Below are 91,703 nucleotides of genomic sequence, written 5' to 3' on the forward strand. Positions count from 1 at the left end.
CATCCGCGGTCGCTCCACCTGGCGGCGCAGTACCGAGACTTCGTGGCGCAGAGCGAGGATCTCAGCGTTGTTCACGGCAGAGGAACGGCCCAACAGAGCCAGCCAGCCCAGCACGCGGCAGAAGATCAAGTAGAACAGTCGCAGACCCACAACCAGCGATCACGCCCAGAACACGCTCGCCCGAAAAAATCGCAGCTCAGCCGCCCTACCGACAGTAAAGACACCCTTCAAGGCGCCGGGCGGCGCGGATGCCTGACGGTCGGGACCGAGGACTTCCCGTTCACGCGCCGCCGTCCGTTCGCTCGCTGCGGCGGCCCTCGGAGGACGACGGCGCGCGTCAGCCCCGCACGGCCGTTGATGGCGAGCCTGCCCTGGGTGTGGCTCCCCAGTGCGTAGGCCGACGAAGCCGTGTTGCCGTGCTCATCGACGGTCCCGGCTGCCCGGGGCCGTACCTGCGGTACCCGCGACTCACCCAACAGGCTGTGCAGGAGGTGCCCGGCCACCTGTTCCAGCGCAGTGTCCTGGGACAGCAGGAACCGAGCCGCCCGGATGCCCTGGCACCGGACTCCCCCAGTCCGGTGCCAGGGCGCCTTTCCGGTGGGTGGCCAAGGGCCTCCCGCAGGGATCCTGCCGGGCACGGTGACGCCGGGCATGCTGCCCCGGCCGTCGACCCCCGGCCGTCAACCGAACGCGAGGGAGCCGCGCGCTGAGCCGGCAGCATCCCCGGGAGAGGTCCTGCCGGTCGTCCCGGGTGGCGCGCCGTCAAGCCGGGCGAGCACTACCCCTATTCGGGCCACCCCGACGTACCGTGCGCGCCGGGCCCTATGGGCGGCCGGTCTTGCCCCGATCGCCGTACGAATCCTGGGTGTTCCCAGGAGCGGCGGCGCCGGGCAGCGGCGCTTTCACGGAGCGGTGTCGGCACCGGTTGCGAGAGCCTCGGCGAGGCCGGACCGGCCGCCGATGCCGAGCTTGCCGTAGGCGTTGGTGAGATGGACCTCCACGGTGCGCAGACCGACGAACAGGTGCTGGGAGATCTCCCGGTTGGTCATGCCTTCGGCGGCCAGGGCGGTCACTCTGCGTTCGGTGGGTGTCAGCGCCTCCAGCCCGTGGAACGTGGGTGTGCGCGGTCGATGACCGGCGGCGCGCAACTCCTCCCGTGCCTGCTCGGCAATGGTGGTCGCACCGCACCTGTGCGCCATGCTGACGGCCTGTTGCAGTTGCTCACGTGCCTCCCCGGTCCGACTGGCCCTCCGCAGGGCGGCGCCGTGGTCGGCCAGGGCCTGGGCATGGCGCAGCCGGGCCTGGGCCGTACTGAGAACCCGCACCGCCTCGCCCAGTAGCTCCCGTCCCTCGGAGCCCCCGGTGGCCACTCCCAGCGCTCGCAGGGCGACACCGGTCATCTCGGCGACGCCCCACTTCCGGGCCAGTCGGAGTTCCTCACTGGCCAGTGCCCGGCCGTGCTCCGGTTGGCCGAGCGCCGTGAGGACCAGTGCCGCCTCGGACCGCCACGGGTAGAAGCCCGGGTTGGTCATTCCCCGGAGGCCGGAACGCTCACCGCAGAGCAGGAAGTCCGCCAGCGCCTGATCGAGCCGGCCCTGAGCGGTCCGCAGCCAGCCTCTGGCGAGCAGCACGTACTCGTTGATCCAGTGCCCGTTCAGCTGGCCGGCCAGGCCGGCCTCGTTCAGCAGCACATCGGCCTCGTCGATCCGTCCCTGGCGGACCAGCGCCTCGAGCAGCGTGGTGACGGCGAAGACGCTGTGGCTCGTGCGGAAGCCGATGCCGATCTCACGCAGTGAGTCCAACGCGGCCTCGGCGTCGGCACGGCACTCCTCCAGCCGGCCGAGCCGGCAGTTCGCGTTGGCGCGCGTGGAGATCGCGTGGGCGTAGCTGAGCACGGAGCCGCGGTCCCGGGCCTCGGCCACGGCCGTGTCCGCGTACGCCAGGGCCTCCTGGGCCTGGCCCGCGCCACCGAGCGCGAAGACCGCATTGTTGTAGACGATGGACTCGTCGTCAGCGGGGGTCATCCCGTCAGCGAGTGCCCGCCGGGCGAGCTCGACGGCCTGGGCCGGGTCCTCGCCGCGCATCGTGGCCCGCAGGCTCAGCAGCGCCGCCAGCGGGCGTTCCGCCGTGCCGCCGCGAGCCTCCGCGAGGTCCAGTGCCCACAGCCGCGAGTGCACGGAAGGGGCGGTCGCAAGTTCACTCAGGCCGGCGTAGATGAAGTCGATCTCCAGCCTGAGCGCGTGCTCGTCGCTGACCCCGCGCAGGGCGGTACTGGTGCGTCCGAGTACGTCGAGCGCCTCGGCGTATTGGTCCGTCGCGAACAGGGCCATCGCCAGTCGCCTGGCGGCCGAGGTGCGCGCATCGGGCTCCTCGGACAGTTCCAGGCTGTGCCGCAGATTGCGTACGGCGGTCGGCACGCAGGAGGCGAGGTCCGCCTCGCCGAGCATGCCCAGCAACGTAGCCCTGGATCGTTCCGTCAACGGCTCACGCAGGGCGCGGCGCAGCGTTGCGACCGCTCGCCGGGGATCACCCCCGTGCAGCGCCTCGGCCGCCGACCTGCGCAGTGTCTCGTTGACCCAGTCCTCGTCAAGTGGACTCGCGCTGTGCAGGAGGTGATCTGCCACCTCGTCCACCGGGGCCCGCTGCGACCACAGCAGCCGCGCAGCCCGGACCCGCAGCTCATGGCGTCGGCTCGGCAGGACCTGATCGGCCAGGACGGACCCGACGACGGGGTGGGCGAAGCCGATCTCGGGCCCGGCGGCCGTCAGCAGCCCAAGCCTGACCAGTCCGTGCAGCGTGTCCGCGACGGCCGGCGCCGGCAACTCGGCAACGCCGGAGACGAGGTCGACCGACGGCGTTCCGCCGAGCACGGCGACCGTCTCGGCCACCGCCACGGCGTGGGAGCCCGCAGCGGCGCCGTCGAGCAGGCTCCGGGCGGCGATCGCGACGTCCGCCGGAGCGAGCGAGGAAAGCCGGGCGGCATCGGCCGCCACCGGCTGGATACCCGCCTGCCGGGCAGTACGCAGCAGAGTTCGGAGCAGAAAGGCATTGCCGCCGGAGGCCGAGCGGCAGGCACGGACGAATTCCTCGTCGGGGGCCTGGCCGAGAAGCCGCGTCACCACTGCGGTGACGGCCGGCTCGTCCAGGTGCCCGAGTACCACGCGCTGCCGGAAGAGTGGCAGCACACCGGCCAGGATCTCCTGCCGCTCACCGCCCGCCTCGCTCGGTTCGACCGTGGCCACGACGGCCACCCGGGACCCGTCCGTGCGCCGGAGCAGGAAGCGCAGCCAGCGCAGTGAGGCACCGTCGGCCCACTGCAGGTCGTCGACGGCGACCAGCAGCCGACCCTGACCGGCGAGGTGGAGGGCCAGCCAGTACAGGCCGTTCATGACGGCGGCCTCGTCGCCGCACCCCGGTGCAGCACCGGCAGCCCCGAGCTGTCGGGGACGGAACACTTCGGCTGCGGCTGTCGCATGACCACGCAACAGGGAAAGGGAGGCGTCGGCGTCGCCCACCTCGTGCTCGAAGAGCTGCCGGACCACGCCGAAGTCGACCGCACTCTCCAACCGGTCCGCCGACGCGCGGACGACTGTCGTTCCCTCCTGGCGCGCCCGGTCGAGCACCGCACGCAGGAGTTCGGTCTTGCCGCTGCCCGGCGCGCCCGGTAGCAGGACCACCGCGGGCCCGGCGAGCAGTCCAGCCAGCGCTTCGGCCTCTCGTTCACGGCCCGCCGGCAGCGTCGTGTGCCCCCGCACGGAGCCGGCGGTCTTTTCCAGGTCGATCGACATCTCCGTACGCACGTGCTTCCTGTGTCCCGGTCCGACTCGAACGGCATGACCGGATCACCGCCGCAGCGGGCGCCGCGGGGACGCCATCCTAACCCCGAGCCGTCAGGAGGCGTCCGGGCGGCAGCCGCGGGAACCGGTCCGGAGCTCTCCGACCGTCCGTCCCTGCCTCACCCGTAACCCGTACCGAAGGGCTCGAACGGCGGCAGCCGAGGTGCTCCCCGGACTCGCTGCCCGGTATCGGCCCTGGTCAGGCTGGCGGACCGAAGAACGGTGGGCCGGAGCACCCCAAAGGTTTGGGCTCTGCGGTCCCAGCGGCTTGTCGCCGGTTCGCCGCGATTGGTGGAGTGAATCCCGCTGACAGCCCGCTCGGAGTTATCCACCGAGGGCGGGTGACGGAGCCTCACGAGGGAGTACACGGACATGGGAGCCAGGACCACTGCCGCTGCCGCGAAGGCGGACATCGGCGACCGGAACGACAGGAGCGACCGGCCGCGCCGCACCGCGATCCGTGCACGTGGGACCGGAGCGGCGGCGTCCGAGGACTTCAGCGACGTGCGCCGGCTGTTCGACTCGTTCAAGAAGGACGCCCTCGGCAACGTGTCCTGGCTGGATGTCATGACCCGGCTTCAGCAGGCGGGCATCGCGCCGGACGACTCGCGTGCCGGGGACTTCTGGGGCGCACCGGAGGACCGAGAGGGCGAGGGACGGCGACTCGACCTCGGGCAGTTCGCCAGACTGTGTCGGAGCAACCACGGGCTGCTGGCCCGTGCCATCACCGGCGAGCTCGTCATTCCGGATTTCCCCTCCTTCGTGGCGGACATCACCGGGATCTACCGGAGCCTGTTGCAGGAGCGCCGCGGCGCGGTCGCGGACTACATCCCGCAGCTGAAGCGCGTGCCCGCTGACCGGTTCGCCATCGCGGTGTGCACCGTGGACGGCCAGCAGTTCGCCGTCGGCGACTCGGACACGGGCTTCTGCGTCCAGTCGGTCTGCAAGCCGATCAACTACTGCCTGACGCTGGAGGAGCACGGTGCCGAGCTGGTCCACCGGTACGTGGGTCGGGAGCCGAGCGGGCGCGGCTTCAACGAGCTGTCGGTCAACGGCGACGGCCTGCCACACAACCCCATGATCAACTCCGGTGCCATCATGAGCTGTTCGCTGCTCAAGCCGTCACTCGACATCGCCGACCGATTCGACTACGTCGCCGACACCTGGCGGCGGCTGTCGGGTGGCAACCCGGTGGGCTTCAACAACGCGGTCTACCTGTCCGAGCGTCAGACCGCCGACCGCAACTTCGCCCTGGGCTACTTCATGCGCGGCGCGTTCCCCGAACGCACCGATCTGATCGAGATCCTGGAGTTCTACTTCCAGTGCTGCTCCGTCGAGGTCAACGCAAGCGGCCTGGCATCCGTTGCCGCCACCCTGGCCAACGGCGGGGTCGTACCGCTCACCGGCGACCGGGTATTCTCCACGGACTCCGTGCAGAAGTGCCTCTCCCTGATGTCCTCGTGCGGCATGTACGACTACTCCGGCGAGTTCGCGTTCACTATCGGCCTGCCGGCAAAGAGCGGCGTCTCGGGTGCCCTCATGCTGGTCATCCCGCAGGTCATGGGCATCGCCATCTGGGCGCCCCGGCTGGACGCGCTGGGCAACTCGGTGCGCGGCATCGAGTTCTGCCGCCAGCTGGTCGACAGGTACAACTTCCACATGTACGACTCCCTGGTCGGAAGCGACCGGGGAGGTAAGCGCGACCCCCGGCTGAAAAAGAATCAGACCGCGATCGACGGCACCATTCGGCTGCTCTGGTCAGCGAGCACCGGCGACCTCGACGGGGTGCGCGCCTCGTTGGCATCCGGCGTCGATGCGCGGTCCTGCGACTACGACGGCCGCACCGCACTCCACCTCGCCTCCTCCGAAGGCCATCTCAACGTCGTCACCTACCTGCTGGAGCAGGGCGCCGACGTCGCCGCCACCGACCGCTGGGGCGGGACGCCGGTCACGGATGCCGAACAGGCCGGCCACGACACCGTCGTGGCGGCGCTGCGGCAGAGCCCTGGCCCCACCCGGGCCGCTTCTGACACCGCGGAGCAGCCCACCTGAGTCGGCGCCCGAAAGGACGCCGGCCGCACCAAAGACCCGAGGCAGCACGCCGCTGCTCTCGTCGCGAAACCGAATGAGAGAAGAACCCGTGAGTTACAAGGTCGAGTACATCTGGATCGACGGCAGCCAGCCGACCGCCAAGCTGAGGTCCAAGACCAAGGTGTTGCCGGATGGCAAGGTGCTGCCGATCTGGGGCTTCGACGGTTCAAGCACCAACCAGGCAGAAGGTCACGCGTCCGACTGCGTCCTGGCCCCGGTGTTCAGCTGCCCCGACCCGCTCCGCGGTGGCGGGGACCTGCTCGTGCTCTGCGAGGTCCTCAGCACCGACATGGAACCGCACCCCTCCAACACCCGGGCCGCCATGGCGCAGACTGCCGTGCGCTTCGCGGACCAGGAACCGCTCTTCGGGATCGAGCAGGAGTACACCTTCTTCGACGGCGCCCGCCCGCTCGGCTTTCCCGCGGGTGGCTACCCGGCCCCGCAAGGCGACTACTACTGCGGCGTTGGTGCAGGCGAGATATTCGGCCGGGAGATCGTCGAGCGGCACCTGGAGTACTGCCTGGCCGCGGGCCTCGGGATCTCCGGGATCAACGCCGAGGTCATGCCCGGCCAGTGGGAGTTCCAGGTGGGCCCGCTGTCGCCGCTGGACGTCGCCGACCAGCTGTGGGTCGCGCGCTGGCTCCTCCACCGGACCGCCGAGGAGTTCGGGGTCTCCGTCAGCCTGGATGCCAAGCCGGCCAAGGGCGACTGGAACGGCGCCGGAGCGCACACGAACTTCTCTACCAGGGCAATGCGCGAGAGCTACGACGCGATCATCACCGCCTGCGACGCGCTCGGACAGGACGACAAGCCGCTCGAGCACATCCGCCACTACGGTCACGGCGTCCAGGAGCGCCTCACCGGCCACCACGAGACCGCACCGTGGAGCAGCTTCAGTTACGGAGTCTCCAACCGCGGGGCCTCGGTGCGGATCCCGTGGCAGGTCGCGCGGGACAAGCAGGGCTACATCGAGGACCGCCGCCCCAACGCCAACGTCGACCCCTACCAGGTCACCCGGCTGATCGTCGACACCTGCTGCACGGCACTCGAGAAGGCCGGCCAGGTCTGACCCGAATCCGCAGGTAGTGACCGGCGGCCAGTCAGTTGATCTCTGTGCTGGCCGCTGGCGTGTGTCCGGCGTGTGTGGGTAGGCCGGAGGCCCGGCTGGCGCGTCGGGTGGGCGGCTTTCCAGGGCGGTGTGGGGGTGCGGGCCCGGTCGGGCGGGTCGGTCAGGTGGCCGGGAGGTGCCGGTGGGCGCGGATCCGGGCGAGCGTGTTGGCGATCAACTCGCTTGCTGGCGGTGAAGTGGAGTTCGTGGCGGCGGGCGGTGACCGTGCAGCGGGCGGCCCGGTGGATCAGCAGGCGCCGCACGGTGGCGATGCGGCGGCGTGCCGTGCCCAGTGGGCTGAGCATCTGCAGCCAGGCGGCGAGGTTGTAGGCCAGCAGCGCGCCCCACATCCACATGCTGTTGACCGCGTGCGAGGCGGAGGGCAGGTGGTTGAGTCCGGCGCCGTGGGCAGTGTCACCAAACAGCTCCTCGACCCGGGCACGGCGGCGGAACTCCCACTCCGCGAGCGCGATCTCCTCGTCCAGGTCCAGCGGCTCGTTGGTGGCGAAGAACTAGTAGGCGTACGCGGTGTCGGCGATGCCGTCCAACACGAGGGCGAGCTGGTCCTTGCCCACCGTGCGCGAGCGGCGCGAGCGCGGGTCCGCGGACAGGTCGGCGGCGTCGTAGCGCACCCGCCGCGCGATCACCCCGGTGCCCTCGGGCCATCCGGTGGGCACGTAGTCCAGCAGCGCGACCTGCGTGCCCGGATAGTCCAGAGCGTCGATCCAGTCGTCCTCGTGCACGGCGGCCACCGCCCGCCACAGCGGTTGGCTGCGCGGCACCCCGAGCCGGAACAGGCATCCGCGGGCGACGATCTTCTCGGCGACCTTGCCCGCGTAGTAGCCCGAGTCGCCCTGGAACAGGACCGGGCCCCTGGCGCCGGCCGCACGCACCGCGTCCACCGCCCGGTCCACCTGGCCCGGTGCGTGGGTGCGGCCGTCCGAGCGGCCGTCCAGTAGGTCGGTGACCAGGACGGTGCCGGCCTGGGCCCAGTGCGCGGCGTGCACCCGCCCGGCGATCTCGCCCTTGTAGGAGCGGATGACCTGTTCCTTGCGGGTCGAGTAGACCTCGTCGTCCTTGGCGTCCAGGTCGATCGTGACCCGCCCGGTCAGGATCCGGGCCCGACCGGCGACCGGTAGTGCGGCCAGCGCGCGGGCGGTGACCTGCGCACACGCCCGCTCCACGCCCTCGCGTCGGGCCTGGTCGAACCGGGCGGCGAGCGTGGCGGCTGTCGTGGACGGCGGAACGGGCGCGGGCAGCAACCCCTCACCGACCCGATCGGCCCGCAGCCGGTCAAAGCCGACCAGGTGGTCCTCGCCGGTCAGCTGCACGGCGGCCAGCGCCAGCGCGAACTCGCCCCCGGACAGGCCCCGGTCACGTGCCTTGACCGGCCCGATCCCCGCCTCCAGGGCCGCGGTGGTGCCCAGTGCCCGGTCCAGCTCGGCCACCAGCAACAGGCCGCCGTTCTCCGTCAGCGACCCGTCCACCCCGCCCACCCGGGCACGCAACCGGCTCCACCGCCGACCGGGCGTGCGGGAGGCGGTACGGCGACGCGATATCGTCTTCACTCGGCAGGTGTCCTTGCAGGTAGAGCGATCAGGCGTAGAGAACCTCGATCATCTCAAACCCGCAGGGACACCTGTCGTCGTATCAGCCGCCGACCTCCGCCACTACCTGCGGATTCGGGTCTGACCGCTCCGCGAGCGGCCGACCGGCCGGTCGCCGAGTCCCACGCGTGGTGCGCGGCTCCGCCAGGAGCCGAGTCCCACGCGTACGTGCTTCCGGGGGCGCTCAGCCGCCGGCGTGCCCCAGCCTGCGCCACCGCGGCTGGATCGCCCCCTCCGTCACCCGCCAGGGCTGGTCTGCCAGGCTACGCTCAGGGCCTGCATGGGCCTGCATGGGCCTGGTGGGCCTGGTGGCAGGGGTAGCAGCTGCTTCCTTCCTTGTAGGTCCACTCCCGGCGGGCATCGGTCAGCCCGCGCCGGCCGGATGTCTCCTCCGGCCGGCTCAGGCATCCTCTGGCGGTGCTGGCGCGCCAGCACTCCTGGCGACCCGTCAGGTCGCAGCAGCCACCCGGCCGGCGCCCTGGGGGGTCAGCGGTCGCGGCTGGTGCCGCTGCGCCGCCCGTCCGCGGTGTGTTCCCCGCGGCCGGTGCGGGCTGTGTCGCCGCTCAGAACGAGCGCGGCCTGGACCACTACCAGGTCCGGCTCTACCGGGCCTGGTACCGGCACATCACCCTGGCCACGGCAGCCCTGGCCTACCTGACCGCCGTCCGGGCCCAAGAGATCCGCCGCTTGATGAGCCACTTCGTCGTCACACCCCGCCGCCACACCAACGAGCACCAGGTGCACTGGTCACGCTTACGGTCGCCGGCTTCGGCCGGCCGCTGGCTGATCAGCACGTCCTCGGTGACGAAGTTCTTGCCGCGCCCTTGGGTCCGGGCCCTGGGCACTCGCAGTGCGCGGCCGGTGCGCAGGCAGGCCGTCAGCTCCCGCTTGAGCCCACCGCAGCCGTGGATGTACAGGGACTGGTAGATCGCTTCGTGGGAGATGCGCATGGTCGCGTCCTCGGGGAAGTCGAGCGGGAGTCTCCGGGCGACCTGTTCAGGGCCCCAGGCCGTCGCCCAGCGCCGGTCCTGGCGCCGGGGCTTGTTCCGCCCCTTCCAGCTCGTCTGCGGCCCGGGCACCGGCACGCCGTCCGGGCCCGCGACCGTGCCCGGCAGCCGATCCTGCACATTCGCTCGAGGTGTTGCGACGATCAGTTGAATCCGCTCTGCGAGCCGCGGCCCGGGTGGAAGATCACCCCCATCACGTTCCCGCCCCGGGCGGCCGCGGCGGCCTCCAGGGCGTCGATGACCAGATCGGCGCGCATGTGCGGGGCCATGGACCAGCCGACCACCCGCCGCGAGCACATGTCGATGACGGAGGCCGCGTAGGCGCCGGGCCGCCTCCGTGCAGGTCGGCCTCCTGACGGTCATGACGCGTGGGCGCTTTCGGTCGTATGTCCAAACCACTTCGGTGGCCGCCGTAATGCCCGTGGACGAGCGTGATCCATAAGCTGACGGTGCCCGGCGCGGTGCCGAACACGTTGGAATACGAGTAGGCCGTTCAACACCGCTGCGGTATCGGGGAGTCGTACACCGTTCCCGAAATTCGGGCATCGGACGATCAGGCCCGATCGGCTCGCCGAACAGGCCGACCCGCATTCATGAGCACCAGGAAAAGAAGGGAAGCACATCATGCCCATCAACTTCGCGCCTCAGGTCGAGACGCTTGACACCCTGCCCCAGGTCGAGGCTTTCGAGACCACGGCCGTCGACGACGACGAGCTGGACGACATCGCCGGCGGTGGCGTCCCCCACTGGGGGTGGCACTACTGAGCCACACGGTCCGCTGACGCTTCGCAAACCGAGTCGCAGGGGCCGGTCTGCCCGTCAGCCTCGTTCCCTGACGTACTGTGCACGAAGAGGCGTCACCGCTGACTGCACGATCAAGATGGATCAGCCTGTCGGTGTGTGAACACGGTCGGCTGGTCGTAGGCCCCGGAGCTCGCGTTCCGGGGCCTGTGGATTCCATTGGCCGATGTGCCGTCGAAGGAATGGTGCCGTGAAGTTTCGGCAGAGGGCGCTCGCCAAGCTGCAGTCGCCCGAAGAGATCGCTGTGCCGGTGCGCTTCGCCCGGCCGCAGGGGTGGCTTGTGCTCACGGTCACCGTGGTCGTGATGTCTGCCGCCGCGTTCTGGGCCGTGACCGGCTCGGTCTCCCCCAGGCTGAGCGCCCCCGGGGTCCTGACCCACCCGGAGGGCAGTTACGTCCTGCAGAGCCCCGTGGCGGGCCAGGTCACCGCCGTCTTCGCCGACGAGGGCGACTGGCTGCCGAGCAACGTGCCGCTGTTGAGCGTGGGCACGGAACAAGAGGTCCAGACCGTAAGGACCGTGGCCGCGGGCCGGGTGACCTCACTGGTCGCCAGGATCGGCACGGTGGTCACCACCGGAGCGGATCTGGCGACCGTGGAACGCATCGACAACTCCGACAGCCCGCTGGTGGCGATGCTGTACGTGCCGGACGGTGGCGGAGCGACGATCCCGGCGGGTTCGGCGGTGGACCTGACCGTCCAGTCGGTGCCCGCGCGGCGCTTCGGCGTGCTGCGCGGGCACGTCCTGACGGTCGGCCGGGTTCCCCAGACGCGCCAGCAGATCGCCGGCTTCCTCGGGAACGGCCAGCTGGGCGAGCGGTTCTCCGCCCAGGACCAACCGGTGGCCGTCATGGTCCAGTTGGACCGCTCGGCCGGGACGAGGTCCGGGTACACGTGGTCGTCCACAAGTGGCCCGCCGTATACGATCGACTCCGCGACGCTGGTCAGCGGGGCCATCCACCTGCCCGCGCAGCATCCGATCGATTGGCTCCTGCCATGACCGGGTGGCAAAGGTCCACAGCCGGCCGCCGGCCGCCCGCCGCGGGGCGCGGGCAGCGCCTGCCTGACCAGCCGGCCGTCGGGCCGCGCCGTGCGGGCCGGTCGACGTACTCACCGATGCACTCACCGATGCCGAAGGGCAGGAAGCCGAAGGCCGTGCGCAGTCCCACCGTGCTGCAGATGGAAGCCGTGGAGTGCGGTGCCGCCTCACTGGCGATGGTGCTCGGCCATTACCGACGCCATGTGCCGCTCGAGGAACTCCGTGTCACCTGCGGGGTCTCCCGCGACGGCTCCCGGGCCAGCAGCCTGCTCAAGGCGGCCCGTGGGTACGGCTTCGACGCCAAGGGCATGCGGATGGAACCGGCGGCGCTGGCGCTGGTACCGGCCCCGGCCATCCTGTTCTGGGAGTTCAACCACTTCGTCGTCTACGACGGGATGGGTCGCCGCTTCGGGCGCCACGGGGTACACATCAACGACCCGGCCCGGGGTCGTCGCTTTGTGTCGTTGGAGGACTTCGACAGCAGCTTCACCGGTGTCGTGCTGACGTTCGCGCCCAACGCCGGCTTCCGCCGGGGCGGTCGCAGGCCGGGGATCAGGGCGGCGCTGCCCGCACGGCTGCGGGGCACCTCGGGCACGATGCTGGCCGCGCTGGTCGCCAGCTTCCTGCTGGTGGTGGTGGGCGCGGCGGTGCCGGCTCTGAGCCGTGCCTACATCGACCTGTTCGTGTTCGGCCATCAGACGTCGCTGTTGCCGGTGATCTTCTCGTCGATGGCCGCCATGGTGGTGCTGACCGGCGTGCTGACCACGCTGCAGCAGGCGAACCTGCTGCGTGGGCGCATCATCTCGTCCACCCTGGGCAGCGCCCGGTTCCTGCGGCATCTGCTGAGGCTGCCGGTGACGTTCTTCGACCAGCGCTACCCGGCCGACCTGGTCCAGCGCCTGCAGTCCAACGACACCGTCGCCGAGACGCTGGCGCGGGACCTCGTCGCCGCCTGTGTGGATGCGGTGGTGGTGATCGTCTACGCGGTGCTGCTGTGGATGTACGATCCGCAGCTGACGGTGATCGGGGTGCTGCTCGCGCTGCTCAACGTGGTGGCGCTGCGTCTGGTGTCCCGTATCCGGAGCAGCGGGGTGGACAAGCTGCGCGCGGACGGTGCCCGGCTGACCAACACCTCGTACAGCGGACTGCGGTTGATCGAGACGATGAAGGCCACCGGTGGCGAGAACGGGTACTTCCGCCGTTGGGCCGGCCAGCACGCGACGACGCTGGTCGGGGAGCAGCGGCTCGGTGTGCCGAGCGCTGCGCTGGCCGTCGTCGCACCCGCCCTCGCGGCGCTGAACAACGCGCTGATCCTGTTGATCGGCGGGCTGCGGGCGGTGGAGGGGCATATCTCGATCGGTCTGCTGGTGGCCTTCCAGGCGCTGGTGACCAGCTTCAGCGCGCCGGTCACCCGGCTGAACGCGGTGGCGGGCCGGGTCCAGGACTTCGCGGCGGATGTCGCCCGGCTGAAGGACGTCGAGGGCTTCCCGGTGGATCCGCGGTGCACGCGGCGCGAACCCGCCGCGACCACGCGCAGACTGATTGGGCATGTGACGCTTCAGCACGTCACCTTCGGCTACAACCTGCTGGACAAACCGCTGCTCAGCGGCTTCTCTCTGTCGGTCGGCCCCGGGCAGCAGGTCGCGCTCGTCGGCGGATCGGGCAGCGGCAAGTCCACCGTGTCCCGGCTGGTGTCGGGTCTGTACCAGCCCTGGGAGGGCGAAATCCGCATCGACGGTCAGCGGTTGGAGGAGATCCCGCGCGCCGCGCTGTCCGCCTCGGTCGCGTTCGTCGATCAGGACGTGTTCCTCTTCGAGGGCACGGTCCGCGACAACGTGGTGCTGTGGGATCCGTCGGTACCGGATGACGCCGTGATCGCCGCCCTCAAGGACGCCGCGATCCATGACGTGGTCGCCCGGCGCCCCGGCGGCATCCACAGCCGGGTGGTGCAGGACGGCCGCAACTTCTCCGGCGGCCAGCGGCAGCGGCTGGAGATAGCCCGGGCCCTGGTCCGCGACCCGAGCGTCCTGGTCCTCGACGAGGTGACCAGTGCTCTGGACGCGGGGACCGAGCAGGAGATCATCGACAACCTGCGGCGGCGCGGCTGCGCCTGTGTGGTGATCGCGCACCGGCTGAGCACGGTGCGCGACAGCGACGAGATCGTGGTCCTGGAGCACGGAAGGGTGTTGGAACGTGGGCGGCACGAGGACCTGGTCGACGCCGGGGGGCGATACGCCGAGTTGGTCAGGGAGCGTTGACGTGGCATCCATTCACCACCCGGTGGCCGATGGCACTGGGCCGGGCGAGATGGTGCTGGGCGCACTGGGCGCACTGGGCACACCGGTCGACTGCGCCACCACGCGCGGCCTGGCCCTGGAAGGGCCCCATGTGCTGTGGCTGGTCGTCGAGGGGGCCATGGACCTGTTCGCGGTCGACGCGGTGCGACAGGGGCGCTGGCACTTCCTCGGCCGGCTCCCGGCGGGCACGCTGCTGCTCGGACCGGCCGACGAGCCGCGGCACACCCTGCGCGGCAGGCCGTTGCATGGCTGTGAGCTGCGCCGGATCTGGCTGGGCGAGCTGTCGCGGCCCGAATTCGCCGACACCTGGTCAGAACGCCCCGGGGGCGGCCTCGGCCTGCTGGAGGACGCGTTCGTCCGCGGTATCGGGCACGGCCTGCGTGTTCTGTTCGAAGCTTCTGCGGGCGGCCGAACGGACCGGGAGCCGGGACAGTTCGCGGCGGGCGCCCATGAACCAGCCGACGAGGGCGTTGCGTGGATGTCGGTGACCCCTGGCAGCCTGCGCTACGACGGCGCGTTCGATGGGCAGAGCACCGGGGGCCTGCTGATCGACGGCGCGGTGTGGCAGCGCCTGGTCGACCAACAGACCCGGTTGCTGTTCGCGCTGGACCGCTGGCTCGAGCGGTCGGAGCGCGCCCATGAGGACCGCGCGGAGGCCGGCATCAAGGCGGGCGAAGCCGTCCGCGCCCAGGCGGACCAGGCGCTGCTGGCCTCCATCGGCACTTCGGGCAAGGCTCCGGCGGATGCCCCCGCGGGATCCGACGACGCGGCGCTGGCCGTCTGCCGGCTGGTCGCCGGCGCGGCCGGTGTCGCAATCACCGCGCCCGCCGACGGCGGTGCGTTCGGCGACCGGCTCGGCGCGGTGCAGCAGATCGCGTCGAGTTCGCGGTTGCGCACCCGGCCGGTCGGGCTCACCGGGCGCTGGTGGCGGGAGAACGCCGGTCCGCTGGTGGGCCGGCGCAGTGGGACCGGCGCCCCGGTGGCGCTGCTGTGGCGGCACGGCAGGTACGAGGCGGTGGACCCGGCCGGCGGAACACGGTCAAGGATCGGCAGGGCGAACGCGGACGAATTCGAGCCGCGGGCCGTGATGTTCTACCGACCGCTGCCGGAACAGCCCCTGTCCGCCTGGCGGTTGCTGCGCTTCGCCCTGCGCGGCACCGGGACGGACCTGCGCAACCTGGTGCTCGGCGGGCTGGTCGCAGTCGTCCTCGGCGCGATGGTGCCCATCGCCACCGGGCGGGTCCTCGGTGACTACGTGCCGAACGCCGAGACCGGCCTCATCGTCCAGACCTGCCTGGCGATCGTGGCCACCGCCGTCGTCGGCGCCGTCTTCATGCTGATGGAGAACATCTCCATCCTGCGCATCGAGGGGCGCATCGAAGCCACCCTGCAACCGGCGGTGTGGGACCGGCTGCTGCGGCTGCCGGCGAGGTTCTTCGCGGAGCGCTCCACCGGGGAGCTGGCCACCGCGGCGATGGGCATCAGCGCCATCCGCCGACTGCTGTCGGGCACCGGCGCGATGATCGTCCAGGCCGTGACGGTCGGCACGGTCAGCCTCGCTCTGCTGCTCTGGTACAGCCTTCCGCTGGCGCTGGTGGCACTCGCCGTGCTGGTCGTCCTCGGCGCCGTGTTCCTCGGGCTGGGGCTGCGGCAGTTGCGGTGGCAGCGCCGGCTGATCGTGCTCAACAACAAGCTCAACAACCAGGCGTTCCAGACCCTGCGTGCACTGCCCAAGCTGCGTGTCGCCGCAGCCGAGAGCTTCGCCTACGCGGCCTGGGCGGGTGAGTTCGCGCGCAGCCGCGAACTGGAGCGGCGGGTCGGCCGGATCAGGAACCTGATCACGGTGTGCGATGTGGTCTGTCTGCCGCTCTGCACACTCGCCATGTTCATGCTGCTCGCCGGGCCGGCCCGCGGGGCGCTATCGCCGAGCGGCTTCCTCACCTTCAACACCGCCGTGACGATGATGCTGACATCGGTGACCCAGCTGACCGGCGCGCTCATCTCGACCGCCTCCGTACTGCCGATGTTCGAGCAGATCAAGCCGGTGCTCGACGAGGCTCCCGAGGTACGCGGGGGCAGCACGGCGCCCGGCGCCCTCAGCGGCGCGATCGAGGCCAAGGCGCTGTCCTTCCGCTACACCGAGGACGGACCGCTGGTGCTCGACGACGTGTCGTTGCGCGCGTCGCCGGGCGAGTTCGTCGCCATCGTCGGCGCCAGCGGCTGCGGCAAGTCGACGCTGCTGCGACTGCTCATCGGCTTCGACCGGCCGGCCCTGGGCAGCGTGCTCTACGACGGCCAGGACCTGGCGACCCTCGACCAGGCGGCGGTGCGCCGCCAGTGCGGCGTTGTCCTGCAAAACGCGCAGCCGTTCGCCGGCTCGATCCTGGACTGCATCCGCGGCACCGGGATGTACTCCCTGGAAGAGGCCTGGGATGCCGCCGAGATGGCAGGGCTGGCCGAGGACGTCAAGCGCATGCCCATGGGCATGCACACCGTGCTCTGCGACAGCGGCGGCACCGTCTCCGGCGGGCAGCGGCAGCGCCTGATGATCGCCCAGGCACTGATCCGCCGCCCACGCATCCTGTTCTTCGACGAGGCCACCAGCGCGCTCGACAACGAGACCCAGCGCGTGGTGATCGACAGCACCCGCACGCTCCGCTGCACCCGGATCGTGATTGCCCACCGGCTGTCCACCGTGCTGGACGCGGACCGGGTGATCGTCATGTCCGAAGGCAGGGTCGTCCAGCAGGGGCCACCCGCCCAACTGCTGGCCGACACCGACGGCTTGTTCCATGAGCTGGTCCGCCGCCAGATCCGGTGAGAAACCCGCCGCAACGGCGGCCGCACCACGATCGCGCGGACCGCCGGACTCAACACGTCGGCCTGCTCCCCGGGCCCGCACTCCTTGCACCGCCACGGCCTTTCCCAAGCCGCGTTCCATGAGATGAGCGTGCGCGACCGCCGGCCGAGAGCACGGGGAAATTCGGTTGCCGCGGGCCGCCGTCTCGATCATGATCGCCCGCATGGACTTTTGATGACTGCCACGTAGTACGTACCTGTCGCGCGATCGACCTCGGAGCCTGACGACCCAGCCCCGGGGCGATGGGTCGCGCCCCTCGTGAGCATCCGTCAGAGAGCGGGAGCCGCCGAGTGAGTTCGGCATGCCCTCCTGCTGAGTCCTGAAAGCACCCAACACACATGAATACCGACCGCAAGGCCCTGTGGGCCGTGCGTCAGTCCGCCCTGCCCACCGTCATCCGGTCCTGCCCGGACTGTCCCGGCATGCGGCACCGCGCCTCGGGAAAGATCCGCGTCAACGCGAACGGCAAGCTGCTCGACGTCTGGCTGCTGCTGAGCTGCGCGACGTGCGACCGGACCTCAAAGGTGCCCGTCCACGAACGCGTCCACGTCTCGACGCTGGAGCCGGCCCGACTGGTGGCGTACGAGATCAACGACCCGGCAGCGGTACGGGAGTTGGTGACGAGCGCGTCGCTCGCGGCGAAGAACCGGTACCGGCTCGACTGGACCGGGACGTGGGAGCTGGAGACCCGGATGCCGCTGTACGCGCTCGACGACCCGAACCCGCTCTCGGTGCAGGTGCGCTTCGAGCTGCCCGCGCCGGTCCGGGTGGAGCGGCTGCTCCAGCTCGGTCTCGGCCTGAGCCGGGCCGAGGTGCGCCGTCTGGTCGCGGACGGGCGGATCCGCCTGCCGTTCGCTCCGGACGTCAAGGCGCACCAGGACTTCGAACTCACCATCCACGGACCCGGTTCCGTCGATGCGGCCAAGCACGCGAAGTCCCTCGATGCGCCCAACGCCGAACGCACCGACCTGGCTCGGATCGGGCTGCCGCCCGCACCCGGCCGGGAGCTCCCAGGCCGGGCCACGGCGCACGCCTAGTACTGCAACGGTGCTTACCGTGACGGTTGTTGGATTTGCTCGTTGGACCGTTCATGGGTGGGGACATATCCGAGGTCGATGCTGGTCGCTGGTCGGATGGGCTGGCCGGGCTGCATGAGCGGTTTGCTCACCGGTTCGCGCGGAGCGAGTCGCGGGAGTCGGCACTGGCCTACATGCGGGGCCTGCTGGCGCCATTGGAACGCAAAAACGGGTGGACGGTCGCCGAGGAAGTCGGCCACGGCGGCCCGGACCGGATCCAGCGGTTGCTGAACCGGATCGACTGGGCCGCCGACGGGGTGCTCGACGACGTGCGCCAGTACGTCGTCGAGCACCTGGCAGATCCGGGCGGCGTGCTGATCGTGGACGACACCGGCTTCCTGAAGAAGGGCGAGCGGTCGGCCGGCGTTCAGCGGCAGTACTCCGGGCTGAAGAACCAGGTCACGCACCTCGCCCTCGCGGGCGCCGTCCTCGCCGACCGGTTGCGCCGCGCTCAGGAGGCAGAACCCCTGCCGGACAACGTGCGGCACCTGCCCCGTCCCTGAGGCCATCGGACAGACGGGCCCCGCCCCTTCAGCGAGCCGATAGACGCCGGCCCTGCCCCGGGGCCCCGTTCCGCACAGGCCGGATCCGTGCCCTGCCACGCGACGGCAACCCTTCGTCGGGCACACGAGCGCGCCGCGGCGTCCGTCGTACGGGCGGCGTCCAGTTGTTCTCCGGCCTCCCGCGGTGGATGCGGTCAGTCTTGAGGCACTTGGACGGCGGCCGGTGGGGCCGCCGCGGAGAGAAGCCGTCGTGATGCGGGGGAGCAGTGGTGTCGGCGTGCGCGCGCAGGCTGGGCGCTGGGTGGTCCGCCTCCTGGGAGGCGGGGCGGGGCCCGAACGTCAGCCTCCGAGGAACCGCAGGACGGCCAGCACCCTGCGGTTGGCGCCGTCGTCCCGAGGCAGCCGCAGTTTGTCGAACACCGCGTTGGCGTGCTTCTCCACCGCGCTCCTGGAGACGAACAACTGCTGGGCGATGGCCGTGTTGGTGCAGCCCTGGCCATCAGCGTCAGCACGGTCCGCTCACGGTCCGTCAGCAGATCGAGATCGTCGGTGTGGCGCGTGCGCGCGAGAAGGCGACGCACCACGTCGGGGTCGAACACCGTGCCACCGCCGTGCACCCGCTCCAGCGCGGACAGGAACTCCTCCACCCTGCCGACCCGGTCCTTCAGCAGGTATCCGACGCCCCGGGTGTCGGCCGCCAGCAGCTCGGCGGCGTACCGCTGTTCGACGTACTGCGACAGCACCAGCACTCCCACCCGCGGGTGCTCGGACCGGATCCGCAGGGCGGCCCGCAACCCCTCGTCGGTGTGGCTCGGCGGCATGCGCACGTCCACCACGGTGACGTCCGGGGGCTCGGCGGCCACCGCGGCCAACAGCGCGTCCGCGTCCCCCACCGCGGCGGTCACCTCATGCCCCTCGTCGGCCAACAGACGGACCGGGCCTTCGCGCAGCAGCGCGGAGTCCTCGGCGATCATCAACCGCATAGCAGCTCCGTCACCACGCACGTGGGGCCGCCCGGCGGGCTGTCCATGGTCAGGTGCCCGTCCAGCGCGGCGATGCGGCGGGCCAGCCCGGCCAGTCCCGGCCCGGCGGGATCGGCGCCGCCTCGTCCGTCGTCGCGCACCGACACCCGCACCACGCCGGTGTCCTGGCCGATCGCCACCTCGATCCGGGTGGCCCCGGCGTGCTTGGCCGCATTGGTGAGGGCCTCGCGCACCGCGAAATAGGCGGCCGTTTCGACGGCAGGGGCCGGCCGCTGCGTCAGGTCGCCGCTGAGGTGCACCGGGATGGGCGAGCGTTCGGCGTCCACGGCCAGCGCCTCGCGCAAGCCCAGCTCGTCCAGTGACGCGGGATACACCCGCCAGGCCACCTGCCGCAGCTCGTCCAGCGCCTGCTCGGCCTCGGTCTGTGCCTGCCGGTACAGCTCCTCGGAGTTCTTGCGGCGGGCCCGTCCGAGCAGCATCGCCACCACGACCAGACGCTGCCGCAGTCCGTCGTGCAGGTCGCGTTCGATGCGGCGCCGCTCGGCGTCCACGGCCGCGACGATCCCGGACCGGGTGGCGGCCAGCTCATCGATCCGGCGGCGCATCCGGGCGAGTTCGTCGGGGCCGAGGAAGCGGTGCACCAGCCTTCGTTCCAGCTCGGCGACGGCAGTCAGTCCGGCTAGGTCGAGAAAGAGCAGCATGAGACAGACGACGAGGAGGTATCCGGCGATCGGCCAGCTCGGGCCCATGCCGTCGGCGTCACGCCCGGCCGACCAGCGAGCCAGCCCGGCGGCAGCCGTCCACGCGCCCGCGCAGCCGAGCAGCGCGAGCTGGCTGCCCGGATCCAGATCGACTCGGGGCCGACACCGTCTCACAGCGAATCGCCGGCCGCACCTATCCAGGCCCGCGCCGTCAGCCCCGGGACCGGCCGATCGGACACCGCGGGCGCGGCGGCTTCGCCCGACGCAGTACGGCCTGAGCCGTCACGTAACCAACGCGACCGTCCCACGCGAATGCCGAAGCGGCTGCATCTGTCGCGCAAGAAGGCCTTGGCGCTGCTGGACACTGTGAAACTGGTCAAGGCGGAGCACTACCAGGAGACAGGCAACTGGGACGTCGTCGCCGCCGACGGCACCGTCATCTGCCACATCAGCCCTAACTACACCAACCTGCGTCGCAACGGCTGGAATGCCTGGCCGCATGGCTCCACGCCCAACCGCCACGACCACTACCCGACCCGGGAGCGCGCCGCGGCGGCTGGCGCCGACTCCTGGCTGCGGATCGTCACCACCAAACCGCGCCGCTGAACCAGCCTGGGTCCCGCCCGTACAGGGCAGCGACGATGCCCGAGAGCGTTCCGTCCGAGACGACGACGTTCGCGGGATGGAGGTCGCCGTGCACCCACACCGGCGGGCCCTCCCACGCGTCGGCCGCAACGGCGTCGTCCCAAACGGCCCGGACGTCAGCAGCGATGTCGCCAGGGACAACGGCCTGGAAGAAGTTCTCGAAGCCGTCCGTGCAGTTCCTGGGATGGGCACCGAAGTCCGTAGAGATCGGCGCCTCGGTGGGCGCCTCCACATGGAGCGCCCGGAGGAAGCCCGCCAGCGTGTCGGCCGCGTGGGCGCCGCGGCTGATCGAGCCGTGGTCCAGTGGCTCGCCGGGAACCCACGTCATCACGGTCCAGTGCTTGGGAAAGCGCTCGGACGGTTCGCCGAACCGCACCGGGAGCGGCACCGGGAGCGGCAAGCGCGGGGCCAGCACCGGTAGCCACCGCCGCTCCTTCAGCTGGAGCTCCGGAGTGGGGTCCATGCGCTGCATGCGCACAGCCAACTCATCCCCAAGACGCCACATTTGGTTGCCCCAACCGCCCGCCACCTCCCGGATGGCCAGCCCTGCAAGGTCTGGATGTTGCTCCTGCAGCAGGTCGCGAACCAGGTCTGCGGTGATCTCGATCTCGGTGTCGGCCATGCGAAGTCACAGTACTGGGCCGACAGGCGGAACGGCTCTCGCTCTCCGGAACACTCGATGTGATTCCTCTGGCATCACCAATCCGGTTACAGAGAGCTGCAGATGAGAGGCTCTGGGACACCCAGCCTCCAAGTTCAGAGAAGCATGCGTCCGGACGCCGGCTCTTCGGCCTACCCCTGTGCTTGTTGTGTGGTGGCCAGCCCGAGAGGAGCGCAGGTCCAGGTGAAGGCCGCGGCGGTTTCCGGGACTTCGAAGATCGCGTCGTAGCTGGAGAACTGGTCGTTGCCGGTCAAGGTGCCGTGGAGGAGCCGGCTGGGCGTGAAGTCGGCGGCCAGCGGCCTGGGGGTTCCCTCGCTCCAGTACGGCGAGAGGTCCCACCCCGGTGCCGCGAGTGCGTCCGGAACGTCGGAGTTGGCCTCCAGGTGGGTGAAGACCAGCGAGGGAGTGCGGACAAGCCCGCAGTGCCACACCCGAGCGGGTTCCGGTCCAGTCCCCCGCAGGGCCCCGGGAGCAGCGAGCCAGGACAGTGCCCCGTGCCCGGCCGGCGCTGGCGTACGCAGATCGACGGTCTGCAGCCGGGGAAGATCGCGGTGCTGTACGACCATCAGCAGTCGGGCCGGGTCAGGCACAGTGCCGAAGCTGCAGGCGATGAAGTGGACGCTGTGGTTCGGGGCGGTCATGGCCCGGGGAAGCGCGAGCACTGCGTGGCGGGTGCCGGGCTCGGTCAGGTAGACGGTCCACGACGGCACGGATTCGGTGTGCGCCGGCGGGCTCGGGTACTCGAAGACGAGAACGGTGAACAGCCCCGCCGGCGTGTCGAGGATGCCCCCGTGGGACAGCCGCTTCCCGGGCTCCTCCAGGAGGGTCTCGGGAGGGCGGATGACTACGGGCCGATCAGTCATCCTGCGACCGTAGAGGACAGGCCGGAGCGGCGTGCGCAGCCGCTCCGGCCGGGCCGGAGCGCACATACCACCGTCGGTCAGGCACCGCGTGCCGCCGCCTCCGCCGACGACCTCGTGAACGACGTCTTCGCGGACCTTGCCGCCAACTGGGACCTGGTACTGCGCACGGACGGCGAACGTCTCGGCCGGTTCCCGACCGGCCGAGACGAGGCAGTCGGCGGGAGCTGTAGTGTCAACACCTCCCGCCGACCAGACGGAACCGGCCCGGGGGCCCGGGCAGAGCCCCGTGGGCAGGGCGATCACTGCGCCGGCCGTCCTGTAACGGGCGTCGGCGGCCTGAGGGGACTTCTACCGGCGGCCGACGATCGCGTTGACGACGGTGTGACGGGAGGACGGATCCTCGATGCCGCCCGGCGTCCTGGCCACCACAGCGTCAGGCGTACAGGGGTCCGAGTAGGGGTTCGGGAGGTCCGACCCGTAGCGGTCCAAGGGGATTCGGGCGACCGCATACCCGGAGCCCTGTCCCTCCGGGACGGCGGAGATCTCACTCACGGTGGCCCCCCTGCCCTGATGGGATGTCGCCAGACCGAAGTACGTGGCTGCGGAGCCGACAGTCTCGCGTAGCGGGCGGCCCGGCACGTAGAGGGGAGTCCGGTGCGAGTCGCCAGGGGGGCCCAGGCTCGTGAAGACGATGCTCGCTGTGGGCTTGGTAGGGTCTGCCTTTCCCGCTGCCACGGCCAGGCCGCGCGCGGTGGCGGCGTCGGTGGCGATGGTTCCCGCCGCCGGGTTCGGTGGAACGTAGGCGGCGATGTTGGTAGCGGTGTCCGGGTTGCCGTAGGCGATGACGGCGCCCGGCGTGGTGTTCTCCTCCAGCGGGTTGTCGACGCAGTTGCGTGATCAATCCGGCGCCCAGGGTAAACGAACAGTGTCGACATGCCCAGGCTCCCCAAGATCCACGTGGGCGGCCGCGGCCAGCGGCGCATAGCGCCGCCGCTCGACCGGACTCCCAGGACGGCGCGCGTCGAGCCGGAGACCACCGCCCCGGACGGCGGCGAGTTGTGCTGCTGACCAGCCCGGTCACCGCCAGGGGTGAACGAACCGCGACCCCGGCGACGCCCTTGCGGTCCGTTCACCCCTGAACGGACCTTCAGCCGACCGCGCCGTGCGCCGATCGTTCAGGGTGAACGCACTTCCCCATACGACTGCGGGTAGGAGACGGGTGTGAGCACCACTCCGTACGGCTTCGACGCGGCGAAGCTGCGGGCCGCCCGCACGGCCGCCGGCGCCTCGGTCGCCCGGATCGCCAAGGCGGTCGGCGTCACGGAGCGAGCGGTGAACCTCTACCTCGCCGGAACGCGCGTACCGAAGCCGGAGCTGCTGCCCCGCCTGGCCAAGGCCGTCAGGGCCGCGCCCAGCCACCCACGCGGCCGCAGTCCGAGTCGGCTCGCAGTTGCCGCCCGCTCCCGGGCCTGGTCGGCAGGGCAGGTGGCGGGCGTTGCGGGGGTGGGGAAGAACGAAGGGGAGCGTCAGGCCTGGCTGGTGGCTCGCCGAGATGCCGACGGCCGGGCTCCTCGTCTGGAGGGCCCGGCCGTCTCTGTTCCGTGTGGGGCTACCGGCGCAGCCTCGCGGGGTCGAGGTCGAGGGGGAACGGGTCGGTGAGCGCGGTGGTCTCGCCGACCTGGACAAGGCGGTCGACGTAGATGCCGCGCTCGAGGTGCCCGAGGTAGAGGCGCGGGGCGGGGTCGAGTTCGAGGCGCCAGTAGTGCGGGATGCCAGCCGCGGCGTACAGGCTGGGCTTCATCTTCTTGTCGGCGACGCGAGTGGAGGGTGACGCGATCTCGATGGCGACGACGATGTCGTGCGCGCTGAGGGTGGTGCCGGCCTCGGCCGCGGCTGCCGAGTCTGCGATGACCAGGTCGGGGATCAGCAGTCCGTCGGGCACGATCACGTTGACGACCTCCAGCGCCTCCAGCGGCACGCCCGCCGTGTCGATGGCGGCGCTCAGGAGCATGGCGAAGCGGAGGCTGGCGCGCTGGTGCGGAACGTCGGGGCTCGGGCTCATCAGCAGTGCTCCCCCGACGAGCTCGATCCGGTTGCGCGGGTCTTCGGGCAGGGCCAGGACGTCCTCGACGGTCCACGGCCCGCTGTGCTCGGTGACTGCAACGCTCACGAGTCCCTTCCTTTCACCCGGCGTCTGCCGTCATTGTCCCCGGCGGGGACCTCGGGCGGTACCGGCCCACGGATTCGTACGGCGGACCGGCCCGGCAGGCCGGTCACGATCGGGGTGTCACGCAGCACCGCTGAGGGTCACCGGCGGCCGTGTCGGGCGCAGCGGGACGGCGTCGGCGCTGGCGACCGGGTGGTGGCGTGCGAGGAGCTCGCGGGCTCCGGGGGCCGGGCCAGGGCCTCCTCGTCCTCGACCGACGGTCGGTGCGCTTCTTCGGGTTCGCGCAGGCGGTTGTAGTGCCGCCACAGGATCTCCTCCCGGCAGCGGCTTCTTCGTCGAGTGCGGCCTGGCGGGCCTGGGCCTGCTCACGCATCTACCGGCGGAGCTACTGGTAGGCGGTGCTGTCGGCGAGCGGCGGCGTGGTCGGCGCGGGGACCGGGTTCGTCGTCGGCCGGACGGGGGTAGCCGGCCCGGTGTCGGGCGGCGGGGCGGGGCGGCCTGGCCGACGCGGATGTCGATGGCTCGGACGGTGTCGGGTCCTACAGCAGACCCAGCCCGTTCAGTCGGCGTTCCCGAACCACCACTCGGCGTTGTCCACGCTCGCGGCCCAGTCGTTCATGACTCGCCCGATGGCGGGAAATCCAACCTCACGGGCGACCGTCCCCACAATGAACCGTCGGTCCGCCGGTGCCTCGGCCAGCCCGTTCAGAGCGGTGAGGCCAGCCGCCAGCCCTGCCAGCTCCTCCGATGAGAAGGGGCCTCCGCGATAGGCCTGGATGCAGACGTTGGCCCCACGCTCGGTCACCTCGAACGTCCCGTCGTCGGCGACCTGCAGCACGTCTCCAGCAGCGCATCCCAGCACCAGGCCAGGGCTGCCGCTCAGCTCGAACGCGTCCGCTCCCAGTGCCCGGGCAGGAAGCACCTCGAAGACCGGGCGCCCAGCGCTATTGCGGCCCGCCCGCAGCCGTATATGGGTGTCAGCACCGACGTTGGGCTCATCCATCATGAGCGTGATCGTGTCACACGGAAGATTCGGAAGTACGTCCGGCATGCGTGCTCACACAGTGGGCAGACCATCGCGGCGGACGACACGATGGAGCACCTGGTGGACGTCCTCGGCGATCGCGTCCAAAAGCTCGGCATCGAAGATGTAGAGAGAGTGTTCCCAGGGATGTCCGAAGGTGCCGCAGCGGAGATCGTCGGCCAGGAAGATGTAGTAGTCGCCATCCGGATAGGGGCTGAGCGGCCAGCCCTCCCGAGAACGCCCTTCGAGAACCCGGGGAAGGAACATGTCGGTCGTCGGAATGTCCGGACGGAGTCGGTAGCAGGTGTGCTGCCAGTCCAGGATCCAGAGCGACTCCCCGGGGTCGCTGCACTTCGCCAGCCCTTCCTGCACCACGTCCACCAAGCGGTCGAGCTTGCAATCTCCCGGGTCGTCGTTCAACGCATCGAGACTCCACGTGATCGACGGTGAGGGCTCTGTGATGCCGGGGAAGACGTGCATGCTGGGCCGGAAGTCGAACCTGGCATCAAAGCGGTCCCAGATGTCGTTGTGGTCAGGGCCGTAGAGCCGCTGCGGGGCTTCGGTGGTCATTTGGCGAACCTATCGCCGCGGGGCCACACCCCGATCCGCGGTTCCAGTGGTTTCCCCTTGAGCCTGGGCCCCTCCGTGACATCGGCGAGGGTGTCCACGTCCGGCTGCTGGCCGGTGGCCGCGAGGATCTCCGCCACGCAGTCCGGCCAGAATCGCCGGAACACCTTGCGCAACGCGACCGGCGGTGCGGCCGCGACGAGCGCATCAGCGCGCCCCGCGCCCCGGTCTGTGGGCGCCAGTCGACACGGTGACCACACGCTGCGACTTCCAGTCACTCAGGCAGGGCCGGCCCGGCGGCTCGCGCCACCGGCTCCGGTCCTGCGAACAGCGGCGCACTAATCAGTAACCGCCCTCGTCACCACCACCGACCGCGTACGTCGCCGAAGTCGCGGAAGTCGCGGAAGTCGCGGAAGTCGCGGAAGTCGTCGAAGTCGCGGAAGTCGTCACGGTCGAAGTGGTCGTCGTGGTCACGACGGAAATCATCATGGTCGCGCCCACCGTGCTGGCCCCATGTCGAGAACATCTTTAGCATTCTCATAGTTCGAGCCCTTCTCTTTCCCTCCTATCCAATGGTACGGACGGGGGAGCCCAGTTGACTCAATTGTTTTCGAGATTTCTCGGATCGAGGGTTTTCAACAACTGTACGGGTTCCCATTAAATCATCCATGCAGGTCGGAAGCTTGCGAGTGCCCCACGGAGGCCTATCGCCGACGCCGCATCTAAACATGTTCAACTTCGATGCGTCAGAAGTTGAACGCATTCTGGATCAAGATGGCCTTCAAACAACAAAACCGGAACTGTGGTCACAGGTCTGCCCGTATTTCCGGCACCCGCAGTTTCCAGCAGTCGGGCCGACGGCCGTCTCGAGTACCAACCCAGGACTGCGACGCGGCCGAGCGCATGCTCGGCGGGCCGCCCGGGGTGGACGACGCGACCGTCGAGGCGTTGGGGACGCTGACGAAGGCGCTGGAGTACACCGAGCGGGCCCGCGGGCACCTGTACGCGGTGCACCACATGACCGGTGGCGCCGACCGGATGCTCGCCGAGGCGGTGCGGATGCTGCGCCTGGCCGGGCACGAGGAGCGGGCCGGCCTGGTCGAGCGGGAGCTCCTGGGCCGGGACGTCGTCCCGGGCATGGGGACCTACCAGCTGATCGAGGCGTACGACCGCACCTACTACCGGGTGTTCACCGCCGTCGAGGAACAGGTCCGCCAGGACCTCGCCCCCGGCCGCCGACACCTAGCCGAAGCCGAGATGCAGCGGGCCGCGCGCTCCCACCGCCGCGGGCACACCGCCCCGTAGACCCGCGTCTTGTGGCCAAGCGTCCGGAAACGAAGCGCACGCCCGGCCGGGCCCCGGGGAAGAAAGGGTGTTCCGCGGGACCCCGACCGATGGGAGGCCGGCAGCACCGAGCCGCGGCGCGGCTGCTCTGCTCGACGGCTCGGTGGTGCTGTGGTGGGGCCGCCGTGGCGGAAATGCCAGACCCGCTGATCAGCAGACGGCTGCAATCTTTCGGCCACGAACATGCCATCCGGCGCCTCGCAACCGGTTGCAGCGCCACCACCGTGCAGCGCTGCAACCAGCCAGCCATTCTGCAGGACGGCCGAACAGGTGCAGGCTCGCAGGGTGCGACGGGGCCTGGCCTGCAACGGGGAGTTCCTGCGGGGCGGAACTCACCAGGGGAGGGCGAAACTCACGGCTTTCCTCTGACAGAGGATCTTGACCGTTTGGCAAGTGATCTTGACTACTGCTCCCCCGCACGGCTGGCAGACGAGCCCGATGCGATGGCCGCGGTTACGGGAGCCGGTCGGGCCGGTCTTTGGTGGGGGTGCGGATGGCGAGGACGGCCATGTCGTCGTGGCCGTCGCTGGAGTGGTGGTCGGCGAGGGTGCGGACGAGGTCGTCCAGGGACTGGTGGGCGTGGGCGGCAGCGAGGTCGGCGAGGGCGACCAAGCGCTCGTCGATGGGGTGGTCGGGGTGTTCGACGAGACCATCGGTGAACATCAGGACAGTGGCGTCGCGGCTGCAGGTGACGGCCATGGGGCGGTCGTCCGCCACCGCCGCCGCGACCTCATTCACCTTCTTTCAATGGCCGACGAGTGGCGCTGCGAGCAGCTGACCGGTGGTCACGTCCATCGGCGGACCGTTCTGTCATGGCTCCCCGTCACCGCGACCCGGCTCCCGGGGTCGGCCCCGGAGCGGGGAGCACCCGACAGCGGTGTCCCCGGCCCGGCCCTCCTCGGCGTGCCGTCAGCGGCGGGCGGCGCGGCGGCGGCCGACGTAGACCGCTGCGGCGCCGGCGGCGAGCAGTGCTGCGGCGCCGACCGTGGTGGCGGTCAGGGCGCCGTCGTCGGATCCAGTCGCGGCCAGCGTCGGTGCGGGCGCGACCGGGGCCTGGGGCGAGTGCGAGGGGGTCGGGGACGGTACCGGGGCGGGGCTGGTGGTGGCCGTCGGCGTCGTCACCCCGGTTGGGACCGGGATCGGGACGACGGGCGGGGTCGGGGCAGCGGTGGCGGAAGTGGGAATGGGCGTCGGGGTGGCGGTCGTGGAGCTGCCGGTGGGCTTGGGCGTGCAGGCCGTTCCGCCGTTCCAAGAGGCGATCATCAGCCCGGAGAACGGCTCGTCCGGGTAGTGCGGCAGCGGGTGGTCGCTGTCGCTGCCGTCGTACTTCTCGCCGACCGCGTAGAGAGCCAACTCGCCGTAGCACTGGGGAAGATGGGCGGTGATGTCGAGCGTGGCCCGGTAGTGGTCACGGGTGAGCGTGACGGTCGCCCAACCGAGGAAGGTCTGGTGGCCGGAGGCGGCCCAGGCCGCTCCCTGCGTCGCGTACGAGCCCAGCGAGACGTGATACTCGCAGCCCGCGGTCGGCTCGCCGGCCAGCCGGACCTCGACGGTGCCGGATTCGGCGGGCATCGTCCCGTCGGCCGTCCAGTGCGTGCCGCCGTCGATGGAGTACTGGACCGGTCCTCGCCCGCAGTCGGTCCCGGCGTGGGCGGCGGGGGCGGCGAGGAGAGGAACTCCGGCGGTGAGGCCGAGTGCCGCGAGTGTGGGCAGGCCGCGGCGGAGTCGTGCGTGCATGAGGATGTGCTCCTGATCGGGTGGTTCTGGAAGGGCGTGGGGGTTCAGGGAGGGTTCACAGGGCCGCGGGTGCGGGGGCGGCAGCGCCCTGCGCTGCGGCCGGGTACTCCGTCTGGCCGTCGCCCTCGATGTCGACGTGGGGCAGCAGGCGGTCGAGCCAGCCGGGCAGCCACCAGTTGCCGTCGCCGAGCAGGACCATGGTGGAAGGGACGAGCAGGCCGCGGACGATGGTCGCGTCGAGTGCGACGGCGCTCGCCAGGCCGATGCCGAACATCTTGACGACGGGGTCGTCGGAGAGCAGGTAGCTGAGGAAGACCGCGACCATGATCAGGGCTGCCGAGCTGATGATCCGTCCGGTGCCGGCGAGTCCCGCTACCACCGCACGGCGGCTGTCGCCGGAGCGCAGGTAGCCCTCGCGCACGGCGCTGAGCAGGAACACCTCGTAGTCCATCGACAGACCGAAGAGCACCGCGAACATCAGCAGCGGCACGTAGCCCGGGATCGGTACGGCACCTTCCAGGCCGATCAGCCGGGCGCCCCAGCCGTGTTGGAAGACCGCGGTGAGCACGCCGTACGCGGCGGCGACCGAAACCAGGTTCATCACGGCGGCCTTCAGCGCGACGATCGGCGAGCGGAAGGCGAGCAGTAGGAGCAGGCCCGCGACGGTCAGGACGAAGCCGACGACGAGCGGCATGCGGTGCGTGATCCGCGCGTTGAGGTCGGCCTGGGCGGCCGGGGTGCCGCCGACGTGCACCGTCTGGCCGGTGCCGGCGGTGGCGGCGGGCAGGACGTCCGAGCGGAGGCGGTGGACGAGTGTGGTGGTGGCGGGGTCGGAGGGGGCGGTGGTGGGGGTGACCTGCCAGCGGACGGTACGGCCGTCGGCCGCGACCGCGGGCGGGCTGACGGCGGCGACGCCCTCTCCTCCGCGCAGCGCGGTGGTCACGGCCGCGAGGCGCGGGTCGCTGGTCCCCGCGCTCGCCTGCGCGGGCGTGGGCAGGACGTCGACGACCTGGAGCACGCCGTTGGAGCCCGGGCCGAACGCGGCCGCCATCCGGTCGTACGCGGTGCGGCTCATGGTGCCCGCGGCCTTGCTGCCGGCGTCGAGTTGGCCGAGGTGGAGACGGGCCGCGGGGGCGGCGAGGGCGCCGAGCAGGGCGAGGCCGGCCAGCAGCAGAGGCCACGGCTTGGCCGCGACCAGCGCGGCGACCCTGCCCCACCCCCGTGGGCGTCCGTCGGCGGCGGGAGCGGCGGGCTGGGGGGTCAGCCGATTCCCCAGCAGGACGAGGAGCGCGGGCAGCAGGGTGAGGTTGATCCCCAGGGCCGTCACCACGGAGATCGCGGGCGCGAGGGCCAGGGCGTAGAGCAGAGGGAGGCCGCCGAGGGCCAGGCCGGCCAGGGCCGCGACGACGGCGCTACCGGCGAAGGCGACGGACTTGCCGGAGCCGGCGGTGGTACGCACGGCCGCCTCCTCGATCCCGACTCCGGCGGCGCGCAGTTCCCGGAAGCGGGTGAGCCCGAAGAGGGTGTAGTCGATGCCGACGCCCAGTCCGATCATGGCGGCGATGGTCTCGCCGGCCTCGGGCACGTCCATCAGGTGGCCGACCAGGCCGAGGACGGGCAGGGCGATGCCGAGGCCGATCACTCCGGCGAGCAGCGGGAGCCCGGCGGCGACGAGGCTGCCGAAGGTGAGAGCGAGGATCACCAGGGCGGCGCCGAGGCCGATGGCCTCGCTGCGGCCGGTGCTGCCCTTGTCGACGGCCGCGGCGAGGTATCCGCCCGGGGTGGCCTCGATGCCGGCGGCGGTGGCCGGTGCCGCCGCGGCCAGGACGGCGTCGGTCATCTCGGGCGTCACCTCCCGCCCGGTGACGTCGAGCTCGACGGAGAGGTAGGCGGTGTGGCCGTCGGCGCTCATGGCCGCGGCGCCGGCCGGGTCGTAGGGCGTGGTGACGGCGACCACGTGGGGCACCGCGGCGATGGCGGTGGCCGCGTTGCGCACAGCCGCCGCGGTGTCGGTGGCGGTGAGCGGGGCAGCGGCGGCGGCGGTGTGCAGCAGGACGGGCTGCTTGCCTGAGGCCGAGCCGGGGAACGCGCTGTCGCCGATGTCCCGGGCGGCCTGGCTGTCGCTGCCGGGGATGGAGACCGCCTCGCTGGTGACGCGGCCGAACAGGCCGACGGCCGTGAGCGCGGCGGTCAGCAGGAGCAACCAGACCGCGGCCACGCGCTTGGGTCTGCGGGCGCACCAGCGCCCCACAGTGGTGAACATCTGAAGCGAACAGCCCTCTCGTACACAGTGGGACAGCGAAGGCCCCAAAAAAACTCATTGCACTCAGCGTGCAACGCGTAGACTTGCACCCGTGGTGCAAGAATGTCAACGAGAGGGCGGAGGAACCCACGTGAAGCGGACCGAAGCCGCCGGACCCGCCACTGACGGACGCACGGAGCGCGGGCGACAGACCCGAGAGAAGATCGCTGACGCGATGCTGTCGCTACTCGACGAGGGCCAGGCCCACTTCCCCGCCGACAAGGTGGCTGAGCGGGCGGGAGTCTCCCGCCGGCTGGTGTTCCACCACTTCGCGGACATGGCCGAACTGGCCGAAGTCGCCGTCAACCGGCGCCTGGAGCAGTTGGCGGCCCAGATCCTGCCCGTCCCCACCGAGGGGCCGCGTGACCTGCGGGTGACGGCCGTCGCAAAGCAGCGCGCCCGCATCCTGGAGGGCGTCACCCCCGCCCGACTCGCGATCATGCGGCTGGAGAACCCGTCCCCCCGGGTCCAGGAAGCCGTCCAGCAGATGCTGGACTTCGCCCGCCTGAGGCTCTCCCAGATCTTCGCCCTGGAACTCGACCCCCTGCCCGAGCCGACTCGGACGGACCTGCTCAACGGCCTGGACGCAGTGACCACGTGGAGCACCTGGCACCACTGGCGCAGCTCCGGACTGAGCGTCGAGGAGGCCCGGCACACCATGGCCACGACCGTGCACGCGCTCCTCACCGCAGCCGACCGGGGGTGAAGGCCGACCGTCCCGACTGAACCCTGACCGCACCGTCCAGTGCGAGGACAGGGCCCGCCCCGCCACCAGGACGCCACCGGCGAATGCGGCACATCGCACCCCTTGAGCCAGGGTGTCGCAGCGACCACTAGAACCGAGTGGGTGTTTAGGGATGGTTTGCAACGAGTGTTTTGATCTGTTTTTATCGCATTCATTACCAAGATGCATGGCCCGAAATGCCTGGAAACTCTGCATTAGCAGGGGCATTTCGCCGCATTGCTAAACCAGACGGAATCCACCGCCGAGAACGAAGGCGAGCAGCGTCTCGTTCACCGCCATCGCGTGCTGCGCGCCCGAGCAGCCCGCACCCCGGGCCGTTCCGCCCATCTCCGAGCGGACCATCCCGAGCACCGAAGCGGGCGCTGTCACGTTGTCGGGGGTGTGGTCGGCTGAGGTTGTGTCAGGGCATCGTAGGGGGCCGACGCTGGCCCTGTCTCAGGACGCGGCGGGCGGGGCGGCGGTGCCGGTGATCTGGTCCCAGATCGCGAAGCGGATGATCATCTCGGCGCGGTGGTCGGGTGCGGTGAGGAGGTGGCGGCGTGGTCGGAAGTGGGGTGAGATGCCGCTGAACGCGGCCAGGAATCGTTGGGCTCCACCGACGGACCGGAAGCCCTTCATGGCGCGTTCTCGTCGCCGGGTGGGCTGGTGGGAGTTCTCCGCCCGGCTGTTCAGTCCTTTGTGGCAGCGGTGTTCGACAGAGGGTACGACCTCGTGGTGGGCCGCGCTGTAGGAGCGGAGCTTGTCGGTGACGATCACCCGGGGCACCGCGCGGGTCGTCTTGAGGAGTTTGCGGAAGAATCGCCTGGCCGCGGTCTTGTCGCGGCGGTTCTGAACGAGGATGTCCAGCACGTTGCCGTCGGCGTCGACGGCCCGCCACAGGCCGATCGGCCAACGTGACAGTGCCCTTCGGGGTTTGACAGTAAAGCTGTAACACTCGCGATGATAGAGAAGCGACCCGCCGGTAACGATACCTCCACGCCCCGTCCCGGCCCGTCTTCCCCACCCTACGTGCAACCGCCGCTGCGGAGGGTGTCAGCATACCGACAGTGGGGCACGACACGGTCAGCGTGTCGCAGAGCAAACTGCCCCCACACAGAGGGAGGGAGAGCTACATACCCATGGGAAAACCCGACTTCACCACCGGCCCGGTCGCCCCGGCAGCGGCATCGACACCCGGCACGCCGCCGAGCACCTCGCCGTACGCCAACCCCGCCAAGAGCGGCGACACAGCGCCCTGGAACGCCGCTCCCCCCGGCATGGCGACCACCCAATTGGACACCCCGCACGAACTCGCCGCCTCGGCCGGGATAGCCCGGCAGATCGCCACCGACCTCAACCAGGCCAACGGCAACAGCGGGCCCCTCACGCTGGGCCTCAGTGACTACGTGAGCGCCGCGTCGGCGGGTACCCGCGGTTTCGCCTTCAGCAGCGCGCTCACCAGCTGCACCGAACGGTGGCTGAAGCAGTGCACAGCCCTGCACGACCGGATCGACGGGATCGCCACCAACCTCGACACCACTCAGCAGACATACACGGCCAACGAGGACAAGAACGCCCAGCTGTTCGGCACCGCAGTTCACTAAGGGGGAACCGGGCACATGGTGTCCTTCAAGCAGTTATACGAAGCCCGTCCGGACGCGGTCACGGAGGCGTCCGAAGCCTGGTCCAGCATCGCCAAGACCCTCACCACCCTGGACGGCCGGGTCCGCAAGGACCTCACCAGCACGGCGCAGCGGGCCGGTTGGAAGGGCGTGGCGGCGGCCAACGCGAACTCGGCATTGGAGGGGGTGGACACCGACTTCAAGCAGGCGTCGGCGGTCGCGACCGCCCTCGCCGCGATCATCAGCACCGCCGCCGAGGAGTTCCGCGCGGCCCACCGCGACCTCCTCACCGCGATCTACGACGCGAAGACCGAGGAGCTGACCGTCACCCCCGATGGCGAGGTCTGCTGGTCCCCGCTGCCCGGCTCGCGGAACGACCCCGACGGGGTCGCGGCCGCCAAGAAGTACAACACCGAGATGCGGGCCAAGGCCGACGCGATCTCCACCCGCCTCGGCAAGGCCGTCGACCGGGCCACCGCCGCCGATCAGACGGCCGCCGCCGCCCTCCAGAGCGACATCGGCACCAGTACCACCTCATTCAACCCGAAGCCGTACGGCGCTGGCCCGATCGCTGACGCCAACCGGGCCAAGGACCTGATGTCCAAGGCCGGCAGCCTCTCCGATGACCAGCTCAAGCAGTTGCAGGCCCTCATGGCCGCCAACGCGGGCAACAAGGACTTCTCCACCACCCTGCTCAACGGCCTCAACTGCGGCGGCAAGACCGGCCCGGACGCGCTGCTGGAGTACTCCAAGATCTACGGCGACCTGGCCCACGGCAATCACAACGCCAAGGGCTACCAGGACGTCTACGGCAACCTGTCGACGGTCCTCGCCACGGCCACCCGCGACGGCGGCATGGGCAAGGACTGGGAGGACGGCCTCCTGAAGGCCGCACGCCGGCCCGGAGACTCGGCGGCCGGCTGGAACGACAACTACCCGGCGCTCACCTCGCTGATGGGCGCGGGCGGGAAGTTCGACAAGTCGTTCCTCCTCAAGGCCGGAAACGACCTGGTCGACTACGAGCGCACCAGCAAGGCCAAGGGCGAAGACCTCTGGGGCCCGAAGTGGAACGGCGGGGCCAACCAGTCGGACCCGATGGGCGGTCTGATGAACGCGTTCAGCCATAACCCCGAGGCGTCGAAGGACTTCTTCGACCCCGGGAAGGGCAAGAATCTGGACTACCTGCTGCACGAGCGGAAGTGGCCCGCCCAGGGAAGCGAGCAGAACGCCGTCGCCGGCTTCACGCCCTCACGTACCGCGTTCGGCTACGCTCTGGAGGCGGCCACGACCGGTCGGGACCCGCACAGCGACCAACCGGTCGTCCGCCCCCACGACAAGGTCATGTCGCAGATCATGGACGAGACGATGAAGTCCTTCGCTGGCACCGGTCAGGGGGACAAGACGTCCCTTCCGGCCGGACTCCGCCGGCCGATGGCCGACATGATCGCCGACTACGCCGCGGACATGCACGAGATCCTCGGCAAGCCGCTGCACGGCCCTTCCGAACCCAGTGGTCTCACCGTCACCCAGGACCAACTCCTGCGTCTCATCCGGGGCTCCGCCGAGGACCCGGCGTCCTTCGCCGTCATCCAGCACGCGGAGACCCAGGAGATCGCCCGTCGCTTGGACGGGCTCGACCGGGACGCCGTGATGCCCGATGCGACAGGCCATGCGAAGCCCCAGCTGGAAGCCCTCATCCACAACTCCGCCGCCACCCTCGGCGCACTCGACGCGGTGTACGCCGACGCCGCCGTCGACCACGCGGACGCCGAGAAGTCGACCGCGGATTGGCAGGCGAAGATGAACTACCACCTGCTCGGCACGCCCGCGAACCTGATTCCGGGAGTGGGTGACGTCGCGCAGCGCTACGTCGACATCGGGACCGCCGCGTACGCGGACGGCGTCAAGTCGAAGATCGACACGGGGCTCAAGGACAATCTGAGCTCCCACTTCTCGGCAGGGCGGCAGCAGTTGGACGCGATGATCAACTACAAGATGGTCATGTCCGGATACGACCGCAAGACCCTGGACCTCGACGGCGGCATCCCCCAGCAGCTGCAGGCGAACGCGGGTACCGCCTACGACGTCGGGATCAACAACACCTATCGCACCGTCTTCGGCAGGTCGTGAGCACCGTGGGAACTGGAAACAAGAGCGGGCCTCCCGACGACAACGCAGGGCCGGCCAGCAAGGTCGGTGCCGCGCTGAATCGGCGCGGGTTCACCACACGGAGGCTGCGGATTCGGCTGGCGGTGGTGCTGTTGGCATTCTCCCTCGTCCCGGTCGGAGCGGTGGGCTTCGTGCTGTACCGGCTGACGAACCTCGGAGGCCCGGACAGCGTCTGCGACGGGGCCGTCACCGCGGACGAGGTGCACGATCTCCTGGGGTCCGGGCGGATCAGCGAGGACAAGGGACGCTACTCGGCGACGAAGGACTTCACCGGGAACAGCTGCTCCGCCACGGTCCGATCCGGCCTGTTCGAGACTTCCGAGAAGGTCGTACAGTTCAACATCGTCCTTAACACCGGCGACGGCCCGGGCACGTTGGCCGCATCGGATGCCCGGCTGTTCTCCGGCGACGCGGCCGGCTCGGTGACCCCTGACGTCGCGTGGGCTGTGCTCCCCGAGGGGTGCCAGAAGGGCGTACGCACCGAGGTGTTCACCAGCGAGAAGGGCCATGACGAGGCCAGGGCTCGCATGGCTGTGGCCTTCGCCAACGGGGTGGCCAAGGCGCGCTCGTGCGCCGACCGAAAGCTGCCGCTACCGAAGAACCTGCCGACGAAGGGGGTCGAGAGACAACCGGACTGGGCCAACCTCTGCGGCCTGCCCGGGTTCGCACCCGCGAAGAACCCCGAGGCGCAGCTGGACGTGTCGCAGCAGGTCACCACCGGGTTCGCCCCTATCTGGTCCTGCACAATCGGCACGAACCCGACGCACGACGGTCGGACGAAGGTCTTCGCGATCACAACCGATCCGCGGACCACCGCCCTGACCCAGAAGGACGGCAAGGACCCGGCCGGGCCCGGGCGGGCTCGGTGGGTCGCCGGCGGGACACTCGTCGTCACCTGCCAGGGAAAGGACGTCTTCTTCAGCCTCAGCGGCGGCTACGAAGGACCTGCTCTGTTCCCCGACAACGACGACCTGGTGCGGAAGTTCCTCGCCGCCGGGGGCAAGGCAATCGGCTGCGAGCCGATTCTCTGATCGCCTCCGTCGAGGGGCCGACTCTGTGACGGCCACTCGACGGACGGATCGAGCGATGGCCGACCTCGATGGCGATCCCCGGAGCGGTCGCCCTGCTGCGCGATTCGCGAAACGGCTGGCGCCAGGCCACCGAATCGAGGTGGTCGCGCTGGCGTGGGCGCTGCTTCCGGGCGAGTGCGGCAGGGGTCTTCGGGTCGCGGTCACGACGTACGACGTGACCGAGCCCAAGGTCGAAACGATGGCCCGGTTCGCCACGGCGGCGGCCAACGGCATTGCGACGCAGCGAGGATGCGGCAAGGTCGTCCTGCCAGCACCGCGCACGCTGTCGACGGCCGGGGCGGAGCACAGAACGGACGGCGCCGCGGCCTGCGGCCTGCCCGGGGTCACGGCGCCCGGCGCGTCCGGCGGGCGCTTCCGGGAACGGGCGATGACCGCGTTCGACCCGGTGTGGGCCTGCTCGATCACCGACGGCGGGGACTTCCCGGTCCGGTTCGCCATCGGGACCGACCCTCGGCTCCGGGCACCGGAGGTCGACGAGGACACCTACGCCGGGTTCGGCCGGTCCCGATGGACGGAATTCAGCGCTTCGTCCAACCGCGAGGCGGTGGTGACGTGCCAGGGCAGGCCCACCTATTTCCGGCTCTCCATGCCCGTCGACGTGGGGCTGTTCCCCAGCCTCGCGGTGTCAAGAAGTCGCCCTGGGAGGTCGGCTCGTCGTGGCCGAGGGGTACCCGCAGATGGTGGTGGGTGCGGTAGAAGCGGCAGGCGGCGCGAGTCCCTGGGCGTGAGTGTGGGCCGGGCCGCCGTCCTGGGTGGATGACCCGCACCAATGTGCCACCGCTCAGCAGCCATGCCGTGATCGGCCCAGAATCGGTGCCTCAGCCAATCCGCAAACCTGCAGCTCACGGCTTCAGCGAAGTTGCATGTTTCTTGAGACTGCACATCATGCTCCCGCTCCACGGCCCCCACAAGCCACAGGCACTGTCACGTTGGCCGATCGGATGGGATGATCTTCAGGTTTGTCGTGTCTGGAGGGGGCGCTCGTGTCGTCCGCGCCGTTGTCGTACAGGGGCCACCGGTACCCGCAGGCGATCATCTCCCACTGCGTGTGGCTGTACTTCCAATTCCCGCTCAGCTTCCGCGAGGTTGAGGAGCTGAGCTGATGCCCGAGCGCGGCGTCATCGTGTCGTACGAAACGATCCGCCGGTGGTGCCTGAAGTTCGGCCAGGCCTACGCCGATGGCCTACGCCGCCGGCGGCCCCGCCCCGGCGACAAGTGGCACCTCGGCGAGGTCTTCGTCAAGATCAACGGAGAGCTGAAGTACCCACACCCCCGACAACGTGACAGCGCCCCCCGCCGACACACCCACTCCGGCCAGCCCGACACCACGCGAACTGGACGTGCCAGTGACGGCCCGCCTGTTGCCGCTCGTCGACGTCCGACAGGGCGGGACGGGCTGCCGCTAACCACGGTTCCACCAGTGGCGAGTCCCGGCGTTTCCCTCCCGAACACTGGGGAGGGGAACGCCGGCCCGTCGTCCTCGCCACCCGACCTATGCCCCGGCCTGGCCCAGACGCCGCAGCGAGGCCGAGGCCAAACCGGTGACTCCGGCCATGCAGCCGAGGACAGCGCACAACACGATCGCACTCCTGGCACCGGCCGCGATCGCGAGCCAGCCCAGCACGTTGTTCGCCACCACCAGCGCCAAGCTCTGCACGAGCGTCAGCAGCGACTGAACCCGGGACACGTGCGTGTCAGGGGCACCGGCCAGAACCAGCGGGCCCATGTGACACGCGAACATGCCCGACCCCGCACCGACGACCACGGCCGCGGCAACGGCTGCGGCAGGGGCTGGAGCCGCCGCGAGTCCAGCCAGTCCCACCGCGGCGAGCGCCAGGCCCAGGCTCGTGCCCATGCCGATCCGGCGCATAGGACCCAGGCGGGCAGCCAGCAGCGCGGCCAGGAGTATTCCGACACCCTGCCCAGCGGCGACCAGACCCGCCGGTCCAGGCCCCCAGCCGTTGGAACGGGCCAGCAGCGGGCTGAGCAGGGCAACCGCCGGCAGCAGCCCCACCGCAGCCGCTGCCGTCAACAACAACGCGGTTCGAAGGACGGGATCCTTCGCCGCGAGCTTCACCCCGTCGGCGATCCCCGCAAGCAGGCTCTCCGCGCGAGAGGACCGCTCCGCCTCGGCCCCCGGCCGCACCCACACCATGACGGCCAGGACGGCAGCGAAGCTGCCCGCGTCGACCAGGGCCGTCCCGCTCAGGCCCGCCACCGCCACCAGCACCGCCCCCAACGGGGCCCCGAGCAGGGAGGCCACCTGGCCGCCGGCCTGCCGCAGAGCCATCGCCCGGGGAAGTTGTTCCTTGCTCACCAGGCGGCGCGGCATGGATCCCGTCGCGGGGAGATAGAACGCATCGACGGTCCCGACCACAGCGGCGAACCCGAGCAGCATCCATGGCGGAGTCCCCCAGATCCGGGCCGCCACGGCCAGTGCGAGTACAGCCGCCAGCATCACCACATCGCCGGCGATCATCACGCGGCGAGCGCCGAAGCGGTCACCTACTGCCCCGCCCAGCAACAGGAGCACGGTCCGCGGCAACGTGATCGCAGTCAGCACCAGCGCGGCCATCTGACCGCCGTGAGCACTGGCCGCCCATCCGAGCGCGAAGTAGAGGGCCGCGTCACCGACCAGAGAGGCCCGGGTCCCCGCGAGCCAGCACAGATACGACCGGGGAAGAGCTGTCTGCGAGGGAGCGGAGACAACGGATTCCGTGGTGCCAAGTGATGCCATGACCGCTGACCATAGGACCCTCAAGTTGGTCGAGGGCTAGTGACGGACCAGCAGCAACCGCCAGGCGACGCTCACCTCTCCGCCCTCTCGAAGACTACGGGTGCAAGGGACGAAGGACTGTGGTGATCCAACGTCGCAGACATGTAGTCTATGAATCGCCGCAGTTCAGAGCCGATATCCGAGCTCGCGCGGTCGGTAAAATCGACGAGATCCACCGCCTCAACCATGCTTGAGGTCAAGACGATACTTTCACGTCGAAGGCGTACTCGTGGAAAGGACCTGGCTCAGCCTCCATGCCGAGGCCGTGCCGTGCCAGGCGTCGCGGCTTCGACCGTGATCCGCCGGACAGGCCCTAAGAAGCGATCCGCAAACCCGTCACCGGGCTTGGGATCTGCACGAGTGTTCGCGGGTTCCCGATTCGGGTGATCTCGGCGTCGTCGCCGCATGAAGACACGCGACCGCCTGGGCGACAGGCCCGTCCGCGCCTGCGTCGCCGCGGCCGTGCGAGAGCACCTGGCCGCCTGGCTCCGCGCCAACCCGGCGCAGGCGACGGCCGTCCTCACCCGGATCATGATGACCACTCACCACGGACAGACGTCGTCTCGGGCATGTGGACCTACCAGCTGATCGAGGCGTACGACTGCACCTACTACCGGGTGTTCACCGCCGTCGAGGAACAGGTCCGCCAAGACCTCGCCGCCCGCCGCCGACACCTGGCCGAGGCCGAGACGCAGCGGGCCGCACGCTCCCGCCGCCGCGGGCACACCGCCCCGTAGACCCGCGCCTTGTGGCCGAGCGTCCGGGAACGGAGCGCAAGCCCGGCCGGGTCCCGGGGAAGAGGGGGTGTTCCGCGGGGCCCGGCCGGTGGGAGGCCGGCAGCACCGAGCCGCGGCGCTGCTGCTCTGCTCGACGCCGGCCGAGGTGCGGCAACCGCGTCCGTGGTGACGTGTGGTCAAGGTCGCTGGTCGGCCTGCTCGCGGGTGGGGAATCCGTAACGGAGGCTCGTCATAGGCCGGACGGCCCGGCCGGCCCGCGGGGTGACCTCATGTGGGTAGCGGCCCCGCTGGCCCGAGACAGCCGAACTGCCAGGACCAGCGGGGTCTGTCGTGCACCGGTCGGAGAGCGGGCCGGCTATTCGGCCGACTTCCAGGGGCGAACGAAGTCGTGCAGCGCCGTCACGGCGGCTGGGGCGAGCATCCGGTCGTTCACCGGTGTGCCGGCCGGGTGCAGGAAGTGGTCCAGGCCGTCCAGGGTACGCAGGCCCGGGCCGGTGGCGTGTGTGTGGGCGAGTGCGGCGAGCAGTGGCGGCGTGGTCGCGCAGGGCACGTTGGTGTCGGCGGTGCCGCAGGTGACGGTGACGCGGGTGCCGGGGTGGATCGCCCGGGCGGCGTCCGGCGGGTAGACGGCGTCGTCGCTGCGGACGAACCGGGCGTTGTTCGGGCCGAACAGGGCGTTCAACAGCGCGGCGAGCGGTGGCAGCAGGGCGCTGGTGTCGGTGGGGCGTCCGGCTCGGAAGTCCGCGACGGCGGCGGCCAGGGTCGCCTTGTTCGCCCGGGCCACCTCCTCGGTGATCTGCCCGGCCGCCACGGCCTGGTCGAGCTGGCCGCCGAGTTGGGCGGACAGGAGGTCCAGCAGGCGCTCGTCCTGCGGGGCCAGCAGCGCGAGTCCCGCCGGCGCGGGCCGGACCGTACGGGCGACGAGCAGGGCCTGCAGTCCGCCCTCGCTGTGGCCGACCACCAGCATCGCGTACCGGTCGGCCTCCGGCTGCTCGCGCAGGGTCGCATAGGCCGCGGCGGCCTGGCGGGTGAAGGCGGCAAGGTCCAGCCGGCCGGGGTCGCCCTGGTAGGCGCCGGGGCCGGTGCGGCCGGTGAAGTACTTGTCGAAGCGCAGTGTCATCACGCCGTCGGCGCCGAGGGTGTCGGCTATCAGCGCCAGGGTCCCCGGGGTGAGCTGGGGCGGCTCGTCGCCGTTGCGGTCCGTCGGGCCGCTGCCGGGCAGCAGTAGGGCGGCGGCAAGGTGGTGGCCGGCCCGGTGCGCGGGCACGTGCAGAGTGCCGTAGGCGGTGGTGCCGTCCACCGTGAACTGCACCGCGCGGTCTGCGGCGGGGACGAACACGGCCGGTGCAGCCGCGTTCGCGGCGGGCGCGCCCAGTCCCGTCATGGTGACCGCGGCCAGTGTGACGGCGGTCGCTAAGGTGCTCCAACGCATCTGTTTCTCCTGTGAGTTGGGGTGTGAGTTCGAGCTCCGGGAGCTCAGCGGCCGATCAGCTGCAGGACCGTGATGAAGACGGCCAGCCCCACGAGCAGCAGCAGGCATCGCGGATTGCCGAAGTTGACGGTCCAGCCGATACCGAACCGCTTGGTGACGAAGAGGGAGGGGTCCTGCCGGTTGACGTAGAACAGCCCGCTGGCGCGCCAGTAGCGGTCATCGTCCGGGGCCACCACCCGCGGGTCCGCCGGCTCTCCCGCCGCGCCGTCCGGTTCACTCGTCGCCAGGCGGCGCCCGCCCTGCCCGGTGCGCAGCGCGATCGCGACGACGACGAGCAGGCCGGCCATGATCAGCGCAAGCACGGGGACAGGGGAGAACGAAAGGTCGCCGTGCCAGGTCTGCCAGGCCGTGGCCAGCATGCCCAGGTTGACGCAGGCCCCCAGCAGCATGACCGAGCCCGCGGTCCGGACGACGAATCGCCGGTGCCGCGCAGCGCTGGCCGCTGGCCGCGCCGGGTCGAGCTCGGCCCGGGAGTGGAGGACCAGCCAGGTCACCAGCAAGAGCAGCCCCGTGAGCGCGAGTTGGATGAAGACCGGTGCGAAGGCGGTGCCGATCGACTTGTCCGCCAGCCGGTCGGCCTCCCCGTGGGCGGCGTAGTGCATCGGCAGCCGGTCCGGCATTGACGGGTACTCCGCCGCGGCGAGCCCTGTGGAGAACACCGGGACGAGTAGCGCGGGCACGGCCCACCGCCAGGGATAGCGCACCGGATCGGTCCGCAGCGAGGTGTCCACGGCGACCACCTGGCGCAGGCCGCCGTACCAGTCCTCGCCGCGCTTGACCGTCAGGATCGCGCGACGGGCGCGCAGGTACCCGACCGTGGACACCGCCGCGATCACCGTCGACGCTCCTGCGAACAGCGGTGTGCTCGGGAACGCGAGGCAACATACGAGCTCGGCCGCGAGCACCGCCCCGCCGACGCCGCCCACCCACCAGCGGTACGCGCGCCGCTGCTCGGCGACTACGGGGGCGTTGGCGTGTGCGGGCGGGGTCCGCACCCCGAAGGGCAGCGTCGGCCCGGTGAGGGTGGGCATCAGCCATGCCATCAGCAGTATGACGAATGGTATGACCACTTGAACGACAGCTGTTCCGGGCATCATGCCGGCTCTCCTAGGCCTCTGTGTAACACGCCGAGCTCTCCATCGGACGGCTCGCCGAGACGGGCTCCGAAGGAGCCGACGACCCGTCCGCACATCGTCAACACGGCCGCTGCGTCCATCCCTTGCGCCGCCGCCTCGGCGAGCAGCGTCCGTAGCCGGGCCGACCACTCGTCGGCGAAGCCGGGAGGCGGCGGTCCGGAGTGCGGGTCCCGCTGCACCACGGCGCCGCTCTTGCGGTTCAGCCGTAGCAGTCCTTCCTGGCGCAGCAGGTCGTAGGCCTTGTTGACGGTGTGGAAGTTGATGCCGAGGTCGCCGGCCAGCTGTCGGGTCGATGGCAGGGCGCTTCCCTCCACCAACTCGCCCACCGCGATGGCCGCCACGACCTGGTCCCGGATCTGCTGGTAGATCGGGACGGCGCTGCTCAGGTCGATGCTCAGGATCACGCGCGACTCCCTGGGGTATATCTGCTCTATTACTTATAGAACAGACCATCAGGTGCCTGCAAGGAAGGGAACGCCAGTGTGGCGTCAAGACGGCCGTGACTGCCGCGGCCGAGCGCGGGGGCGCAGCCATGCGGAGAGGTTGTCAAGACTTGCGGATCCGCCCCACCCGGCTTCTACGGTGACCGGGATGTTCGCCGAGGAAAGGTGGCTGGGATGATGGCCGATGCGGCTGGTACGGCACCCCGCTGACGATCAGCGCCCGCATGCCGGCCCCGGCGGGACTGAGCAAGCGATTCAAGACTGAGCAAGCGATTCAAGGCCGCCAGCGTCCCCGTCCGCTCCCTGTGCGAGGACTGGACCCAGGCGCCGCTGCCGCAACGGTGTGGGAGCAGCTCGGGCAGCTGGAGGCCCTGGGGGTTGGCTGGTAGACGGTTGGCGCCGGGGCCGTTGTCCGGGGCGTGCGCTACGCTTCGGCGGCCCCGAGAAGGCACTGGAGGCCGTCACCCCACGGGGTGGCGACCTCCAGCCTCTGGTCCGAAGGCTTGCCGGTGCCGGCAACCGACCGGGGGCACGTCGGCGTGGTACTGGATGGCTGTTGTGACGGTGTGCGAGGTCGACGGGGCGCTGGGACCATCGGGGGGTAGCCATGTCAGCGGACACGGTCATCGGCTTGGTCGGCATCGGGATCCTGACGGCCGTAGCCGTGGCGGTCGTCGCGGTGTGGCGCACGGGCTCGCCGCTGCCCCCGCGCACCGAACTCCCGCCACTTCGGCCCAACTGCACGGATTGCGGCCACCCCGCCTACTCGCACAGCGAACGCTATGGCTGCTCGGTCGCCGAGGGCAGCGGCGACATCTACGACAGCAGCGGCGACTGGATCGGCTTCCGGACCGAGCACCGTTGCGGATGCCGCGAGTACCGCGCCGTGCCCTGGCCGGACTGCACGACCTGCGGCCACCGCTCCGACGAACACGACATCTACTTGAGGTGCCGGCACGGCAGAACCCAAGGCTCCCGTCACGATGGTGCCTGCTCCTGCTCCCATTACCGCGCCGTACCCAGGCCGAAGCGGCCGGGCTACCTGGAGCGGCGGCGCGCGAGGGTCCGGCGCTGCCGCGTTCCCGCCGACTGGCGCGCCGACGGAGCGTTGTGTGTCAGGTGCGGGATATGGGAGGGCCGGTGCCGGTACGACCGTCCGTGACCTCCCCGACCCCGGCGGCCCGACCGAGCGTAGCGTGACGGCCGCCCGGCGGCGGACGTCGCCGAGCGGCAGGTGGTTCTGGTCGTCGGGCTCGTCCTCGTCCTGGGCGTGGTCGGGGCGGTTGGGGTGCCGGGCGAAGGCGGCGTGCAGGGTCGCGCCGGCCTGCCATGCCGCCGCGTGCACGATGGGCTCCGGCACGGCGGGGCCAGGGCGGGCGCCGAGGACGATCCGGCCCTCGACCAGGGCCGCCCAGCCATCCAGGCCGTCGACCTCCTTCTCCGTCCAGCCGCAGGCCAGGCCAGCGCCGTGGTACAAGGTGCGGATGCCGTCATGCCGGGTCCTGCGCAGCCACATCGAGCCGCGCACCAGCGGGGAGTCGAGGATCCGGCCCAGGTCCCCGGTCGGCGGGCGCGGGGCGGCTGCTGTACAGAGCCAGCTCCCCGGGCCCGGCGGTGAGGCGCAGCCGGGCGCGGGATTGGGTCACACGTGCGATTGCCGCCGTGGGTAAGCAGAAGAGGTACGAGTATCCGGACCGCTTGGTCGAGGCGCAGCGGGCGTTGGTGGCTGGGCGGGCCGAGCGGCGCGCCTACCTGGTCGCACTCGGGTGCTGGAGCGGTGACGCGGAGGCTGCCCGGCGGGGGCTGGGCGAGGAGCAGCTGGCCGCATCGGCCCGCCTGGAGGAGGCCGAGCGGCGGGCCTGCCACGTGGTGTGGGCCGGCGAGTACTGGGCCGATCTGTCCGGTGAGGACCGGGTCGTCGCCCACAGCCGGCTCAAGCGCGTCGACGAGCCGGTCGGCAGCAGGGCCGAGTGACGGGCGTCGGTGGCGGCGAGTACTGCGCGATCTACGTTCGGGAAGGTGGCCGGCAGACGGTGACCGACCTCGTGGCCTCGGCCATGGACGCCGTGCCGAGCAGGCACTCGGTCGCGCGAGGGGGTCTCGACTTCGAGGTGCGGCCCAACCCCGACCGAGACCGCGTTCAAGTACACGCTGTGGCACCAGCTCGCCGTCGTACGCACCCACCTCGCGTTCCTCGCCGACGCCCGTACGCGGGGCGACGCCTACGGGCCGTTCAACCTGATCCCGGAGATCACCCACCGCTTCACCGAGGGCCGCGAGGGCACGCTGCGCTCGGAGGCGTGGGTGGGGTCGTAGGTGTTGAGGTCGGCGACGACGTTGGTGGTGGTGGTGGTGGCGCACTGGCCGGCGTGTTCCAGGGCCAGGCCGCCGCCGTTGGTGAGGGCGTGGTACTGGTTGTCGGCCACGATGGTGGGGCCGTAGTCGATGGTGTGGTTGGCCAGGTAGCTGAGCGCGGCTCCGCTGGTGGCCAGCGGGGGCACGGCGGCGGCCCGGTTGGCCCAGTAGGCGGCGAAGGTGAAGGGGGTGGTGGTGGTCAGCAGGCTGATGGTGCTGTTCCAGCCGCCGTCCACGTTGTTCCACAGGTCGAGCAGCGAGCCGTCCACGTTGCCCTGCACCTGGTCACCGGTGTTCCAGCCGCTGGTGTATCGCCGATCCCCGGCCATCACAGCTCGCCGTCGGGGCGCGGGGCCGTGGCGCCGGTTGCGAGGAGAGAGCGACGCGTCTGGCCCGTCGTCTACACGATTGCGCGGATGAGACCGCAGTTCACGGCGCGGAGTCCGAAAGCAGTGGACCCCGGCCCGGGCCGTGGGTGCGGGTGCGGGCCTTGGCCGCGGGGCTGGCCCTGACCGCCGGGTTGGCCCTGCCGGTGCCGGCCCGGACCGAGCGCCCTGCCCAGTTCCTCCTCGCACCGTTCCCGCACATCTACCGGTGTCGGGCGCTGATCGGGCTCCTTGTGCAGGCAGGCGGTGATCAGCTCGCGCAGCGGCGGGGCGATGACGGAGACGTCCGGGTTGTCAGCGACGACTCGGTGGGCGACAGCCCACTCGTTCTCCGCGGCGAACGGCGAGCAGCGGCTCGGGTGGAGCACGGTGGGGTCAGCGGGAACGGGCGGCATCGTGGAGGCGGTTCCTCTCCAGTGGACCCAGGGCGTCATCCCGGTGTGTGCTGGGAGGTGTCCCGCTGGAGGAGCCTCCAGCGGGACACCTCCCAGCCGAGGCGGTTGTTGTTGTCAACGGCTGTTCGCGGATGCCATGTTCGAGGTGGTGACCGCATCTGGATCGGTGGAACGTTGCGGCGCCACGGAGCCTTCCGCGGGCTTGGCCCTCGCCAGCCACAGGCCGGTGAACACGGCGGTGGCCAATGTGATGGCGCCAGCCGCGACGAAGGCGCTGTTGAGGCCGGTCTCGAAGGAGGCGCCGCCGGATTGCCGGGTGCGGACGATAGCTCCGAGTACCGCCACGCCGAGCACCGCGCCGATCTGCCGGGTGGTGCTGCTGATGCCTGATGCGAGGCCGCCTTCCTGCGGGCTGACTGCTTGGATGGCGGCTCCCGTCAGTGGGGACATGGTCAAGGCGAAGCCGATGCCGACGACTCCCAGCCGCCACCACACGTTCCCGTAGCCGGTGTCGGCGTGCACCATACCGAGCGCCAGCAGTCCCAGGCCGGCCAGGACCAGACCGGTGGTAACCACGATTCGGAAGCCGTACCGGGCGGCGAGCCGGCCCGCGTACGGGCTGACGATCACCATGGCGAGGGATACCGGCAGGGTCTGCAGGCCGGCGCGCAGGATCGAGCCGCCCTGGACGTACACGAAGAACTGGGAGAAGAAGAACGACGAACCCATGAGCGCGAACCCCACCACGACCATGGCGGTGTTGGACACGGTGAACAGGCGCTGCCGGAACAGCCGCAGCGGCAGCATCGGCGCGGAACGACGCGCTTCGACGGCGACGAAGGCGGCGAGGAGGATCACCGCGGCGGTGAAGCTGCCCAGGATCACCGGCGACGTCCAGCCGCGGGCACCACCCTCGATCAGGCCGTAGGTCAGCACCCCCACCCCCAGAACGGACAGCACCGTCCCCGGGACATCGATCGCGGGGGCGCTCGGATTGCGGGTCTCTTCAAGGCTGCGCAGACCGACCAGCAGAAGGACCACGCCGATGGGCAGATTCACCAGGAAGATGGCGGGCCAGCCGAAGGCGTCCGTCAGCACGCCGCCGGCCACGGGGCCTGCGGCCAGACCGATTCCGCTGAATCCGGCCCACAGCCCGATCGCCTTGATTCGTTCTTGCGGCACGGGATAGGCGGCGGCGAGCAGGACGAGCGAGGCAGGGCTCAGCGCCGCGGCCCCGATGCCCTGCAGCACCCGGCCGGCGACCAGCCAGCCGAGCGAGGGCGCGAGGCTGCACAGCACCGACGCGGCGGTGAACACCGCCACGCCGGTCAGGTACACCCGCTTGCGGCCGAACCGGTCGGCGAAGATACCGCCGGACAGCAGCAGCATGGCGACCAGCAGTACGTACGCGTCGACGATCCATTGCAGACCGGTCAACTGAGTGTGTAACCGGTGCTGCATATCGGGCAGCGCCGCTCCAACGATCGTGTTGTCGAGCAGGACCATGAATTGGCCGAGGCAGGTCACCGTGAGCAGTACGGCCCGGTTTGATCGACTGCCTACGGCCGCCGCATGCGATGCAGCCATGGGGATTCCTCTCAATCGTTAGTTGCTCCCGGCCACGGTTGACGCGGGTGGTGATATGCCTGAGCGCTCTAACGCAGCCAGCGACTGCGTTAGGAGACTATAGGGAGGGCCGCCTCGCAAACGCAAGTCACGACTGCGTTAAGGTGGGGGTATGAACGATCGACAGCGAGTCCGGCGGCCCGGCGGGCGCAGCGCCCGCGTCGGCGCGGAGGTGCACCAGGCCGTCACCGACCTGATCAGCGAGCGCGGCTACGGAAACTTCACCGTCGGCGAGGTCGCAGCCCGCGCGGGCGTAGCCGACAGCAGCATCTACCGCCGGTGGGGCAACCTGGAAACCCTGCTCACCGATGTGGCGCTCACCCGCCTCAATGCGCAGTCGCCGATGCCCGACACCGGGAGCCTGGCCGGCGACCTGCGCACTTACGCGGCCAACGTGGCCCGCGAGATCACCGGACCCGACGGTCTGGCGGTGGTGCGCCTGGCCGTCGCCCTGTCGAGCAACGGTCAGCGGGGCCTGCAGGCTGCTGACGTCCTCCGCGCCGAACGCATGCGGCAACTGCAGTCCATGCTCGATCGCGCCCGCGACCGTGGCGAGCACGCACCCGACGCGTTCGGCGTGCTGGATCACATCCTGGCCCCGATGTATATCCGCGTCTTGTTCGGCATGGGCCCGCTCACCCCGGACTACATCGACGGGTTGGTCGACCGATTGCTGTGACCTCAACCCGGTTCCCGCGATCAGCCCTCGGACGCGGTGCCAGGGGACCCGCCTCAACGGAGTTTGAGCAGTCTCAGCGAAGTTTGACCGCCCGATGACTCCGGCGGCACGGCTGCACCATCCGGTTCGGCAGGACCAGCACCGGCGACGGCACGGGGCGCGGCTTCCCAACGGTGGCGGTGATCATTAAGGTGTGGAAGCTGTGAGCATGGGTGGATCCGGTGACGACTCGTGGGAAGAGTTCGTCAAGGAGTTTGAGAAGAACAACGCGGTGCGGGAGCCGAGTGTCGCCGAACAGGCGCGCCCGCCCGTGCGACGAAACGCGCGACGTCGGCTGCTGCTTCCGGTGGCCGCTGCACTGCTGGTGGCAGCGGGCGCGGGGGCGTACCTGCTCCGGCCGTCGAGCCCTGCACCGGCCGCACCGCCCGCGCTGGCTGCGCCGGCATCGTCCGATCGCTCGCCGCAGGTGGCGACGCCGTCGATCAGTGCTTCGTCGACGGCATCCGGCGCTCCGGTCTCGGCGATGCCGCTGTCCGTCCTTCCGGCGCAGGTCCAGGGGTACACGCTGGTGGCGAGCGTGGCGCGCTCGAACTGCACCGGCCCGGACACCGTGGCGCCGACCCTCGCCGGGTTGATCACGCAGGGCCACGGCTGTCTCGGAGTCAACCTGGCGCTGTACAAGGACGCCGAAGGCAACCAGTACAACGTGGCGCTGTTCACCATGGCGGACCAGGGCGACGGCGTGCACCTGGTGAGCTTTCTCAGCTCCCACGCCGACTCCTTCCAGGTCGCCGTCCATGTCCCGCCCACGGATTCGGGTCTGCGCCGGTTGCCGGCCGACAGCGGCCGCGTGCAGGGCTTCGCAGCCTACGGGCGCGGCGTGGTCGTCGGTTCGGCCCAGTGGTCCGACGGCCGGACCGCAGACCTCGACAAGCTGTCCGATCAGCTCTCGCCGCTGACCGACGCTGTCATCAAGAACGTTCCCGCCTGACGGAGCGCCCCGCCCGACTCGGTCCTCCGCGAAGGGCGCGGCGCCCTCCTGGGCGCCCACTGTCGGCGGCACGTGAAAACTGGTATCGCGCCCTGCGGATCGGGCGCACGCGGTGCCGCGCGTTCTGGGCGTCGACGAGGTCGCCCTGCGCAAGCGCGTCCTCCACGCTGCCTGACCGCTGGTCGTGGTGGCGTGGAGGGTCACGCATCGGGGCTGGACGGTGATGGCGCCGAGCACGACGGCCGAAGGGCGGGGGCTCGGGTCAGTGCCGGCCGAGGCCTCGGCTGTCGAGATAGTCGACCAGTGCAGCCTCCTTCCGGAGCAACCGGTCGCGGTCATCGGCAGGTAGCGAGGCGAGGGCGTCGAGCAGGACGCGCTTGCGAGGAACGTGGACCATGTCGCCCGAGTAGATCCGGCACCCCGAGCACCAGGCAAACCCGATGCAACGCTCGAAGCTGGAGGACTCGGGCGGATGGAATCGGTACTGGTAGGAGCGGACAGGCTCGTGACACACGAGGCAGATCCAGCGGTCACCGTCGCGGACGGACCAGCCGCTCCCCCTCTGACGCCAGGACTTCCGGCCGGCCGTCGCTCTTCAAGTTGCCATGCGCTCATTCTGCCTTGGCGCGGCGCTCATGGGACAACCGATTGCTCTGGATGCCCATGAGACGGGTACGGCAGCCGCGACCGTTCGTGATCGCGGTTCCGGGCCCACCTGCGCGGACGGCGTCACGCCACTGCCGAAAGCGGTTGGAGACGGTCGACCAGGCGCCGAACTCCTGCGGCATCTCCCGCCACTGCCCACCGGTCTTGAAACGCCAGATCACGCCCTCGAACTGCTGCCGCAGGCGCTCAGGGTACGGGCCGTACTCGCCGATCGGCAGGTACGGCCCGATGAACTCCCGCTCTTCGTCGGTCAGTTGCACTTGCGTCATGCAAGACGATCTACCGGATCAGACCCTGAGGTGAGGGCAAGACCACAAGATTGATCACGACCCGATACTCGCCCCAGGGGCCTCGGCTTCGCCGGGCTCCGTCGTCGACTCGTCGGCGGTCGCCTGCGGCCCCGTACCTTCCGCCTCGGGCTCCGCGTTCGTGCTCGCGTCGCCCCTGTTCGCGCCGCTACCCGTCCAGGTGGGCAGCTGCTTCCCCTCCGTCGCGCCGTCAGGTCGGAAGCGGTCGGCCTAGTTGTAGCCGCCGAGGTACCAGTGCTGGTCGAGGTAGCCGCCGCACGGCCACACGTTGATCGGGGCCAGGTCGCCCTGGTTGTTGCCCGGAACCGAGATGCAGTTGCCGTCGGCGTAGTCGATGTACTCCGGGTAGGCCTGGCCGTTGACCCAGTAGGTCCCCGTCCTCCAGAGCTGGGACTGGGTGCCGTTGTTGCCCTGGTAGCCGCACTGGTTGAGGGTGAGCTGGTTGGTGGTGCCCGGCGTGTAGGTCAGGCAGTAGTTGTTGTCCTTGCCGTTGTAGAAGTAGAACCAGCCCTGGTGGCTGTTGGAGTAGGACACCCCCCATCCTTGGTCGGCGGCTCCGATACAGCCGTACTCGAGGATGGGCACGCCGTTGTAGATGTTGCCCCAGTTGCCGACGGCCATGCACTTGCCGCTCCAGCCGTTCTGGAGGATGCTTCCGGCGTCGGCGCTCGCGGTGCCGCCGAGGCCGATGGTGGCCCCGCAGGCGAGGGCGACGGTGGCGGCGGTGAGCGCGATGGCGCGCTTGGGCTTTCCGAGCTTGAGCATGGGTACCCCCTGAGTGTGGGTGGCGGCCCTCGTGGAGCCGCGTGGACGTCCCCTGTGATTCGTCCTGACGTCAGATTGCCCGTGCGCGGTCGGGCCGGGAAGGACGTTGGCTAGACGTTCCCCAGACACTTCGCCGCTTGGGCCGGCCTGGCGCGAAGCAGCACGACCAGGCCGCCCGAGGCGGCGAGCGGAGTCCCGAATCCCGTACGAATCCGAACACCCGGGAGGCGCGGGGAAGACGCCCGCCAGGATAGACACCGGCGGTCAGAGCCGCCCTCGTTCCGCTCGCCGGCCGCGCTGCCCGTTCAACTCCTGGAAGCAGGGCCGCCCTACGGCGCAGTCGGTTCGAACGGCGCCGCTGGGACGCGGGGAACGGGACAGCCCGGGCATCGAGCAGGCTCGCCGAGCACGGCGTGGAGTGGGCGTAGGGCAGCAGCTTGGGGTGGCGGCCGAGTGCGATGTCGAGGGCCTCGACGGCGTCCGGCTCGGTACTGCGGGTGACCTCTTCCCATCCCTGCCGCAGGAGGGCGTCGTCCTTCACCAGTTGGATGGGGTGGGTGCCGGCGTCGTGCGTCGTCGGCGAGGTCGACGAAGGCGGCGATGTCGATCGTGCGGGAGCGGCCGGGGGAGATCTGCTCCAGCTCGTCCGGCTCGACGATCACGTACTCGCCCTCGGCGGTCTCGCGTCAGATGGGCACGCCCTGAACCGCCAGGCCCGCCCCCGTCCGGACCGCTCGACGCGCGGCAAGGCCATGACGGGCAAGACGGACCTCCGGCCCGATCACTCCACGGCCGGCCGCTGACCGAGCCGGCGGAACGGAAGCCGTCGCCACCGTCCTGACCCTCCATCACGGCCTCATCCCCCGACCATCGGCTGCCGCACTCGCGACGACGACACCCCCCCTCGACATCGTCACCGGCACGCCCCGACCCCTGCCCGACCGCGACGTGGCGCTGAGCGACTCCCACGGGTTCGGCGGCCACAACGCCGTCCTCACCTTCCGACGCACCGCCTGACCCGCTCGGACGCCTACGCATGGCCCACCGCGCGCCGCAGACACCTCAACCGCCCGGACGTTATGGAATGCCGCCCGTGACCGATCACAGCGCACCCGACGCACAGACCTTCGCCCAGATCCTGCGGCTCCTTCACGTCGCCGACCCCGTCATCCCGGCCCACACCTACGAAGCCGCGACCGACCAGCACGCCCTGCGCACGGCCAGCCTCGCGGCCGCCGCCTACGGCGCCCTGGCCAGCGAAGCCACGCTGGCGGAGATCCAGCTGCTGAACAGCGGCGCGGACCTGGCCGAAATCACCGCCAGCCGCGCGACCATACTGCCCGCGATGACCGCCAACCTGCCCACCATCTGGTACTGGCAGGTCTGCCAACTCGCCGGACAGCTGCGCTACCTCCGCGATGCCACCGAGGGCCAAAGCCAGCTGATCAACGCCGCCAGCGACACGGCCCGCGCCCTCATGCTGATTCTCCAGGCCGACCTCGACCAGGACTTTCAGCCGGCGACGGCGGCAAGCGCCCTCACCGAGGCCGACGAAATGCTCGCCCGCGCCCGTACCCAGATCACCAACCCGGACCGCGGATAGACGCCTCCGCCCCCGCGCGTGGCCCACGGCCTGACACTCAGGCGGGCCAGCGGGCGCGGCCCGTCTGGGCGGACTTAGAGGGCGCGCAGGTAGGACTGTTCATGGTCGGCGCCGAGACCGTGTAGCCCAGCGGTGGGTGGCCCAGGCACAGCGGATCACGCTGCGTACGATGATGATCGTGTCGGCGAGGTCGAAGAAGGCTTCGATGACGCTGATGCGTCGTTCGTAGCGGCGCGCGAGCCGGTGGAAAGCGTTCTGCCAGGTGTGGGTGCGCTCGATGTGCCACCTCCGGCAATCTGTTTCAGTCGGGCAAGGAGCCCCCGCTCCATCCACTCGTCGCGGCGGTTCGGATCGTGGTGGCCGAGCAGGTGGAGTCCGCGATCGCCTCATACGAACAGCCGAATCGGAGAATCCGCAGCAACTTGTCGAACACGATCCGATCGCTGATCCGGCGCCGGTGGCAGCCCAGCGGGTGGGCTGGATCGAACGGTGGCCGCTGCGGTAGCAAGTCAGCGAATTGGTTCCACAGCGGCTCGATCAGCCATGACGGCAGCGCAGGCGTAGGTCTCCCCGTTGGTCGCAGAGCACCGCAAGCGTGATCGCGGTGCCTGCACCTGCCCCGTCCAGGGACAGTCCTGTGAATCTGTACGGCCGCGACGCTATTCGCCTTCCAGTAGGGCCTGTCTGTTTCTAGCGCCGGGCCAGCCAGGTCGCGATCTCGTCCACGACCGCCGGCTCGACGTGCCCCGGTCGCGTGTACTCGGCCGGAGTAGCGCGGCCGCTGCCGGGGAAGAAGAGATGATTGGCATCCTGGTGGATCCGGATCACCGCCTCGGACCGGTCCGCCAGGGCGGCCTGCCAGCGCGTCAGGTCGTCGGGGAGAGTGACCTGGTAGTCCCGCCCACCTTGCAGGATCAGCATCGGGCAGGCCAGTCCAGCTGCCGTGGACACCGGGTCGTATGCGCGCAGGTCGAGCCAGTAGGGGACGGAGAGCCCGAGCGGCAGCAGCTCCGACGGTGTGTCCGGGGTGAGTTCGGAGCCGGCCACCAGCGCGGCCTGCCGGGTCAGCGCCGCCACCGCCTCGTCCGTGCCCGGACCGGGGGCGAGCGCCGCGAGATAGCGCGCCACCCGGACGACCGCCTCGTGCATCGGCTGGGCATCCGCGGCGAGCAGCACCAGCCCGGCGATCGACGGGTCGGCGGCGGCGATCCGGGGCGCCACCTTGCCTCCCATGCTGTGGCCGAGCAGGTGGATCCGGCCCGGGTCCACCTCGGGCTGTTGCCGCAGCAGGTGGACGGCTGCAAGCGCATGCGGCAGGTACTCGTCGGCCATGGTGAAGTCCGGCGGCAGACGGTCCGGATGCGCGGACGTCACCTTGTCGAAGCGCAGCACGGCCACCTGTCGCGTGGCGAGCCCCCAGGCGAGGTCCTTGAGCGGCTTGTTGGGGCCGATGCTCTCGTCCCGGTCGAACGCGCCGCCGCCACTGAGTAGCACGACGGCGGGCCACGGCCCGGGGCCGACGGGCAGGCTCAGCGTCCCGGGCACGGCGAGCGATCCGGTGCCGAGCAGGACGTCTCGCTCCGTGAACCGGCCCGGGTCGGCGTAGTGCGGCGGTTGCCACTCGGCGCCGCCGTCCGAGGTGAGCCGCAGGCCGTGCAGCAGGCCGTCACCACCGACCGACGTGACCACGGCGAAGCCGCCGTCCGCGCATGTCACCGGGATGCGCACGCGCACCGGGTCGGTCTCTCCGGGCTCGCTCACCGGCTCTCCGATCGCCGTGATCCCGCCCCGCCCGCCAGCCTCGGCCGTCCACGCGAGCCGCAGCGCGTCGGCGTTGACGGCAGCGCGCAGCGGTGGCGCGAACTGCTCGACGATCTCGGCGAACGACTCCGTCCGCAGCAGTGCGGCGAAGCCCCCCGCGACCTCCAGAGCCCTTCCCCCATTTATTCTCATACTTGAGAACAGTAGCAGTCATGAGAAGGTTTAGGCATGGACTCCCTGGAACTGCTCGCCCACCCCATCCGGCTGCGGATCGTGCACGCGATGGGTGGCGGACGGCTACTGACGACAACTCAGCTCTGCGCACGCATCCCCGAATCCTCCAAAGCCACCGTCTACCGGCACATCGACCTGCTGGTGGCCGGCGGAATCCTGGAGGTGGCCGAAGAGCAGCGGGTGCGAGGCGCGGTACAACGGCACTACCGGCTGCGCCAGGACCGAGCCGTCATCAGCCCCGAGACCATCCGATCGCTGACCCCCGACGACCACCGACGCGCCTTCGCCACCGCGATGACCGCCCTGCTGGCCGAGTTCAACGCCTATCTCGACCGCGAGCAGGCCGACCCGGTGGCCGACCAAGTGGGCTACCGGCAACATGCACTCTGGCTCAGCCCGACGGAGCTGGATCAGCTGATCCGCGAGCTGCGCGCGGCCATCGTGACCAGGCTGGCCAACCGGCCGAGCCCCGAGCGGGAGCAGTACCTACTGAGCCCGATCCACTTCCCGATGGAACCCCGCCGCGATGAGCCGAGCAGCCGAGAGCTGAAGTCGATCGCGGATCCTCAGGGCTGATGTCACAACCGCGTGCTGCCAGTTCGGCCGCACAGCAACAGCTCGATGTCCTCCTCCCAGGCCTTGCGGGGGTTGATCTCCACCGGCCTCGTCCCGGCACGGTGGACCGTCAGGCGGACGGCATTGGGGCGCGGTCCGCGGAGCCAGAAGCTCAAGGCCCGGGCCAGGGCCGAGACGCCGCCGACTTCGCCGAATACCACGGAGATGGTGTTCGGCACCGGTACCGGCTCCCCAGGGCCCGGGGCCCGGCTGATGAGGCGCACGTCGAGCAGCTCCGGATAGGCCCGGAGCAAGCCAGCGAGAGAATCGGCCTCCGCGGGGGCGTCGCCTCCGGTCACGGATATCCGCACGTGAACGGGCTTCCCCAGAGTCGCTACGTCCGACGGCATTCGAGGACGAGCACGCCATCGGCGACGGGCCGGTAGGCGGTGGAGCCTCGACGGTCGCGGCGGGGTGGTCGGGAGGCGAGGCCGGGCTGCGGACCCCGACAGGGGAAGACCGGGGAATCTGACCGTCACCATGCGGAGCAGCCCCTCGGCGAAGTCCCGGCCGAGAAAGTGGGCTCGCCACCGGAGTGACTGCGGAGCTGATCGCCGTGGTCAGGGCCGCGGCCGCCTGGATGGGCGGTGCGGACCTCGAACAGACCCGGGAAGTCGCCCCGTTCATCCAGTTCGGGGCCTGGGCCGTCGCCCACGAGCGCGAGCCGCTCGACCCAGTCGAACTGGCTTGGTGTCACAAGCTCGACTCCCTCCGCCTGCCGCCGTATCGCCGCCCCCGCAACCTCGCGCTCCTGGAGGCGGCTTACGCCCAGCCGGAACTGCGTCGGCTGACATCGGTCACCAGCCACTTCATGCTCTGGTTCTCCACACGCGCCCATTTCCCGTATGCCCGGGTCGGGTATTCGATCGATCCACACCCTGACGGGCGATACGTCGTACGAGACAAGGGGGACGTCGTCGCACACACCGCGAGCCCCGAGGAAGCCGTCGCCCTCGTGGTGGCCGCACTACCCGAGGACACCGGCCCGGCCCGCTGACCGGGGCGCACCGGGCCGACCAGGACAGCGGGACGGGGCAGGGCGCAGCGGGACGGCCTGGCGGTCGGCCAGGCCGACCGCCACCCGTCAGCCGCGAGCCAGTAGGACGTCGCGCATCGGCCAGGGTGTCCGGGCCCGGCCGGCGCCGGACGCTGGCGCGACACGGGGCGCCGGGCGGGCTCCAGACGGCCTCTGCGCAGGTCGATAGGCTGACGGAATGACAGGAGTGCTGGAGTTCGGCCCGCTGCTGGCGCGCCTGATGGGGCATCGAACGCTCGACGCCTCCGTGCTCTCGACGGCGGCCGGCATCGACCTGGAGGAGCTGCAGGCCGTGCTCGACGGGCGGCCGCCGAGCGAACGGCTGCTCAGGAGCCTCGGGCCGGTGCTCGGGCTGCACGCCGTCGACCTGTTCGTCCTGGCCGGGCAGCCGATACCCGACGACCTGACACCAGTCTCCCGTAATCCACACTGGTCGGTCAGTTCGGTCGTCTACAACACGATGGTCATGCCCGCCGAGAACCGGCGCCCGCTGCTGGACGCGATCCGGGCACTGCCCCTGGTGCCGCGGTCGGGACGAGGCGGGACCGACCGGCCGTACCACCGGTACGAGCCGGGCCTCGGCGCGGTACTCCTGGAACTCACGCACAACCGGAACCTCAACTGGACGTGCACGGCCAAGGCCCTGCACGCGGTGACCGGCGGGCGGATCTACCTGTCGGCGTCCACCATCGGCGGGATCGGCCGCGACACCGTCGAAGTGACCCCCGAACTGGTCGCCGGCTTCGCGGGCCTGCTCGGCATCCCCGCCCCCGACCTGGCGGCGCTCGGCGGCATCCGCCTGCCGGACGACCTGCCGCCGCTCCACTCCCGGGCCGCGGACGTGGCCGCCGTCATCTGGGAAGCCCGACGCTTCACCACCGCCCAGCTCCAGGATCTCGAACTCACCTCCCGCCACCTCGCCGGCCGCTGACCGGCTCCGCCCACCAAGGCTCCGGGAACCGCGAGGCCGACCACGAACGCGAACAGCCACCGGCGGCACCGGTGTGCCGTCGAACGTTGATCGGCCGGGTTGCCGCGCTGCCTCGACCCTCGACCTCAGTCACTCCAGTCACTGGGAGTGGGACTGAGCGCGTCGCGCTGTCGTGGTCGCGCTGTCGTGGTCGCGGTGTTGTCGCGGTCTGTGGTCAAGGTCGTCCGGGTCACGGGTCTGTACCGGCGGTCGGCGACGGCGTCGGCGGTGCGCGGCGGCGCCGTGAGCCGGCGTCCGGGCAGGTCGGCGGCGGGGTGCGGCACGGCACGGGGGGCGACGGCGCGGGTGGTTTCCGACCGTACATGTCACAGCACTGTCCTGGAGGCGGCCCGGGCGGAACGGTTCGTCCGGGAGGGCGGTCCCGGTCTTCGGAAACCCGCTCGCACCGAGCACCAGCCGCCCCACTCGGAGGAAAACACCGTGCGCGTCCGCAAGCTCGCCTTCGCCGCCCTGGCCGTCGCCGCAGCCCTCTCGCTCACCGCCTGCCAGAACGACGAGACGGGCACGACACAAGGCGCCCCGACCGCCGCCCCGACCGCGTCCACCGGCGCCTCCCCCAGCGGCGGTCCGGCCTCCGGCAGTCCGGCTTCGGGCGGACCGGGGAAGCGCAGCACGCCGCCCACCGCCGCACCGGCCGGCTCCACCGGGGCCGGGAAGACCGCCAAGTGCCGGACCGCAGACCTGACCATCACCGCCGCGGACCGCACCATCACCGGCGACGCCGACAACACCGTCGTGGTCGAGCTGAAGAACCACAGCGGCAAGGACTGCACGCTCTCCGGATACGCGGGCGTCGACCTGAAGACCTCCGCGGGAACGTTGTCCGCGAAGCGCTCCGGCGAGCCGGTCGTCGCGGGCGTCGTGACGAACGGCAAATCGACCTACTTCGGCATCAGTTACCCGGCCAACACCTCGGGCGGCTCCGGCGTCCGGATCACCGGCCTGGTGGTGACCCCGCCGGACGAGACCCAGTCGGTCACCCTGCCCTGGCCGGGCCCCGGCTCACTGCCCGTCACGGACGGCAGCGGATCCCCGGTGAAGATCGGCCCGATGGGAAGCGCCGGCCAGGGCCAGTGACCGCGGGCGCCCCACCCCGGCACCGGTCCGGGCCGGCCGTCTCCCGCAGCTCCAGCAGCGCGCCCTCCTGGCCACCGATCGAGCCCCGGCACGTCCAGCGCGGACGCGCAGGCCCAGCCCGTCGGCCGCTCGTGTAAGGGCGTCCCGGGCGCGGCGCCCAGGCCCGGGACGCCCATCCGACGGCTGAGCGCCGGACCCTCCGTGTCACAGGGTTCGTCTACAGTTCACCCCGTTCGACATGCGGATGCGGGAAAGGGGTGGGACATGGCCGGGGCGGCATGGGAGCGGCTGCGGGCGATCATGGGAGAGCCGGCGTACACCCCGGCGCAGGTTCCGTGGGAGCTGGCCCCGGCCGAACTCGGCCTCCAACTCCCCTCCGACTACCGGGCTTTCATCGACCTGTACGGCGCGGTGAACCTCAACGGCGAGTGGGGCATCCCCTCCCCGGCGCAGGCCACCGACCCCGGCCTGCCGGGCGGCTTCGCGCTCTGGCGGACCGAGACCGACGGCGAGTTCCGCGAACAGGTCCAGTGCGAGGACGAGTTCTGGGGCCAGGAGTACACCCCGATCTTCCCTGACCCTGGCGGGCTGCTGCCCTGGGGCAGCAACAGCAACCACGCCTACTGTTGCTGGCTGACCACCGGGCCGAACCCGGAGCAGTGGCCGGTGGCGATCTTCGACTGCGGTGGCCTGGACGGCAAACTCGACCTCCACGAAGGTGGCTTCGCACAGTTCGTGGCGGCCGTCCTCACCGGCGGCTACGCCCACGAGGACGAACTGCGGGTGATCCCGGACCCGGAGGATTGGGGGCCCGCTCCGCAGCGCCCGCTGTGGACGCCCGCCTACGACTGGGACCGCACGCGGTGGGGCGAGAAGTGGGGCGTCGCATCATGGTTCGTCGAGTCGTGGAACGATCCCGCCGGAGCGCTGTCGATGCCCTGGGTGCGACGCTAAAGCTTGTTGCAGAAGGTCAGGGCCGGACAGGGCGATGTGCGGTCTGACCTGCGGTTCCACACGCTTCAGACGACAAACCTCACAGCCCACCTCCATCAAACGCTCCGCGCTTCCACGGCGGGCAGAGCTTCTCGTGCAGCACCCGCACCTCCCACCACGGGTCGCCCGGAGCGGACACCAGCGCGGCCACCAGCTCCCACGGCGCGACGGCCAGGTACAGCGCCGGCCTCAGGGCACGCGCGGCGACCTCCGGAGCCTGCCACACACCGTCCGCGCGCACCCTCCGCTTCCCGCCCGGCAGCAGGAACCCGGTCTCATCAGCAGCCCCTGCCGGTGGCCCACCGTTCACAGACCCGTACGATCCCGGGCATGAGCACCACCGGAATCGGCCCCGAACTGATGGCGGCCACCCACCGCACGACCGCCGGGACCTCCGCCATCGCCCGGCACTCCGTCGAGCACTTCGACCGCTCCATCACCTGGGCCGACCTGGACTGGCTCCTGGAACGCACCCGCCTGCCGGTCGTCCTCAAGGGCATCCTCACCCCCGAGGACGCCGAACTCGCCGTCGCCCACGGGGCCGCCGGGATCGTGGGCTCCAACCACGGCGGCCGCCAGCTCGACCACGCGCTCCCCACCGCCGACGCCCTGCCGGCCATCGCCGACACCGTCGCGGGCCGCTGCACGGTGCTGGTGGACGGCGAAGTCCGCTCCGGAACCGACGTGTTGAAACTGCTGGCCCTCGGCGCGGATGCGGCACTCGTCGGCCGCCCCGCCCTGTGGGGCCTGGCGGCGCACGGCTACGACGGCGTCCACGGCCTCCTCTCACTGCTCCACGAGGAGCTGACCGAGGCCATGCTGCTCAGCGGACGACCCACCGTGAAGTCCCTGGACCACACCCTGCTCGACCACGACCCCGCGCCGTGCCGGTGCCGGGCCGGCTCGCCCGGACACTGAACCACCCGATCCGTCCCGGACCCCGCCCACCAACACCAACAGGTCACACCCTCCGGTCCTTCACCGGATACAGCTTCGCGTGGAGCACCCGCACCTCCCACCACGGATCGTCCGGAGCGGAGACCAACGCGGCCGCCAGCTCCCGCTTGGTCGGCGCGAGCAGCACCAGCGGGCCCGAGTCCCGTGCGGCGCGGTCCCGTACGCGCTCCGGGCGCTCCAGCCGGTCCAGGCCGGCCTTCTCCCGCAGCTCCAGCTCCGAACCCTCCTTCCCGCCGATCGAGGCGCGGGCGAGGGGAGGCAGGCGGTGCCTACGTGCAGCCGGCACGACGAAGGCGCCGACCACCTGATCGTGGCCAGCGCCCGGCGCAACCCCGAAGCCGACGGCGCAGCGGACACGAGGCCTCGCGGTCGACGAGCGGGACCAGGCACAGCGCGAGGCCTTGGGACTGCGGACAGCGAACGAGCAGGCCAGGCGCAGCCCGGCACAAGATGCGTACCGGATGGTGCCACCCGAGGCCTGGAGCCCGGGCGCGGTCACGAACCCGGGTACGACGGGCAGAAACGCACTGTGCCCCGGCCGGGATAGCCGGGCCGCCGTACTGACGGGGGGCATCCGTACCAAGGATGCCGCACTCCTCGCCGTCCTCACCGGTGTGGGCCTTGAAGTCGGCGAACGCGGCCCGGCGGTCCTTGAGGCGGTCGGTGCCGGCCACGGCTTTCGTCCAGATCCGCTCCGGGCGTTCCGCGTCCTCCAGCAGCTCCGATGCCTCCAGCAGACTGCCGGCGAACTCGCGTGCTGCGGACACCCGGGAGTGGAAGGTGATGACCCTTCGGAGCCCGAGGTCGGCAACCGCGCGCAGCACCGCGATCTGCAGCGCCAGGCGCGGCAGCTCCTCGTTGCTGCGCGGGGAGCGCAGGTCGGCGACGGCCGGGAGGCGGAGCAGCTCGCGCAGGTCCTCGTCCGTAACCACGGGGACCAGGACACGGTAGTCGGCGAGGTAGCCGTGCTCGATGCCCTGTCCGAGCGTCCGGGTGAACACGGTCTTGCCATAGATCGTCTCGTCGCTCATGGAGCAGAGCGCGGGCGGCTCCTCACCGGTGATGACGCCCAGAGACTCCGGCCGCTTCAGCCCGGGATCCGGCACCGGTGGCACCGCGACGGCCTGGCCCACGTCCTCGTGCCCGGCACGGGGACACGGCGACCGGGCGGCGCGATCAGCGATCGTGGAGAAGGGCGACCGCTTCGGCGAAGTCGGCGTGCGCGGGTTCGAAGGATCGTGCCGCGACGAGGAACATCGACCGGTCGGTGAGGGCGCGGGCGAGGCGTGCGGGGTTGTCGGGCAGGCGGCGGGCGAGCGTCACCCCCTCGTCGAAGTACGGTGTGAATCGCTCCTCGAACAGGTAGGGGCGGTCGCCTTCGCGGACGGCCGCTGCTGAGCTGTCACACCGAATGCGTACGCTCGCGGCATGAGCATCACGGGGTACTGGGTCGTGATGCCGGTTCCCGCCTCCGTGATCGACGAGGTGGTTCCGGTGCTCGGCCCGCTGATCGCGGCACAGGCGGCCTCCGACGCCGGCCGGAGAGGTCTGGAGCGCTGGTTGCGCGGCGGCCTGGACCTCCCCGACGTGCTGGAGCTCCACGACCTGGCTGCCCCCTACCTGCTGGACGACCACCTCGACCTGCTCTTCGAAGTCTGGGGCGCCTACGAGAAGGCCGACCGGTTCCTCAAATCGGCCTGTCGCAAGGGCTACCCCGCCATTGGCATGGCCTATGCGCTCGGGCCCGAGCGGTTCAGCGCAGTGCCCGGCTGGTTCGGCGACTTCGTCCTCACCCCGCACGAGGTCCGGGCCGCGCTTCCCGCCGTCGAAGCCGCCCTCGCCCTCGACCCCGCCGAACGCGCAGCCGCCGATCGCAGGCTGCACGAACTCCTGGACGAGGCATCAGAGGAGAACGCTGCCGCCCTGTTCGACGATCTCGTGCCCACCTGGCGGCGAGCCGCCGACACCGGCCAGGGCCTCATCGGCGCCCAGGCCATTCCCTGCTGATCGGCCGCGCTACCGGGCCGTCGGCGAGGTTGAATCGCCTGGCGGCCTCTCCGAGTGCGCCGTCGAACGCTGGAGCCGGCGCGGCTGGCCGGCGAAGGAACCCGCTGCGCTCTGCACCAGGAGGACCTTCGGAAGGTGCGTTCCCCTGCGAGCGGCCGAGCGGGCAGCACGAGCGCTGGAGCAGCTCGCCGCGGCAGTCGTCGCGGTCCGGGCACGGCGGGAGACGGTGCGGCTGGTTCGCGGTCGCAGTCGCCGTCGTCGGGCCGCGCCGAGGGCCCGGATAGGGCGGTTCGCCGTGCCTGGGCCCTGAACGTCGTGCTACGGGGTAAGGCGGTGGTGGAGGCCGAGCACGAAGGCGTCCAGACCGACGGTGAACCACTGGTCGTAGTAGGCGACCTCGGCGGGCCCCGGATCGCGCGAGGCACCGGGCGGAGTGCCGACCTGAGCCAGGGCGTGGCCCAGCACGTAGACGCCGACCGACTGTACCGCCGTCAGGGCGTCCTCGTCGGGGACACCGGCGCCGCGGAACCGCTCCAGAACGGGCGCGACCAGTGCCAGGCCGTCGACTTCGTCCACCGGGTGGGTCGCAAGCAGCGGAACAGCATGCGGGTGGGCCAGCAGCATCCGCCGGTAGCTTTCGGCGAACCGGTGCAGCGCCTGCGGCCACGGCATCCCGTCCGCCACTTCGACGGCGACCTCGCGGACCAGCCGGCTGACCACCGCGGCCAGCACCGCGTCCCGGTTGGGCAGGTGGCGGTAGAGCGACATCGCCGTGACCCCCAGTTCCGTGCCGAGTCGACGCATGGTCAGGGCCTCCAGCCCCTCGGCGTCGATCAGCGCCACTGCGGCGGTGACGATCTCGTCGGCGTCGATCTGCGGGGGGCGGCCGGCACGGCGCCGGAATGTCTGGGTACTCATGCAGCCATGGTGGCGGCCGCGGTCGCACCGGTCATCAGCAGGGTCAGCACGCCGACCACCATGTGCTGGACATCGATCACCACATCCCGCCCCTCAGCGGGCAGGATCTTCAGCGTCCGGGCATAGTCCCGCCGATACACCTCGCGCTGCGCGGCGGAGCTGAAGCCGAAGTACGGCAGCCACCAGCTGACTACATGTCCGGTCAGCACCAGTACACACAGCACCAGCGCGCTGATCAGCGACCACCGGCGGTCCAGCGCGACCCCGCCCGCGATCAGCAGCGGGAAAGGGTAGTTGATCGCGGCGGCAAGCAGCCGCGGCCCGCGGTTGCCCGGCACCAGGTCGTTCAGCGGGAACATCGGCACCCACTCGGTGAGGACCAGCCAACCAAGCCAGACCAGTGGCAGAACGACGGCAATCGTGTGCGGCACTCTGGAGCCCCCAATTTGTCTACGGCGTAAGTTTACGATGTAGAACAAGTTAGCGTTCCGGCCCGCACCGGACAAGGGGCAGGTGGCAAATGGTCGGCCGACGAGGTCAGACACCCGGGGCAGTCCGAACGATTTCGGCGGTGCCACGGCGCATCGGCGGCCACCCCCAGCAGTGGCCGGCACTTCGTCCCCAGTCGAACTGCAGCCACATCCCCGGCTCCGGCGTGTTGACTGAACTACGGGTGATTCCGTCCTTGTTCTTCGGACAGAGGGAAAGCGGACTGGCTACCGTCCCCTCCCATGACCGAGCGTGAGGATGTCCCGAGGGATCTGAGTTCGCCGGCGGTGCCGTGGGTGGGGTCGCTGGTGGCGACCAGGGATCCGTGGGAGCCGTATCAGCTGGTAAATCCCCCATGCTGTTGGAGAAGCAGGAGACCGTCGGCGTGAAGGCGCTGGGCAGCGGCCGAACGTTCAGCGCCATCGAGCTCGATCAGTGCGTCTTCAACGGATCGGTGCTCGCGCAGTTCGACGACCCGGACCTTGGCTTGGTCGTCAGAGACGTCAGCGCCAAGCGCTGTCGGGCAACACGATGCATTGCGCACGGGGTGCGATTCGAGGACGTCCGCATCGACGGGCTGGCCATCACCTCGCTGCTGCACTTGAACGGTTGCGTCTTCAAACACGTGACGTTCGCCGGGAGCATCGGCCCGCTGATGGCGACTCCGCCGAATTCCTCACTTCCGCGGGACCTGCGGGACCGGTTCACGGCAGGGATCATCGCCTACTACTCCGACGTTGACTGGGCGCTGAACATCTCCAGGGCCGCGTTCTCCGACGCGGACTTCTACCACGTTCCCGGCCACTTGGTCCGGCGCGATGAAGAAACCCAGTTCCTCTTGCACCGGGACCGGGTGGAGCAGTTCGGCCAGATTGATCGGCTGCCCACGTTCGCGCAGATCGCCGCCCACCGGTTCGAGGCGACTCCGTTCGACTCGCTGGTCGCCATCGCCCCCAAACGATCCAAACACTTCGCGACCTGCCTGGCCGAGCTTGAGGTGCTTCGCAGGGAGGGCCTCGCCGACTGAAGATCCTTGTCTGCCGGAAGCTGATTGCGTCAGTGGTCGCCCCGATCAAGACCTGGGACGACTTGCTGGGCAGCCTGTCGGCGCCATATAGGGCGAGGAACACGGCCCTGGATCCACCGGGCAGTTCTCCGGGGACATCACGCGCTCACACCACCTGCAGGCCAAGTCGGCCCGAGCGCCGAGGCCGTTGAGCCGCCTCGCTGCCTGCTCTGCTCTCTCGAACCATGTCTCATCGATGACGGTGGTGGGGGCGGCTGTGAGCAGCTCCTTGCTCCGCCAAGCACTCAGTCCGGTCACGGCTCGAACCGCCTTGACGAGTTCGAGTCCCTGATCCCCATTTGCCGTCAGCAGCACACCGAACGGTGGCTCCTCCACTATTCCCCCAAACAGATGAAATCGGGCTTTCTGCCGGCAGACCGCTCAGGGCCCGCGTCGGATCATGCTGCCCGGACCCACGTCGGCGTCTCAACCGGAATAGTTCAGAGAAGGGAACCAGGGCCGGTAGGTGCGGCGTTTGCCCGCTCGCCAGGCGATCTCCGCCGGACCAGCGATGACGTCTACGGCCTCTGCCAGTGGGACAGACCTGGGATCTTCTGGGACGAACCTGGGAGCTTCGCGACCCGCTGACCAGGAAGAACGCCGACGCTCAACTGGCCAACTCGACCGCTCACCCGCCAAGTGAAGCGCTCAGTGTGCGACCACATGATTTCGCCGAGGCGGCGATCCCCCCGCGCGCGTGGCCCTGCTCAGGATCAGCCAGGAACTCCTTTCGCTGCCGTTACCCGCCGGTAGCCCCGACCCTAGCCAAGCAGCACCGGCAGTCGCAGGAGTCCGTGGTGCCTCGGGTTCTCCTGCCACACCGGCCGCTCGGCCAGCCGCAGTGCGGGCCAGCGCCGGAACAGTCGGCCGAACGCCACCTCGGCCTGCAGCCGGGCCAGCGGCGCGCCCAGGCAGTGGTGGATGCCGTGGCCGAACGCCAGGTGCCCGGTACCGTCCCGGGTGATGTCGAACCGATCCGGGTCCGGGAAGGCGGCCGGGTCGCGGTTGGCGGCCAGCAGACCGAGCTGCACGAACTCCCCCGCCGGGATCCTGGTGCCGGCGATGACCACCGGCTCGGTGGTGTAGCGCAGCGAGGCGATCGCGAACGGGCTCTCGTAGCGCAGCACTTCGTCGATCGCACCGGCCAGCAGGTTCGGGTCGGCGCGCAGTGCGGCGAGCTCCTCCGGGTGGTCGAGCAGGGTGAGCATGCCGTTGGCGATCAGGTTGACGGTGGTCTGGTGGCCGGCCAGCACCAGCAGGAAGCACATCGAGGTGATCTCCGGCCCGGTCAGCCGGTCGTCACCGTCGCGGGCCGCCAACAGGCCGCTGAGCAGGTCGTCGGCCGGGTGCTCGCGCTTGTGGTCCAGCAGCTCCTGGATGTGCCGCAGCATCGACTCGGCGGTCGGCACCGAGACTTCGCCGTCGCCCTCGGCCTCGGCGTTGCCGCGCACCTGCAGGGCGGTGCGGCCGTCCGCCGGTGCGCCGAGCAGGTCGGATATCACCCCGAGGGGCAGCGGCAGTGCGAAGTCCGCGAGCAGGTCGGCCTCGGCGCGACCCGCCAGGGCGTCCAGCAGGCGGTCGACCCGGGCCTCGACCAAGGGGCGCAGCGCGGCCACCCGGCGGGCGGTGAAGGCCTGTTGGACCAGCCGGCGCAGCCGGGTGTGGTGGGGAGGGTCGGTGTTGAGCATGTGGCGCATCAGGCCGGCGCCGGGGCCCTCGGTGTTGCCGAGCAGCGCGCCGTACCGCTCGGCGGCGCCCTCCTTGCTCAGCCGGGGATCGGCCAGCGCGGCGCGGCAGGCGGCGTGGCCGGTGACCAGCCAGCCCTCGATCGGCACCGGCTCGCCGAACCGGACCCGCCGCACGGCGCCCTGCTCGCGCCAGCGCCGGTACTCCTGGTGCTGGTGGGCGAAGAACTCCGCGCCGACCGGCACCGGTTCGGCGACGGGTGGCTCAGCAGCGGCCGCACCGCTCGGCTCAGCGGCGGCTGCGGACGCGGTCGCCGGGGTGGTCGGCTCGGTGGCAGCCACGGGCGCGGCCGCTGCGGCGGTCGGCTCAGAGGCGGCCACGGTGGCCCCCGACCAGTCGGACCTCCTCCACGCCGAGCAGTCCGACCAGCGGCACCTTGGCCCGTTGCTGCTCCGGGTCGACGGTCAGGCCCTGACGCCGGATCAGGTCGAGCAGCAGCTCGGCCAGCGGCATCACCATGTGGCGGCCCCAGCAGCGTTCGGAGCTGTGGCCGAACGGCAGGTAGCCGGGAGCGGTGTCCGGGTCGAGCGAGTCCCAGCGCTCGGGGCGGAACTTCTCCGGGGCGTCCCACAGCGCCGGGTCGCGGTGCGAGAGCAGCGGCAGGATCAGCACGTCGTCGGCCGGCCCGATCCGCGGGTCGATGGCCGGGTACTCCGGGGAGGCGTAGCGCAGGATGTTCCAGGACGGCGGCAGCAGCCGGGCCGACTCGTGGATGATGTTGCGGTTGGAGACGTCCTCGTCGAACGGCGCACCGAGCCAGAGCGCGTTGGCCACCAGGGTGGAGACGGTGAAGCAGACGGGGGCGGCGGCGCGCCGGTACATCCCCATCGCATAGCGGCGGTCCTGGTAGCCGGCGGCGTCGGTGAAGAGGCTGGCCAGCGCCGTCAGCCGGTCGTCCGGCCGGGGCCGCCGGGACAGCGCGGCGCCGGCCGCGATGACCGACCAGGTGAGTTTCGGCGTCAATTCCAGATAGCGGCTCATCAGCAGCCGGAGCCGGTACGGATCGTTCCCGAGAATGAGGTCGCGCAGGAAGAAATGGCCGGTGATCGGCCACGGACCGCTCAGGTCGACATTCTCCGGAATGGGATTCTTCAGGGCCGCGCGCACGTCGGCGCCGATGGTCCGCATGATCGCGGCGGCCTCGGGGCGGCCTATCGAGCGGCCGTGCAGCGGCTTGAAGGTGGGCCGCTCGGTCTCGGTGGCGCGGCGGGCGGCCAGGATGCGGTCCATGGCCTCGGGGCCGGCCACTCCGACGGTGTCGGGCTCCAGGCGGAACACGTCCCGGCCCAGGTGGTCCCGGAGCAGGGCAGCGAGGCGCGGCGCGAACACCGTGGTGCGGGTGCGCGAGCTGGCGGTGAGCGGCATGGCGGGTCTCCGGGGCCGGCAGGGGCTGACGGGTCGTCGGTCGGGGAAGGGAGAATGCCGGGCTCGTCCCCGCCCGGAGGCGGGGACGAATTCCTCGGCTTAGTACCAGAAGTACCAGGCCTTCTTCTTGAGGCTTTCCTGACCGCTCAGCGTGTTGCGGATCGCAAACAGAATCTTCATGCGTGTCACCTCCATGAAACGAATGCTCTGAATTCGGCAATTCAGTGCGCTGGCCGCTAGTAAATCCCCCCTTCGCCGCTGCTGTCAACGGGTTGTTCAGGAAGAAGTCCCGAGACCCTCCGATGTCCGGTTCGCCCCACCCTCCCGAGAAATGATGGAAAAATTTTCTGAATTCGTGAACCGAATTCGGCCGCCGAACCGTTCCGGCCCATCACATTCGCTCGTGTCGGGGGCCGGGCCGAGCGCGGCGTACAGACGGGCGATGTGCTCAGCCGGGCGTCCTCGGCGGCCAGGTCGAGCACGGCGCGGGCCGGGAGCTCCGGGCGCACGAGCGTCTCCTCGGCCCGACGCAGCGCGCGCTCGGACCCGGTGAGGCCGGGCCAGCGGACCTCGTCCCGTGCGTCGGCCGCCGCTTCCCCGATCCGGGCGTCCAGTAGCAGGGACTGCCGGCTGAACTCCTCGTACGCGGCCACCGGATCGGCGTCCACCGCCGCGAGGTGGTCCAGCGCGCGAAAGCGACCTTGAACACGGCGATCCCCGTCTCGGCGGTCAGGCTCGCGGCCGGCTCGGGGGTACCGCGGTCGCGCAGCGCGCCGGCCATCGCCTCGGCGAGCCCGGCGAGCTTGATCAGCTCGCGTTCCCGGAGCTCGGCGTTGGCCGACACCACGGCGTCCCGCAGCCTGACCCGCTCGGAATTCTCCTGGAACTGGGCGCCCAGGGCTTCGAGGGCGGTACCCAACGCCTCCGCCGCCGACGCCTCGGCCGGCGCGTCGGCGACGGTCCGCGCCAGCAGGTCCTTCGCCGGCTCCGTGCCGTAGAACAACACTTCGCGCTTCCGGCGCATCCGGCTGGGTCGGCTCGGCCGTCGTCCCTGAACTCATCGGCACAGGTCACCAGGTCCTCGGGCTGGCCAGGTCCGACTCCTCGGCCGCCGCCGTCACCGCCGCCGGAGCCGAGGTGCTCCGCGGCGACCTCGGCGACCTGGACGCCCTGCGCGCTGGCGCCACCGGCTGCGACGGCGTCATCCACCTCGCCTTCATCCACGACTTCACCCGGTTCGAAGCCTCCGTACAGGCCGACGCCCGCGCCATCGAGACGCTGGCCGCCGCGCTGGAAGGTTCCGGCAAGCCCCTGGTCGTCACCGCCGGCACCGCCGCGGTACCCGGACGGGTCGCGGCCGAGCACGACACCTCCGCCCCGGGCTCACTCGGAGCCGGCCGGGACGCGAACGCCAAGGCTGCCCTCGACTCAGCGGCCCGCGGCGTCCGCCCGTCAGTCGTGCGGCTGCCCCGGACCGTGCACGGCCACGGCGACCACGGCTTCATCGCCCACCTGGTCACCGCCGCCCGGGACAAGGGCGTCTCCGGCTACGTCCGCGACGGCACCGGCCGCTGGCCCGCCGTCCACGTCCGGGACGCCGCGCGCCTGTTCCGCCTCGCGCTCGAGCAGGCTCCGGCCGCCTCGGTGCTGCACGCGGTCGCCGACGAGGGCGTCCCGGTCCGCGAGATCGCCGAGATGATCGGCCGCCACCTCAACCTGCCGACCGCCTCCGTCCCGGCCGAGGACTTCGGTTTCCTGGGCCGGGTCCTGGCCGTCGACCAGCCGGCCTCCAGCGCCCTGACCCGCGAGCTGCTCGGCTGGCAGCCGACCGAGCCGGGCCTCATCGAGGACCTGGACAAGGGCCGTTACTTCGCCTGACCGCACCCGCCGTCCCGCGCCGGCAACCCGGCGCGGGACGGCAGCGAGCAGCCCCGTGCGCGCGGGCCGGTGTCTGTACCCCGCCGGGTGCGCCCGCGGCGACGACGCGGGCGCCGAGTCGTCAGTCGGGCTGGACGGCGATTGTGCAGAGGCGCTTGGTGGCCCGGGTCAGGGCTACGTACAAGTCCCTCTCCCCACCGGGGCGGGCCGTGATGATCTCCTCGGGGTTCATGACGACGACCCCGTCGAATTCCAGGCCGCGTGCTTCGGACGCCGGCACGATGCGTGCGTGGTGAGCGATGCCCTGGGCCGTCAGCTCGCTCACCCTGGTGTCCGCGCAGATCACTCCCAGGAGCTCGCCCGGGTGAGCGGTGCTCTGGGCGCGGAGTTCCCGAGCGACGGCGGTGACGAACCCGCCCGGAGGTGTGGTCACGGTGCGAGGGCTCTCACCACTTCGCAGTGACCGTGTGGGCTTCTGGTCCGGAGCGATCCGCGTGAGCAGGTCCCGGACGCTCTCCAGGATCTCCTGCGTGGTGCGGTAGCTGACGGTCAGGTTGTGCAGTTTGAACCGCGGTCCGACGTGGGGGCTCAGTGCTTCCTTCCAGTCGCGTGCTGTCGCGACCGGGCCCGCCTGGGCGAAGTCACCCACCAGCGTCATCGCCCTTGCCGGGCAGCGGCGGACGATCATCCGCCACTGCATGGCGGTCAGTTCCTGCGCCTCGTCGACGACGACGTGCCCGTACGTCCGCTCGGGGGGGGCCGTCGACCAGGCTCGCCGCCTCGTCCAGCAACGGCACATCGGCATCGGTCCAGGGGTCGTCCGGACCGCGCAGCAGAAGGGACCGCTCCTGCGCGGTCAGGCGGGGCAGGCGCTCGGCGAGAACGCCGGCGTTCGTCAGGAGCGCCTTCACGAGGTCACCGGGTACCAGCCGCGGCCACAACACCTCGACCGCCCGGTCGACGCCGGCGTCGTCGAGGAGATCGGCTCGGATGGCGTCCAGGTCCAGCTCGTGGACCGGACCCGAGTCGGCCGCGCCTTCGGCACGGCGCTGGGCGGCTCCCGTGAACCGGTCGAGGTTGATGCCCGTCATCCTTTCGGCATCGGCGTCGATCTGCTCCAGGAGGTCGCCCATGTCTCGTTGCATCGCGTCGGTGACCGCGTCGACCAAGAGCTCTTTGAACACCTGGCGCGCGGGGTTGTGCCCCGGTGTGGCTGCCACGGCGGCGTCGCGTGCCGTGGCGACTTCCTCGCCGGAGAGGTGAACCAGTTCCTGTCCGACCCGCACGGTGAGGTCACCGGCGGGGGCTTGGTGGACGCGCAGCAGGCCGGCCAAGGCGTCGGCGAGGTCGGAGCTGCCCTTGAGACGTGCCGTATCGAACGGGTCCACCGTGTCCGTGGACACGCCGGCCAGGTCCCGGCAGGTCGCCAGAACGACGTCGTTCTCTCCGAGCGAGGGAAGGACCTGGGAGATGTAGTCGAGGAACCGGGCGTTCGGGCCCACCACCAGGACACCCTCCTCCGCGGCGCGCGGGAACGCGTACAGGACATAGGCCGCCCGGTGCAGGGCGACCACCGTCTTGCCGGTGCCGGGCCCGCCCTGCACCACGGTCACCCCGCGGTGGGCGGAGCGGACGATCTCGTCCTGCTCGGCCTGCAGCGTCGCGACGGCCGCGTGCATCCTGCCCGTACGCCGTGCCGACAGAGCCTCGGTCAACGGGCCGTCCCCCACGACGTCCTCGTCGGTCGGGGCGGTCCCGTCCAGCAGTTCGTCGCTCACCGAGACGACCGTGCGCTCCTCGAGGCGCAGGTGCCGGCGCCGCCGCAGGTCCATCGGGTGGACCGGTGTCGCCTCGTAGAAGGGCCGCGCCGCATTCGCGCGCCAGTCCACGAGCAGAGGCAGGTCATCCTCCTCCGTCTGCAGTCCGATCCGCCCGATGCGCAGGGCCGTGCCGTCCGTCCAGTCGATGCGCCCGAAGACCAGCCCCTTTTCGGCGCCCTCCAGCCGGCCGATTTCCTTGGCCAGACGCTCGGCGGCGATTTCTCTCTCGTATGCCTCACCGGCGCTGTCCGCCGGGGCCTTCAGCACACTCGCTCGGTGCATTCGCGCCTCGGAAAGCCGCTCGGTGAGCAACTCGTACAAGGAGGACACATAATCCTGCTCCGAGTCAACCGCACGCACAGCGGGATCACTCATTTTCGACAACAGGGGGCTCCTTCGGCTCGGCTCACACCATATGATCAAAGCCCCCTAAAGGTAAGTCTTGACTTACCTGGTGAATCCATGCCCCTACGACTGAATCCATGACGGCTGACCGTATGGCATTTCATGCATTCCGCCGTTCCGTATATCGCTAATTGCGCTTCCAATGCCCGCCTTCCTTATGGGCGAGCCCGCCCTCGGATTCGGTCCGGGTCGTGGTGGTGGACCCGGCTGCGGGCGCATTCGCGGCCTGGTCCGCGGCAGCCAGGATCTCCGGGGCGACGCGGCACCGGGAGCTCCGGGCGCATGAGCGTCTCCTCGGCCCGGCGCAGCTCGCGCTCGGAATTGGTGAGGCCGGGCCAGCGGGCCTCGTCCCGTGCGTCGGCCGCCGCTTCCCCGATCCGGGCGTCCAGTAGCAGGGACTGCCGGCTGAACTCCTCGTACGCGGCCACCGGATCGGCGTCCACCGCCGCGAGGAACGCGTAATCGACGCTCTCCGGGTGGGCGACGTGGCCCAGAAGCGCGGACCGGCCGCGCCGATCTGGCACCCGCTCGGCGGCCGGGGCGGGCGGCCGTACGGGTGGACGGAGCTGTAGGCGCCGGAGCGGGAACGGCGAAGGGGCGGCCCGAGCGCGGACCCGCCCCTTTCCACCGCTGTTCTGCCTTCCCGGGCGGCCGAAGCCGCCCCCGGCAGGGCTACGATCTGCCCCTGTCCGTACCGCACCGGCGAGCGCGGCAGGTGACCTACCGTCCGGCCCTCGGGGCGGTGGACTCCACGTCGACGACCACATTCATGAGCGGAGCCGGGAGTCACCCCGCCGCATTCTCCAGCCGTCCGAAGACCCCCAGCAGCACCCCGACCCGGCCGTTGACCATGTTCGTGGGCTCACTCCCGAAGGTTCTTCGACCAGTCACCCCGAGGGCGATAGGCACGGCCATCACCGACCTGCTTCATCCCGCCGGGAACGACGTCCCCGTGGTACGGATGCTGTTCCGTCACCGCCGCCAGCAGGAACTCCAGGAAGCCGTCCTCGAACAGGTCCCACTCCCGCATCGAGTCGAACTTGGCGGCGACCGGCCACCGGTCCGGGTCCGGGTCCGGGTCCGGGCCCCGCATCAGCCAGAAAAACTGGTCGGAGTTGTAGTTGTTGCCCCACTTCAGCAGGCCGCCCTCGGCCGGGAACAGCGGATACGGGCACTCGTCGTAGTCCCCGTCCCGGTAGGCCTGGGCCAGCATGGCACCGTATCCGTAGGGTTCCGTCGTGAAGTGAACGAACCCCTCGAAGCCGGGCGGCTGCCCGGTCTTGGGACTGGGCGCCGCCGATGGTGTGTAGACGTGCAGTTCGTCGCTGATGCTGACCATCCCGTACCGGTCGGCGAACGCCCGGTAGTCCGCGGGCAGTTGGAAACCGAGCGCCTGGGGCCCGAGCGCCCACGGGACCGGGACCACTCCGCCTCGGGGCGGCGGCCCGATCACCACGCCGAGCCGGTCCAGCATCTCCTCGATGTCCACGTCCACTCCTGTCAGCCACCCGTTCCGCCGGAGGCTATCCGTCCCCGGTGGCGTCGGAGCCGGTGGGGTTGATCAAGAGCAGGCGGGATCGGCGATGATGCGGCGGCAGGCACGCTCTTCCCGTCGGATCACGGGGCGTCGAGAACTCCATGATCTTGGAAGTCCGTGCCTGCCACGTTCCGGGCCCCCACCAAGCTGACGGACCGCCACGAACCGAGCCCCACACGAGAACGCTGAAGCCCTGTCGGTCGGATATTCACCATCCGGACTCCAGCGGGGTTCTGCGTCGCAGCTGGACCCACGGACTCGCTGCACAGGGCCCCGACAATCGCCGGAGACCGGCGGGTTGAACGCGCTCGGTGGGATGGTGGCGGACGAGGCCGGGCCGGTGTGCGTGGAAGTGCTGCAGGAAACCAGGACGGTGAGTGCCACCCCGGCGACCGTCGAAATGGCGGCATGACGCCGCAGCGAGTCGAGCTTCACGTTTCCCCCCGTGTACGACCACGTCGATTCTACGATCAACTCGCTGACGCAGGACGGGGTTTGGAGGTGAAGGCGCTCAGCGGTACCAGGTCCGAACGACCATCCCGCCGGGCGTCAGATGCTCGCAGTCTCCAACGCCAAGAGCCGGCGGACGAAGGCACATGGTTGACGCGGTGCGCTACCTGGTCGCGGGTGGCATCACCTGGCGGGCAATGCCCGCGGACTTCCCGCGGGACCGCGTCTGTGCGTTCTTCCGACGCCGGTGGGACAAGGGACCCACGCTCACTAGGAGCGCTACGGCAACGGCGAGGCTGTCAGAACTTCGCATACGGCGGGTCCGGCTGCCCGCCAAGCGCGCCATCGTAGGCGGCGGTGGCGGCGGGGAGCAGCGCCCGGGGCGGCCGCTCGGTCGGTCGGCCGGGGGTGTCCGCCCCGGTCGACTCCGGACGTGCGGTCCTAGGACTGCCCGATCCAGGTCTCGGCGAGACCGGTGCGCAGATAGAGGACGAGGCGGCCGGTGCGGTGGCGGGCGACCAGGCCGGCCGCTGTGAGGGCGGATAGATGGTGGGAGAGGTTGGGGGCCGACAGGCCGAGGCGGGTGGCCAGCTCGGTGGTGGAGGCGGGGGCGCCGAGTTCGGTGAGCAGCTGGGCACGGGTGCGGCCGAGGACGCCGACCAGGCCGTCCGGGGCGGAGGAGGGGCGTTCCCAGAGCGTGGCCACTCCGCGCGGCGGGTAGACCAGGCCCGGTTGGTAGGGCGGGTTGGTCTGCGAGTAGACGCCCGGCCAGGCGAACACCGAGGGCACCAGGACCAGGCCTCGCCCGCCGTCCAGGGTCCGCTCGCCGGTGAACCAGCGGTGCGCGATCCGCAGGGAGCCGTCCGCCCAGCTCACCCGCGGGTGCAGGTCGGCGAACAGGGCCGCTGGTCCGCCGGTCGACATCTGCTGGGCCCGGCGCAGGATCTCCCCCTCCACCAGCCGCCGGATCCGCGTCCAGTACGGCGCGAGTGCCGCCTCCCAGTACGCCCGAACCTCCGCCGCCAACCGGTTCAGCCCCGCCGCCGGATCGGCCCGCAGCGCGGCGACCTCCGGCGCCAGCGGGGCGGTGATCCGGTCCACGTCCACCCGCACCTGCTCCGCCGAGGTGGCGACCAGCTGCGCCAGCTCTTCGTCCAGGGTGGGCTCCCAGGCCGTCGCCACCGGCGTGAGGAACTCCGGCACGTACACGTTCGGCACCCGGACCAGGGCGGAGAGCAGCCCGTACGCGGCCCAGTCGATCCGGGGCCGCACCTCGCGCACCCACCGCAGGTGCACCGCGTGCTCGCCGGGCTCCTTGAGCACCTGCACGCTGTTGCTCAGCTCGGCCAGCGGCGAGTGACTGAAGCGGGTCAGCGCGAGGTCCTGCGCCGAGAACTCCCAGATCAGCATGGAACCACCCCCCGAGGATTCGATCAGGACGAAATCTGTGGGCACCCTAGCCGACCGCCCCGAGGATCGGCCCATGACCACCACCACCGCCACCGCCGAACCGCTCCCCGCCGCGCCCGCGCGGGCCGGAGGGCAGCGCAAGCTCCTCGGCGCGCACGCGATCGACAGCCTCGGCACCGGCCTGCTGCTCGCCTTCACCGTCATCTGGTTCGTCCGCACCACCCCGCTCACCCTGGCCGCCATCGGCGCGGCTATCAGTGCGGCCCGGCTGCTCGCCCTGCCCACCGCGATCCTCACCGGGCCGCTGATCGACCGGTTCGGCGCCCGCCTGGTCGCCGCCGGCGCCAACCTGCTCTCCGCCCTCGCGTACGCGGCGTTCCTCGGCGCCCGGCAGGTCTGGCAGATCGTCGCCGTGGTGTGGCTGGCCCAGATCGGCACGGCCGCGTACTGGACCTCCTCCACCGGCTTGGTGGTGCTCGCCGCCGAGCCGGACGAGCGACCGCGCTGGTTCGCGCTGATCGGCTCGCTGCGCAACGGCGGGCTGGCGCTCGGCGGCGCGCTCGGCGCTCTGCTGCTCGCCGTCGGCGGCACCGGCGGACTGCGAGCCGGCGTGGTGCTGAACGCCGCCAGCTACGCCCTCGCAGGCGCACTGCTGCTCGCCTGGCGGCCGACCGCCGCGCCCGTCAACCACACGGAGGCGGAGGGTAGTTACCGCACCGTGCTGCGCGACCGCCGCTACCTGCTGCTGGTCGGGATCAACCTGTGCTTCGTCTTCGCCGCCCTGGTGCTCGGCCTGCTGCTGGCCGTCTACCTCACCGAGGGCCTGCACCAGCAGGCCTGGCTGGCCGGCACCCTGCTGGTGCTCAACAGCGCCCAGGTGGTGCTCACCCAGAGCGCCGTCACTCGCCGGCTGAAGCGCTTCCGCCCCACCCGGGTGATCGCCGCCGGCTCGCTGCTCAACGCCCTCGCCTTCGCCCTCTTCGCGGCACTCTCCGCCGCCCCCGGTTGGGCCGTACTGGCCGGCGTGTTCCTGGCCGTACTGATCTACAACACGGCGGAGACCGTCGCCACCCCGTACCGCGAGGAGCTCAGCGTCCGACTCGCCCACCCGCGGCTACGCGGCCGCTACCTGGCCGTCTACCAGCTTTCCTGGACGGTCGGCCAGACCCTCGCCCCCGGCCTGTTCACCCTGCTGCTCGGCCAAGGGCCGTCCTGGCCCTGGGTGTTCCTCGGCGCTCTCGCCCTGGCCGCCGTGCCGGCCCTGCTGCTCCTGGAGCGGATGCCGGGTCAGTGATGGGACGGTGCCCGGGATGACGTGTCCGGCGCTCACCCCGGGCAGCAGCGGCTCGATCCCCGCCCACGGCTCGTCACTGGCCTCCCCAGCCGAGGACGTGGGCCGCGCCGGGGCCGAGGGCACGGCGGGGCCGAGGGCACGGCGGGGCCGAGGGCACGGCGGGGCCGAGGGCACGGCGGGGTCTTCCCGAATTCGGTGCAAGAACCGGAAAAACTCGATCAGACCCCGTTCGTCCCGCTCGTCTCCGGCAGCAGCCGAGGACGACCGGGCGTTGTGGCGGCGTTCGGCGTCGGCCTGGTCGGCGTGCTCCTGGGCGTGTTGGGGATCCCGGACCCCTCCCCGCCGGCCGGTTCGTCGTGGGTCAGCCGTAGTGGGCGAACACCCGGTCCCTCTCCGTCTCCCAGCTCCCACCCGGTTCGTCCCCGCGCCGGAACGGCACGGTCTTGGCGAGCACCTCGAACTGTTCGGATGGCCGCCGGCTCTGCTTCTCCGGGCAGGCACCCTCGTACCGTGATAAACGCCGCTCACCGGGGATAACAGGCAAGGAGCACCCCGAAACACAGGGAGACGAGATGCCGTCACCGGTCTGGAAGAAGGACCCCGAGAGCCATGACTTTCCCGCCGCCTTGGACTACCTGGAGCTGCTGTTGGAGCCCGAGGCCGCCCAGCAGGTCGTGGCGAAGCTCAACGACACCAACACCGTGGTGAAGAAGGCCAAGGACATTCTGCGGGCGTCCGAGCTACCGCTGCTGCCCAAGGAGAACGTGCACGTCGCCGAGAACATCGCCAAGGTCCAGCAGGGCAAGAAGCTCTCCCCGGTCCTGCTGGTGCGCGGCCGGCCGCTCATCATCGCCGACGGTTACCACCGCGTGTGCGCCGTCTACTACCTCTCGGAGGATCTCGAGGTGCCCTGCCGACTCGCCTAGCCCCCGTGGCCAGCCGGGAGGCATGCGGGCGGGGATCTCCCCTAGCGGGCCGGTGGCAGGCTGAGCCGACCTGGCGCACGGAGACCGGCAGCGGGGTGAACAGGGCCGCCGCGGCGTGGAAGCACTCCACGCCGCGGTCGTACGCGTGATCGTGGCCGGGGTCGCACGGGTTGCCGTGCAGGAAGAACTCCGCCGACCGGTAGTAGTTCGACGCCCGCAGGAACCCGTCACGGGCGCTGACCGGGTGGCCCTCCCCCAGGGCACGCCGGGCCTCCCCGGACACCCGGTCCGCACTACGCTCCGGTCAACCGAGACGCAACCGTTCCGTCTCGTGCTAGATTCGGACCATGGCCAGCTCACCCGCCCCAAGCTCTCCCGCGCGTCGACCCCTCGGCGGGCCGGTGCTCCAGGACTCAGTGACAGCGGCGATCTCGGTCGCCTTCTTCGAGGAACTGGCATCAGCCGGCTACGCGAAACTGTCCCTGGAAGCAGTCGCCAAGCGCGCCGGAGCAGGCAAGGCCGCCATCTACCGACGTTGGTCCTCCAAAATGGACATGACCCTCGCCCTGATCTCGAACGTGGTCGCGAACACGCCCGAACCCCTCGACAGCGGAACCGTGCGCGCCGACCTACTCGCCTTCCTCACCGAGGCGGCCGAGGCCCTGCGCCACCCGCTCCCCTCGAAGATCATCCCCGACCTCCTCGCCGAGAGTGGCCGCAACCCCGAACTGGAACAGGCCCTTCTCGCCGCCGTCCGCGATCCTCGCCGGGCCAGAGCCACCCACATCCTGCAGCGGGCCATCGAACGCGGCGAACTGCCGGCCGACCTCGACCTCGACCTCGCACACGACCTCCTCGCCGGCCCCCTCTACTGGCGCCTCGCCGTCGCCCACACCCCGACCGCACCCGACTACCTCGAACGTCTCACCGACAAACTCCTCGCCGCCCTGGCCGCCTGACGAACCCCAGGCACCACCAGACGGTGCAGCCGACCGAACCGACGAAGGCACAGGGCACTCGACGGCCTCCGGCGGGACCTCGGTGCACAGTTCCCGCTCGGAGCCCTCGGGGCCGCCCAGCGGGCCCTTACAGGTCCAGCACGGCGGGCGCTTCGCATGGACGGCGCGGGCGACTTGGAGGCGTTCCCGGCCCGTGCGATGGGCGGCCTCGGCCTTGCGCTTGGCGTGGCAGGCGTAGCAGGTGCCCGGTTGCCACGTCGTCGAGTCACGCCTCCCGTGACGACTCGACACATACCACCGGCGACGCGAACTCCACCTCCGTCGCCCGGGAGGTCGCCAGGCCCTACCCCTGCGGCTGCTGGAGCTTGGTCATGATGTGCTCCAGGACGGTCAGTTCCTCGGGGGCGAGCGCGAGAAGGCTGCGCGGGGGACGGGTCAGGATCGACTCGGCCCGCTCGGCGACGGCGGCGCCGGCGGCGGTAAGACTGACGATCTTGGATCGGCGGTCCACCGGGTGGACACTGCGCTCCACATAGCCGCGCCGCTCCAGCTCGTCCACGACCAGCGTGGTGTACGGCTTGTCGGTGGAGAGCCGGTCGGTCAGCTCCCGCATGGTCAACGGGCCCGCCAGCAGCCGGCGTAGCGCCTTGACGCGGAAGAAGCTGAGGCCCAGCGCCTCCTCCACCTCGGCACGCCGGTTCTCCTGCTTCAGCACCAGGAAGGACATGGCGGCCCAGACCCGAGCCGCCTCCGGTGGGACCACCGCGCCGGTGCCTGCGCCATCGTCCGGGCGGGGCTCGGCACCGCCGCCCGTGGTGTGTGTGCCCGGCCCGCCGCCGTCGTTCCTGCTGTCGTTCATCCGCTGTCGCGCTCCGCTCTGCTGGTCGGTCCGAGTCCGCGTCCGACCGCGGTGCCATGGCTCCGGCCTACCCGGTCCGACGGCCGGTGGTGAGGATACCGAGCGTCAGTACCGCTGCGCCGCAGGCCGTCGCGATCCACCAGCCGACGTGGCTGGCCGACGCGAAGCCGGTGCCCAGCGGGCCGTGCACGGCCGAGGTGGCCAGGGAGCCGATCACCGCAACCCCGAGCGCCTGGCCGGTCTGGCGGCTGGTGGTGGCGACGGCGGCGGCGACCCCGGCCTGGGCGGGCGGCAGGCCGGAGACGGCGGTGTTGGTGACCGGCGCGTTCAGCATGCCGAAGCCGAGGCCGAACAGCGCGTAGGAGCCGACGAGTTGCCAGGTGGAGGTGTGCACGCTCAGGCCGGTCAGCATCAGCATGCCGGCGGCCATGGCGCTCCCGGAGAGGACCAGCGGCAGGCGTGTTCCCCGGGCGGCGACCAGACGGCCGGCCATCGGCGAGACCAGCATGGTCATGCCCGCCATCGGCAGGGTCAGCACGCCGGCGCGCAGCGGTGAGCAGCCGCGGACGTCCTGCAGGTAGAGGGTGTTGAGTAGAAGGAAACCCCCGAGTGCGGCGAAGCCGCAGATCGCGATGGCCACGGCGCCGACGAAGGGGGCGCGGGCGAACAGCCGCGGGTCGATCAGCGGCGCGGCGCGGCGCAGTTCGTACGGCACCAGGCAGGCCAGCGCCAGCGCGGCGACCGCGCAGCAGCCCAGGGTCTGCGCGGAGGCCCAGCCCGCGGTGGGTGCCTCGATGAGACCGTAGGCGAGGCTGCCGAGCAAGAGGACGATCAGCAGCTGCCCGACCGGGTCCAGCGGGCGGGGGTGTTCGGCACGGGACTCGGGGACGAACAGTGCGCACAGCACGAGGGCGGCCAGGCCCACCGGGATGTTGGCCCAGAAGATCGCGCGCCAGCCGACCGAGTCGACCAGGCCCCCGCCGAGCAGTGGCCCGAGCGCCATGCTGACGCCCGCCACGGCGCCCCACACGCCTATCGCGCGGGCCCGCTCGCGGGGCTCGGTGAAGGTGTTGGTGATGATCGACATGGCGACCGGGTTGAGCATCGCACCGCCCACCGCCTGCAGCGCGCGGGCGGCGACCAGCCAGTCCAGGCCCGGCGCGAGCGAGCACAGCAGCGAGCCGAGGGTGAACAGCAGCAGGCCGGTCTGGAACGTGCGGCGTCGCCCGAAGCGGTCGCCGCTGGATCCGGCGAGCAGCAACAGGCTTGCCAGGACCACGGTGTAGGCGGCCACCACCCACTGCAGCCCGGTGACGGTGGCGTGCAGGTCGCGCTGGATGGCCGGGAGCGCGGCGTTCACGATCGTGTTGTCCACGCCGACCATGAACAGGCTCAGGCAGCAGATGGCCAGCACCCTCGTACGCCCGCGGCGGTCCGGTGAGGCCGTAACGGTGCCGCGGGCGGCAGGGGAGAGGACGGAAGACCACTTAGTTAATAACATACAATCATTATAGTCATACAACTAACCTCGGCGTCGATGGCGTTGCGGGCAGCACGCCGGCCGAGCGAAGGCCCCGGCACCTCACCCCGGTCGCTCCTCTGTAGGCCACGCCGGGGCGGGCACGGCGAAGGGGCGGCCCGAGCGCGGGCCGCCCCGACACAGCGCCACCGTCGATTACGAGAGGGGTTGGCCAGGACGCACCCGCCGATCGCGGTGCCAGGAGATCACTGACACTGCTTCCAGGCCAGGTGGTACACGGTTTTGATCGTGCCGTCCGTCGAATCCATCTCCATGAAGCTGGTGGCGCTCGGGCTCGAGGTGCCGCGCTCGACCTGCAGTTCGGTGTTGATGTCGAGGTTGCGCTCCTCCCCGCAGGGGGCGAAGACCAGGGCGGCGACGGGCACGGTGTCGGTCGTCTGCCAGTCGCCGGTGAACCCGCCCTTGAAGTGATGGGTCGAGTTGATGGCGAGGGGGTTGCCCTGGAAGTGGTAGCTGGCCCGCTGCGTCCCGGACGCACCCGGCGCCAGTGACGCGAAGCCGCGGTAGTCGGCGGACACGATCGCGTAGGTGAAGCCACCGGGGACGTGCACGAGAAGGTCGAGCTGACAGTTCTTCCGGAAGTCGGTCGGCGACGCCCCGCCCCCCACTTGGGCGAGGTAGTTACTGTAGGTGACGGTGAAGGCGGTGTTGTCGGGGGACACGGCCACGGAGGCCGTCCCCACCGGGCAGCCGGAACCGTTGACCGCCACGCTGTCGATGACGATCCGGTCCGGCGGCGGGGGCGGGGGCGGGGGCGGGCTGCCGCCGAAGGCCGACGAGCCGAACAATGATGTGGCGACACCAGTGGCGGCCAGCGCGCGGAGCACCATGGGCTTCCCTTCAATCGTCCACGGATCCGGGGCGGGCGCCGCTTTCCGAGCCCGACCCCCGGACTTCACGTGGGCATCGCACCACACGTTGCGCGTCCGCCTGCAGAAGGTGACGCTCCAGTCACTCAAACGGCCTTCAGGGTGGAGACCTCGTTCACCCACGCACGGGGACAGAGCGGCGCGCGAGCTCGGACACCGGCAGCCTCAACCTCCGCCACCGCTACATCACACAGGACCGGGCCGAGGGCGACAGGCCGGTCATCACCCCGCGTCGTCTCACCCGCCTTCTCCTCACCCGCCCCGACAACCTGCGGGACAAGGGCACCGAGCTCCTGCGGGAACTCACGGCTTCCTGCAGCGGGGCGAGCCGGCGCAGTGTCAGGTTGGTCCGCCAGAACGCGGTGACCAGCAGCACCCGGTCTTCCAGCGGCAGTGACCAGCGACGCCCTCGACGAGCAAGCTCAGCACCTTCTCAGCGCACCATGGCGATCCGCCTGCGGAAGTCGCGCGGTTGCAGCCCGCTGAACGGGGCTGTCCAAGATCTCGTACAGTCCCGCCATCCACCGTTCCCTCTCCGCCGACCGCGTCTCCGCGCCCCGAACCCTACGACGCGCCCCCGTCAGCGGGTCCAACGGTTTTCCCGGGCTCGGTTCCAGGATGGCCACAACGGCCGGCACCCAGTCGTCGTCCTCGCGCCGGCCGTCGTCGTCCCCGTCGCGAACCACCGTGCATCATCGGCCGCCCCAGCAGTCGGCCGACAGATCGGCGACGGCCGCCTGGCGCCTCGCCAGCGCGATGGGCCCGGCGCCGGTGGCCACCAGGGCAACCGGCGGGCACCGGCGCAGGGGGGCCACCAGTGAGAGCGCCGCGGCCAGCGGCTGCGCCGCCCAGTCCAGCGGGAACATCTTGGGTCCGATCTCCAGGACCGCGACGCCGCCGTCGAGGAGTTCGACGCGCGGAACTCCGCCCAGGGAGGCGTCGAAGTCCCGCCGCATCGTGGCGAGTACCGCAGCGCCCTGGTCCGGCGGCACCGGCACGGCGTGGTACTTGAGGGCCAGGTGCAGGTCGCCGTTGACGGACCGCAGGTCCGCGGTGACCGCTTCGGCCAACTCCTCGGCGGATTCGGTCCGGTAGGAGCCCTCGGCACTCCGGCGCCGTATCAGGGCCGCCAGTTGCCGGGCGGCATCGGGGAAGACGTAGTTCTCGCAGACCAGGTCGGCGATCGACTCGACGACGGCGACGGCGTCCAACGCAGGTGGCGATGTGGTGGAGGTCATGGGAGGGAGTAGACCGGCGGCTTGTCGAAGCGTCAAACGTACTTAACGCTTGATCTGGTGAGCCATCAACCAGACGAGGACGTCCAGCGGATCAGCGCGCCTCTGCAGCACACCGCGCTCGCCCACCCCCTGCGCCAGCGCCTGCTCTTCGCCCTGAGCGGCCGGCCGTCGACGATCAGCCGGCTCGCCGCGCGGCTGGGAGTGAACAAGGGCAGCGTCTCCCACCACCTCCGGGTGCTGTGCGAGGCGGGGCTGGTCCAGGACGCGGGAACGCGACGGGTGCGCGGCGGCACCGAGAAGTACTACCGGCGGACCGCCGAGCGACTCCTCGTCGCCGAGCCGCAGGCCGAGGGCACGGCCGCGCTGCTCGGCGCCATCGCCCAGGAGTTGGACCGCTCACCCGACGACCACCTCCTGACACTGCGCCACCTCCGGCTCAGCCCGGCCAAGGCGGCGCGGCTCGCCGAGGCGCTGGCCGCACTGGTCGACGAGACGGAGGAGGATTCGGAGGGCGAGCCGGTGCACGGCCTCCTGGTGACGCTCTACCAGCAGGCCGGGGCGTAGGGTCGGTCTGCTGAAGATCGTGTTGCGGTACGACGGAGCCCCGGCCGCAGGCCGACGTTGAGAAGGAGGCCAACTGCTCGGCCTACCCCCACAACTGAGATCATTCACGGCCTTGGTTCACCGGTTGGGGTGCTTCTCGGCGTGGTGCAGGCGGATGTGCCGGTACGGATCGTCGAGTTTGCCGGCGGCGGCGCGGCGGCGGTCGCGGTTGGTGGGCGGGGGCCGGATGATCGGCGGGCCCCCGTTGAAGCGGCGGTTGTGGTAGCAGTCCGGGCATTCCAGCCGAGACGGGTCGGCGGGTTCGCGCAGCGCCTTTCAAGGACGGGCCGCTCGCCGGTGCGCGACCGATCGGGTCACGGTGGCAGGATGCCGGGGTGGATTGGATATTGCGCGCCGCTGCAGAGCTGCTGGAGACGGACCTGACCGAGCCCGTCGATTTGGGCGGAAGCCGGCGCAGCACGGTACTGCGCTGCCGGACCGGCTCCGGGGAGAGCGTGATCGTCAAGGCTTACGCGGACGAGCCGGAGGCCCGGCGCTGCTTTGCTGCAGAGGCGGCTGGGCTCTCGTTCGGGCTTGCCGGTCCCGAGGTGTTGCGGGTGGATCCGAAGGTCCCGCTGCTGGTCATGGCGGACCTCGGTGATTCGCCGACTTTGGCGGATGTGCTCCTGGGGAACGACTCGAAGGCCGCTGGGGAAGGCTTGGTGGCCTGGGCGCGCGGGCTTGGGCGGCTGGCTACGAAGTCGGCACACCGGCGCGTCGAGTTCAGGCAGTTGTGGGCCCGGTACGGCCCGGGGATGACCGCCTGGGATGACGAGCCGTGGATCGCACGGGACGCGGCCGACTTGCCCACGGTGCTCGACGCGGCCGGTGTGACGGTTCCGGCCGGGCTGTGTGAGGAACTCGCTCGCATCGGTACCGCGGGCGGGGAGGAGTACCCGGGGTTCACCCCGGGCGACACCTGCCCTGACAACAACCTGCTGACGCCGCGCGGACTGCGGCTGCTCGACTTCGAGGCCGCGTGCTACCAGTCGGTGTTCCTGACGGCTGCGTACTGCAGGATGCCGTTCTCCACCTGCTGGTGTGTCTTCACATTGCCGGCGGGGATCGCGCAGAAGGCCGAGGAGGCCTTCCGCGCGGAAGTCGTCTCGGCGTACCCGGCGCTGGCCGACGATTCGGTGTGGCAGGACGGGATGCGACGAGCCGTCGTGGTCTGGACGGTGAACGCGACCGTGCGCCTGCTTCCGCGCACAGTGGAGGACGGACCGATGCACAGGACACGTCGACCCGTGGCGACCAGACGCCAGGTCCTCAGGCACCGTTGGCAGGTGGCGAGCACGGTTGAGGGGTTCCCGGCATTCGCGCAGACGGTGCAGCGACTCCTGCGCGAGGTCGCCCGGGAGTGGGATGTGGCTCCGCTGCCGCGCTATCCCGCCTTCTCTCCCGCACGAGCGGACCAGGAGCTCGCATAGAGCGGCGGGGGTCACGGGCGGCGCGACGGCCAGTCCCGTCTCAGAACTGCCACTTGTCCATGCCCTGGACGAAAAGCAGTGCGATCAGCCCGGCGACAAGGCCCGCGACTGCCAGCACTCCCGTGACCAACATGCCCACAACCATCCACGGCCCAGGGCCCTGGAGCAGGAGATACACGAACCCGCCACCGCTCAAGGCGCTCGCACCGAGCGGAATACCGCACGTCACCAGCAGGAACGCCTTGTACTTCTCCCACACAACGCCCCCAGGACGGTCTCCGACGTCCAAGGCAGTATCCATGCAGCCACAGGCCGAGGCATGAGTACTTTCACTCAAGTTCCGGCGCTCTCCAGGGCGTCCTTGCGGACGTAGAACAGGCCACGGGCCCGGCTCCAGCCGACCAGGTCCCAGCCAGGGGCCGAGCAGCCGGACTTTATCGCGGTGGCCAGCTCGGCGAACGCCTTCTGCAGTTGGGTCGCCAGTTGGTCATACTCGGGCGCTCCACCGCGAACGACCCGGCGCAGCATGCGTGCGGCCTCCCTCAGTCTCTCCACGGCCTCCACCGCCGTAACGACCGCTCGTGACCCCACCGGCTACTCGACGCGGGGTACCACTGCCCGGCTCTCCCCGTTCGTCCGTCACCGCATCAACATGCTCGGCCGGTACTCCTCCCAGCTCCCCGACCTGCCCGGCGGCATGCGGCCCCTGCGTGCCCCGGACGCCGACGACGCGGGGTGATTCCACAGGGCACAGCTGGGCCGGATGGCGGAAACGCACACGGCACGGGGGCGAACGGGAAGGGAACCTCCCCCTGAAGGAACTTTTCCGGCACCCCAGAACCAGGAGCGGAGACGAACGATGGCCACCACGATGGGCGAGGCCCGGGCCGGTCTCTCACAACCAGCGAGTATCCGGCTGCCGGGCATCGTGCTCGGTGTGGGGATGGGCGGCTTCCTCGACGGCATCCTGCTCCACCAACTGCTGCAGTGGCACCACATGCTCTCCAGCACCAACGAGGACCACATCGGCGTCAAGTACTACGACCCCCACACCGTCTCCGGCCTGGAGATGAACACCCTGTGGGACGGCATCTTCCACATCGTGTGCTGGCTGGCGATCCTCCTCGGCCTCGCCATTCTGTACTCACGGGTCACCCAGAACCGGCTGCGGGTGTGGACCTCCCGGGTGCTGTGGGGCTGGATGCTCGTCGGCTGGGGCCTGTTCAACCTGGTCGAAGGCATCCTGGACCACCACATCCTCGGCATCCACCACGTCTACGCCGGAGACGGCCAGGTCTGGTGGGACATCGGCTTCCTCGTCCTGGGCGCCCTGCTGGTCGCCGGCGGCTACGTGCTCCAGCGCAGCGGCCAGCCCTTCGACCCCAACGCCCCCACCGCGCGCGAGGACCGACGGGCCTGATGGACCACGACATGCCCGCACACGGGCACGACGTGGGCAGCAGCCTCCTGGAATGGCTGCTGCCCGTCCTCGCCCTGCTGGCCGCCGCCGGCGCCTACCTGCTGCTCGCTCGCCGGGCACGCCGCCGCAACCCGGTCCTGGGCTGGAGCCGATGGCGGACCGCATGGTTCCTGACCGGTACCGCCCTGCTCGGCGCCGCGCTGCTGCCGCCCGTGGCCCCCTTCGCACACCAAGACTTCCGCGGGCACATGACCCAACACATGCTCATCGGAATGTACGCGCCGCTCGCGCTGGTCCTAGCGGCCCCCGTCACCCTCCTCCTGCGCACCCTGCCCACGGCCCGGGGACGGCGGCTGACCACCGTGCTGCACAGCCCGCCCGCCCGCGTGACCGCCCGTCCGGTGGTCGCGCTGGTGCTGTCCACGGGCGGCCTCGCGGTCCTCTACTTCACCCCTCTCTACAACGCGACCACGAGCAACCCGGCAGCACACTGGCTGCTGCACGCGCATTTCCTGCTGGCCGGATGCCTGTTTGCCCACGTCATCGCCGGCCCCGACCCCGCCCCCTCCCGGCCGGGCGTGCGCGCCCGGCTGGTCTGCCTCGGCGTCGCGATCGCGGCGCACGCGGTGATCTCCCAGCTGATGTACGGCGGTTTCTGGGTCGACATCCACGCCCCCATCGACCAGGTCCAGGCAGGCGCCGAGATCATGTACTACGGCGGCGACATCGCCGAACTACTGCTGGCAGCCGCGCTGGTCGCCACCTGGCGCCCCGACCACCGGCGTGCGGCCCCCCAGGAAGCCGCCACGTTCCGGGAAGTGTCGGCACCCTCCTGAACCGCCCAGCGGTTGGGACGGCAGAGCCGGCGCCACCACGGACGCCGACCCGGACAACCAGCTCGCCGGCGTCCTGCTCCCCCGGACCGGGATGTCCACCCCGGACTCGGCGCGGGCCATGCAGGACTTCCGCTCGTGCCCGCGCGGGGAGGGCTCACCCGTACGGCGACCACGACATGATCGCGGCCGTCACGGGCCGGCCCACGCGCTGGGGCGTCCTGGCCGACTGAGGTGGGGGTCGAAGGCCGCGCGACGATCGCCGTGCTCGCCGACGACTGCGCCTCCGAGGTGTACCCGGGGGAGCGGCGGCCCTGGAATCACTGACGCCACGCGAGGAGTGGGAGGGCGGTAGCCGTTGTTCTCCGCCGGACGGCCTGCCCCGTCTCCGGGGTCGGCCGGCTACGGCCACGGGTAGCCCACTTGCTCGGGGTTGTAACCTCCGCAGAGCTCGGCGGTGGCACGGGGATCGCCCGCGGTCAGCTGCGCTTCAAGGTGCTCGGCCTGGTCCGACGGGTCGTCTGCGGAGATCGGGAGGGTCATCAGGAACTGGGCCCAGGGCAGACCTGTCTCGTCCCGGTCAGGGGGATGCCTCAGGACGACGTCGATCCGATCTGGTTCCCCGCGGGAGGCCCAGACGGCTTCCAACTCGCACTCCCACCTGGCGAGCCAGTCCTCGCGTCCCCTCAGCCCCGCCTCAAGCAGCGTCGCAACCACTGCTGCCGGCCACTCCCAGCTGCGGTCCTCTTCGGTTCGCCGGACCTCGGCCTCGTACTGATCCGCGGCGAACCGAAACTCCGGCAGGTCGAAGCCCCGCTTGGCCGGGTCGCGCCAGCCCGCCCAGACGACATGCTCCCCGTCCCGCGTGACCGTCACGTACAGCGCACTGCAGCACCGCTCCTCGCCGCACCCGGATCGAGCGAGCCGAACCTCGTGGGGCGTCGCAGTGGCATGCAACGGCCCGCCCCGGCCCAGGAGATACCGGGGGCCTGATCCCACGAACCGGGGGCCGCCTGATTCCATGCTACGGAGGGTCAGATCGGCCAGGAGATCCCGGCCACTGACGAACGGGCGGACCTCCAGGTAGCCCTCGCCGGGTGGTGGGCAGAGGATGCTCAGGCTGAGAATGTCCGGTTCTACGGCCATCGGCCAAGGATCGCGGAGCCAGCCGCAGCTGTCATGTGAATTCGCGTGGCCTCCGCTCAGGGCGGTAGTTCGGGCTGCCCTGAGGCACGCCGGCCTCCGGACACCCCACCGGAACGACGGGATGACAGCCCGGGGAATGACGGGGACCGCCCACAGAGGCTCGACCGTTTCAGAGCGCCGGTGCTCGCGAGCATCCTCGGACCGCACCCCGACACCGCAGTCCGCTGGGCCGGATTCGCCAAGACCTCCTGGGCCGACTACCGTGCCGCCCGCGCCCGTGACATCGGACGAATCCGGGCAGGGCCCCAAGAGGGATGCGCCCGCCCCTCCCCGAGCAGAAATGCGACTGACAACGTCCGCTGACTCCGAGACCATCAGGCAGTGACTACAGAACTGCATCTGCTGTCCCTCCGCGTCGTCGCACCCGGCCGACCAGGTCGAAACCCTTGAGGCGCGTCTCACGGCCGGAGATCCCCGCGAGGTCGCTGAGGTCTGTGGGGGTTCGAAGGAGTTCGCCGATCAGCTCGGCTATCCCTGGCCCGAACCTCGACGACGCGCTCGAACCGCGGGCGAGGCCGGGAACACGGCACGCCAGGAATAAGTGATCTCCGCCAGTAAACGACCAGGCCGCCGGGCTCGGCGGACGGGTGGTGGCCAGCACCCCGCGCGACTCCCTGTACGTCCTGGACGTGCTCTACGACCGCGACGGCGGCCGCCGCCCGGAGATGATCGTCACCGACACCGCCTCGTGTAGCGACATCGTGTTCGGCCTGCTCACCCCGGCCTGCTGGGCGGCCTACGCCCCCTACGCGACCCCGAGGCACCCGAGGACGAATAACTCGCCGAGAGGCCGGCGCCTCCCCGCCAGGGCGGCGCCGGCCTCGGCTGTCATCAGCTGGTCGTCGCCCACTGGTGAGCGCTGCCCTGGTGGACCGCAGCGTAGATGCGGTCGCGCAGCAGATTGGCGTCGTGGTCGGTGAGGGTGCGGTCCAGGTGCCGCAGGACCACCTTGAGGAGGACATTCTTCTGGTCCGGTCGAGCTCCGAGCCGCTCCAGGGCCTGCGGCGGGAGTTCCGCGCATGGCGTCTGGGTGAGGATCTCGACCGTCTCCACGCAGTCGGCATCGGGGCCGAGGGCGTCGCGGACCCGGTCTCCGAGGTCTTCTGCCAGGTCGTCGCGGTCGACGGCGACGGACAGGTCCCGGCGGATCGCCGGCATGGCGGACACGGGCCGGTAGGGGGCCAGGTCGGTCATCTGGGCGGCCACGGACGGTTCGGCCGAGCGGAGGATGCGGATGTCCGGGATGCCCTTGAGCAGCATGAGCATCCGGTCCAGTCCCATGCCGAGGGCGAGGCCGCTCCACGAGGCGTCCAGGCCGGCCCGCTCAAGGACCTGCGGGTGCGCCAGGCCGCATTCCGCCACCTCGATCCATTCGCCGTCGCGGTCCACGTCCACCTGGCGGCCAGACAGGGTGTAGGGGTGGACGCGGTCCTCGTGGCGGTGCTTCGCCCCGGGGAGCAGTGCTTCGACGAGCGTTGTGACCATCCCGTCCAGGTCGGCCGTGGTCATCGGCGCCGGGCGGCGGGTGATGCGCCACAGGTCGAGCTGGTGGGGCGTACCGGTGTGCAGCCGGTCGATGCTGTCGCGGCGGTAGACCAGTCCGGGGCAGACCAGGAGCACGTCGTCGGCCGGGTCCGCGGCCAGGGCGCGAAGCGCGGCCGGGATCAGCGCGCTGGAGTGGCTGCGCAGCATGAGCTGGTTATCGACGTAGCGGGTGTAGCGGGTGTCGCGGGTGATGTCGTCGGGTCGGTAGCCGAGGTTGTCGTAGTTGTCCTCCACGGTGACGGTGCGCTCGCCGCGCCACCAGCGGACCTGGCAGCCCCAGCGGTCGGCCAGCGCGTCGACGGCGTGGCCCAGGACGAGCTGGAGGGCGTGCGGTCCGGCGGCGGGGTCGCTGAGGTCCCGGATGGACAGGTCACGCGCGAGGTGTTCGGCGGAAAGATGAGCGGGCATGTCGGCCTCCTGGCAAGAGCAGTGACGGGGATTCGCAAACCCCCCAGCCCCTGGGCCTGACCGCTCGACGGGGTCAGCCCGGCTCAGCTCTGGAGACGCGGCGAAGTCCGACCCCTGCGGCGCCCTTCGGGGGCCAGGGGGCCGGTAAATCGGCGAATGATCGCTACGACGGCCACACCAGGACTATAGCTGGTTGTTGACACCTTCCCTCGCTGTTTCCGCCGCAGGCATCAAGTCACCGGCGGGCGTCAGTTGGCGCCGGCAAGCCGGTGATCTCGGCGATCGCCTCCGGAGACGGCTTGATGTAGTGGCGGACGTTCTCCGGCTTACGGTGCCGGGACTTCGCCATCAGCATCAGCAGCGAGGCTCCCCACTCCCCCTCCATAGCCTGGATCATGCACGCCCGCCGACACGCCCGCGCCCGGAGCCGGCTTGGACGCCTTGGTGTGGACCAGAGGTTGGCTTTGCAGGTGGGTTGTGAGAGCACTTGTCGCTCGGCGACGAGGGCACCCGGTGCTCGGAGCGAGGGATGTCGCTGGGTTGTGAGAGGGCGGGATGTGAGCCTTTGTCCGGTTCGCCGTTGAGTCTGGATGAGGCGCAGTGATCAGTGGTTCGGGGCGTGGTCGATACCAGGTGCC

Annotated in this window: 83 protein-coding genes and 15 pseudogenes; 44 read left to right on the top strand and 54 right to left on the bottom strand. The window is 70.7% G+C overall.

Translation table 11 applies throughout. The features are described from left to right. Window positions 1-902 precede the first annotated feature (902 nt). The gene (locus ACH4E7_RS33575; RefSeq protein ID WP_396252935.1) at window positions 903-3,800 is read right to left on the bottom strand and encodes an AAA family ATPase; all 2,898 of its coding nucleotides are present in this window, start codon (window positions 3,798-3,800) and stop codon (window positions 903-905) included. 408 nt (window positions 3,801-4,208) lie between these two features. On the opposite strand from ACH4E7_RS33575, the gene glsA reads away from it, so the two are divergent. After that, the gene (gene glsA, locus ACH4E7_RS33580; protein ID WP_396252936.1) at window positions 4,209-5,888 is read left to right on the top strand and encodes a glutaminase A; all 1,680 of its coding nucleotides are present in this window, start codon (window positions 4,209-4,211) and stop codon (window positions 5,886-5,888) included. Window positions 5,889-5,976: 88 nt separating this feature from the next. Then, window positions 5,977-6,996, top strand: a complete 1,020-nt coding sequence (gene glnII / locus ACH4E7_RS33585; RefSeq protein WP_396252937.1) for a glutamine synthetase — start codon at window positions 5,977-5,979, stop codon at window positions 6,994-6,996. Here the strand turns inward: glnII and ACH4E7_RS33590 are convergent. Continuing rightward, window positions 6,930-8,603 (bottom strand): annotated as a pseudogene (locus ACH4E7_RS33590) (IS1380 family transposase). The gene glnII and the pseudogene ACH4E7_RS33590 overlap by 67 nt on opposite strands. Window positions 8,604-9,200: 597 nt before the next feature. On the opposite strand from ACH4E7_RS33590, the pseudogene ACH4E7_RS33595 reads away from it, so the two are divergent. Further along, window positions 9,201-9,320 (top strand): annotated as a pseudogene (locus ACH4E7_RS33595) (IS701 family transposase); the annotation flags it as partial. 77 nt (window positions 9,321-9,397) lie between these two features. Here the strand turns inward: ACH4E7_RS33595 and ACH4E7_RS33600 are convergent. Next, window positions 9,398-9,778, bottom strand: a pseudogene (locus ACH4E7_RS33600) (IS30 family transposase); the annotation flags it as partial. A 29-nt stretch (window positions 9,779-9,807) separates the two neighbouring features. Beyond that, a pseudogene (locus ACH4E7_RS33605) lies at window positions 9,808-9,969 on the bottom strand (DDE-type integrase/transposase/recombinase); the annotation flags it as partial. A gap of 304 nt (window positions 9,970-10,273) precedes the next feature. Between ACH4E7_RS33605 and ACH4E7_RS33610 the strand changes: the two are divergent. The 6 genes and pseudogenes from ACH4E7_RS33610 to ACH4E7_RS33635 form a co-directional block, all read left to right on the top strand. Further along, window positions 10,274-10,414 (top strand): hypothetical protein, encoded by a 141-nt coding sequence (locus tag ACH4E7_RS33610; RefSeq protein ID WP_396252938.1) that lies wholly within the window; start codon window positions 10,274-10,276, stop codon window positions 10,412-10,414. 226 nt (window positions 10,415-10,640) lie between these two features. Further along, window positions 10,641-11,447, top strand: a complete 807-nt coding sequence (locus ACH4E7_RS33615) for a hypothetical protein (protein WP_396252939.1) — start codon at window positions 10,641-10,643, stop codon at window positions 11,445-11,447. Window positions 11,448-11,563: 116 nt separating this feature from the next. Beyond that, the gene (locus ACH4E7_RS33620) at window positions 11,564-13,744 is read left to right on the top strand and encodes an NHLP family bacteriocin export ABC transporter peptidase/permease/ATPase subunit (RefSeq protein ID WP_396252940.1); all 2,181 of its coding nucleotides are present in this window, start codon (window positions 11,564-11,566) and stop codon (window positions 13,742-13,744) included. Between the two features lie 49 nt (window positions 13,745-13,793). Then, window positions 13,794-16,604 (top strand): NHLP bacteriocin export ABC transporter permease/ATPase subunit, encoded by a 2,811-nt coding sequence (locus ACH4E7_RS33625; RefSeq protein WP_396253013.1) that lies wholly within the window; start codon window positions 13,794-13,796, stop codon window positions 16,602-16,604. A gap of 377 nt (window positions 16,605-16,981) precedes the next feature. Beyond that, window positions 16,982-17,680, top strand: coding sequence for a DUF1062 domain-containing protein (locus ACH4E7_RS33630; RefSeq protein ID WP_396252941.1), 699 nt, complete (start codon window positions 16,982-16,984; stop codon window positions 17,678-17,680). A gap of 53 nt (window positions 17,681-17,733) precedes the next feature. Next, window positions 17,734-18,159: pseudogene (locus ACH4E7_RS33635) on the top strand (transposase); the annotation flags it as partial. 402 nt (window positions 18,160-18,561) lie between these two features. On the opposite strand, the pseudogene ACH4E7_RS33640 reads toward ACH4E7_RS33635, so the two are convergent. Together ACH4E7_RS33640 and ACH4E7_RS33645 are read right to left on the bottom strand one after the other, a co-directional pair. Further along, window positions 18,562-19,205 (bottom strand): annotated as a pseudogene (locus ACH4E7_RS33640) (response regulator). Beyond that, on the bottom strand, window positions 19,196-19,954 hold the full coding sequence (locus ACH4E7_RS33645) for a sensor histidine kinase (protein WP_396252942.1): 759 nt from the start codon (window positions 19,952-19,954) through the stop codon (window positions 19,196-19,198). Before ACH4E7_RS33645 ends, ACH4E7_RS33640 begins: the two are co-directional and overlap by 10 nt. A gap of 264 nt (window positions 19,955-20,218) precedes the next feature. On the opposite strand from ACH4E7_RS33645, the gene ACH4E7_RS33650 reads away from it, so the two are divergent. Beyond that, complete coding sequence (locus ACH4E7_RS33650; RefSeq protein ID WP_396252943.1) at window positions 20,219-20,512, top strand: hypothetical protein; 294 nt, start codon at window positions 20,219-20,221, stop codon at window positions 20,510-20,512. Here the strand turns inward: ACH4E7_RS33650 and ACH4E7_RS33655 are convergent. The 3 genes and pseudogenes from ACH4E7_RS33655 to ACH4E7_RS33665 all read right to left on the bottom strand — a co-directional run. After that, window positions 20,496-21,173, bottom strand: a pseudogene (locus ACH4E7_RS33655) (phosphotransferase); the annotation flags it as partial. The gene ACH4E7_RS33650 and the pseudogene ACH4E7_RS33655 sit on opposite strands and share 17 nt — an antisense overlap. Window positions 21,174-21,343: 170 nt before the next feature. After that, a complete protein-coding gene (locus tag ACH4E7_RS33660) occupies window positions 21,344-22,075 on the bottom strand; it encodes a hypothetical protein (RefSeq protein WP_396252944.1) in 732 nt (243 codons plus the stop codon). A 348-nt stretch (window positions 22,076-22,423) separates the two neighbouring features. After that, window positions 22,424-22,627 carry a hypothetical protein gene (locus tag ACH4E7_RS33665; protein ID WP_396252945.1) on the bottom strand — a complete coding sequence of 68 codons (204 nt, stop codon included), beginning with the start codon at window positions 22,625-22,627 and terminating at the stop codon, window positions 22,424-22,426. Window positions 22,628-23,008: 381 nt separating this feature from the next. Here ACH4E7_RS33665 and ACH4E7_RS33670 point away from each other — a divergent pair, with 381 nt between their 5' ends. Both ACH4E7_RS33670 and ACH4E7_RS33675 read left to right on the top strand, forming a co-directional pair. After that, window positions 23,009-23,143 (top strand): hypothetical protein, encoded by a 135-nt coding sequence (locus ACH4E7_RS33670; protein WP_396252946.1) that lies wholly within the window; start codon window positions 23,009-23,011, stop codon window positions 23,141-23,143. 153 nt (window positions 23,144-23,296) lie between these two features. Then, window positions 23,297-23,734: a helix-turn-helix transcriptional regulator gene (locus tag ACH4E7_RS33675; protein ID WP_396252947.1), complete on the top strand. Its 438-nt coding sequence runs from the start codon at window positions 23,297-23,299 to the stop codon at window positions 23,732-23,734. Here the strand turns inward: ACH4E7_RS33675 and ACH4E7_RS33680 are convergent. From ACH4E7_RS33680 to ACH4E7_RS33695, 4 genes are all read right to left on the bottom strand, one after another. After that, window positions 23,685-24,245 carry a Uma2 family endonuclease gene (locus ACH4E7_RS33680; RefSeq protein WP_396252948.1) on the bottom strand — a complete coding sequence of 187 codons (561 nt, stop codon included), beginning with the start codon at window positions 24,243-24,245 and terminating at the stop codon, window positions 23,685-23,687. The two genes, ACH4E7_RS33675 and ACH4E7_RS33680, sit on opposite strands and share 50 nt — an antisense overlap. 556 nt (window positions 24,246-24,801) lie before the next feature. Beyond that, on the bottom strand, window positions 24,802-25,248 hold the full coding sequence (locus ACH4E7_RS33685) for a DUF4265 domain-containing protein (protein ID WP_396252949.1): 447 nt from the start codon (window positions 25,246-25,248) through the stop codon (window positions 24,802-24,804). A 51-nt stretch (window positions 25,249-25,299) separates the two neighbouring features. Further along, window positions 25,300-25,836, bottom strand: a complete 537-nt coding sequence (locus tag ACH4E7_RS33690) for a DUF2716 domain-containing protein (RefSeq protein WP_396252950.1) — start codon at window positions 25,834-25,836, stop codon at window positions 25,300-25,302. 355 nt (window positions 25,837-26,191) lie between these two features. Then, on the bottom strand, window positions 26,192-26,359 hold the full coding sequence (locus tag ACH4E7_RS33695) for a hypothetical protein (RefSeq protein WP_396252951.1): 168 nt from the start codon (window positions 26,357-26,359) through the stop codon (window positions 26,192-26,194). Between the two features lie 377 nt (window positions 26,360-26,736). On the opposite strand from ACH4E7_RS33695, the gene ACH4E7_RS33700 reads away from it, so the two are divergent. Further along, on the top strand, window positions 26,737-27,138 hold the full coding sequence (locus tag ACH4E7_RS33700) for a hypothetical protein (RefSeq protein WP_396252952.1): 402 nt from the start codon (window positions 26,737-26,739) through the stop codon (window positions 27,136-27,138). A gap of 492 nt (window positions 27,139-27,630) precedes the next feature. On the opposite strand, the gene ACH4E7_RS33705 is transcribed toward ACH4E7_RS33700, so the two are convergent. From ACH4E7_RS33705 to ACH4E7_RS33715, 3 genes are all read right to left on the bottom strand, one after another. Next, window positions 27,631-27,915 (bottom strand): SpoIIE family protein phosphatase, encoded by a 285-nt coding sequence (locus ACH4E7_RS33705; protein ID WP_396252953.1) that lies wholly within the window; start codon window positions 27,913-27,915, stop codon window positions 27,631-27,633. Between the two features lie 171 nt (window positions 27,916-28,086). Further along, a complete protein-coding gene (locus ACH4E7_RS33710) occupies window positions 28,087-28,914 on the bottom strand; it encodes an LPXTG cell wall anchor domain-containing protein (protein WP_396252954.1) in 828 nt (275 codons plus the stop codon). Between the two features lie 55 nt (window positions 28,915-28,969). After that, window positions 28,970-31,177, bottom strand: coding sequence for an MMPL family transporter (locus ACH4E7_RS33715; RefSeq protein WP_396252955.1), 2,208 nt, complete (start codon window positions 31,175-31,177; stop codon window positions 28,970-28,972). A gap of 130 nt (window positions 31,178-31,307) precedes the next feature. Here ACH4E7_RS33715 and ACH4E7_RS33720 point away from each other — a divergent pair, with 130 nt between their 5' ends. Beyond that, on the top strand, window positions 31,308-31,922 hold the full coding sequence (locus ACH4E7_RS33720) for a TetR/AcrR family transcriptional regulator (RefSeq protein WP_396252956.1): 615 nt from the start codon (window positions 31,308-31,310) through the stop codon (window positions 31,920-31,922). 258 nt (window positions 31,923-32,180) lie between these two features. Here the strand turns inward: ACH4E7_RS33720 and ACH4E7_RS33725 are convergent, their stop codons facing one another. Both ACH4E7_RS33725 and ACH4E7_RS33730 read right to left on the bottom strand, forming a co-directional pair. Then, window positions 32,181-32,330 carry a hypothetical protein gene (locus tag ACH4E7_RS33725; protein WP_396252957.1) on the bottom strand — a complete coding sequence of 50 codons (150 nt, stop codon included), beginning with the start codon at window positions 32,328-32,330 and terminating at the stop codon, window positions 32,181-32,183. Between the two features lie 66 nt (window positions 32,331-32,396). Then, a pseudogene (locus tag ACH4E7_RS33730) lies at window positions 32,397-32,840 on the bottom strand (transposase); the annotation flags it as partial. Window positions 32,841-33,079: 239 nt separating this feature from the next. On the opposite strand from ACH4E7_RS33730, the gene ACH4E7_RS33735 reads away from it, so the two are divergent. From ACH4E7_RS33735 to ACH4E7_RS33750, 4 genes and pseudogenes are all read left to right on the top strand, one after another. After that, the gene (locus ACH4E7_RS33735) at window positions 33,080-33,544 is read left to right on the top strand and encodes a type VII secretion target (RefSeq protein ID WP_396252958.1); all 465 of its coding nucleotides are present in this window, start codon (window positions 33,080-33,082) and stop codon (window positions 33,542-33,544) included. A gap of 15 nt (window positions 33,545-33,559) precedes the next feature. Continuing rightward, window positions 33,560-35,692, top strand: coding sequence for a hypothetical protein (locus tag ACH4E7_RS33740; RefSeq protein WP_396252959.1), 2,133 nt, complete (start codon window positions 33,560-33,562; stop codon window positions 35,690-35,692). Between the two features lie 131 nt (window positions 35,693-35,823). Next, window positions 35,824-36,762: a hypothetical protein gene (locus ACH4E7_RS33745; protein WP_396252960.1), complete on the top strand. Its 939-nt coding sequence runs from the start codon at window positions 35,824-35,826 to the stop codon at window positions 36,760-36,762. Between the two features lie 1,043 nt (window positions 36,763-37,805). Beyond that, window positions 37,806-38,074, top strand: a pseudogene (locus ACH4E7_RS33750) (IS6 family transposase); the annotation flags it as partial. Between the two features lie 240 nt (window positions 38,075-38,314). On the opposite strand, the gene ACH4E7_RS33755 reads toward ACH4E7_RS33750, so the two are convergent. Then, entirely contained in the window at window positions 38,315-39,559 is a 1,245-nt protein-coding gene (locus ACH4E7_RS33755; RefSeq protein ID WP_396252961.1) for an MFS transporter, read from the bottom strand. A gap of 608 nt (window positions 39,560-40,167) precedes the next feature. On the opposite strand from ACH4E7_RS33755, the gene ACH4E7_RS33760 reads away from it, so the two are divergent. After that, entirely contained in the window at window positions 40,168-40,335 is a 168-nt protein-coding gene (locus ACH4E7_RS33760; protein WP_396252962.1) for a hypothetical protein, read from the top strand. 355 nt (window positions 40,336-40,690) lie between these two features. Here the strand turns inward: ACH4E7_RS33760 and ACH4E7_RS33765 are convergent, their stop codons facing one another. Genes ACH4E7_RS33765 through ACH4E7_RS33775 form a run of 3 tightly spaced genes read right to left on the bottom strand, consistent with a single transcriptional unit; the run spans window position 40,691 to window position 43,367 of the window. Continuing rightward, entirely contained in the window at window positions 40,691-41,767 is a 1,077-nt protein-coding gene (locus tag ACH4E7_RS33765; protein WP_396252963.1) for an alpha/beta hydrolase, read from the bottom strand. Window positions 41,768-41,811: 44 nt separating this feature from the next. Then, entirely contained in the window at window positions 41,812-42,870 is a 1,059-nt protein-coding gene (locus ACH4E7_RS33770; protein WP_396252964.1) for a DUF1648 domain-containing protein, read from the bottom strand. A gap of 50 nt (window positions 42,871-42,920) precedes the next feature. Beyond that, window positions 42,921-43,367 carry a GntR family transcriptional regulator gene (locus ACH4E7_RS33775; RefSeq protein WP_396252965.1) on the bottom strand — a complete coding sequence of 149 codons (447 nt, stop codon included), beginning with the start codon at window positions 43,365-43,367 and terminating at the stop codon, window positions 42,921-42,923. 1,701 nt (window positions 43,368-45,068) lie between these two features. Between ACH4E7_RS33775 and ACH4E7_RS33780 the strand changes: the two genes are divergently transcribed. Next, window positions 45,069-45,380 carry a hypothetical protein gene (locus tag ACH4E7_RS33780; protein ID WP_396252966.1) on the top strand — a complete coding sequence of 104 codons (312 nt, stop codon included), beginning with the start codon at window positions 45,069-45,071 and terminating at the stop codon, window positions 45,378-45,380. A gap of 248 nt (window positions 45,381-45,628) precedes the next feature. Here ACH4E7_RS33780 and ACH4E7_RS33785 read toward each other — a convergent pair whose 3' ends face one another. Then, entirely contained in the window at window positions 45,629-46,090 is a 462-nt protein-coding gene (locus ACH4E7_RS33785) for a hypothetical protein (RefSeq protein WP_396252967.1), read from the bottom strand. A 566-nt stretch (window positions 46,091-46,656) separates the two neighbouring features. Then, complete coding sequence (locus ACH4E7_RS33790; RefSeq protein ID WP_396252968.1) at window positions 46,657-48,129, bottom strand: MFS transporter; 1,473 nt, start codon at window positions 48,127-48,129, stop codon at window positions 46,657-46,659. A 151-nt stretch (window positions 48,130-48,280) separates the two neighbouring features. Here ACH4E7_RS33790 and ACH4E7_RS33795 point away from each other — a divergent pair, with 151 nt between their 5' ends. Together ACH4E7_RS33795 and ACH4E7_RS33800 are read left to right on the top strand one after the other, a co-directional pair. After that, entirely contained in the window at window positions 48,281-48,847 is a 567-nt protein-coding gene (locus tag ACH4E7_RS33795; RefSeq protein ID WP_396252969.1) for a TetR/AcrR family transcriptional regulator, read from the top strand. A 193-nt stretch (window positions 48,848-49,040) separates the two neighbouring features. Continuing rightward, on the top strand, window positions 49,041-49,838 hold the full coding sequence (locus ACH4E7_RS33800) for a hypothetical protein (protein ID WP_396252970.1): 798 nt from the start codon (window positions 49,041-49,043) through the stop codon (window positions 49,836-49,838). Between the two features lie 262 nt (window positions 49,839-50,100). On the opposite strand, the gene ACH4E7_RS33805 is transcribed toward ACH4E7_RS33800, so the two are convergent. The 3 genes and pseudogenes from ACH4E7_RS33805 to ACH4E7_RS33815 form a co-directional block, all read right to left on the bottom strand. Next, window positions 50,101-50,235 carry a hypothetical protein gene (locus ACH4E7_RS33805; protein WP_396252971.1) on the bottom strand — a complete coding sequence of 45 codons (135 nt, stop codon included), beginning with the start codon at window positions 50,233-50,235 and terminating at the stop codon, window positions 50,101-50,103. 289 nt (window positions 50,236-50,524) lie between these two features. After that, window positions 50,525-50,773: pseudogene (locus tag ACH4E7_RS33810) on the bottom strand (transposase); the annotation flags it as partial. 249 nt (window positions 50,774-51,022) lie between these two features. Continuing rightward, window positions 51,023-51,577 carry an RICIN domain-containing protein gene (locus ACH4E7_RS33815; protein ID WP_396252972.1) on the bottom strand — a complete coding sequence of 185 codons (555 nt, stop codon included), beginning with the start codon at window positions 51,575-51,577 and terminating at the stop codon, window positions 51,023-51,025. A gap of 557 nt (window positions 51,578-52,134) precedes the next feature. Between ACH4E7_RS33815 and ACH4E7_RS33820 the strand changes: the two genes are divergently transcribed. Together ACH4E7_RS33820 and ACH4E7_RS33825 are read left to right on the top strand one after the other, a co-directional pair. Beyond that, window positions 52,135-52,380: a hypothetical protein gene (locus ACH4E7_RS33820; RefSeq protein ID WP_396252973.1), complete on the top strand. Its 246-nt coding sequence runs from the start codon at window positions 52,135-52,137 to the stop codon at window positions 52,378-52,380. A 290-nt stretch (window positions 52,381-52,670) separates the two neighbouring features. After that, a complete protein-coding gene (locus ACH4E7_RS33825; RefSeq protein ID WP_396252974.1) occupies window positions 52,671-53,180 on the top strand; it encodes a hypothetical protein in 510 nt (169 codons plus the stop codon). Between the two features lie 293 nt (window positions 53,181-53,473). Here ACH4E7_RS33825 and ACH4E7_RS33830 read toward each other — a convergent pair. Both ACH4E7_RS33830 and ACH4E7_RS33835 read right to left on the bottom strand, forming a co-directional pair. Further along, window positions 53,474-53,763: pseudogene (locus ACH4E7_RS33830) on the bottom strand (transposase); the annotation flags it as partial. A gap of 107 nt (window positions 53,764-53,870) precedes the next feature. Further along, window positions 53,871-55,133, bottom strand: coding sequence for an alpha/beta hydrolase family protein (locus tag ACH4E7_RS33835; protein WP_396252975.1), 1,263 nt, complete (start codon window positions 55,131-55,133; stop codon window positions 53,871-53,873). 36 nt (window positions 55,134-55,169) lie between these two features. Here ACH4E7_RS33835 and ACH4E7_RS33840 point away from each other — a divergent pair, with 36 nt between their 5' ends. After that, window positions 55,170-55,751, top strand: coding sequence for a helix-turn-helix domain-containing protein (locus ACH4E7_RS33840; protein ID WP_396252976.1), 582 nt, complete (start codon window positions 55,170-55,172; stop codon window positions 55,749-55,751). Between the two features lie 2 nt (window positions 55,752-55,753). On the opposite strand, the gene ACH4E7_RS33845 is transcribed toward ACH4E7_RS33840, so the two are convergent. Continuing rightward, the gene (locus ACH4E7_RS33845; RefSeq protein WP_396252977.1) at window positions 55,754-56,272 is read right to left on the bottom strand and encodes a hypothetical protein; all 519 of its coding nucleotides are present in this window, start codon (window positions 56,270-56,272) and stop codon (window positions 55,754-55,756) included. Between the two features lie 53 nt (window positions 56,273-56,325). Here ACH4E7_RS33845 and ACH4E7_RS33850 point away from each other — a divergent pair, with 53 nt between their 5' ends. The 4 genes from ACH4E7_RS33850 (at window position 56,326) to ACH4E7_RS33865 (ending at window position 59,848) form a co-directional block, all read left to right on the top strand. Next, complete coding sequence (locus tag ACH4E7_RS33850) at window positions 56,326-56,787, top strand: DUF6193 family natural product biosynthesis protein (protein ID WP_396252978.1); 462 nt, start codon at window positions 56,326-56,328, stop codon at window positions 56,785-56,787. A gap of 217 nt (window positions 56,788-57,004) precedes the next feature. Continuing rightward, window positions 57,005-57,757, top strand: coding sequence for a hypothetical protein (locus ACH4E7_RS33855; protein WP_396252979.1), 753 nt, complete (start codon window positions 57,005-57,007; stop codon window positions 57,755-57,757). A 480-nt stretch (window positions 57,758-58,237) separates the two neighbouring features. Further along, complete coding sequence (locus tag ACH4E7_RS33860; RefSeq protein WP_396252980.1) at window positions 58,238-58,894, top strand: DUF4232 domain-containing protein; 657 nt, start codon at window positions 58,238-58,240, stop codon at window positions 58,892-58,894. 264 nt (window positions 58,895-59,158) lie between these two features. Further along, window positions 59,159-59,848, top strand: a complete 690-nt coding sequence (locus tag ACH4E7_RS33865) for an SMI1/KNR4 family protein (RefSeq protein ID WP_396252981.1) — start codon at window positions 59,159-59,161, stop codon at window positions 59,846-59,848. 79 nt (window positions 59,849-59,927) lie between these two features. Here the strand turns inward: ACH4E7_RS33865 and ACH4E7_RS33870 are convergent, their stop codons facing one another. Then, window positions 59,928-60,128, bottom strand: a complete 201-nt coding sequence (locus tag ACH4E7_RS33870; RefSeq protein WP_396252982.1) for a hypothetical protein — start codon at window positions 60,126-60,128, stop codon at window positions 59,928-59,930. Window positions 60,129-60,217: 89 nt separating this feature from the next. Here ACH4E7_RS33870 and ACH4E7_RS33875 point away from each other — a divergent pair, with 89 nt between their 5' ends. Then, window positions 60,218-60,805, top strand: coding sequence for an alpha-hydroxy acid oxidase (locus tag ACH4E7_RS33875; protein ID WP_396252983.1), 588 nt, complete (start codon window positions 60,218-60,220; stop codon window positions 60,803-60,805). A gap of 43 nt (window positions 60,806-60,848) precedes the next feature. Here the strand turns inward: ACH4E7_RS33875 and ACH4E7_RS33880 are convergent, their stop codons facing one another. The 3 genes from ACH4E7_RS33880 to ACH4E7_RS33890 form a co-directional block, all read right to left on the bottom strand. Then, the gene (locus ACH4E7_RS33880; protein ID WP_396252984.1) at window positions 60,849-61,130 is read right to left on the bottom strand and encodes a hypothetical protein; all 282 of its coding nucleotides are present in this window, start codon (window positions 61,128-61,130) and stop codon (window positions 60,849-60,851) included. Next, the gene (locus ACH4E7_RS33885) at window positions 61,114-61,875 is read right to left on the bottom strand and encodes a hypothetical protein (protein ID WP_396252985.1); all 762 of its coding nucleotides are present in this window, start codon (window positions 61,873-61,875) and stop codon (window positions 61,114-61,116) included. Before ACH4E7_RS33885 ends, ACH4E7_RS33880 begins: the two co-directional genes overlap by 17 nt. 145 nt (window positions 61,876-62,020) lie before the next feature. After that, complete coding sequence (locus ACH4E7_RS33890) at window positions 62,021-62,167, bottom strand: hypothetical protein (RefSeq protein WP_396252986.1); 147 nt, start codon at window positions 62,165-62,167, stop codon at window positions 62,021-62,023. 105 nt (window positions 62,168-62,272) lie between these two features. Here ACH4E7_RS33890 and ACH4E7_RS33895 point away from each other — a divergent pair, with 105 nt between their 5' ends. Continuing rightward, on the top strand, window positions 62,273-62,851 hold the full coding sequence (locus ACH4E7_RS33895; protein WP_396252987.1) for a hypothetical protein: 579 nt from the start codon (window positions 62,273-62,275) through the stop codon (window positions 62,849-62,851). 318 nt (window positions 62,852-63,169) lie between these two features. Here ACH4E7_RS33895 and ACH4E7_RS33900 read toward each other — a convergent pair whose 3' ends face one another. Together ACH4E7_RS33900 and ACH4E7_RS33905 are read right to left on the bottom strand one after the other, a co-directional pair. Next, window positions 63,170-63,769, bottom strand: a complete 600-nt coding sequence (locus tag ACH4E7_RS33900) for a TetR/AcrR family transcriptional regulator (protein ID WP_396252988.1) — start codon at window positions 63,767-63,769, stop codon at window positions 63,170-63,172. Then, the gene (locus tag ACH4E7_RS33905; protein ID WP_396252989.1) at window positions 63,766-64,248 is read right to left on the bottom strand and encodes a hypothetical protein; all 483 of its coding nucleotides are present in this window, start codon (window positions 64,246-64,248) and stop codon (window positions 63,766-63,768) included. The genes ACH4E7_RS33900 and ACH4E7_RS33905 overlap by 4 nt, the downstream gene beginning before the upstream one ends. A gap of 365 nt (window positions 64,249-64,613) precedes the next feature. On the opposite strand from ACH4E7_RS33905, the gene ACH4E7_RS33910 reads away from it, so the two are divergent. After that, entirely contained in the window at window positions 64,614-65,285 is a 672-nt protein-coding gene (locus ACH4E7_RS33910; protein ID WP_396252990.1) for a hypothetical protein, read from the top strand. Between the two features lie 45 nt (window positions 65,286-65,330). Here the strand turns inward: ACH4E7_RS33910 and ACH4E7_RS33915 are convergent, their stop codons facing one another. The 5 genes from ACH4E7_RS33915 to ACH4E7_RS33935 all read right to left on the bottom strand — a co-directional run bounded on the left by ACH4E7_RS33915 (window position 65,331) and on the right by ACH4E7_RS33935 (window position 69,441). Further along, entirely contained in the window at window positions 65,331-65,660 is a 330-nt protein-coding gene (locus ACH4E7_RS33915) for a ribosomal protein L7/L12 (protein ID WP_396252991.1), read from the bottom strand. 425 nt (window positions 65,661-66,085) lie between these two features. Further along, window positions 66,086-67,390, bottom strand: a complete 1,305-nt coding sequence (locus tag ACH4E7_RS33920; RefSeq protein ID WP_396252992.1) for a cytochrome P450 — start codon at window positions 67,388-67,390, stop codon at window positions 66,086-66,088. Continuing rightward, window positions 67,377-68,435 carry a cytochrome P450 gene (locus ACH4E7_RS33925; protein ID WP_396252993.1) on the bottom strand — a complete coding sequence of 353 codons (1,059 nt, stop codon included), beginning with the start codon at window positions 68,433-68,435 and terminating at the stop codon, window positions 67,377-67,379. The genes ACH4E7_RS33920 and ACH4E7_RS33925 overlap by 14 nt, the downstream gene beginning before the upstream one ends. 99 nt (window positions 68,436-68,534) lie before the next feature. Further along, on the bottom strand, window positions 68,535-68,630 hold the full coding sequence (locus ACH4E7_RS33930; RefSeq protein ID WP_396252994.1) for a tryptorubin family RiPP precursor: 96 nt from the start codon (window positions 68,628-68,630) through the stop codon (window positions 68,535-68,537). 253 nt (window positions 68,631-68,883) lie between these two features. Continuing rightward, a complete protein-coding gene (locus ACH4E7_RS33935; protein ID WP_396252995.1) occupies window positions 68,884-69,441 on the bottom strand; it encodes a hypothetical protein in 558 nt (185 codons plus the stop codon). A 53-nt stretch (window positions 69,442-69,494) separates the two neighbouring features. Between ACH4E7_RS33935 and ACH4E7_RS33940 the strand changes: the two genes are divergently transcribed. After that, window positions 69,495-70,313: an SDR family oxidoreductase gene (locus ACH4E7_RS33940; protein ID WP_396253014.1), complete on the top strand. Its 819-nt coding sequence runs from the start codon at window positions 69,495-69,497 to the stop codon at window positions 70,311-70,313. A gap of 121 nt (window positions 70,314-70,434) precedes the next feature. Here ACH4E7_RS33940 and ACH4E7_RS33945 read toward each other — a convergent pair. From ACH4E7_RS33945 to ACH4E7_RS33955, 3 genes and pseudogenes are all read right to left on the bottom strand, one after another. Next, window positions 70,435-72,463, bottom strand: a pseudogene (locus tag ACH4E7_RS33945) (HelD family protein). 230 nt (window positions 72,464-72,693) lie between these two features. After that, window positions 72,694-73,062 (bottom strand): hypothetical protein, encoded by a 369-nt coding sequence (locus ACH4E7_RS33950; protein ID WP_396252996.1) that lies wholly within the window; start codon window positions 73,060-73,062, stop codon window positions 72,694-72,696. A gap of 338 nt (window positions 73,063-73,400) precedes the next feature. After that, the gene (locus tag ACH4E7_RS33955) at window positions 73,401-74,027 is read right to left on the bottom strand and encodes a hypothetical protein (RefSeq protein ID WP_396252997.1); all 627 of its coding nucleotides are present in this window, start codon (window positions 74,025-74,027) and stop codon (window positions 73,401-73,403) included. A 584-nt stretch (window positions 74,028-74,611) separates the two neighbouring features. Between ACH4E7_RS33955 and ACH4E7_RS33960 the strand changes: the two genes are divergently transcribed. Then, entirely contained in the window at window positions 74,612-75,061 is a 450-nt protein-coding gene (locus tag ACH4E7_RS33960; protein WP_396253015.1) for a hypothetical protein, read from the top strand. On the opposite strand, the gene ACH4E7_RS33965 is transcribed toward ACH4E7_RS33960, so the two are convergent. Further along, window positions 74,967-75,935, bottom strand: a complete 969-nt coding sequence (locus tag ACH4E7_RS33965) for a DUF5937 family protein (protein ID WP_396252998.1) — start codon at window positions 75,933-75,935, stop codon at window positions 74,967-74,969. The two genes, ACH4E7_RS33960 and ACH4E7_RS33965, sit on opposite strands and share 95 nt — an antisense overlap. Before the next feature lie 73 nt (window positions 75,936-76,008). Between ACH4E7_RS33965 and ACH4E7_RS33970 the strand changes: the two genes are divergently transcribed. From ACH4E7_RS33970 to ACH4E7_RS33980, 3 genes are all read left to right on the top strand, one after another. Next, on the top strand, window positions 76,009-77,229 hold the full coding sequence (locus ACH4E7_RS33970; RefSeq protein ID WP_396252999.1) for an MFS transporter: 1,221 nt from the start codon (window positions 76,009-76,011) through the stop codon (window positions 77,227-77,229). A gap of 572 nt (window positions 77,230-77,801) precedes the next feature. Further along, window positions 77,802-78,155 (top strand): hypothetical protein, encoded by a 354-nt coding sequence (locus ACH4E7_RS33975; RefSeq protein ID WP_396253000.1) that lies wholly within the window; start codon window positions 77,802-77,804, stop codon window positions 78,153-78,155. A gap of 416 nt (window positions 78,156-78,571) precedes the next feature. Continuing rightward, window positions 78,572-79,114 carry a TetR-like C-terminal domain-containing protein gene (locus ACH4E7_RS33980; protein ID WP_396253001.1) on the top strand — a complete coding sequence of 181 codons (543 nt, stop codon included), beginning with the start codon at window positions 78,572-78,574 and terminating at the stop codon, window positions 79,112-79,114. A gap of 343 nt (window positions 79,115-79,457) precedes the next feature. On the opposite strand, the gene ACH4E7_RS33985 is transcribed toward ACH4E7_RS33980, so the two are convergent. The 3 genes from ACH4E7_RS33985 to ACH4E7_RS33995 all read right to left on the bottom strand — a co-directional run bounded on the left by ACH4E7_RS33985 (window position 79,458) and on the right by ACH4E7_RS33995 (window position 82,340). Beyond that, entirely contained in the window at window positions 79,458-79,973 is a 516-nt protein-coding gene (locus ACH4E7_RS33985; RefSeq protein ID WP_396253002.1) for a MarR family winged helix-turn-helix transcriptional regulator, read from the bottom strand. 67 nt (window positions 79,974-80,040) lie between these two features. Continuing rightward, a complete protein-coding gene (locus ACH4E7_RS33990) occupies window positions 80,041-81,474 on the bottom strand; it encodes an MFS transporter (RefSeq protein ID WP_396253003.1) in 1,434 nt (477 codons plus the stop codon). Window positions 81,475-81,698: 224 nt separating this feature from the next. Then, the gene (locus tag ACH4E7_RS33995) at window positions 81,699-82,340 is read right to left on the bottom strand and encodes a DUF4360 domain-containing protein (RefSeq protein ID WP_396253016.1); all 642 of its coding nucleotides are present in this window, start codon (window positions 82,338-82,340) and stop codon (window positions 81,699-81,701) included. Window positions 82,341-82,531: 191 nt separating this feature from the next. Between ACH4E7_RS33995 and ACH4E7_RS34000 the strand changes: the two are divergent. Beyond that, window positions 82,532-82,699, top strand: a pseudogene (locus ACH4E7_RS34000) (ISL3 family transposase); the annotation flags it as partial. Here ACH4E7_RS34000 and ACH4E7_RS34005 read toward each other — a convergent pair. Next, window positions 82,699-82,860: pseudogene (locus ACH4E7_RS34005) on the bottom strand (IS5/IS1182 family transposase); the annotation flags it as partial. The pseudogenes ACH4E7_RS34000 and ACH4E7_RS34005 sit on opposite strands and share 1 nt — an antisense overlap. A 214-nt stretch (window positions 82,861-83,074) precedes the next feature. Next, window positions 83,075-83,620, bottom strand: a complete 546-nt coding sequence (locus ACH4E7_RS34010) for a hypothetical protein (protein ID WP_396253004.1) — start codon at window positions 83,618-83,620, stop codon at window positions 83,075-83,077. Window positions 83,621-83,677: 57 nt separating this feature from the next. Here ACH4E7_RS34010 and ACH4E7_RS34015 point away from each other — a divergent pair, with 57 nt between their 5' ends. Then, on the top strand, window positions 83,678-84,184 hold the full coding sequence (locus tag ACH4E7_RS34015; RefSeq protein WP_396253005.1) for an ArsR/SmtB family transcription factor: 507 nt from the start codon (window positions 83,678-83,680) through the stop codon (window positions 84,182-84,184). Between the two features lie 374 nt (window positions 84,185-84,558). Beyond that, window positions 84,559-85,653, top strand: a complete 1,095-nt coding sequence (locus ACH4E7_RS34020; RefSeq protein WP_396253006.1) for a hypothetical protein — start codon at window positions 84,559-84,561, stop codon at window positions 85,651-85,653. Between the two features lie 333 nt (window positions 85,654-85,986). Here the strand turns inward: ACH4E7_RS34020 and ACH4E7_RS34025 are convergent, their stop codons facing one another. Then, window positions 85,987-86,181, bottom strand: coding sequence for a hypothetical protein (locus ACH4E7_RS34025; protein ID WP_396253007.1), 195 nt, complete (start codon window positions 86,179-86,181; stop codon window positions 85,987-85,989). Between ACH4E7_RS34025 and ACH4E7_RS34030 the strand changes: the two genes are divergently transcribed. From ACH4E7_RS34030 to ACH4E7_RS34040, 3 genes are all read left to right on the top strand, one after another. Then, a complete protein-coding gene (locus ACH4E7_RS34030) occupies window positions 86,180-86,392 on the top strand; it encodes a hypothetical protein (RefSeq protein WP_396253017.1) in 213 nt (70 codons plus the stop codon). The genes ACH4E7_RS34025 and ACH4E7_RS34030 overlap by 2 nt on opposite strands. Before the next feature lie 120 nt (window positions 86,393-86,512). Continuing rightward, window positions 86,513-87,073, top strand: a complete 561-nt coding sequence (locus ACH4E7_RS34035; protein WP_396253008.1) for a DUF2243 domain-containing protein — start codon at window positions 86,513-86,515, stop codon at window positions 87,071-87,073. Beyond that, entirely contained in the window at window positions 87,073-87,909 is an 837-nt protein-coding gene (locus ACH4E7_RS34040; protein WP_396253009.1) for a cytochrome c oxidase assembly protein, read from the top strand. The genes ACH4E7_RS34035 and ACH4E7_RS34040 overlap by 1 nt, the downstream gene beginning before the upstream one ends. 399 nt (window positions 87,910-88,308) lie before the next feature. Here ACH4E7_RS34040 and ACH4E7_RS34045 read toward each other — a convergent pair whose 3' ends face one another. After that, window positions 88,309-89,052, bottom strand: coding sequence for a hypothetical protein (locus ACH4E7_RS34045; protein ID WP_396253010.1), 744 nt, complete (start codon window positions 89,050-89,052; stop codon window positions 88,309-88,311). 614 nt (window positions 89,053-89,666) lie between these two features. Here ACH4E7_RS34045 and ACH4E7_RS34050 point away from each other — a divergent pair. After that, a pseudogene (locus ACH4E7_RS34050) lies at window positions 89,667-89,831 on the top strand (Tn3 family transposase); the annotation flags it as partial. Between the two features lie 112 nt (window positions 89,832-89,943). On the opposite strand, the gene ACH4E7_RS34055 reads toward ACH4E7_RS34050, so the two are convergent. Both ACH4E7_RS34055 and ACH4E7_RS34060 read right to left on the bottom strand, forming a co-directional pair. Continuing rightward, a complete protein-coding gene (locus ACH4E7_RS34055; protein ID WP_396253011.1) occupies window positions 89,944-91,065 on the bottom strand; it encodes a hypothetical protein in 1,122 nt (373 codons plus the stop codon). A 235-nt stretch (window positions 91,066-91,300) separates the two neighbouring features. Continuing rightward, complete coding sequence (locus ACH4E7_RS34060) at window positions 91,301-91,450, bottom strand: hypothetical protein (protein WP_396253012.1); 150 nt, start codon at window positions 91,448-91,450, stop codon at window positions 91,301-91,303. Window positions 91,451-91,703: the final 253 nt, after the last annotated feature.

The organism is Kitasatospora sp. NPDC018058 (assembly GCF_044327205.1).
Classification (GTDB): domain Bacteria; phylum Actinomycetota; class Actinomycetes; order Streptomycetales; family Streptomycetaceae; genus Kitasatospora.

Excerpts from the sequence above, each read along its gene's own strand:
- ACH4E7_RS34040 (WP_396253009.1), top strand. The coding sequence starts at position 87,073 with ATGGACCACGACATGCCCGCACACGGGCACGACGTGGGCAGCAGCCTC.
- ACH4E7_RS33840 (WP_396252976.1), top strand. The coding sequence starts at position 55,170 with ATGGACTCCCTGGAACTGCTCGCCCACCCCATCCGGCTGCGGATCGTG.
- ACH4E7_RS33790 (WP_396252968.1), bottom strand. The coding sequence starts at position 48,129 with ATGGCTGCATCGCATGCGGCGGCCGTAGGCAGTCGATCAAACCGGGCC.
- ACH4E7_RS33910 (WP_396252990.1), top strand. The coding sequence starts at position 64,614 with ATGCTGTTGGAGAAGCAGGAGACCGTCGGCGTGAAGGCGCTGGGCAGC.
- ACH4E7_RS33625 (WP_396253013.1), top strand. The coding sequence starts at position 13,794 with ATGGTGCTGGGCGCACTGGGCGCACTGGGCACACCGGTCGACTGCGCC.
- ACH4E7_RS33650 (WP_396252943.1), top strand. The coding sequence starts at position 20,219 with ATGCCGAAGCGGCTGCATCTGTCGCGCAAGAAGGCCTTGGCGCTGCTG.
- ACH4E7_RS33835 (WP_396252975.1), bottom strand. The coding sequence starts at position 55,133 with ATGAGAATAAATGGGGGAAGGGCTCTGGAGGTCGCGGGGGGCTTCGCC.
- ACH4E7_RS33885 (WP_396252985.1), bottom strand. The coding sequence starts at position 61,875 with ATGAGCGACGAGACGATCTATGGCAAGACCGTGTTCACCCGGACGCTC.
- ACH4E7_RS34055 (WP_396253011.1), bottom strand. The coding sequence starts at position 91,065 with ATGCCCGCTCATCTTTCCGCCGAACACCTCGCGCGTGACCTGTCCATC.
- ACH4E7_RS33925 (WP_396252993.1), bottom strand. The coding sequence starts at position 68,435 with ATGCCGCTCACCGCCAGCTCGCGCACCCGCACCACGGTGTTCGCGCCG.
- ACH4E7_RS34060 (WP_396253012.1), bottom strand. The coding sequence starts at position 91,450 with ATGGAGGGGGAGTGGGGAGCCTCGCTGCTGATGCTGATGGCGAAGTCC.
- glsA (WP_396252936.1), top strand. The coding sequence starts at position 4,209 with ATGGGAGCCAGGACCACTGCCGCTGCCGCGAAGGCGGACATCGGCGAC.
- ACH4E7_RS33710 (WP_396252954.1), bottom strand. The coding sequence starts at position 28,914 with ATGCACGCACGACTCCGCCGCGGCCTGCCCACACTCGCGGCACTCGGC.
- ACH4E7_RS33735 (WP_396252958.1), top strand. The coding sequence starts at position 33,080 with ATGGGAAAACCCGACTTCACCACCGGCCCGGTCGCCCCGGCAGCGGCA.
- ACH4E7_RS33760 (WP_396252962.1), top strand. The coding sequence starts at position 40,168 with ATGTGGACCTACCAGCTGATCGAGGCGTACGACTGCACCTACTACCGG.
- ACH4E7_RS33895 (WP_396252987.1), top strand. The coding sequence starts at position 62,273 with ATGAGCATCACGGGGTACTGGGTCGTGATGCCGGTTCCCGCCTCCGTG.
- ACH4E7_RS33875 (WP_396252983.1), top strand. The coding sequence starts at position 60,218 with ATGAGCACCACCGGAATCGGCCCCGAACTGATGGCGGCCACCCACCGC.
- ACH4E7_RS33900 (WP_396252988.1), bottom strand. The coding sequence starts at position 63,769 with ATGAGTACCCAGACATTCCGGCGCCGTGCCGGCCGCCCCCCGCAGATC.
- ACH4E7_RS33770 (WP_396252964.1), bottom strand. The coding sequence starts at position 42,870 with ATGGCATGGCTGATGCCCACCCTCACCGGGCCGACGCTGCCCTTCGGG.
- ACH4E7_RS34030 (WP_396253017.1), top strand. The coding sequence starts at position 86,180 with ATGCGTGCGGCCTCCCTCAGTCTCTCCACGGCCTCCACCGCCGTAACG.
- ACH4E7_RS33855 (WP_396252979.1), top strand. The coding sequence starts at position 57,005 with ATGACAGGAGTGCTGGAGTTCGGCCCGCTGCTGGCGCGCCTGATGGGG.
- ACH4E7_RS34010 (WP_396253004.1), bottom strand. The coding sequence starts at position 83,620 with ATGACCTCCACCACATCGCCACCTGCGTTGGACGCCGTCGCCGTCGTC.
- ACH4E7_RS33785 (WP_396252967.1), bottom strand. The coding sequence starts at position 46,090 with ATGGCCGGGGATCGGCGATACACCAGCGGCTGGAACACCGGTGACCAG.
- ACH4E7_RS33865 (WP_396252981.1), top strand. The coding sequence starts at position 59,159 with ATGGCCGGGGCGGCATGGGAGCGGCTGCGGGCGATCATGGGAGAGCCG.
- ACH4E7_RS33975 (WP_396253000.1), top strand. The coding sequence starts at position 77,802 with ATGCCGTCACCGGTCTGGAAGAAGGACCCCGAGAGCCATGACTTTCCC.
- ACH4E7_RS33660 (WP_396252944.1), bottom strand. The coding sequence starts at position 22,075 with ATGACTGATCGGCCCGTAGTCATCCGCCCTCCCGAGACCCTCCTGGAG.
- ACH4E7_RS34045 (WP_396253010.1), bottom strand. The coding sequence starts at position 89,052 with ATGGCCGTAGAACCGGACATTCTCAGCCTGAGCATCCTCTGCCCACCA.
- ACH4E7_RS33795 (WP_396252969.1), top strand. The coding sequence starts at position 48,281 with ATGAACGATCGACAGCGAGTCCGGCGGCCCGGCGGGCGCAGCGCCCGC.
- ACH4E7_RS33670 (WP_396252946.1), top strand. The coding sequence starts at position 23,009 with ATGCCCAGGCTCCCCAAGATCCACGTGGGCGGCCGCGGCCAGCGGCGC.
- ACH4E7_RS33715 (WP_396252955.1), bottom strand. The coding sequence starts at position 31,177 with ATGTTCACCACTGTGGGGCGCTGGTGCGCCCGCAGACCCAAGCGCGTG.
- ACH4E7_RS33685 (WP_396252949.1), bottom strand. The coding sequence starts at position 25,248 with ATGATGGATGAGCCCAACGTCGGTGCTGACACCCATATACGGCTGCGG.
- ACH4E7_RS33695 (WP_396252951.1), bottom strand. The coding sequence starts at position 26,359 with ATGTTCTCGACATGGGGCCAGCACGGTGGGCGCGACCATGATGATTTC.
- ACH4E7_RS33965 (WP_396252998.1), bottom strand. The coding sequence starts at position 75,935 with ATGCTGATCTGGGAGTTCTCGGCGCAGGACCTCGCGCTGACCCGCTTC.
- ACH4E7_RS33990 (WP_396253003.1), bottom strand. The coding sequence starts at position 81,474 with ATGTTATTAACTAAGTGGTCTTCCGTCCTCTCCCCTGCCGCCCGCGGC.
- ACH4E7_RS33970 (WP_396252999.1), top strand. The coding sequence starts at position 76,009 with ATGACCACCACCACCGCCACCGCCGAACCGCTCCCCGCCGCGCCCGCG.
- ACH4E7_RS33645 (WP_396252942.1), bottom strand. The coding sequence starts at position 19,954 with ATGGGCCCGAGCTGGCCGATCGCCGGATACCTCCTCGTCGTCTGTCTC.
- ACH4E7_RS33700 (WP_396252952.1), top strand. The coding sequence starts at position 26,737 with ATGCTCGGCGGGCCGCCCGGGGTGGACGACGCGACCGTCGAGGCGTTG.
- ACH4E7_RS34035 (WP_396253008.1), top strand. The coding sequence starts at position 86,513 with ATGGCCACCACGATGGGCGAGGCCCGGGCCGGTCTCTCACAACCAGCG.
- ACH4E7_RS33930 (WP_396252994.1), bottom strand. The coding sequence starts at position 68,630 with ATGGAGGTGACACGCATGAAGATTCTGTTTGCGATCCGCAACACGCTG.
- ACH4E7_RS33690 (WP_396252950.1), bottom strand. The coding sequence starts at position 25,836 with ATGACCACCGAAGCCCCGCAGCGGCTCTACGGCCCTGACCACAACGAC.
- ACH4E7_RS33740 (WP_396252959.1), top strand. The coding sequence starts at position 33,560 with ATGGTGTCCTTCAAGCAGTTATACGAAGCCCGTCCGGACGCGGTCACG.
- ACH4E7_RS33630 (WP_396252941.1), top strand. The coding sequence starts at position 16,982 with ATGAATACCGACCGCAAGGCCCTGTGGGCCGTGCGTCAGTCCGCCCTG.
- ACH4E7_RS33815 (WP_396252972.1), bottom strand. The coding sequence starts at position 51,577 with ATGCTCAAGCTCGGAAAGCCCAAGCGCGCCATCGCGCTCACCGCCGCC.
- ACH4E7_RS34025 (WP_396253007.1), bottom strand. The coding sequence starts at position 86,181 with ATGCTGCGCCGGGTCGTTCGCGGTGGAGCGCCCGAGTATGACCAACTG.
- ACH4E7_RS33610 (WP_396252938.1), top strand. The coding sequence starts at position 10,274 with ATGCCCATCAACTTCGCGCCTCAGGTCGAGACGCTTGACACCCTGCCC.
- ACH4E7_RS33845 (WP_396252977.1), bottom strand. The coding sequence starts at position 56,272 with ATGGTGACGGTCAGATTCCCCGGTCTTCCCCTGTCGGGGTCCGCAGCC.
- ACH4E7_RS33765 (WP_396252963.1), bottom strand. The coding sequence starts at position 41,767 with ATGCGTTGGAGCACCTTAGCGACCGCCGTCACACTGGCCGCGGTCACC.
- ACH4E7_RS33805 (WP_396252971.1), bottom strand. The coding sequence starts at position 50,235 with ATGGTCCACGTTCCTCGCAAGCGCGTCCTGCTCGACGCCCTCGCCTCG.
- ACH4E7_RS33620 (WP_396252940.1), top strand. The coding sequence starts at position 11,564 with ATGCACTCACCGATGCCGAAGGGCAGGAAGCCGAAGGCCGTGCGCAGT.
- ACH4E7_RS33755 (WP_396252961.1), bottom strand. The coding sequence starts at position 39,559 with ATGGCATCACTTGGCACCACGGAATCCGTTGTCTCCGCTCCCTCGCAG.
- ACH4E7_RS33985 (WP_396253002.1), bottom strand. The coding sequence starts at position 79,973 with ATGAACGACAGCAGGAACGACGGCGGCGGGCCGGGCACACACACCACG.